This is a genomic window from Enterobacter sp. MGH120 (assembly GCF_001037725.1).
GTDB lineage: Bacteria > Pseudomonadota > Gammaproteobacteria > Enterobacterales > Enterobacteriaceae > Enterobacter > Enterobacter hormaechei_C.
This window is the reverse complement of record NZ_KQ089940.1, coordinates 997,790-1,111,652: the sequence shown is the minus strand read 5'-3', so window position 1 is coordinate 1,111,652 and position 113,863 is coordinate 997,790. Positions and strand designations below refer to the sequence as shown.

The window sequence follows — 113,863 nt, the reverse complement described above, 5'->3', positions numbered from 1 at the left end:
CTTTGTCGTTGCCGCTATCGCCTGTGCGCTGGCCCCGAACGAATATGTGCTTGCGGGCGCGCGCTTTGTGATGGGTCTTGGCGTTGGGATCGACCTTCCCGTCGCGATGGCGTTTCTCAGCGAGTTCGCCAGGCTGAAAGGCCCGGGGAATAAAGCCTCCAGCGTCGCAATGTGGTGCCCCACCTGGTACGCGGCCATCAGCATCTCTTATCTTCTGGTGCTCTTCTTTTACGCCGTGCTGCCGGAAAGCCACAGCGACTGGCTCTGGCGTCTGATCCTTGGCTTTGGCGCGGTGCCCGCGCTGGTGATTATCGCCATCCGCAGCCGCTATATGAGCGAATCCCCGGTCTGGGCGGCGAATCAGGGCAATCTGAAGGAGGCGGCGTCCATCCTGCGGCAGTCTTACAATATTAATGCCCACGTACCGCAGGATGCGCTCGACCAGCCCGCGCCTGTCGTGAACAAGGCAAAATGGTCGAACTACCTGAACCTGTTCCGCGGTATCTATCTGCGGCGTACCACGCTCGCCACGCTGCTGTCAGTGGTCTCCTCGTTCGCCTATAACGCCGTAGCCTTTGGCCTGCCGGTGATCATCTCCAGCTTCTTTGTGCAGTCGATGCTGACCACCATTCTGATCTCGCTGGCGCTTAACCTGCTGTTCGCATTTGTCGGCGGGCTGCTGGCGGTGCGCTATGTTCCGCGCTTCGGCGCATGGCGGATGTCACTGGCGGGTTATGCGTGCCAGCTTGCGGCACTGCTCGGCCTGGCGCTGATTGGCCGCCCTGACGGGGCTACGGAAGGCGTGGTCGCCGTCGCGATGCTGGCGCTGTTCCTGTTTGGTCAGGGTTTTGGTCCAGGTGCGCACACCATGACGTTTGCCTCCCTGAGCTACCCGACCTCGCTGCGCGGCGTGGGCGTGGGGCTTAACCAGACGCTGATGCGCAGCAGTTCAACGCTGTCACTGTTTCTGTTCCCGCTGCTGGTCGCCTCGCTGGATACCGCCGTGTTCTGGGTGATTGCGCTGGCGCCGTTTATCGGTCTGGCGTCGCTGCTGGCGATCCGCTGGGAGCCGTCGGGGTATGATGTGGATGCAGAGGATTATCGCTAGCCTTTCTTGCCGGGTGGCGCTGCGCTTACCCGGCCTACATTACTGAAACCGGCTCACATGAGCCGTTTTTTTATCCATAAGCGACTCATATGACAGCCTTCATTTCCGCCAGGGCATACTGAAACGTACCCCGATAGTGTGGAAATGGAAGCACCATGTTAGCAACTCAGGTCACTGATAATTCATACAAAGGCTGGCAGGCCTCGCTTGCCCTCCAGTTTTGTCATACCCCTGAGAAAACCCTTCTCCATTCCGCGCGTCACAGCGGGCCGCTCACCGTTCAGCGTCCGTTTTATCCCGAAGGAGAAACCTGCCACCTTTACCTGCTGCACCCGCCAGGCGGAATTGTGGGCGGAGATACGCTGGATATTTCCGTGCGGCTCGACGCTAAAAGCCATGCCCTCATCACCATGCCCGGCGCCAGTAAGTTCTATCGCAGCAGCGGCCCGCTGGCCTGCCTCAGTCAGCATTTTTACCTCGACGAAGAGGCCACGCTGGAGTGGCTGCCGCAGGACACCATTATTTTCCCCGGCGCTAACGCCGCGCTGCGTTCCGTCTTTCACCTGCACGCCACCAGCACGCTGCTGGCGTGGGAGCTGTACTGTCTGGGCCGTCCGGTGATAAACGAAACCTTCAGCCACGGCACGCTGGAGAACCGCCTTGAGGTGTGGGTGGATGGCGAGCCGCGTCTGATTGAGCGACTGCATCTCAGCGGTGGCGATCTGACGCCCGTCGCGGACCATCCGTGGGTCGGCACGCTGCTGTTCTATCCGGCCCGGGAAGCACTTCTCGACGCGGTGCGTGCGCTTCTCGCCCCGCTGGAAAACGTTGGCGGGGCGACGCTCACCGACGATCTGCTGTCGGTGCGTTTTCTCTCCCACGACAACCTGATTTGTCAGCGGGTGATGCGCGATATCTGGCAGTCGCTTCGCCCGCTTTTAACTTCCAAAACCGCCTGTTCGCCGCGCATCTGGCAAACATAAGAGAAACGCTATGGAACTGACTCCCAGAGAAAAAGACAAGCTGTTGCTGTTCACCGCCGCGCTGGTTGCCGAACGCCGCCTCGCGCGCGGGGTAAAGCTCAATTACCCGGAATCGGTCGCGCTGATCAGCGCCTTTATTATGGAAGGCGCGCGCGATGGCGAAACCGTCGCCTCGCTGATGGAAGCCGGCCGCCACGTCCTGACGCGCGATCAGGTGATGGAAGGCGTGCCGGAGATGATCCCGGATATCCAGGTGGAAGCCACCTTTCCGGACGGATCCAAGCTCGTCACCGTCCACAACCCGATCGTGTAAGGAGCGCGTGATGATCCCAGGCGAATACCGGATCCAGTCCGGCAACATTGCTCTCAACGTCGGGCGCGAAACCCGAAGTGTGATCGTGGAAAACCACGGCGACAGGCCGATCCAGGTGGGATCGCACTACCACTTTTACGAGGTCAACCCGGCGCTGAAGTTCGATCGCGAAGCCACCCGAGGTTACCGGCTGAACATCCCTGCCGGCACTGCCGTGCGCTTCGAGCCCGGCCAGAAGCGGGAAGTGACGCTGGTGCAGGTGACGGGCGCACAGCGCATTTTCGGCTTTCGCGGCGAGGTCATGGGCGAGGTGAAACATGGCTGAGATTTCACGCCAGGCGTATGCCGATATGTTCGGCCCCACTACCGGGGATAAAGTGCGGCTGGCCGACAGCGAGCTGTGGATCGAAGTGGAAGACGATCTCACGATCTACGGCGAAGAGGTTAAATTCGGCGGCGGAAAAGTGATCCGCGACGGTATGGGACAGGGGCAGATGACCGCCGACGACTGCGTGGATCTGGTGCTCACCAACGCGCTAATCGTCGATCACTGGGGGATCGTGAAAGCGGATATCGGCGTAAAAGATGGGCGGATCTTCGCCATCGGCAAAGCCGGAAACCCGGACATTCAGCCCGGCGTGACGATCCCGATTGGCGCGGCAACGGAGGTGATCGCCGCCGAAGGGAGGATTGTCACCGCCGGCGGGATCGACACCCACATCCACTGGATCTGTCCGCAGCAGGCGGAAGAGGCGCTGGTGTCTGGCGTCACCACCATGATCGGCGGCGGCACCGGGCCTGCGGCAGGCACAAACGCCACCACCTGCACACCGGGGCCGTGGTATATCGCCCGCATGTTGCAGGCAGCCGATACGCTACCGGTGAATATTGGCCTGCTGGGTAAAGGGAACGGCTCCAACCCGGACGCGCTGCGCGAGCAGATCGCGGCAGGTGCCATCGGGCTTAAGATCCACGAAGACTGGGGCGCGACGCCTGCGGCCATCAACTGTTCGCTGGAGGTCGCTGAAGAGATGGATATTCAGGTGGCGCTGCACAGCGACACGCTGAACGAGTCCGGTTTTGTCGAAGACACGCTGGCCGCCATCGCCGGGCGCACCATCCACACCTTCCACACCGAAGGGGCGGGCGGCGGCCATGCGCCGGATATCATCACCGCCTGCGCGCACCCGAATATTCTGCCCTCCTCCACCAACCCGACGCTGCCCTACACGGTCAACACCATCGACGAGCACCTGGACATGCTGATGGTTTGCCATCACCTCGACCCGGATATCGCCGAGGACGTGGCGTTTGCCGAATCCCGCATTCGCCGGGAGACCATCGCCGCCGAAGACGTGCTGCACGATATCGGCGCGTTCTCGCTCACCTCGTCAGATTCACAGGCAATGGGCCGCGTGGGGGAAGTGATTATCCGCACCTGGCAGGTGGCGCACCGCATGAAGGTGCAGCGCGGCGCACTGCCGGAAGAGACCGGCGATAACGATAACTTCCGCGTAAAGCGCTATGTCGCCAAATACACCATCAACCCGGCGCTGACCCACGGCATCGCCCATGAGGTCGGTTCTATTGAGGCGGGCAAGCTGGCGGATCTGGTGGTCTGGTCCCCCGCCTTCTTTGGCGTCAAACCCGCCACCATCGTCAAAGGCGGGATGATCGCCTGCGCGCCGATGGGCGACATCAACGCCTCGATCCCCACGCCGCAGCCGGTACATTACCGCCCGATGTTTGGTGCCCTTGGTGCCGCACGCCACGCCACGCGGCTGACGTTTGTCTCTCAGGCTGCTGATGCCAGCGGCATTCCGCAACGGCTCGGACTGCAAAGTGCCACCGCGGTGGTGAGAGGCTGCCGGTCGGTGAAAAAGGCCGACATGATCCACAACGATTTACAGCCGAATATCACCGTTGACGCGCAAACCTATGAGGTACGCGTCGACGGCGAATTGATCACCAGCGAACCGGCAGAGGTTTTGCCGATGGCGCAACGCTATTTTCTGTTTTGAGGAGTCATGATGATCTATTTAACCCAACGCCTGGACCATGCGCATCCGATTACCGCCAGCGTCACGCTACCGATTGATGTGCGGGTAAAAAGCCGCGCCCGCGTGGCGCTGAACGACGGCCGCGAAGCCGGGCTAATGCTGCCGCGCGGCCTGCTGCTGCGCGGGGGCGACCTGCTGACTACCGACGATGGCAGCGAGGTGATCGAAGTGATCGCCGCCCCGGAGTCGGTTTCCGTGGTGCGCTGCGCCGACCCGTTCCTGCTCGCCCGCGCCTGTTATCACCTGGGCAATCGTCACGTACCGCTGCAAATAATGCCTGGCGAACTGCGCTACCACCACGACCACGTCCTCGACGATATGCTGCGTCAGTTCGGGCTGGAGGTGACCTTCGCCAGCCTGCCATTTGAACCGGAAGCGGGCGCTTACACCAGCGATGCCCACAGCCATAGCCACTCTCACGCTCATTCACATTAAGGACTCATCATGCGCAAGTACTTACCGCTGTTACTGCTGGCTTTTTCCGTTCCCGCGCTCGCACATCCCGGCCACGGGACCGACAGCTTCCAGGCCGGATTTCTCCATCCGCTGACCGGGCTGGATCACCTGCTGATGCTGACGGGGGCTGGCGTGCTCTCCGCCCTGAGCGGCCGCAAGCTGCTGTTGCCGTTAGCGACGCTCGGCATGATGCTTGCTGGTGCCGTTGCGGGCAGCCTGCTCGGCGGCTTTAGCGGCATGGAGATGCTGATTATCGCCTCGCTGGCGCTCTGCGGCGTGATGATGTTTAAGACTGAAAATCGCCTGCTGCTGGCGGTGCCAGCCCTGGCGATGTTCCACGGCTGGGCGCACGGCGTGGAGATGTCCGGCCACAGCTTCTGGCTCTTCACCAGCGGGTTTATGTTAGCCAGCGCCACGGTGCTGTGTGCCAGCTTCGCGGCAGGGCTGCTGCTGCGCCGTCACGACGGCCTGCGTAAAACCTTCGGTGGCGGGCTGATCGTCTCCGCCCTGCTGGCGCTGATGAGCTGATGGAGCACGCCCGCCAGCGGCTGCGCCTGATGCAGCTCTCCAGCAGTAGCCTGCCGGTCGGATCGTTTACCTGGTCGCAGGGGCTGGAGTGGGCTGTCGAGGCCGGGTGGGTCACGGACGCTGAGGCCTTCAGGCGCTGGCAGATCCAGCAGATGGAGCAGAGCTTTTTCTGCGTCGACCTGCCGCTGTTTATCCGCCTGTATCGTGCCTGCGAGAAGCAGGACGTCGCGACAGCAAAACGCTGGACGGCATACCTGCTCGCCTGTCGGGAAACGCGCGAGCTGCGCGATGAAGAACGCAACCGTGGGGCGGCCTTTACGCGCCTGATTAAAAGCTGGGAACCCGCCTGCCCGCCAGAATGGCTGCCGCTGTTGATGCGAAGCCAGCTCGGCGGCATGGCGTGGCTCGGCGTGCGCTGGGGCATTAGCGCGCGCGAGCTGGCGCTGAGCCTGGGCTACAGCTGGATAGAGAGCGCGGTGATGGCGGGCGTCAAGCTGGTACCGTTTGGGCAGCAGGCCGCACAACAGCTGATTATCGACCTGAGCGACCATTTTGCCGCCGGGTTTGAACAGGCATTTTTACGTGGCGACGACGCGCTGGGGGCCGCTACGCCGCTGTCGGCCATCGCCTCCGCGCGCCATGAAACCCAATATTCACGACTATTCCGTTCCTGAGGAGTCAACATGGCTGATTACAAACATCCCCTGCGCGTTGGCGTGGGCGGCCCGGTAGGGTCGGGCAAAACCGCCCTGCTGGAAGCGCTCTGCAAGGCGATGCGCGACACCTATCACCTGGCGGTGGTGACCAACGATATCTACACCAAAGAGGATCAGCGCATCCTGACCGAGGCGGGTGCGCTGGAGCCAGAGCGCATCGTGGGGGTGGAAACGGGCGGCTGTCCGCACACCGCCATCCGCGAAGATGCCTCAATGAACCTGGCGGCGGTGGAAGCACTCAGCGAGAAGTTCGGCAATCTGGATCTGATCTTCGTGGAAAGCGGCGGGGATAACCTGAGCGCGACCTTCAGCCCGGAGCTGGCGGACCTCACCATCTACGTCATCGACGTGGCCGAAGGGGAAAAAATCCCGCGCAAGGGCGGGCCGGGGATCACCAAATCCGATTTTCTGGTGATCAACAAAACCGACCTCGCGCCGTACGTGGGGGCGTCGCTGGAGGTAATGGAGCGCGACACTAATCGCATGCGCGGCGAGCGTCCGTGGACGTTTACCAACCTGAAAGCGGGTGACGGTTTAGCGACGATTATTGCGTTTCTGGAAGAGAAAGGAATGTTGCGGGTGTAGGGTGGTTTATTGCACGTTAGCACACGTGGATCTTGTAGGCCCGGTAAGCGCAGCGCCACCGGGCAAAGAAACTCACGCCTCAGGCAGTTCCGCCAGCGGCCAGCGCGGACGCACAGACACGCTCAGGTCAGCCGTTGCGCCGGCGTTCAGACGCACCATCCCGGCGTAGGCGATCATCGCCCCGTTATCGGTGCAAAATTCAGGACGCGCGTAGAACACTTCCCCGCGACGCTTTTGCATCATCTCAGCAAGCTTCGCACGCAGCGTACGGTTAGCGCTCACGCCGCCCGCCATCACCAGACGCTTAAAGCCGGTCTGATCCAGCGCGCGCTTGCACTTGATCATCAGCGTATCCACCACCGCGTCTTCGAACGCACGGGCGATATCGGCGCGGGTCTGCTCGCTGTCATCGTTATTACGGATCGTATTCGCCGCGAAAGTTTTCAGGCCAGAGAAGCTGAAATCCAGCCCCGGACGGTCGGTCATCGGCCGCGGGAAGACAAAGCGCCCTTCCGTTCCCTGCGACGCCATTTTCGACAGCATCGGGCCACCCGGGTAATCCAGCCCCAGCAGCTTGGCGGTTTTATCGAAGGCTTCACCGGCAGCATCGTCGATCGACTCGCCCAGCAGCGCGTACTTGCCAATGCCCGTTACGCTAATCAGTTGGGTATGCCCACCGGAAACCAGCAGCGCCACAAACGGGAACTCTGGCGGATTGTCTTCCAGCATCGGCGCCAGAAGATGCCCTTCCATATGGTGAACCGGAATGGCCGGAACATCCCACGCGAAGGCCAGCGAACGCCCTACCGTTGCGCCGACCAGCAGCGCGCCGACCAGGCCCGGCCCTGCGGTATAGGCCACGGCATCAATATCTTTTGCACTCAACCCGGCCTCTTTAAGCGCCGCCTGAATCAGGGGAACCGTTTTACGCACGTGGTCACGAGAGGCCAGTTCAGGCACGACGCCGCCGTAGTCAGCGTGCAATTTCACCTGACTATACAGCTGGTTGGCCAGAAGCCCTTTTTCGTCGTCGTAAATCGCGATGCCGGTTTCATCGCAGGATGTTTCAATACCCAGTACACGCATGACTTGTTTTACCTCGTTTCAATACCGCGCAGTGTAGAGCCTGGGCGGATTGTTGTAAAACTTTGTTCGCCCCAGGAAGAAGCCTCGTGTATACTCCTCACCCTTATTAAAGTCCCTTTCAAAATCGCATCGGTGCTTTACAAAGCAGCAGCATTTGCAGTAAAATTCCGCACCATTTTGAAATAAGCTGGCGTTGATGCCAGCGGCAAACCGAATTTATTAAAGGTGAGAGTTACATGCCGGTAATTAAAGTACGTGAAAACGAGCCGTTCGACGTAGCACTGCGTCGCTTCAAACGTTCATGCGAGAAAGCAGGTGTTCTGGCTGAAGTTCGTCGTCGTGAGTTTTATGAAAAACCAACGACCGAACGTAAGCGCGCTAAAGCTTCCGCTGTGAAACGTCACGCGAAGAAACTGGCTCGCGAAAACGCACGCCGTACTCGTCTGTACTAATCTGTAGAGGGCCACAGCCCTCAATTGACAGACAGAGTTGTAGTCGTAAGGCCGTGCTTCCGGAAGGAATGCGCGGCTTGTTTTCGTTTATAAGTCGCTTAAATTTTCGGGGCATATGGCCGGAAGAATCCCACGCGTTTTCATCAATGACCTGCTTGCCAGAACCGACATCGTCGATCTCATCGACGCGCGGGTGAAGCTAAAAAAGCAGGGCAAGAACTACCATGCGTGCTGTCCGTTCCATAACGAAAAAACCCCCTCTTTCACCGTAAACGGTGAAAAACAGTTCTACCATTGCTTCGGCTGTGGCGCACACGGTAATGCCGTCGATTTTTTGATGAACTACGACAAGCTCGAGTTCGTTGAAACCGTCGAAGAGCTGGCGGCGATGCATAACCTTGAAGTGCCGTATGAAGCAGGCAGTGGGCCAAGTCAGATCGAGCGCCATCAGCGGCAAACGCTGTACCAACTGATGGATGGCCTGAATTCGTTTTACCAACAGTCTCTTAAGCACTCTGCGGCTGAGCCTGCGCGTCAGTATCTGAACAAGCGCGGACTGAGTGACGATGTGATTGCGCGTTTCGCTATTGGTTACGCCCCGCCCGGCTGGGACAACGTGTTAAAGCGTTTTGGCGGCAATAGCGAAGATCGTAAATCCCTCATCGACGCAGGCATGCTGGTCACCAACGACCAGGGACGAAGCTACGACCGCTTCCGTGAACGGGTGATGTTCCCGATCCGCGACAAGCGTGGCCGGGTGATAGGTTTTGGTGGTCGCGTGCTGGGCGATGCCCTGCCGAAATACCTTAACTCCCCGGAAACCGATATTTTCCATAAGGGCCGCCAGCTTTACGGTCTTTATGAGGCACAGCAGGATAATGCGGAACCTCCGCGTCTTCTGGTCGTCGAAGGCTATATGGATGTTGTTGCGCTGGCGCAGTACGACATTAACTATGCCGTTGCGTCGCTGGGAACGTCCACCACGGCGGACCATATCCAGCTGCTGTTCCGCGTCACCAACAACGTGATTTGCTGTTACGACGGTGACCGCGCAGGACGCGACGCCGCCTGGCGAGCGCTGGAAACCGCGTTGCCGTATATGACCGACGGGCGTCAGCTACGCTTTATGTTCCTGCCCGACGGTGAAGACCCGGATACGCTGGTGCGTAAAGAGGGCAAAGCGGCGTTTGAAGCGCGGATGGAGCAGGCTCAGCCGCTCTCCACGTTTCTGTTTAACAGCCTGATGCCGCAGGTTGATTTGAGTACCCCTGACGGGCGCGCGCAGCTCAGCACGCTGGCGCTGCCGTTAATCAGCCAGGTGCCCGGCGAAACGCTGCGCATCTATCTGCGTCAGGAGTTAGGCAACAAGCTCGGCATTCTGGATGACAGCCAGCTTGAACGTTTAATGCCGAAACAGGCTGAAAACGGCACGGTACGCCCCGCGCCTCAGCTAAAACGCACAACCATGCGTATACTGATAGGGTTGCTGGTGCAAAACCCCGAACTTGCTCCGCAAGTGCCGTCGCTGGCGGGTTTGAACCACGAAAAATTGCCCGGGCTTGGCTTATTTTCAGAATTGGTCAACACTTGTTTGTCTCAGCCAGGTCTGACCACCGGACAACTTTTAGAGCATTATCGCGGCACAAAAGAGGCCGCTACCCTTGAAAAACTGTCGATGTGGGACGATATAGCAGATAAGGATATCGCAGAAAAAACGTTCACCGACTCGCTCAACCATATGTTTGATTCGATGCTTGAGTTGCGCCAGGAAGAGTTGATAGCTCGCGAGCGCACCCATGGCCTGAGCAGCGAAGAACGCCGGGAGCTCTGGATGATTAACCAGGAACTGGCGAAGAAATAAAAAATTTAACGGCTTAAGTGCCGAATATCGATCGGGAAGCCCCCGGCAGCCGCACTGAGAGGCAGCGGCAAAAATATAAGTACGCCCTCGCTTTAAAGGTTGGCAGCCCATCGCCGACACCAATCAAACGAATTAAGTGTGGATACCGTCTTATGGAGCAAAACCCGCAGTCACAGCTGAAACTTCTTGTCCAACGCGGTAAGGAGCAAGGCTATCTGACCTATGCCGAGGTCAATGACCATCTGCCGGAAGATATCGTCGATTCAGATCAGATCGAAGATATCATCCAAATGATCAATGACATGGGCATTCAGGTGATGGAAGAAGCACCGGATGCCGATGATCTGTTGCTGGCTGAAACCTCCAACAACACTGACGAAGATGCGGAAGAAGCTGCTGCACAGGTCCTGTCCAGCGTGGAATCTGAAATCGGGCGTACCACTGACCCGGTCCGTATGTACATGCGCGAAATGGGTACCGTTGAACTGTTGACCCGCGAAGGCGAAATTGACATCGCAAAACGCATCGAAGACGGGATCAACCAGGTTCAGTGCTCTGTTGCCGAATACCCGGAAGCGATTACCTATCTGCTGGAGCAGTACGATCGCGTCGAAGCGGAAGAAGCGCGTCTGTCCGATCTGATCACTGGCTTTGTCGACCCGAACGCTGAAGAAGATATGGCGCCAACCGCCACTCACGTCGGTTCTGAGCTGTCTCAGGAAGAGATGGATGACGACGAAGACGAAGATGAAGAAGAAGAGGACGACAGCAGCGACGATGACAACAGCATCGACCCTGAACTGGCGCGTGAGAAGTTTGCCGAGCTGCGTACCCAGTACGAAGTGACGCGTGACACCATCAAAGCGAAAGGCCGCAGCCATGCCGCCGCTCAGGAAGAGATCCTGAAGCTGTCTGAAGTGTTCAAACAGTTCCGCCTGGTGCCAAAACAGTTCGACTACCTGGTGAACAGCATGCGCGTGATGATGGATCGCGTACGTACCCAGGAACGTATCATCATGAAGCTGTGCGTTGAACAGTGCAAAATGCCGAAGAAGAACTTCATTACCCTCTTCACCGGCAATGAAACCAGCGAAACCTGGTTCAACGCCGCTATCGCGATGAACAAGCCGTGGTCTGAAAAGCTGCACGACGTGAAAGAAGACGTACAGCGCGGCCTGCAAAAACTGCATCAGATTGAAGAAGAGACCGGCCTGACCATCGAGCAGGTGAAAGACATCAACCGTCGTATGTCCATCGGTGAAGCGAAAGCCCGCCGTGCGAAGAAAGAGATGGTTGAAGCGAACTTACGTCTGGTTATCTCTATCGCCAAGAAATACACCAACCGTGGCCTGCAATTCCTGGATCTGATTCAGGAAGGCAACATCGGTCTGATGAAAGCGGTAGATAAGTTTGAATACCGTCGTGGTTACAAGTTCTCCACCTATGCTACCTGGTGGATCCGTCAGGCGATCACCCGCTCTATCGCAGACCAGGCGCGCACCATCCGTATTCCGGTGCATATGATTGAGACCATCAACAAACTCAACCGTATCTCTCGCCAGATGTTGCAGGAGATGGGCCGCGAGCCGACGCCGGAAGAGCTGGCTGAACGCATGTTGATGCCGGAAGACAAGATCCGTAAAGTGCTAAAAATCGCTAAAGAGCCAATCTCCATGGAAACGCCAATTGGTGATGATGAAGATTCGCATCTGGGTGATTTCATCGAGGATACCACCCTCGAGCTGCCGCTGGACTCTGCCACCACCGAGAGCCTGCGTGCTGCCACGCACGACGTGCTGGCTGGCCTGACCGCCCGTGAAGCCAAAGTGCTGCGTATGCGTTTCGGTATCGACATGAACACCGACCACACGCTGGAAGAAGTGGGTAAACAGTTTGACGTTACCCGCGAACGTATCCGTCAGATCGAAGCGAAGGCGCTGCGTAAGCTGCGCCATCCGAGCCGCTCTGAAGTGCTGCGTAGCTTCCTGGACGATTAATCGGCCCTGAAATGAAAAAGCTCCCAATCGGGAGCTTTTTTTTTGTTTATTCCCTCTACCTGTGGGAGAGGGTCAGGGTGAGGGCATCAGGCCGCAGAGGAGCTAAAGCCCCCTCACCACCAGCGCCTCATCCAGTTCCCGATACGCCTCCACCAGCTTGTCCAGCGTCGCCCTGTTCAGCCCGCTCGGGTTCGGCAGCACCCACACCTGCGTTACGCCAATGGTAATGTTCTGCTTACCCCAGCTGGCGCCGCGCTGGCTGAACGCCTGCTCGTAGGCCTGCTTGCCGAGGATCGCCAGCGCCGCGGGCTGATAGTCTTCAATTTTCGCGATCAGCTCACGCCCGCCAGCGCGCAGCTCATGCAGATTCACTTCGCTCGCCTGCACCGTGGGTCGCTCGACCAGCATGGTGATGCCACAGCGCGTATCCAGCAGCTGCTGCTCTTCTTCCGGCTTAAGCTGTTTGTCGGTAAATCCGGCCTGGTGGATCACCTTCCAGAAGCGATTTCCCGGATGAGCAAAGTGAAAACCGGTGTGCGCCGATGACTTACCCGGATTGATACCGCAGAACACCACCCGCAGGCCAGGGGCCAGAATATCGTTGATCATCTCTACTCCTGTCTATGCATCTTAAGGTAAGTATAAAGGATTGATTATGCGTTGTTTATAAAAACAGCAGGCAGGTGTGAATGGCTGGATTGCTGAGGGGAGTTACTTTATAATTCACCGCCACGGCCCCTTAGCTCAGTGGTTAGAGCAGGCGACTCATAATCGCTTGGTCGCTGGTTCAAGTCCAGCAGGGGCCACCAAATTTTAGCTTTAGAATCATCCAGTTAAGCCACTCGATTGAGTGGCTTTTTTGTTGTCTGAATTTTAAGTGGCGATGAAATGGCGGTAAATTTTTAACACGACTTTCCTCGGCGCATAAAAAAACCCGCACAGGGCGGGCACTTAGCAGGAATTTATCACAGCCATAATGGCCGCTGACCACCCACAGTCGGGTGAGGTGGAGCGGGAGTTAGTCAGTGTCAGACTCCATCACCGCTGGCGTGGGCGGAAATGTCGTGTCGTCTGACGGGGTGATGACGAGTCGCGGGACATTGTAATTCGCCCCAATCTGGTCGAGATCGCTTCCGGCAGCGTAAGCCAGCATGACCGCACGCGCGGCCTCGTTGACGCGCTGTCGCCAGATAACTCCCCGGTAGGCGTTTTCCTCCAGCAGCTTAACAATCGGCTCTGATTCGAGGATCAGCGTGCGCGCGACTGCCCCCTGTTGTTCCTCCGGGTATAACGAGACGAGGGTCGCCTTTCGCTCTGCGAGGATGGTCTCATAGTCCAGCACTTCCACGACATCAGGCGTAAGGTCAACAATTGCCATAGCGTTTAACTCAGTGGAATGGTGAGGGAAAAGGGCTGGCCGTTAGCCGATCGCGTGCCGGTGATATCGACATACAGCCCGCCGTCGGTCTCCGACCGCTCAAAGGTGATGGTTGTCAGACTGACACGCGGCTCCCACTTCAGGATCGCGGAATAGCACGCGGCCATAATCTGCAATCGCAGTGCCGGTGTCTGCGGCTGGTCAATCAGTGCCGACAGAAGCGAGCCGTATTCACGGCGCATGACGCGCGAGCCAACCGGTGTGACGAGAATGTCGCGCACGCTCTGCCTGATATGCTCAACCTCAGAGATACTGAGGCCGGTCTGGCTGTTCATTCCGAGATAACGCAATGTCATATCGGTGCCCCCGTTGTTCCGCCACTATCGCCCGGGTGTTTATGAAGGTGCAGCACTTTGCCATTAGACGACAGTGACCCGCCAGTGTGCTCGATATTCCCGGACATCGTCCCGCCTTTCCGCACTTCGAGCGTGCCGGTCGTCAGTTTGTTGGTACACACCACCTCGGGTGTATTGAGAGTGATACGGGTCGAGGCTCTAACCAGCACCACCGGCACGGTGGCTGTAATGGAATCCGACACGGTGACATTGGCGGTTTTGATACCTGACACGGTGAGCGCGCCGCTTTCGGGTTCGTACTCAATGACAGCGCCATCGGGAAATGCCACATGTAACGCATCAGGTGAGGCTGATGGCGCAGGATGGTCGTCTGAGAAAATGCCTGGTAGCACAAAGGCCGTATCGAGTTCACCGCCGATGGCCAGCAATAACACCTGCTCGCCGATGGACGGAGCCCACCACACGCGAGAGCGACCGGCACGACAGGTGAGCCAGTTAAGCCAGGTGGTTTGCATGCCGCCGGTCTGGACACGACACAGCCCCTAGTCGTGGTCGACGTTGGTCACGATGCCGGTGCGGATGAGGTTGCGGATCGCGCGTGCGATTTATTGTAGAGAATTTAAATTATTCATACGGGAAGGATGCCGCTGGGAAAGGCCAGCGGCAATTAGGGCTGGATGTATGACTTACAGCACAACGATTTAAAAAGTAAAAAGGTCTCTGAGAGTAAATACGGGGTAAAGCAGGACATTCACAAAATTATCGACATTACCCTGAGAAGCAGAAAACATAACACCCGATAAGAAAACATAAGCAAGATACCCTCCACCTATCGACCTGACACAATATCTGAATATATCGTTGCCATCCCTTGCAACTGTGCAACCAAAGGCCAGATAAAAACCAAGGACAATTAAAGCAGGGCATGCAATGCTCGACACAATAATCAGCAGAAAACTCCACTGTTGTGTCGATGAGGTAGATATCAACCTAAAACCACTACCAAAGACAGACTCAAAAATCGAGTACAACTGAGGATAAAGGTGACTGTAATGAGCTATAGCTATTGATGAGCAATAAAAAATCACACTTAAAATGATGGATGCCAGAAGGTACATGACATCCCATCCCCTGTAAAAGCCATTAGCCCTAATCGTATAAAACACGCCAACAAGGCTTAGCAATGGAAGAATGAATACCAGTGAGCTGAGGAGGTTGACGTAAAACGGAGGAAACATATGAAATGTAATCGCCATTAAGAACGCGCTCAACTTCACAGAGAATGCCATCTCCTTTCTGACGCCTGTCATTGCTTGAGTGAAGATAACAGTATTGTTATCTCCATGGATGTCAGGGCTTTGGTTCCTGACATCGTTGCGCAGATTCAGATTAACCCTGGCAATTTTAAAACTGAATATTGCACCAACTGAAAGTGCAACCAGCGATCCAACACTAAACAAACTTTCAAACATTCCCTTTGCCTCTGCGTAATTATTAACGCATCAAGAATAATAAGCTCCGTATTTACCAGTCAAGATGAGGCTGACCACATAAATAACAGCTCCTCATGGCTTTGAGATATTTAACTTGACCTTAAAAACCAGTAATCATCAGGCTTTGCTAACTTTTTAAATATTCGACAATAATACTCTCAATACGTTGTTTATCCGTCTGACTAAATCCGAGTAACTGGCGCTCTGCATACTGAACATCCTGAGCGTGCGCGTTTGGCCGGTCTTTGAGGCCGTACTGATGGACACGCGCGATACGCTGCACTTTTCCGGTAAATTCCACCACAGCACCGTTTTCACGGCCACTGGCTTTCATGTACCGGTTAGTGCGTAGTTTTTGAAACATCGCCCGTTTAATTCGACCTTGTTTGGCTCTCAGTGGCTGGCGCTTTCGCGCCTGATACGGTGAGCCATCTGGGGCTTTTTGCTGTTTAATACGTTGCTGTTGCGCCGTTCTGAGTTGCTTCGCAATCTCACCGGCAAGCTTCCGGCGCCCTGCGGGTGACAGGGCGGCAAGCAGCCCGGCGAGCTTGTTATCAAAGGGTTTAAAGTCACTCATCCCACTTGCTCACCAGTTCGCCGTTGATATAGAGCTCTTTTGGACGCGTGACGGGTTCAGGCGGTGGCGGCTCCGGGGCATAGCTCACATGCAGCGCGCCGTTTTCCTCCCTGATGATGCGCTCGGTGAGCTGGAGGCTAATGCTGATATCAACCGTATCACCGTCGTTTAAATCCATCTGGAAGCGGTAGCCCTTTTTATGCCCCTCATCGAGCGTGCAGATATCCGGCTGGTTTTCCCTGAGCCACGCGGCTACCGGCACGAAAATCAAATCAGGGTCGCCTACGAAATCGCACACGATCACATTCAGGGTGTAAATTTTCTCGTGGGACAGGGAGGCCGCGAGCCGTGCATCGATATTCCCCTCGTCGGCAAAAATGCGCATCATCTCGGGGTTGGTTTTAAGCTGCGGGATGGCGTCAGTTAGCGCTTTTCGCAGGCTGGTTGCTTTCTTCATCGAGTTTATCCTGACAGGCTTTGACGGTTTCAATCTGTAACGCGCAGGCTGCGAGCGCGTGCTCAAGCCTGCGGATATCTGCACTCAGGTCGCCATTAGTGGCCGGGTCGCTTCCCGGCATCGGGCAATAGCTCACTTTCGGGCAGGCGCTGTAAACAATGACCAGCGGAGGCGCAACCGGCGCGGGTGTGCAGCCTGCGCACAACATCAGGCAGCTCAGCGCTGTATGCCGAAGGTCTTTCCGAGATTATCCAGTAGCTGATACCCCGTTCCGCTGTGGGTGAAATGTGGGATCGGACGGTCTAAATAATCTGCATCCGGCACGCTGAAGGTCAGGCCGCTGTGCTCTGTCAGCCAGCTGGCCACTTCGCGCAGCGTGGGGGGCTGGAAGGAACATGGCCAGAGGCGTTCGAATACGCCGACCAGTTTACGAACAAACAGACGCTGAAAGCCGTTTTCAGCAGGTTGCGAGCGTTCCACGTACCCGGTAAACCAGCGCAACACCAGATCGGTGTATCGCCGCCGCTGTCTGGCTGGATATCCGCTGCTGAATCGCCTGGCTGATATGGGGCAGACCTTTGCCCGGTGGATGCAGCTGTTTCCCAAAAATCGCACGGGTACGCCGTGAAAACTTACACGCGGCTCATCGGGTCATTGACCCGACCGCAAGGGATTTTTAAATAAATATTTATCTATCGACTAAATTTCCCCTTGTCCCAGCTCTCGCCACGGGCCGTTAAGTCAATTGACGGCGCGGCCGCTATTCCCTCAGCATCATAAAAAAATGCGGACGTTGTAAAGCTGTACACAGTGCCGTGAACAGTAAATGAGATATTGTTGCCTATGCCTTCAACTTTTGCGCGGGCGGTATTCGCTGTAAGCGTGGGCGCGATATGTTGTTTTTCGAGAGCCACCAGCGGATCACCGTCAATCTTACTCGCTAAAAAATAACGATACACTTCCCCGGTGGTCATGTTCGAGCCGTCATGCTCAGTAATGTATAACCAGGTCCGGGGCGTGAGCTGGCGAACTTGATATAGCCGATCACTAACAGTTAAACGCTGTATATGTTGGAAATAACAGTACCCCGCGACCGCCAGGGCCATAAGAATAGTGGCGATCCAGTGCAGCGTCCTAAAAGTGATGCTGTTTAACATAGTCGATGCCTTGCTTTATCCAAAATTGGTCAATCGGATCATCACCAAACGGCGGGGTCCCCGTGAAATTACCCCATTCGGGTCTTGATGTGCCGGCTTTCCACTGCGCCGCGCCGGCAGCAATAAGCAAAATCTTTGCAGGGATGCACGCTGCATAACCCACAGCGCCGTAATGGAAATTCCCGAAGTCAGCATAAGCCCGTTTATGTTGTTTGTAATCCCACGGCCCGCCGTTTCTTACTCGCTCATAAAACCACGTATACGTAAGCGGGGCGGCCATATTCTGGACTTCGTGACGCGCCCGCGCGAGCCTTATGTGTTCGCGCAATATCTCCAGCCCGCGGGGTGGATAAATCGGTATACATGCCATCGTTCTTCCTTTCTGCCAGGCAAAAAGGGCAACATAAGAGCAATAACGGTAATGCGTACTGCTGAAGATCAATTTATTAATTTTATTTGCAACATCAATAAGTAACGAAATTAAATAACACGAACCTATAACACAATTTGTATCACCTGCGATCCGTATTTAGTCATTAATGAGGGTTTACCCTCAATGGAAATGGAGTTTTAAAAATGGCTATTCCTGCTTATCTATGGCTTAAGGATGATGGCGGCAACCCGATTAAGGGATCTGTGGATGTTCAAAATAGAGAAGGTAGTATAGAGATCCTCTCTTTTAGTCACGGCTTGTTAGTTCCGACCGATAACAACACCGGCAAGATCACCGGCACGCGCTTACATGCGCCGCTCGTAATTGAAAAAGAGTTTGATAGCTCCAGCCCGTATCTCTACAAAGCGGTAGCCACCGGCCAAACGCTGAAAAGCGCAGAGATCAAGTGGTATAAAATCAACGATGCGGGCCAGGAGGTTGAATATTTCAATATGCTGCTTGAAAACGTCCGGGTAGTCAGCATTAACCCCGTCATGCATAACTGTAAAGAGCCAGCGTTACAGATACACAATCATAATGAGGGAATACAGCTCCGCTATGAGCGGATCACCTGGAAGTATTGCGATGGGAACATCCAATACTCGGATGCGTGGAACGAGCGGGTTACAGCGTAAAAAAAGGGCGGTTAATCCGCCCTGTATTGTTTTTAGTGCCAATTCTTTCGCCCCCTCGGTTTGCCAGCACGTAGCCTCCCCTCGATGGCAACACCCCGCGCGATCACCTGGTGCCAGCTCTCTGCACTTCTTATACATTTGGGGTATTTTAATCATGCTTAATGCTGTTAAGCATTCTCTGGCAGTTATTGCGGCGTACCGCTGCCGCTGCACGCCTCCAGAACCCCAAATTTTCGAGTTTCTCGGCTCACGCATTCAAAAGTAAACTCTATGGTCACATTTAACCTCGCGCTCCCCGTTCCAGAAGGAAGATTTAATAACTCTCACTCTTTCACAAACCCTAAAAACTAAAGAAATCCCCCATCGCGCCGATCATCATCCGTGTGTATTATTTCCTGTAGCTTTTACAACAACTAACCTTAACTCAAATACTTAAGCGCCAGAGCGAAAGGCATCATGAGCACACCGATCAAACGGCTAGAAATCATTAAAAATGCCATTGAGCTGGAAGATGACGACATCATCCGGAGCCAGCTGAAGCGTCTCAAAGAGGAAGCCTTTGACGATGATCTCCTGTCCATCGTCGCGGCGCTTGAGCAGAAAAACTACACCGCAGCCCTTCGCGCTATCACCGCCTGGCTGCAAAGCCAGCGCGCCGTTACCCCGTGGCGTGACCCACAGCTGGCGGCCAGCAAGCTGGAGCTGAAAGCCCTGGAAGAGCGTCTGCGCGATCTGATTGATCGCCGTAACGCCCGGGTACAGCAGCTAGATGAGTTCAACGATCTCTATTTCTCCCGCCTCGGGCCGTTGATGCAGCAGATCCTCGCCCTGCGTAAAACGCTGGCGGAGCTTAACCTGCGTCGTCAGCAAGCGGAGACGCGTCGTCGGGAAGAGGATTACCGCCGCTGCCAGGACTATATGGCGCAGGCCGTAGAGGTTCTGACAACGCTCACCCGGCGCTGGCGAGATCTGCCTGCGGATTCCGTTCAGGCGGCAGAGGCGCGCAAACATCTTCAGCAGCAAAGCAATCTGATTGCCAACCTGCTGGCCGAAGCAACGGAGCTGGAGACCGGTTTAACGCGTGAAGAAGAGCCGGCACGTCAGGCGCGCGATGAGGCCAACGAAGAGTACAAGAAGTATCGCGAACAGCATCATGATGCCGAAGTTCGCCTGCGTAAAGGCAAGGATCTCTCTGAAGAGGATCGGAACGAGCTGAAGCGGCTCTGGCGTCAGGCGAGCAAGCTATGCCACCCGGATCTGGTTGCCGATGATTTAAAAGAGGAAGCCAACAGGATGATGGTGCAACTCAACCAGGCCAAACAGCGCGGCGACGTGAAGGCCATTCGCTCGCTGGTCGCCCGTCTGCAACAAGGATTCGAACCGATGATGGCAAGCGACAGGCTGAACGACCTGGAACGTATTCGTAAAAAGATGGCGCAGGTGCGTGAGCAAATCGACACCCTGGTGAACGAGCTGGCAGAGCTGGAGAAAGAAGAGTCCTGGCTGCTCGTCTCGTCGCTCAGCAATATGGAAGCCTACTTTGCCCAGCAGGAGAAAGCGCTGAAAGAGGTATGCGCCTCGCTCGAACATCAGGTGAGCGAAGCGCAGCTGGATCCCGCTGCCTGATTATTTGGCGTGCCAGTACGCGCTGGCACGCACCAGCTGCGGGTCAATTGCGTCGCTTTCAAACTGACGGCTCAGGCGTTTCACCACCTTCCCCTCTCCGGTCAGCCAGATAAAGTAATCCTCTTCCGGCACGGCCAGCGCGGCAAGATGGTCGGCCACCGCCTGCTCGTTGTGGCCGATAACCCAGGTGATGTTGAACCCGCTCAGGTGCGCCAGATAGTCCTGATACGCCGCATCGCCCACGGTGACGATGGCGTGGATCGCCGGGCGAACAGGCAGTTTTGCGATGCCTTCTAAACGGCGGCGCAGCGCGGGCATCCCCGACTCGTCGCACACGTACAGCTGCCAGGCGTAATCTTCCGACACCACCAGCGAACCGCGCGGCCCGCCGATGGTCAGCTTGTCGCCCACCTTAGCCTCCACCGCCCAGTTGCTGGCAATGCCGCCATCATGAACGAAGAAATCGAGCGCCAGCTCATGTTTTTCGTCATCGTACAGCGGGGTATAGTCACGCGCCTGCGGACGCACGCCGTCGCCCCAGTCGATGCCTTCATCGGTCACCACAGGCGGCACGAAAGTGGTGCCCGGTGCCGGGAAAAAGACTTTGGTATGGTCGTCAAAGCCGCGAGAGCTAAAGCCCTCCAGCGCCTCGCCGCCTAGCACAATGCGCTGAAATCCTGCGCTGACTCGCTCAGTGCGCAGCACGTTCAGCTCACGAAAACGCAGGTCATTGCGGACACGTTGAGGGTAACGGGTAGATGCCATGTTGATGCCCTTCTCAGGTGAATACGATATATCGGAATGAATTCTTAATGATAATGATTGCTATTAACTAAGAAATCAAGATTTTTTAGATTGCATCTGAATATATCTTAGATATAGTTTAGATATATCAAATTAAGGAAAAAACATGCGACACGAACACGACGGCGGCGGACGCCGGCCACGATTTTTTGGCCATGGCGATTTGCGGCTGGTGATCCTGGATATCCTGACCCGCAACGCGAGCCATGGTTACGAACTGATCAAAGAGATCGAAAACCTGACGCAGGGACATTACACGCCAAGCCCTGGCGTGATCTATCCGACGCTGGATTACTTGCAGGATCAGGCGCTTATCACCATTACCGAAGAAGAGAACGGCCGTAAGCGGATTGCGATTAACGCCGCCGGAGAACAGTGGCTGGATGACAACCGGGAACAGCTGGAGCAGATCCAGACGCGTATCAAGGCGCGCTCCGTCGGTTTCCAGCTGCGCAAAAACCCGCAGATGAAGCGGGCGCTGGATAACTTCAAAGCGGTACTGGATCTGAAGGTTAATCAGGGAGAGCTCAGCGACGCGCAGTTGAAACAGATTATCGGCGTGATTGACCGCGCGGCGCTGGAGATCTCCCAGCTGGATTAAGCCAGCACGCCGTCGCTCACGCGGAAAACGCGGACCAGCTCTTTCAGGTGCATGGCCTGTTCGTTAAGGGATGCCGCCGCCGCAACGGACTCCTCCACCAGCGCGGAGTTCTGCTGGGTGGTGGCGTCTATCAGGCCAATCGCGCTGTTGATCTGCGAGATGCCTTCCGTCTGTTCGTGGCTGGCCTGGCGAATCTCACGCAGGATTACGTCCATCTCCTCTACGTTGCCGACCATGCCGTTGATAAGCCCGCTGGCCTTCTCCACAAGGTTCATGCCGTCCTGCGTCTGGCTTGTGGAGCTTTCAATCAGCTGGCGGATCTCACTCGCAGATGTTGCACTTTTCTGCGCGAGCTGGCGTACCTCGCACGCCACCACCGCAAAGCCACGACCATGCTCACCCGCGCGCGCCGCTTCGACCGCCGCATTCAGCGCCAGAATATTAGTCTGGAAGGCAATGGCGTCGATCAGGTCGATAATGTCGGACATCCTGTTCGATGTTTCGTTAATCAGTCGCATCTTGCTGGTGACCTGCTTCATCATCTCGCCGTTGTTTTTGACCACAGCAGCCGCATCGGCAGACAGGTTCGTCGCTTCTCCGGTGTGGGACGCGGTGTTCTTCACCGTAGCGGTGATCTGCTCCATCGACGCGGCCGTTTGTTCAACGGAACTGGCCTGCTCCTCCGTGCGGGCAGCCAGATCCTGGTTGCCCGCGACAATTTGCGCGGCGGCGCTGGAGATGTTTTCCGATCCGGTTTGCACCTGCTGCACAATCTCCAGCAGGCGCGTTTTCATCTCCATCAGTGCGGTGAGTAGCAGTCCGGTTTCATCTTTACCGTGCGAGATAATGCTGCCGGTGAGATCGCCATCGGCAATGGCCTCCGCAAAATTCACCGCGTCGTTCAGCGGTCGGGTAATGGATCGCACAATGAACCAGCCAGTCAGGCTGGCTGCCGCGACGCTGAAAAGCGTAATCAGGACCAGCAGGAGACGATTGGTGCGGAAATCGCCTTCCACCTGCTCGCCCGCACTCTGCATTTCATGGTCCTGGATCGCAATCAGCGCCTGCACTTTCGCTTTATAGGACTGTTGCAGATTCAGGGTGTTGGTCATCATTTCGTTTATCGCGCCCGCACGGTCGTTATTCTGCACGGCCTGCAAAATGCGGTAGCGCGAGTCAAGATATTGCTGGCGTACGCCGTGGATATCGGCCAGCACCTGTTGGGATTTTTTATCCTTGAGAGCGTTGTCCAGCTCGCTCAGGATTGCGGAGATGCGCTCGCTGATCGCCTTCAGACGCTGCTCTGATTGCGCCGTGTACGTCCCCTGTTCGTCCAGCAGCATGAGCTGCTGCGTGCTTATAAATTCCTGAAAGTTGTCGATTAACTGGTTCGCTTTTACCGTCGTTGGATAGTCGCTGGTAAGGATGGTTTGCATTCCATTGTTTGCCCGATTCAGGCTCATCAGAGACAAGCTTGCGCTGACGACCATCAGGACAATAAATAATCCAAACGCCAGAAATAATTTCGTGCCGATCTTTACGTCATGTATGAACATATTTACCCCATCGATGTGATTATTTCTCAGACGATCGCTGTTATCGACAGGAAACACGCTAACTTTATGACTTTGATCGTTTTTTTATTTTTCACTCTCAATGAATCTGGATTGTAACAATTAAAAACCGGGCACTTTTTTTAGTTACTTAATATTTCATTAACAACATAACTTATTCTGAAAAACAAAAAAGCCGTTTACCCCGGAGGAATAAACGGCTTTATCGAAGCATACATTTCTTAATGCAGCACGGTAACCGCATCTTCAAGACGTCCGGCCCGGTGCTTAACCATCGCGGAAATCTGCGCGCTCTCTTCGACCAGGTCAGCATTTTTCTGCGTAATGCTGTCCAGCTCTGCCACGGCACGGGTCAGCTCTGTCAGGCCTGTCGCCTGCTCTGAGGTGGCGTGGCTGATCTGCGCGATAAGCTGCGTGACGTTTTTCACCTGCCCGACAATATCATCCATGGTACGTCCCGCGGCGTGGACCTGATCGGCGCCCGACTGCACTTTGCTGGCGCTGGCGTCGATCAGCTTGCGAATATCGTTAGCCGCGTTCGCGCTGCGGCTGGCAAGATGACGCACTTCGCCCGCCACCACCGCAAAGCCTTTCCCCTGCTCGCCCGCGCGTGCCGCCTCAACCGCGGCGTTCAGCGCCAGAATATTGGTCTGGAAGGCGATATCATTGATAAGCGAGGTAATAGAGCCAATGCGCTGGGTACTGTCGGCAATGTCATCCATGGTTTTCACCACGGTCTGCATCACGGTGCCCCCCTGCGTGGCCGCGCTGCTGGCGGCCATCGATAGCTTGTCGACTTCGGCTGCGGTCTCAGAGTTACTCTGCACCGACGCCGCCATCTGGTTCATTGTTGCCACGGTCTGCTGCACGTTAGCCACGGTCTGGCGCGTGCGGTCGTTGAGATCTTCATTGCCCTGCGCCAGCCTGTCGCTGCCGTCGCGCACGCTCACCACCTGGCTGGAGACGTCGTTGATCAGCCAGCGGCACATCAGCCCCAGCTGTCCGACGGCCCGCAGCGTCAGCCCCAGTTCATCGCTGCGGTTAAGATGCTGCACGCTGTTACGCTCTCCGGTAGCGACCCTGAGCGCCTGCCGTGCGACGTTTTCCACCGGGCGGACAATCTGTTGCTCAAACACCAGGGTGCCGAGCAGCATCACCACGGCTGCCGCCGCCAGCGAAGCCCAGCCCGCGGCACTGGCAACCAGCGTTGCGGCCATCACCGCGAAAAGTACCGCCATTACGCTACGCACGCGCCAGCGCAGCGGCATCGCCGGTAGTTTGCCGAGCCAGCCTTTGCGCACCACCAGCCCTTTATGAATGCGTTTTTTGCAGCGTCCTTCGTTGAGCGCCTTATAAAGCGGCTCCACCGCGGCGACCTCGTCCTCGGTGGCGCGGGTACGAATGGACATATAGCCCGTCATCTGGCCGTTACGCACCATTGGTACCGCATTGGCGCGTACCCAATAGTGATCGCCATTTTTACGTCGGTTTTTGACAATCCCGCTCCAGGGTTCGCCCTTTTGCAGCGTGTACCACATGTCGGCAAAAGCCGCTTTCGGCATATCCGGATGACGCACAATGTTGTGCGGTTGCCCGAGCAGCTCCTGGAGCGTAAAGCCGCTCACTTGCACAAAGGTGTCGTTAGTGTGGGTCATGTAGCTGTGGAGGTCGGTGGTCGACATAAGCGTGGTGTCATCGTCCAGCGGATATTCATTCTGGGTGACATAGTCAGGAGAGGACATAGTGAGCATCCCTTGCAGGTTATTTGAATGTTAATTTTGTGGCTTATGTTTTTTCGGCGATAAAAAATTTATCTTTAGTTGTTAAATATGATTGAGATCGCAAATCTCGGTTAAACCGCACTTTTCGTGCGTTTTTCTAATTAATTGATTTAAAATACTTTCGGCATGAAACTACCTACAAAGCATGATACCCCGGTGCACACTTAAGGCGCATTCCCTGCCCTGGAGCAGTGCAATTGACGACACCCCATCCCCGGCTCGTTATCCCTTATCCCGTGCGGCGCGCGATGGCATGATTAAATATTGTGCAACTTTGATTTCACCTGGCGTTTATCCCGATTTTTGTTAAGGCATCTGAGGTGGCGTAATCCCTGCAATACTTAACTCAGTATCATGTGATACGCGATCCCCGGGAGCATATTTTGAACAGGTTACCTTCCAGCGCCTCGGCTCTTGCCTGTACCGCGCACGCACTGAATCTCATTGAGAAGCGAACGCTTGATCATGAGGAGATGAAACAACTTAACCGTGAGGTCATTGATTACTTTAAGGAGCATGTGAATCCAGGTTTTCTGGAGTATCGCAAATCTGTTACCGCCGGCGGGGATTACGGAGCCGTAGAGTGGCAAGCGGGCAGTCTGAATACGCTTGTCGACACCCAGGGACAGGAGTTTATCGATTGCCTGGGGGGTTTTGGTATTTTCAACGTGGGGCACCGTAATCCAGTTGTGGTTTCCGCCGTACAGAATCAACTTGCGAAACAACCTCTCCATAGCCAGGAACTGCTCGATCCGCTTCGCGCCATGCTCGCGAAAACGCTGGCAGCCTTAACGCCCGGTAAGCTGAAATACAGCTTCTTCAGCAACAGCGGCACCGAATCGGTCGAAGCGGCGATTAAACTCGCCAAAGCGTACCAGTCGCCGCGCGGGAAATTTACCTTTATCGCCACCAGCGGCGCGTTCCACGGGAAATCCCTGGGCGCACTGTCGGCGACCGCTAAATCAACCTTCCGCAAACCGTTTATGCCGCTGCTGCCGGGCTTCCGCCACGTGCCATTTGGCGACATCAACGCCATGCGCACCGTGCTGAGTGAATGCCGTAAAACCGGCGACGACGTGGCGGCGGTGATCCTGGAGCCGATTCAGGGTGAAGGCGGCGTGATCCTCCCGCCGCAGGGCTATCTGCCCGCCGTGCGTCAACTGTGCGATGAGTTCGGCGCGCTGCTGATCTTCGACGAAGTGCAGACCGGGATGGGGCGCACCGGCAAGATGTTCGCCTGCGAGCACGAGAACGTTCAGCCTGACATTCTGTGCCTGGCGAAAGCGCTCGGTGGCGGCGTGATGCCGATTGGCGCAACGGTCGCCACTGAGGAGGTCTTCTCGGTGCTGTTCGATAACCCGTTCTTACATACCACCACCTTTGGCGGTAACCCGCTGGCCTGTGCGGCGGCGCTGGCCGCCATCAACGTGCTGCTGGAGCAAAACCTGCCCGCGCAAGCGGAGCAGAAAGGCGACATGCTGCTGGACGGCTTCCGTCAGTTGGGCCGGGAATATCCGGATCTGGTACAGGATGCGCGCGGGAAAGGGATGCTGATGGCGATTGAGTTCGTTGATAACGAAACCGGTTATAGCTTCGCAAGCGAGATGTTCCGCCAGCGGGTACTGGTGGCGGGAACGCTTAACAACTCGAAAACCATCCGCATTGAGCCACCGTTGACGCTTACCATTGAGCAGTGTGAGCAGGTGCTGAAGGCGGCGCGTAAAGCGCTGGCGGCATTACGTATTGCCGTAACATCCGCCTGAACATTTATTTTTCCTGCCCTTTTAGCAGTATCAGGGCGATATGCAAAGAAATCCCTGGGATACGCCAGGGATTTCTTTATGCAGTCAGACTGAGGAATAATGTGCATAAGTGCAAACACGGTTCATCATATAAATTTAAAATATTTCTTTATGTAATATCAGATTGTAAAAGCAGCCGGATAATAACACCACCGCATTCCCAACGCATGTCCGAATAATGACAGCCGTAACGTCTTGCATTATTAACAAAACCACGATGACATTCATCGCAGACATTAATAAAACCGACCAGCGAATAGAAATGCGGTTCTGACGGCGTGCAATATCATTCAAACAAATAAATTATGAGTTAATTTTATATTTAGTAAAACTAATAAAACATCAACCCATTATCACATTGATATAATATTATTTAATCCGTAGAATCCCCTCATTCATCAGCGCAGTGGCGGATGATATAAAACCAGTAACAACGCCCTGGGTAAAAATAATATATTAATCTAAAAACATATCCTATACCACTGCCTCGAAAAAAGATTCACATGACATTGTGAATATATTATTTCAATTGACAGCATGATGTTTATCTAAAAAGGATTTGTATGAAAAAGCAAGTTATAGCAATGGCTGTTGCCGGCGCGCTGGCTGGTGGCATGGCAATTAATGCGCAGGCCGATACCGTTACCGTTTCCGGCGGGACCGTCAACTTTGTCGGCCAGGTGGTAAACGCCGCCTGTTCCGTCGCGGCTGACTCCGTAGACCAGACCGTTACCCTGAGCCAGGTGCGTACCGTCAAGCTGACAACGGTCGGCATGCAGGCCAACCAGAAAGAAGATTTTAAAATCGTTCTGGAAGATTGCGACGCCACCGTTAGCCAGAATGCCGCCGTGATCTTTAACGGCCAGCAGGACCCTGCTGTAGAAGGCAGCCTGGCGAACACCGCTGGCGCAGGCTCGGCCAAAAACGTTGCGCTGCAACTGTTCGGGCCGGACGGCCAGGCGCTGAACATTGGCGATACCTCCTCCAACGTTAAGCTGATCAACGGCGAAAACATCATCCCGCTGAGCGTGGATTACGTGGCCACAGGCGCGGCCGAGCCGGGCAACGTCTCCTCCGTCGCAACGTTCCAGATGGTTTATTCCTGATTCGTTAGCCGATCTCGCTTCTTCGCCTGCGGGCGGAGAAGCGTTGTCCGGCAAGCGTTAGAGAGTTCGCAATGCAGCAATCCATAAATCGGGCGCTGCTGATAGCCGGCACTGCGCTTTTTGCCGTATTGCCAGCCGCGGCAAAGGACGATGGAAGCGTGACCTTTCAGGGTCAGGTCGTCAATGCGGCCTGTTCCGTCAGCATGGATTCCCAGGATCAAATCGTGCATATGGGACAGGTACGCAATAGCCAGTTCATCGCCGCCGGTGACTGGGCCAAACCGGTACCCTTCTTCATCACGCTGGAAGCATGCGACACCAGCGTAAGCCAGCGCGCCGGGGTGCTGTTTAGCGGCGAGTCTGACAGCAACGATCCCCAGGTTTTTCGCGCGGGCTATGGGCCTGGCGCCGCCACCGGGATTGGTATCGGTCTATTCGATGCGATGGGGAACCTGGTAAAGCCAGACACCGCGCCCCCCTGGTACAGACCTTTGCAGGACGGTGAAAACCGGCTGAGCTATATCGCCAGGTATCGCGCCACCGAAGATAGCGTCAACGCTGGTACCGCGAACGCGCAGGTCTGGTTCATCGTTTTTTACCAATAACTGACTCACAGGCAAGAAGCCTGACACATGAGAAACTGAGGGAACAATGCGTATCATTACATCACGCTGTAAACTGACTTGTCTGATAGCTGGCGCGCTAACGGCTCTGTTCGCGATGGGGGTGGCCGGTTCTGCCAGCGCAGGCGGTATCGCGCTCGGGGGAACCCGGGTGATTTATCCCCAGGGTGATAAGCAGGCTTCATTAGCCATTATTAACTCTTCAACGAATACCACTTTTTTAATTCAGAGCTGGGTGTCCAATGCCGAAGGGGCAAAATCAGCGGATTTTGTCATTACGCCGCCGCTGTTTGTTATCCATCCTAAAAAAGAGAATACCCTGCGTATTATGTACGTGGGCCCCGATCTGCCTGTCGATCGTGAAAGCGTTTTTTATCTGAACAGCAAAGCCATTCCTTCCGTCGAGAAAAATAAGCTTTCCGGTAATACGCTACAAATTGCCACCCAGAGCGTTATTAAACTTTTTATCCGGCCGAAAAAATTGCCGTCGCTCTCTATTGATGCGCCCAAAACATTAACCTGCTCAGTCACCAATGGAAAAGTCACTATTACCAATCCATCGCCTTATTACGTTTCGTTGGTTCAGTTTTTCGTCGGCAGCACGCAACTGGCAAATAACATGGTAGCGCCCAAAAATAACCTGGTGGTGGAGATCCCCGGTGGCGGCACTGGCAGCGTGAGGTTTCAGACCGTTAATGACTTTGGTGCCAACACGCCCGTTCAGTCATGCGCGAAATAAGTCGTATACGGCGTTACGTATGACGTTTTGTCATTAAAAGCCTCGCAGGTAAGGGAAGACATGAAGCGTGTTCAGCCACGAAGATTTTACGCGCTCGTCAGAGCGTCGCTAACGCCGCTGGCGTTGACGATTGCGGGACTCCTTTCGTCCATCACCGTGCGCGCGGAGTATTTTTTTAACCCGGCATTTTTGTCGAGCGATCCTTCCGCCGTGGCGGATCTCTCCCGTTTTTCAACAAATGGCCAGGCGCCGGGCGTCTATCGCGTGGATCTCTGGCTGAATGGAACATTTGTCACCACCCGCGATATCAACTTTATCGCCAGAACCGTAACGGACGGAGCCGTACAGGGCGACGACACGGGGCTAATGGCCTGCCTGACGCCCAAAGCGTATGAAAACCTGGGCGTCAACGTTCAGGCATTCCCGGCGCTGGCCGCCGCGAAAGCCGACAGCTGCGTGGCCATTGCCGCCATTATTCCGGCCGCTGCCACTCTCTTTAATTTCGAACAGCAGCGTCTGGAAATCAGCATTCCGCAGGCCGCATTACGCAACAACGCGCGCGGCTATATCCCGCCAGAGCAGTGGGATGAAGGTATTAACGCTCTGCTGCTGAACTATAACTTTAGCGGCTCATACAGCCGCGATCGCAGCGAAAACGGCACAACCCACAAAAGCTATTTCCTCGGCCTGAACAGCGGGGTGAATCTTGGTGCGTGGCGTCTGCGGGACTACTCGACGTGGAACTACTATAACAGCGACGAGAACCGCCATAGCGAATGGGAACATATCAACACCTATCTTGAGCGGACGGTGATTCCGCTAAAGGGCAGACTGACGGTGGGCGATAGCTATACCTCGTCGGAAATTTTCGACAGCCTTCCCTTTCGCGGCGCGCAGATCGCCTCGGACGACAACATGCTGCCAGACAGCATGAAAGGCTTTGCGCCCACCATTCGCGGGATTGCCAAAAGCAACGCGCAGGTCACCATCAAGCAGAACGGCTATAGTCTTTACCAGAGCTACGTTCCGCCCGGCGCCTTCGCCATTAACGATCTCTTCCCAACCTCCTCCAGCGGCGACCTCACGGTAGAAGTGAAGGAGACGGACGGCAGTATCTCCCGCTATTCCGTTCCTTACTCCGCCGTACCGCTCCTCCAGCGCGAAGGGCGGGTGAAGTATGCCCTGACGGCGGCACAGTACCGCAGCAATAACGGTCAGCAGGACGAGGTGAATTTTGCCCAGGGCACGCTGATTTGGGGGCTACCGCAGGGCGTAACCGTCTATGGCGGCTCACAGCTTTCCGGCGATTATTACGCGCTGGCTCTTGGCGCTGGCCTCAATATGGGCAACTTTGGCGCCGTCTCTTTCGACGTTACCCACGCGCGCAGTACGCTGGCCGACGACACCAGCCATACGGGGCAGTCTCTTCGTTTCCTGTATGCCAAATCCCTCAACAAGATGGGTACGAACTTCCAGCTGCTGGGCTACCGCTACTCCACGTCCGGGTTCTATAACCTGGATGAGACAACCTACACACATATGCAGGGCTATACGGGCGATGCGGAGCAGGATGACGCGAATGAGGCCATGAACTGGCTGGACTACTACAACCTCAACTGGACTAAACGCGGCAAGCTTCAATTCAATATTTCGCAGCAGCTAGGCGGGCTCGGCTCGCTGTTCGTGACCGGAAGCCAGCAGAGCTACTGGCACACGGACGACAAAAACACGCTCGTCCAGGTGGGATACAGCGGTACCTGGGCCGGGATCTCATACAGCCTGACCTACAACTACAACAAATCGCCGGGCATGTCGGATAGCGATGAGATTTATGCGATTAACCTTTCCTTCCCGCTTAGCCAGTGGCTTTCACCTGCCAATGACGTCAGTCAGAAGCGGAACTACGCCTATGCCACCTACGGCATGAGCGCCAATAAACATGGAGAAACATCTCAGAACGCGGGGATTAACGGCACGCTGCTGGCGGAGAACAACCTTAACTACAGCGTGCAGGAAGGTTATGCCAGCCAGGGGGCTGGCTCGCAAGGTTCCGCCAGTCTGGAATACGATGCCGCCTACGGCAACGCCAGCCTGGGCTACAACTACAGCGATAACGGCGATTATCGGGAAGTGACCTACGGCCTGAGCGGAGGCGTGGTAGCCCACCGCAACGGCATCACCTTAAGCCAGCCACTGGGTGATACCAACGTGCTGATTGCCGTACCGGGCGCAGCGGACGTCAGCGTCGAGAATGAACCCGGTATCCATACCGACGGACGCGGCTATGCGGTGGTGCCTTACGCCTCGGCCTACCATCTGAACAGGATGGCGCTGGACATTAACTCCCTCTCAGACGCCATGGATATCGATGATGCCGTCACCAGCGTGGTGCCGACCCACGGCGCCATCGTGCGCGCCACGTTTAACGCCCGTCTGGGCGCACGCGCGCTGGTAACGCTGCGCTACCACGGCAAGCCGGTGCCGTTTGGCGCCATGGTTTCCCGCGACGATAACGGCAGCGACACCATCGTAGGCGAAGAAGGCGAAACCTACCTCTCCGGCCTGAGCCAAAAGGGAGTGTTGAAGGCGCAATGGGGAGAAGGGGCGGATAAGCGCTGTACGGCCAACTACCACTTACCTGAAAGCAAACAGCCGCTGCTGCGGATCACCATGGAGTGTTCATAAATGAAATTAAGGATGATGCTTCTCTCTGCCGCTGGGCTACTTTTTTCGCTGAGCAGCCTGGCCGCAACGTGCAAAAACGCTAACGGCGGAATTTCCATGGTGAATTACGATCTGACCACCACGCTCACCACGGATCAAAACATCAAGGACAACGGTACAGAGCTGAACCGAACCCAGGATATCCACGTCAACGCCACCTGTCCCCCAGGCAACTGGGAGAAGCGCACCTATCGTACCTATATCTCACCTTTCCCCGTGGTCAAAACGGAAGGCGAGTGGAAATATTTACAGCTTGATCCGGATTATATTATCGGTGCGATGAAAATCCATGATGCCACCATCGGCGATTTTTATCCGCCGGTGGAGTATGTCCACATGGGGGGGCACGAAGAGGTGGATACGGGCGGCGTCTTCCCGGTGAACGACAGCAATCTGACCTTCAAAATACAGATTGTCAGGCCGTTCATCGGCTCGGTCGTGATCCCGCCGAAACTGATGTTTAACGTCTATGTCACCACGACGGAAAATGACCGGCCCACCGTAATCGTTTATCAGATCACCTACAGCGGCGTAATAACCGTCCCGCAAAACTGCGTGATTAACGCCGGGCAAACCGTCACCGTCGATTTTGGGGCACTCTACCACGGCGATTTCACCCAGGCCGGACAGCGACCCGACAGCGTAGCGCCAAAAACCTTTACCGTGCCGATCGAATGCAACGCTGATGTCAACTCACCGGCGCAGCTCACCCTGCGGGTACAGGGGACGGCAGACGCTCGTTTCGCCAACGCGCTGGCGACGGATAACCCGGACGTGGCCGTCGTCGTGACCAGCCCGCAGGGCGAGATCCTGCGGCCAAACGTGTTCTCAAGCAGCGTCCCCTTTACCACGGATATGTCAGGACGCGCGGACGTGACGCTGCAAGCCTACCCCATCAGCACCACCGGGCAGTCGCCAGAGGTGGGCGTCTTCAGGGCGCTGGCGCTGTTACGCATTGATTTCGCCTGAGGAAGCGTAATGACCATTTCATGGAAAAACACCGTATGGCTGAGCGTGGCCCTGTTAAACCCGCCGCTGGTGAAGGCTGACGACACAAGCTTTAACGTGCAGTTTATCGGCACCATCGTTGGGGAATCCTGTAACGTCGATACTAACAGCGCAGAGCAAACGATCGACCTGGGTGAATTTACGACAGAGGAATTTCCGCGCGTGGGCGCCACGACACCGGAAAAGCAGTTTGCCATCACGCTCAAAAACTGCACCCGCGCAATCGGCGGCACGACCGTCTGGTTTACCGGCGACGCGGACGCCAACGATCCCACGCTGCTTGCCCTCTCAGATACGGGAAAAGGGACGCAGCACATGATGGCGACCGGACTGGCAGTCGAACTGCTCGACAGCGCGCGGGCGTCTGTCCCGATCAATAATACCGAGTCGCCGCTATATCCCCTGCTGCCGGGCGATAACACGCTGACCTTCTTCCTGCGCTATAAATATACGCTGCCGACGGTCACCACCGGCAACGCCACCGCCGTGATGTATTTCGATCTGCTTTACCAGTAAGGAGACAGAATGACGATCCTGAACAGGTTATTTATCTGTTGCGCGCTGCTGTTGTCAGGCAAGACGCTCGCCCATGACGGCACGGTCTATATTACCGGCGTGGTGAAAGGCAAAACCTGTATTGTCTCCCCCGGCTCGGAACAGCTGGTAGTGGAGATGCATGATGTGGCGGCCCGCCAGCTGGCCGGGCAAAAAAACGAAACGCCCTATGAGCCGTTCACTATTAACCTTGAAGCCTGCGGCGCCGGGTTATCCGCCGTCAGCACCCATTTTGAAGGCACGCCGGACGGTAACAATAGCGATCTGCTGGCCCTGACCGGCGGGCCGGACTATGCAACCGGCGTGGCTATCGGCCTCTATAATCCTGATAAATCGCTGATCGCCATGGGGGATGAAAGCCTGCCGTTCGCGCTAAGCAATGACCAGACCACCCTGGCGCTGCATTTTTACGCCCGCTACCTCGCCGTGACGAACGCCGTTACGCCGGGGGTGGCTAACGCTGCCGCCACCTTTGTGCTGACCTATGCGTGAGGCCAGCCTGCTGAAAAAAGCGGGGATAGCCCTGCTGACCGCCGCGTCTTTCTGGCTCTTGCCTGCTCAGGCCGGGGTGGTGATTGGCGGCACGCGGTTTGTTTATCCTCAGGATCAGCGCGCTATCAGCGTCACCGTGCGCAATAAGTCCTCGCTGCCGTATCTGATTGGCACAAAAATTTATCGCGGCGGCCGATGGCCGGGGGCGCAGCAGCCCCCCGAAGCGGCCACCGCGTGGTTTACCGCGACGCCGCCACTTTTTGCACTCCAGCCCGGACGTGAGAATAAGATCCGTCTGTTTCGCGCCGATGCGCCGCTTCCTGCCGATCGCGAAACGCTTTTCACGCTAAGCATTGCCTCCATTCCGGCCAGCCAGCGTCACAGCGATAACGTTCAGATGGCGGTACGTTCCAGCATGAAGTTTATCTATCGCCCGGAGGGGATTCAGGGCGAACCGGCGCTGGCCTATCGTCAGCTACGCTGGCAGCTGACCGCCGACGGGCTGACGGTTGAAAACCCGTCGCCTTATTACGTTACGCTGTATCAGCTTTCCGTTAACGGAACGCGGGTGGATAACGCCGGCGTTGTCGCCCCTCTGAGCCAGCGACGAACGGACTGGTGTAAAGGGACTGTCAGGTGCCAGCTCACCTGGCAGTCGCTGAGCGACGAGGGGCGGATATTGCCCTCGATCGCCCGCACGGTGAAATAATTGCTCGCGGGGGTATCCTGGCAGCGGACCGACACTAGCGGTGAAACTCCGCTACCGTCATGGTAAAGCGCAGCACTTTTTCTCCCTCATTGGCATAGCCGTGCGCCGCTTCCGTTTTCGCTACCGCCGACGCGCCAGCATTAACCTGTACCACCGTCTCGTCCACCGTCAGGGTTAATATGCCTTCGTTCACGTGCAGCAGCTCAAACGTTCCCGCGGGATGTCCCGGAGAGGTGAAAGTCTCTCCCGGATGCATCTCCCACTGCCACAGCTCAATCATGTCCGGGCCTGCGGTGCCTGCCAGCAATCTGGCATAACCGCCCTGTGCGCCCTGCCACAGAACCGGGATCGCCTCTTCCTGAATAATGTGTACCTGCGGCTCGCTGGAGACGTTAACGATGTCTGCCACCGAGACGCCAAGCGCGGCGGCCAGTTTGCACAGAATGGCAATGCTGGGGTTGGCAGCCCCTTTTTCGATCTCCACCAGCATGCCTTTGCTGACGCTGGCGCGGCGGGAAAGCTCGTCCAGCGACAGCTTTTTCTCTTTCCGCCAGCTGCGGATACGGTTCGCCACGGCCAGGCTTACCTGGGCGACATCGGCGCCCGCATCGGTCATTATATTGACTTTATCAGTCATTGGTCACTACCATGGTATAAAACAGTCAATACAGGATTATTTATGTCTCTTCTAACACCGTCAATAGATTCGCGACTTGTCGGGATCGCGCCCGGCTTTCGGGCGCTGAGCATTCTGGTTGAAGCTGCCCCGATTACCCAACCGGAGGTTGCGCCCGCTGCGCTGGCGCAGGCCTGCCAGCAGATGCTCAATGATGATGTGCCCTGGGCAGAAAATCATCTCGCCGCCTGGGATGAGGTGTTTAAAGCCTTTGGTGCAAAACCCAAACGTACGCCCTGCTCGGCCTCGGCCCTGCGCAAGCGCGTGATGAGAGACGATTCGCTGCCGCCGCTCGACCCGGTGGTGGATATCTATAATGCCATCAGTATCCGCTACGCTATTCCGGTAGGGGGAGAAAATCTGGCGGCTTACTCGGGAGCGCCGCGCCTGACGCTGGCCGACGGCAGCGAGCCGTTTGATACCTTTAAAGAAGGTGAGCCGGTTGTAGAAAATCCGGAGCCAGGCGAAGTTATCTGGCGTGACGATCTCGGCGTCACCTGCCGCCGCTGGAACTGGCGACAGGGGGTACGCACGCGTCTGGACAGTCAGGCGCAGTCCATGTGGTTTATTCTCGAAAGCCTGCCGTCGATGCCGCTGGCGGCATTACAGGAAGCTGGCGATGAGCTGGTGAGCAATCTGCAAAAGCTGATGCCGGGCGCGACGGCGCGTATTCAGTTGCTGGAGCTGGCGTGAACAACGCCGGGTGGCGCTTCGCTTACCCGGCCTACAAATACTGCATATGTAGGCCCGGTAAGCGCAGCGCCACCGGGCAAACATCGCACCATCCCCCGTAGGCCCGGTAAGCGCAGCGCCACCGGGCAAATACCGCACCATCTCGCCCCCGTAGGCCCGGTAAGCGCAGCGCCACCGGGCAAAGCCGCTACTCCGGCAACAACCCGACAAAACTGCGTTTTTTGCGCGGCTCCGACATCAATTCCTCAAGCTTGTCCACGCACGCCAGATAGTGCGGGGTTTGCTTATGCGCCAGCACTGCCTCTTCGTCCTTATAGGCTTCGTAGATAAAGAAGCGGGTTTTCACCCTTGGATCCTGCAATACGTCAAAGCGCAGGTTGCCCGGCTCCTTGATCGCCCCCTCGTGGTTGGCGCGAAATACCTCCAGAAACTCGTCTACCCGCTCGGGTTTAATATTAATCTCCACCAGCGTCACGTTCATTTTGCTTCTCCCTGTTTCTCTTCCTGCCAGAACTGAAACGCCTCCCGGGCGCTCATGTTCTCGTGAACCACTTTCTTCACCGCTTTCAGCATGGCGAGTGGCGCGCTGGACTGGAAGATATTCCGCCCCATGTCCACGCCGGACGCCCCCTGGTCAATCGCCCGCCAGCACATCTCCAGCGCCTCGTGCTCGGGCAGCTTTTTGCCCCCGGCGATCACAATCGGCACCGGGCAGCTGGCGGTCACTTTTTCAAAGCCCTCGTCCACGTAGTAGGTTTTGACGAACTGCGCCCCCATTTCGGCCGCGATGCGGCTGGCCAGCGAGAAATAGCGCGCGTCGCGCGCCATCTCCTTGCCGACGCCCGTCACCGCCAGCGTCGGCATGCCGTAGCGCGCCCCCGCGTCCACCAGCTTGATGATGTTGTTGATCGACTGATGTTCAAATTCGCTGCCGATATACACCTGCGCCGCCACCGCGCAGACGTTCAGGCGCAGGGCGTCCTCCATCGCCACCGCCACGCACTCGTTGGACAGCTCGCCCAGAATCGAGTTACCGCCGGAGGCGCGCAGCACCACCGGTTTGTTCGTCGCGGCAGGTACCTGGCTCCTGAGGATGCCGCGGGTACACATCAGCACGTCGGTCTCACCAAACAGCGGCGCGATGGAGAGGTCGATACGCTCAAGACCGGTGGTCGGCCCCTGAAAGTAGCCGTGGTCAAAGGCCAGCATCACCGTGCGGTTGCTCTGTGGGTTGAAGATGCGCGCAAGCCTCGACTGCATGCCCCAGTCCAGCGAGCCGCAGCCCTTCAGGGTGTACGGCACATTCTGCTGCGGCGTGCCGATGCCAAAATCCTTGCCGTCTTTGATGTCATCTAAATCAGCCATTTGCTCCCCCGTCAGAAATCGTATTTGTTGATGTTCTCTTTGGTGAACACCACCCGCTCCGGCAGCAGCACGATGCCGTTGCCCTTCGCCTCATACTGGTAGCCCTGCACGCTGTTCGGCTCGACCTTCAGCGTCCCGATATCTTTCACGTCGACGCTGTCGCCAGGGTTTAGATCGCCTTTTTTCAGTAAACGATCGGCGACATTGACCGCAATTTTGCCCTGTTGCACCACATCCCACAGGCCGAAGGCTTTCACCGTGCCGCGCTCAACGTACGGGCGCATCACGTTCGGCGTGCTGAAGCCGACAATCGCCACCCCTTCCCGTTTCAGGTTTTCCGCCGCCTGTGCCGCGGCTGGCAGGGCGTTGGCGTCCGGGGCGATGATCGCATCCAGATCCGGATACGCTTTTAAGATCCCTTCGGCGGTTTGCAGAGATTTGGTGGCATCGTTATAGCCAAACTGGGTGGTGACGACCTGCCACTGAGGATGATCTTTCTCGATTTTGGCCTTTGCCTCTTTCACCCACTGGTTCTGGTCGGTAACGGTCGGGCTGGAGTAGAAGAACGCCACTTTCGCGTTCGGTTTGGTGACCTGTTTGCCCGCCATCTCCACCAGCAGGCCGCCGAGCTGCTCCGGCGTTCCCTGGTTGATGTAGATGCTGCGGCACTCCGGTTTGGTGTCGGAATCCCAGGTCAGGACCTTGACTCCGCGCTGCATCGCGCGCTTCAGTGCCGGGCAGAGGCCGTCCGGCGACACGGCGGAGACGATAATGGCGTTATAGCCCTGGTTGACGAAGTTATTGATCAGCTGCACCTGGCCGGAGACGCTCGGCTCGGTCGGGCCGTCGTAGGTCACGTCCACGCCGAGATCTTTCCCCGCCTCTTTCGCGCCGTTGCCGCCGCTGGTGAAGAATCCCACGCCTACCAGTTTCGGGATAAAGGCAATGCGGTCCGCCGCCTGCGCCGAAGCGAAGCTGAGGGCCATTGCCAGGACGAATAGTTTTGTTTTCATCTTACGCTCCGGATAGTTTTCTGAAGAGAGAACGCACCCATTCGCGGTGCAGACTCAGCGAACGTCCCATCACCACCACAACCAGCAGCGCCCCTGACAGCGCGCTCGACACCTGGTTGGGGATGCCGACCATCTGTAAACCCTGTTGCAGGTACCCCACCAGCAGCGCCGCCAGCGCCGTACCGACAACCGAACCTGACCCGCCGTAGATATTTGCCCCGCCGAGTACGGCGGCGGTGAGCGCGGGCATGAGTAAATCGCGCCCCAGATCCGAGCGCGCGGAACCGAAATAGGAAACCATCACCAGGGCGGCAACCGCCGAGGCTACCCCCACCAGGCCGTACAGCGCATACGGCATGCCGTTCACCGACAGCGCCGCATAGCGCGCCGCGCGCGGGTTCTGCCCAATCAAAAACAGATGCCGACCAAAGCGCCCGCGGTGGGTAATCAGCCAGAAGAAAGCGGTAATCACCGCGAACAGCACCAGCGGGATCGGCAGGCCCACCACCGTGAGGTTAGCGAACGCCGTGAAGCCATCCGGGAAGCCGCCGATCCCCTCGTAGCCCGTCGCCCCCGCCATGCCGGAGAGCAGCAGCGCCCCGCCGCCGTAGAGGTAGAGCGTGCCGAGGGTAATGACCAACGGGCTGATGCCGGTGTAGTGGATCAGCGCCGCATTCACCAGCCCGCACAGCAGGCCGAGCAGCAGCGTCAGAGGGATGGCAACCGCCATCGGCCACCCTGCCTGCATCATCACCCCCAGCGCGATGGCGCACAGGCCGATGGTTGAGCCGAGGGAAATATCGATCCCGCCGCTGATAATCACAAGCGTAAGCGGCAGCGCCACGATGCCAATGCAGATAAAGTCGCTGGTGCTGAACATCAGCATGTTGATATCAAGCATGCGCGGGTTGATGGCGCCGAAGAGCAGGATCTCCAGCACCAGTAAAATCAGCAGCGCGCTTTCCCAGTTAAGCCTCATTTACGCCACCTCTTTTTTGCGTTTGGGAAACGGGGTAACGTGCTTTCCCCCTTTGTTACCCGGCTGGAAACGGCTGTATTTCAGCGCCCGCTGATGCCGTGAGAGCGCCTGACGCAGCCGCCCGTCGAGCACCAGCACACCCAGCAGCACCAGCCCGGCGATAAAGTCGTTCCACCAGGCCGGGAGCCGGAACAGCACCAGCACGGTATCGATTTGGGTGAGGAAGAATGCTCCCAGCAGAGCACCGATCAGCGTGCCCGTGCCGCCCAGCAGTGAAATGCCACCGAGCACGCAGGCGGCGATGGCTTTCATCTCCAGCCCGCTGCCGGTCTGGTTGGGCACAAAGCCAATCTGCGCGGCAAACACAATCCCGGCGCAGGCCGCCAGCATGCCGTTGAGGGTAAAGGCGATCATGCGGGTGCGGTTCACCGCCACGCCCAGCTGGCGCGCGGCGGCGAGGTTATCCCCCACGGCGTAAAAATCACGTCCAAAGGCGGTGCGCGACAGCGTCCACGCGCCGATGGCCGCGATAATCAACACCAGTATGCCGAGCGGCGAAATGCCGACGGCGGCGGGCTCAGAGAGAGATTTCAGCCCCGGCGGCAGCCCTTCTATCCACTTCCCGCCGGTCCACAGCAGCATCGCCCCACGATACAGCCCCAGCGTGCCGAGGGTGGCGACAATCGCCGGAATGCGCAGGCCCACCACCAGAAAACCGTTGAACGCCCCCGCCAGCGCGCCGAGCGACAGCGCGAAGAGAATGGAAACGGGCAGGCTGTAGCCGCCGTTCAGCGCCACGCCGACGGCAATAGCGGAAAGCCCGACGGTGGAGCCGACGGAGACGTCAATATTGCGGGTCAGCATCACCAGCGCCGCGCCGATAGCCAGCAGGATCAAGATCTGCGAGCTGGCGAATATCATCCCCAGCGTCTGTAAGCTCAGGTAGGACGGGTTCAGCGCCACCAGCACGGCAAAGAGCGCCAGAATGGCGAGAAATGCGCTCAGCTCGCGGTTTTTCAGTAAGATCTTCATGATTGCCCTCCAAACGCCAGCGCCATCATCCGGTCGAGGCTGACGGCCTGGCGCGGCAGCTCGCCGCTGAGTACGCCCTGGTGCATTACCAGCACCCGATCCGCGAGGCCGGGAAACTCATCGAGATCGCTTGAGATCATCAGCACCGCCACGTTCTGCGCCGCCACGCTTTTCAGCAGCTGATAAATATCAGCGCGCGCCGATACGTCCACGCCGCGCGTCGGTTCATCGACGATCAGCAGCAGCGGATTGGCCTCAAGACAGCGCGCCAGCAGCACCTTCTGCTGATTACCACCGGAGAGCGTGCGCACGGTTTGATCCGCATGGTTGAGCTTGATCCCCAGCGCCCGGTGATAGCGTTCCACTACCGCAGACTCCCGCTTTCGCTGCTGCCAGAGCGACGGCTCGTTCAGCGCCACGGTGTTCCAGCGGATCGGCGCGTCGAGAAACAGGCCGGACACCTGCCTGTCTTCCGGCAGATAGACCAGCCCTTTTTGCAGGCGTGAACTGACCGGATCGGCGGTGATCTCCTGGCTCTCCAGCCACACCCGCCCGCCGCGAACCGGACGCAGGCCGTAGAGCGTTTCGGCAAACTCGGTGCGCCCGGACCCCACCAGCCCGGCCAGACCGACAATCTCCCCGGCGTAAATCTCAAGGCTGAGATCGATAAAGCCCTCCCCGGTGAGCGCTTCCACGCGCAGCACGGGAAAATCCTGCGCCTGGGTGCGGCGGTTGCCCGGCAGCGCCAGCCACAGCTTTTGCGTATCGCTCAGGGATGCTTCCCGGCTTACAGGCGTCATGGCGGCGATCAGGGCGTTATCGTCAAAATGCGCAGTTTCGCCGCTGAGCACCACCGCGCCGTCGCGCATCACTGAGACGTGACTCGCCAGCTGTCGAATCTCCGGCAGCTTATGCGAGATAAAAACAATCCCGACGCCAAGATCCTGCAAGGCGCGGATCTGGCGAAACAGCCGTTCGGTTTCACCGGGCGTCAGCGAGGCCGTGGGTTCATCAAGGATCAGAATTCTGGCGTTGCGCATCAGCCCGCGCAGGATCTCCACCATCTGCTGGTCCGCCACCTCGAGGGTGCTGGCGGTAGCGTCGAGGTTAAGCTGGCATTGCAGCTGCCGGAGTTTTTCCGCCAGGCGTTTTTCCCGATCGCGCTCTCGCGGCAGACGAAACAGGATGTTTTCCCGCACCGTCAGGTTGGGAAATAGCAGCGGCTCCTGCGGCACCAGATAAATGCCTAACCTGTGCGCCTGCGCCGGGGTAAGCCGTGCAAAAGACTCACCCGCCACCGAAAGTTCACCGCTATCCGGGGTTTCTACCCCGGCGATGATCTTCATCAGCGTCGATTTTCCCGCGCCGTTACCGCCCATCAGCGCATGCACCTGCCCCGCAAGCAGCGTAAAATCAATGCCTTTTAAGACCGGTACGCCTGAAAACTGCTTGCTGATATCACGCGCGTCGAGAAGTGGTGTCATCATCGCTCCGCTATTGAACAAATGATTTTTAGATTTAATAATGTTCAAAAGCGTAGACGGTGAACTATATTTACAACCGTGCAGGGATCACAGTTTTATCGATTGAGATTCAGATAAAGCGGAAACGATCGAAAAGATCCGTTTTGTCGCGTGGCTCACATTTTCACGTCGCACCATCACGAACATATGATCTAAATTTTTATAAGAGTTCAATTATGAGCGATAAACGCACTGCGGAAGAAGGACGGTTTGCCGGGCTGGCACTGGCGGAAGAGGAGCTGGTGGCGCGCGTGGCCTGGTGCTACTACCACGACGGGCTGACCCAGAACGACATCGGCGAACGGCTCGGGCTGCCGCGCCTGAAGATCTCCCGCCTGCTGGAGAAAGGCCGTCAGTCCGGGGTGATCCGCGTGCAGATCAACTCCCGCTACGAGGGCTGCCTGGCGCTGGAAACCGAGCTGCAACAACGATTTGGCCTGAAGCTGGTGCGCGTGATGCCCGCCCTGAATACGCCGCCGATGAACGTGCGGCTGGGCATTGGCGCGGCACAGTCGCTGATGGGCGTACTGCAACCCGGCCAGCTGTTAGCGGTGGGCTTCGGTGAAACCACCATGAGCAGTCTGCAACACTTAAGCGGCTTTATCAGCTCGCAGCAGATCCGCCTGGTGACGCTCTCCGGCGGCGTCGGGCCGTATATGACCGGTATCGGCCAGCTGGATGCAGCCTGTAGCGTCAGCATGATCCCCGCCCCGCTTCGCGTGTCATCCGCTGAAGTCGCCGGGATCTTAAAGCGCGAAACCAGCGTGCGGGACGTGATCCTCGCCGCCACCGCGGCTGACGTGGCGGTGGTCGGGATTGGCTCGGTAAACCAGCGCCGCGATGCAACGATACTGCGCTCCGGCTATATCAGCGAAGGTGAACAGCTGATGTACGCCCGTAAAGGCGCGGTGGGCGATATCCTTGGCTATTTCCTTAATGCCGAAGGGGAATGCGTTGAGGAGCTGGAGATCCACAAAGAATTACTGGGCGTCACGCTCGATGAACTGGCGCAGCTGCCCACCATCGTAGGCGTGGCCGGAGGGGAAGAGAAAGCCGATGCGATTTATGCCGCACTGAAAGGTCGCCGTATTAATGGCCTGGTGACGGAAGAGACGACAGCCCGCGCGGTGCTGGCTCTGGCCGGATAAGAGCAGCCCTGCGCCTGACACGAGGCAAGCTCATGAGTTACCTTTTAGCGTTAGATGCAGGGACAGGCAGCGTTCGCGCCGTGATTTTTGATTTACAGGGCAACCAGATTGCCGTTGGCCAGGCCGAGTGGAAGCACCTGAGCGTGGAGAACGTGCCGGGCTCGATGGAGTTCGACCTCGACACCAACTGGCGGCTGGCCTGCCGGTGTATTCATCAGGCGCTGGAGCGCGCACGCCTGAGCGCGGCGGATATTCAGTCCGTCGCCTGCTGCTCGATGCGCGAAGGGATTGTGCTGTACGACCGCAACGGCGAGGCTATCTGGGCCTGCGCCAACGTCGACGCCCGCGCCAGCCGCGAGGTGGCTGAACTCAAAGAGATCCACGACTACCGGTTTGAATCCGAAGTGTATGATGTTTCCGGCCAGACGCTTGCCCTCAGCGCCATGCCGCGCCTGCTGTGGCTGGCGCACCATCGTCCGGATATTTATCGTAAAGCCGCCACCATCACCATGATCAGCGACTGGCTGGCGGCGAAGCTCTCCGGTGAGCTGGCGGTCGATCCGTCCAATGCGGGCACCACCGGCATGCTGGATCTCTTCTCCCGCGACTGGCGTCCGGCGCTGCTCGACATGGCCGGGCTGCGCGCCGATATCCTCTCCCCGGTGAAAGAGACCGGCACCGTGCTGGGCGCTGTCACCAAAGAGGCCGCGCAGCAGAGCGGCCTGCGCGAAGGCACACCGGTGGTGATGGGCGGCGGCGACGTGCAGCTGGGCTGTCTGGGGCTGGGCGTGGTCCGCGCCGGACAAACGGCGGTTCTCGGCGGCACCTTCTGGCAGCAGGTGGTGAATCTGCCGCAGGTGCGCACCGACCCTGAGATGAACATCCGCGTAAACCCGCACGTCATCCCCGGCATGGCGCAGGCGGAGTCGATCAGCTTCTTTACCGGGCTAACCATGCGCTGGTTCCGCGACGCCTTCTGCGCCGAAGAGAAGCTGATTGCCGAACGAATGGGAATGGACACCTACTCCCTGCTCGAAGAGATGGCGAGCCGCGTCCCGGCGGGCTCCCACGGCGTAATGCCGATCTTCTCCGACGCGATGCATTTTAAGCAGTGGTATCACGCAGCGCCGTCGTTTATTAACCTCTCCATCGACCCGGAAAAGTGCAACAAAGCGACGCTGTTCCGCGCGCTGGAAGAGAACGCGGCCATCGTCTCGGCCTGCAACCTGGCGCAGATTTCGCGCTTCTCCGGCGTGACGTTTGAGAGCCTGGTGTTTGCGGGTGGCGGGGCCAAAGGCGCCCTGTGGAGCCAGATTTTAAGCGACGTTACCGGGCTGCCGGTGCGCGTGCCGGAAGTGAAGGAAGCGACGGCGCTGGGTTGCGCGATTGCGGCAGGTGCTGGCGCGGGGTTGTTTGCGGATATGGCTTCGACGGGCGAGCGGCTGGTGAAGTGGAGCCGCGAGTTCACGCCGAACCCGCAGCACCGCGAACTGTACGACAGCATGATGCAGAAATGGCAGGCGGTGTATGCCGACCAGCTGGGGCTGGTGGACAGCGGGCTGACGACGTCGATGTGGCAGGCACCGGGGCTGGTGCGCGCAGCGGCGCCGTAAAATACGCCGGATGGCGCTGCGCTTATCCGGCCTACGGTTTGTAGCCCCGGTAAGCGCAGCGCCACCGGGGAAGTTCTTTGAGATCTATCACAATCATTCGATCCCGCTTTTACCTTTCCGCTGCCGCTGGCTAAATTAGTAACTCATCCGACCACATAACAATAATTTTACACTGGAAGAGACTATGAGCCGCTACCCGTCGCTATTCGCCCCCCTCGATCTGGGGTTTACCACCCTTAAAAACCGCGTGTTGATGGGCTCGATGCACACCGGGCTGGAGGAGCGTCCGGACGGGGCTGAACGTCTGGCAGCCTTCTATGCCGAGCGCGCGCGCCACGGGGTGGCGCTGATTGTCACCGGCGGCGTAGCCCCTGCACCTTCCGGGGTGACGATGGAGGGCGGCGCGGTGTTGAACGATGCGTCACAGCTGCCGCACCACCGCATTGTGACCGACGCGGTCCACCGCGAGGGTGGCAAAATCGCCCTGCAAATTCTGCATACCGGGCGCTACAGCTATCAGCCGAACCTGGTCGCCCCCTCGGCTATTCAGGCGCCGATTAACCGCTTTACGCCCCATGCCCTCAGCCACGACGAGATCCTGGCCCTGATAGACGATTTTGCCCGCTGCGCGGCGCTGGCGCGGGAAGCGGGCTACGACGGGGTGGAGGTGATGGGCTCGGAAGGCTACCTGATCAACGAATTCCTCGCCGCCCGCACCAACCAGCGCGACGACGAATGGGGTGGCGACTATGCCCGCCGGATGCGTTTTGCCGTGGAGGTGGTGCGTGCGGTGCGTGAACGTGCGGGTGCGGATTTTATTATCATCTTCCGCCTGTCGATGCTCGACCTGGTGGAGGGCGGCGGCACGTTCGACGAAACCGTGCAGCTGGCGCAGGCGATTGAAGCCGCTGGCGCCACCATCATCAACACCGGGATTGGCTGGCACGAAGCGCGCATCCCGACCATCGCTACGCCGGTGCCGCGCGCGGCGTTCAGCTGGGTAACGCGCAAGCTGAAAGGCAAAGTCTCCGTTCCACTGGTCACCACCAACCGCATTAACGATCCGCAGGTGGCGGACGATGTGATCTCCCGCGGCGATGCCGATATGGTATCGATGGCACGCCCGTTCCTCGCGGATGCCGAACTGCTCTCCAAAGCGCAAAGCGGCCGTGCGGACGAGATTAATACCTGCATCGGCTGCAACCAGGCGTGTCTGGATCAGATCTTCGTCGGCAAGGTCACCTCCTGCCTCGTTAACCCCCGCGCCTGCCATGAAACCAAAATGCCGATCGTTCCTGCGGTCAACAAGAAGCGTCTGGCCGTGGTGGGTGCAGGGCCGGCGGGCCTGGCGTTTGCAGTCAATGCCGCCTCGCGCGGGCACAGCGTGACGCTGTTTGATGCGCTGGCGGAAATCGGCGGGCAGTTTACTATCGCCAGACAGATCCCCGGCAAAGAGGAGTTCTACGAAACGCTGCGCTATTACCGCCGGATGATCGAGGTGACGGGCGTCGATCTGCGGCTTAAACAGTTTGTCAGCGCGGCGGATCTGATCGGTTTCGACGAGGTGATCCTCGCGAGTGGGATCGCCCCGCGCACGCCAGCGATCGAAGGCATCGATCATCCGAAGGTATTGAGCTATCTGGATGTATTAAGGGACAAAGCGCCGGTTGGCGAGAAGGTGGCGATCATCGGCTGCGGCGGGATCGGTTTTGATACCGCGATGTATTTAAGCCAGCCGGGCGAAGCCACCAGCCAGAACATCGCTGAGTTCTGCGTGGAATGGGGCATTGATACCAGCCTCAGTCAGTCCGGTGGTTTACGCCCGGAAGGTCCGCAGCTGCCGAAAAGCCCGCGTCAGATCGTGATGCTCCAGCGTAAAGCCAGCAAGCCGGGTGAAGGGCTGGGGAAAACCACGGGCTGGATCCACCGCGCCACCCTGCTCTCGCGCGGGGTGAAGATGATCCCGGGGGTGAGCTACCAGAAGATCGACGACGACGGGCTGCACGTGCTGATCGGCGGCGAACCGCAACTGCTGCGCGTGGATCATGTGATTTTGTGCGCCGGGCAGGAGCCGAAGCGGGATCTGGCGGATCCGCTGCGTGAGGCGGGAAAAACGGTGCATTTGATCGGCGGGTGCGATGTGGCGATGGAGCTGGATGCGCGGCGGGCAATTGCGCAGGGGACAAAACTGGCGCTGAGTATTTAACGGCATCGCCCGGTGGCGCTTCGCTTACCGGGCCTACAATGGCCTCGGACCCGTAGGCCCGGTAAGCGAAGCGCCACCGGGCATTTGAAACCGTAGGCCTGTGCAAGCGAAGCGCCGCCAGGCAAAGCGATCTTACCGACGACGTCCCAGCTTCACCGATTTCAGCACCACGAATTTGTTATTGGTGGCAATGGTGACGCAGTTGCCGAAAATCTTCTTCAGCTTGTGGAAGTAGTCCAGGTGGCGGTTGGCCACGATATACAGCTCGCCGTTGATTTTCAGGCAGCGGCGCGCGTGGTGGAACATCTCCCACGCGACGTTATCCGTCAGGGCGTGCTTCTGGTGGAACGGCGGGTTACAGAATACCGCGTTGAAGCGGAAAGGCTCTACGCCCGACAGCGCGTTATTGATCATAAACTCGCAGCGATCCAGTGCCTCCGGCAGGTTGGTTTCCACGTTCAGACGGCTGGACGCCACCGCCATTGGCGATTCGTCGCTGAACACCACGCTGGCCTCCGGGTTCTTCGCCAGCAGCGTCAGGCCAATCACGCCGTTACCGCAGCCGAGATCAACGATTTCCCCTTCCAGGTTTTCCGGCAGGTGTTCCATAAAGAAGCGTGCGCCGATATCCAGACCGGTGCGGGAGAAAACGTTCGCGTGGTTGTGGATGGTCCAGTCGGTACCTTCCAGTTTCCAGCTCAGCGTCTCCGGCGCGTCGGCCAGCGCCGGTGCGCTGAAGGTACAGTTGATCAGGCGCGCTTTTTTCCAGGCAAGCGTAGTGGTGGTCGGGCCGAGCACTTTCTCGAACAATTCCAGCGTCGAGGTGTGAATATCGCGCGCTTTGGCACCCGCGATAATACGCGTATCCGGCGTCACGACCTTACGCAGCGCGCGAAGCTGCTGCTCCAGCAGCGCCATGGTTTTGGGCACTTTAATCAGCACCACGCCCGGCGCCTGCGGGTAGTCCGCGGTGCTGTCGAGGAACTTCACGCTGGATTCTTCGATATCGTTGTGACGCAGGTTTTCACGCGTCGCCAGCTCGCTTAAGTAAGAATCGCCGATACTGTAAGGCGCATGTTCCGCCAGCGCGCAGGCCAGCGCGCCAAACGCGTCATTCAGGATCAGAACCGGGCCGCTGATTTCAGTCCCATCCAACTGTTGCAGCAGATATTCATCCGCCGCTTCCCACGCCTGAAGCGGGTTAACGTCGTCCGTTTCCGGGAAACGTTTAAGGTTGAGTGAACGGAAACCGTTGTCTAAGTGGCTCATCGGCCCTCCTGAATGGTAAAATTTGGCGTATCCCTGAAAAGGGTGCGTGAGTATACCCGTTTTCACACTATTTTGGGGTTTTGATGAACCAGCTGACTTATCTCCAGGGCTATCCGGAGCATTTACTTTCCCAGGTTCGTGACCTGATTGCCGCGGGAAAGCTCGGCGCGGTGCTGGAAAAACGCTACCCGGGCACGCATGATTTCGCGACTGACAAAGCCCTCTGGCAGTATACGCAGGATCTGAAAAACCAGTATCTTAAGAGCGCCCCGCCGATCAACAAGGTGATGTACGACAATAAGATCCACGTGCTGAAAAACGCGCTCGGCCTGCATACCGCCATCTCCCGCGTACAGGGCGGCAAGCTGAAGGCCAAAGCGGAGATCCGCGTCGCGACTGTCTTTCGCAATGCGCCGGAAGCCTTTCTGCGGATGATCGTGGTGCACGAGCTGGCGCACCTGAAAGAGAAAGAGCACGACAAAGCGTTCTACTCCCTGTGCTGCCATATGGAGCCGCAGTACCACCAGCTGGAGTTTGATACCCGTTTGTGGCTGACGCATTTATCGTTAAAGAGTAATGCGCAGTAGCGCACGCGAAATGTCATGATGACGTGCTACAGTGGCTTTAGGTTCCCTGCTACGGAGTACGTAAACGTTTATGATACGTTTCGCAGTCATCGGTACGAACTGGATCACGCGCCAGTTCGTCGACGCCGCCCACGAAACCGGCAAATATAAGCTCACCGCAGTCTATTCCCGCAGCCTTGAGCAGGCGCAGAGTTTTGCGAATGACTACCTGGTTGAACATCTGTTCACCTCGCTCGATGAGATGGCGCAAAGCGACGCCATTGACGCGGTCTATATCGCCAGCCCGAATTCTCTGCACTTCCCGCAAACGAAGCTGTTCCTCAGCCACAAAAAGCATGTGATCTGCGAGAAGCCGCTCGCCTCGAATATTGAGGAAGTGGAAGCCGCCATTGCGCTTGCCCGCGAAAACCAGGTGGTACTGTTTGAAGCGTTCAAAACCGCCAGCCTGCCGAACTTCCTGCTGTTGCAGCAATCGCTGCCGAAAATTGGCAAAGTGCGTAAAGCCTTTATCAACTACTGCCAGTATTCCTCGCGCTACCAGCGCTACCTGGAGGGCGAAAACCCGAACACCTTTAACCCGGCCTTCTCGAATGGCTCGATTATGGATATCGGTTTTTACTGCCTGGCCTCTGCGGTCGCCCTGTGGGGTGAACCGCACGGCGTAACCGCCACCGCCAGCCTGCTGGAGAGCGGCGTGGATGCACACGGCGTTGTGGTGCTGGACTACGGTGATTTTAGCGTGACGTTGCAGCACTCGAAGGTCAGTGACTCCGTACTGCCAAGCGAAATTCAGGGCGAAGACGGCTCGCTGGTGATCGAAAAAATCTCCGAATGCCAGAAGCTGAGCATCGTTCCCCGCGGCGGCAAAGCGCAGGAGCTGACGCAGCCTCAGCATATTAACACTATGCTCTATGAGGCAGAGGTCTTCGCCCGTCTGGTAGAAGACAACGAAGTGAACCACCCGGGGCTGGCGATCAGCCGCACCACGGCGAAGCTGCAAACGGAGATCCGCCGACAGACTGGCGTGATCTTCCCCGCAGACGGCGTGAATGTGGAAGCCGTCGCGTAAAACTGTGTAATGAAATCGTGCAGACCATTGACGAAACCGATGGTCTGACATAATTTGTTACCTGCAAAGGGGAGTAACTTCTTCGCCGGTGGATCGTCATTACGATGCGTGCAAAACCGCATCCGGTCGCCGGGCAACCTTCGTGGTTGTAAGTGAGACCTTGCCGGAAGGCGAGGTCTATGCATAAAAAGCTAACGGCTATCGTCTTCTGACCATGGCCGTTTTTGTTTTTTATGTGTAAGGAAAATAGTATGCATTCTGTCGGCACTCCAATGCTGTGGGGCGGATTCGCGGTTGTCGTGCTCATCATGCTGGCAATCGACCTCTTTTTGCAGGGCCGTCGCGGCGAGCACGGCATGAGCGTCAAGCAAGCCGCCGTCTGGTCGCTGGTATGGGTTACCCTCTCACTCCTCTTCTGCGCCGCCTTCTGGTGGTATCTGGCCTTAACCGAAGGCCGCGCGGTGGCCGATCCTCAGGCACTCGCCTTCCTCACCGGCTATCTGATTGAAAAAGCGCTGGCGGTTGATAACGTCTTCGTCTGGCTGATGCTGTTCAGCTACTTCGCCGTACCTGCGGCTCTGCAACGTCGCGTGCTGGTGTACGGCGTGCTGGGCGCTATTGTCCTGCGTACCATCATGATCTTCGCCGGTAGCTGGCTGATTACCCAGTTCGAATGGCTGCTGTATGTGTTTGGCGCGTTCCTGCTGTTCACCGGGGTAAAAATGGCGCTGGCGAAAGAAGACGATACCGGTATCGGTGATAAGCCGCTGGTGAAGTGGATCCGGGGTCATCTGCGCATGACGGACAAGATCGAGAGCGAGCATTTCTTCGTGCGTAAGAACGGCCTGCTGTTCGCCACCCCGCTGCTGCTGGTGCTGATTCTGGTCGAACTGAGCGACGTGATTTTCGCGGTGGACAGTATCCCGGCTATCTTTGCGGTCACTACCGACCCGTTCATCGTGCTGACCTCTAACCTGTTCGCCATCCTCGGCCTGCGTGCGATGTACTTCCTGCTGGCGGGTGCGGCAGAGCGCTTCTCAATGCTGAAGTACGGTCTGTCGGTGATTCTGGTGTTTATCGGTATCAAGATGCTGATCGTCGATTTCTACCATATTCCGATCGCCATTTCGCTCGGCGTGGTGTTTGGCATTCTGCTGGTGACGCTGATTATCAATACCTGGGTTAACCGCCAGCACGATAAGAAGCAGCAGGCTTAGTGCGTTTTGCCCGGTGGCGCTACGCTTACCGGGCCTACAACGTCACCCCGTAGGCCGGGTAAGCGTAGCGCCACCCGGCACTTTCGTTAACCAATAGTTAAAAAACATGACACAACACGTAAAATCCAGCATTTTACGCTTCCGCCTTTCGCTGCTTTCCCTGATACTCAACCAGGCAAACAAATACTTACATCCGGACACAAATGTGACTTAGAGCACATCAGGATGGAACGCAATTTCACTCAGGAATAACGTATGAGCACACAATCACGCGGTCTGTTCGCGCGCCTGGCGCAGGGCAGTCTTGTAAAACAAATTCTGGTCGGGTTGGTACTGGGTATTCTGCTGGCGATGGTGTCAAAACCTGCCGCGGAAGCGACGGGGCTGCTCGGCACCCTTTTCGTTGGCGCACTGAAGGCCGTCGCCCCGGTACTGGTGCTGATGCTGGTGATGGCGTCGATTGCCAACCACCAGCACGGACAAAAAACCAACATTCGCCCTATTCTGTTCCTGTATCTGCTGGGAACCTTCTCTGCTGCCTTAACGGCCGTGGTGTTTAGCTTCCTGTTCCCGTCCACGCTGCACCTGACCAGCGCGGCCGGTGATATCACCCCGCCGTCCGGGATTGTGGAAGTGCTTCGCGGTCTGCTGATGAGCATGGTCTCTAACCCCGTCACCGCGCTGATGAACGCGAACTACATCGGCATCCTGGTCTGGGCGATCGGTCTGGGCTTCGCGCTGCGTCATGGTAACGAGACCACGAAAAACCTGGTGAACGATATGTCCAACGCTGTCACCTTTATGGTGAAGCTGGTGATTCGCTTTGCGCCAGTCGGGATCTTTGGTCTGGTTTCTTCGACGCTGGCCACCACCGGTTTCGATGCACTGTGGGGCTACGCGCAGCTGCTGGTCGTCCTGGTCGGCTGTATGCTGCTGGTGGCGCTGGTGATCAACCCGCTGCTGGTGTTCTGGCAGATCCGCCGCAACCCGTATCCGCTGGTGCTGACCTGCCTGCGTGAAAGCGGCGTGTATGCCTTCTTCACCCGCAGCTCGGCGGCAAACATTCCGGTCAACATGGCGCTGGCGGAGAAGCTGAATCTGGATCGCGATACCTATTCGGTGTCGATTCCTCTGGGTGCAACCGTGAACATGGCAGGTGCGGCGATCACCATCACCGTGCTGACGCTGGCGGCGGTGCATACGCTGGGCATTCCGGTGGATCTGCCAACCGCGCTGCTGCTGAGCGTCGTTGCATCACTGTGTGCCTGTGGCGCATCCGGCGTGGCGGGCGGCTCGCTGCTGCTGATCCCGCTGGCCTGTAACATGTTCGGTATTCCGAACGAGATTGCCATGCAGGTTGTCGCGGTCGGCTTCATTATCGGCGTATTGCAGGATTCCTGCGAAACCGCGCTGAACTCCTCTACCGACGTGCTGTTTACCGCGGCGGCCTGTCAGGCGGAAGATGCGCGTTTAGCGAAGAACGCGCTGCGCAGTTAAAAAGAAAAGCCCGGTGGCGGCTACGCCTTACCGGGCCTACAGGGTTCAGTAGGTCGGGTAAGCGCTAGCGCCACCCGACAAAGCACTTATAGCGTCACACCACTCTTAAAGATCGCCAGCTCGCGGAAGTCGTTCTTCTCGTTGCAGGTCTGCCTGCCGCTGGCAAATTCCACAATCGTGTCCACGAATTCGCTCAGCAGCTGCGGCATCGCTTTGCCGTGGATCAGCTGGCCGGCATCAAAGTCGATCCAGTGTTTTTTCTTCGCCGCCAGCTCGCTGTTAGTGGCGATTTTCACCGTTGGCACAAATCCGCCGTACGGCGTGCCGCGCCCGGTACTGAACAGCACCATGTGACAGCCCGCTCCCGCCAGCGCACTGGTGGCGACCGCATCGTTGCCCGGTGCGCTCAGCAGGTTCAGACCGTGCGTTTTCAGCCGTTCACCGTAGCGCAGCACGTCCACTACCTGGCTGGCGCCCGCTTTCTGGGTGCAGCCCAGGGATTTCTCTTCCAGCGTGGTTATCCCACCCGCCTTGTTACCCGGCGACGGGTTCTCATAAATCGGCTGGTTATGGGCGATGAAGTACTGTTTGAAATCGTTGACCATGGTGACGGTCTTCTCAAAGGTCTCTTCGTCGCGGCAGTGGCTCATCAGAATGCGCTCTGCGCCGAACATCTCCGGCACTTCGGTCAGCACCGTGGTGCCGCCGTTGGCGATGACGTAATCTGAGAAGCGGCCCAGCATCGGGTTAGCGGTAATGCCGGAAAGCCCGTCAGATCCGCCGCACTCCAGGCCAAACTTCAGTTCGCTCAGCTTGCCCGGCTCGCGCTTGTCGTGACGCATCACCTCATACAGCTGGTGCAGCTGTTCAACGCCCGCTTCCACTTCGTCGTCCTGGTGCTGACACACCATAAAGTGCACGCGCTCGGGATCGAACTCGCCCAGCGTGTCGCGGAAGGCGTCGACCTGATTGTTTTCACAGCCGAGGCCAATCACCAGCACCGCCCCCGCGTTCGGGTGGCGCACCATATTTTGCAGCATGGTGCGGGTATTGATGTGGTCGTCGCCCAGCTGGGAACAACCGTAGGTATGGCTGAACAGATGCACGCCGTCGGTGCCTTCAGCATTGTTGGTCTCTTTCAGGAAACGCGTCTGAATTTGACGCGCGATCCCGTTCACGCAGCCGACGGTCGGGAGGATCCACAGTTCATTGCGGATCCCCACCTCCCCGCTGGCGCGGCGGTAGATCTGCACCTCACGATCGGCCGCCTGTCCTTCTTCTGCCTGGAAGTCAGGTTGATAGCTGTACTCGTCCAGATCGCTGAGATTGGTGCGGGTATTGTGGGAATGAATGTATTCACCCGGCGCAATATCCGCCAGCGCATGACCGATGGGCAAACCGTACTTCACCACGTTCTCCCCTTTCGCGATGGGGATCAGGGCAAACTTATGTCCACGTCCAATGGCCTGGCGTAACGTCACCGACTGGTTGTCGAAGGTCACTTCCGTCCCTTCGGCTAAATCGGCCAGCGCGACGGCAACGTTATCCAGCGAATGGATTTTGATGTATTGCATATCAACCTCAAACGGCCTTAGTTCAGTTCAATGGCGAAGTAGTCACGCGCATTGTTAAAGCAGATGTTTCTCACCATTTCGCCCAGCAGCTGGATATCCGCTGGCGCTTCGCCCGCGTGCACCCAGCGGCCAATCATCTGGCACAGAATGCGGCGGAAATATTCATGGCGGGTATAGGAGAGGAAACTGCGGCTGTCGGTCAGCATGCCAACGAAGCGGCTCAGCAGGCCGAGCTGCGCCAGCTGCGTCATCTGACGCTCCATGCCGTCTTTCTGATCGTTAAACCACCAGCCGGAACCGAACTGCATCTTGCCCGGCATCCCTTCGCCCTGGAAGTTGCCGATCATAGTGCCCAGCACTTCGTTATCGCGCGGGTTCAGGCAGTACAGAATGGTTTTTGGCAGCAGGTTTTGCTCGTTCTGTTTGCTCAGCAGTTTTGACAGCTCTTCCGCCATCGGACGGTCGTTGATGGAGTCAAAGCCCACGTCCGCGCCCAGCAGTTTGAACTGACGCTGGTTGTTATTACGCAGCGCGCCGATGTGATACTGCTGAACCCAGCCGCGACGGGCATATTCCGCACCGAGGAACACCAGCACCGCGGTTTTAAACTGCGCCACTTCGTGCTCGCTCAGGGCTTCGCCGGAGAGACGACGCGCCAGAATGCTGTCCAGCTCAGCTTCGCTGGATTCCGCGAACAGCACTACGTCCAGCGCGTGGTCAGACACTTTACAGCCGTGTGCGGCAAAGTGATCCAGACGTTTGGTCAGCGCGGTTTGCAGATCGCCAAAGCGACGGATATCGGTGTCAGACACTTCCGCCAGCTTCGCCATATAGTCGTTAAAGGTCGGCAGTTCGATGTTGAAGGCTTTATCCGGCCGCCAGCTTGGCAGCACTTTGATGTCAAACGTGCTGTCCTTCGCGACAACCGCGTGGTGCTCCAGAGAGTCGACAGGATCGTCGGTGGTGCCCACCATCTTCACGTTCATCTGCTTCATGATACCGCGCGCCGAGAAGCTATCCTGCGCCAGCAGTTCGTTGCACTGTTCCCAGATTTCATCCGCCGTGGCGGGAGAGAGCAGCTTGCCGGTGATACCAAACGGACGACGCAGTTCGAGGTGCGTCCAGTGGTATAACGGGTTACCGATGGTGTGGGGAACGGTAGCCGCCCAGGCGTCAAACTTCTCGCGATCGGTCGCGTCGCCGGTACACAGGCGCTCGGCCACGCCGTTGGTGCGCATTGCGCGCCACTTATAGTGGTCACCCTTCAGCCAGATATCATACAGGTTTTTGAAACGGTAATTTTCGGCAACCTGCTGCGGCGGTAAATGGCAGTGGTAGTCGAAAATCGGCTGGTCTTTTGCGTAGTCGTGGTACAGGCGGCGAGCAAATTCGGTATCTAACAGAAAATCGTCGGTCATAAACGGTGTCATTATCGTCTTCCTCATTACGGGAGCGTCAGAAAGCTTATGTTCAGATGCTGCAAAGTTATCACACCAATTTCCAGAGTCCGACGTTTTTTTCGTGAGTTAGATCAATAAACGTCGACAAATAAATTACCCTCAAAGGGGTAAACCCTCTCGCAGGCCGCGCCAGTTCTGGCTTTACGCGCGCCGCATAATGTCCCTACAAAGATTCACACTTTTGTGATGTCACTCACCTTTTAAAGTTGTATGACAAGTTATCTTTTCGCCGTCGCAAACTATAAGCCGACGGAATGCATTACCGGTGTTTGATACATCGGATTTAACGGTACGGAAGCCGACTTAGCACGATTACTTATGGCAAGGTTCGGGCCGTTCCGGGACAGGTTCCCGGTTACGCCCCTCCCGTTACAGAACAGCTCCCGGCAACGGTTGAGTTGTTGCCGTGTCCCGACACGGAAATAACATAACGATGAGGTTTTACATGCGTAAAATTAAAGGGTTACGTTGGTACATGATCGCACTGGTGACGCTCGGCACCGTGCTGGGCTACCTGACACGTAACACCGTGGCAGCAGCGGCGCCAACGTTGATGGAAGAGTTACATATCTCCACGCAGCAATACTCTTACATCATTGCGGCTTACTCTGCCGCTTACACCGTAATGCAGCCTGTTGCAGGTTATGTTCTTGATATTCTGGGTACAAAAATTGGTTATGCCTTCTTCGCTGTAGCCTGGGCCGTCTTCTGCGGGGCGACCGCGCTAGCCGGCAGCTGGGGCGGACTGGCCCTGGCGCGTGGTGCGGTAGGTGCTGCCGAAGCGGCGATGATCCCCGCGGGTCTGAAAGCCAGCTCTGAATGGTTCCCGGCAAAAGAGCGTTCTATCGCTGTCGGTTACTTCAACGTGGGCTCCTCCATCGGGGCGATGATTGCTCCGCCACTGGTGGTGTGGGCGATTGTGATGCACAGCTGGCAGATGGCGTTCATAATCTCCGGTGTGCTGAGCTTTGCCTGGGCCATGGCGTGGCTGATCTTCTATAAACACCCGCGCGACCAGAAAAAGCTTTCTGACGAAGAACGTGACTACATCATTAATGGTCAGGAATCCCAGCATCAGACCGACAACGGCAAAAAGATGTCCGTCTGGCAGATCCTGGGCACCCGTCAGTTCTGGGGTATCGCCCTGCCACGCTTCCTGGCAGAACCGGCCTGGGGTACGTTTAACGCCTGGATCCCACTGTTCATGTTTAAAGTTTACGGCTTTAACCTGAAAGAGATCGCGATGTTCGCCTGGATGCCAATGCTGTTTGCAGACCTGGGCTGTATCGTCGGCGGCTACCTGCCACCGCTGTTCCAGCGCTGGTTTGGCGTGAACCTGATTGTGTCCCGTAAGATGGTGGTCACCATGGGCGCCCTGCTGATGATCGGCCCGGGCATGATCGGCCTGTTCACCAGCCCTTACGTGGCTATCGCCCTGTTGTGTATCGGGGGCTTTGCTCACCAGTCTCTGTCCGGTGCGCTGATTACGCTCTCTTCCGACGTGTTTGGTCGTAACGAAGTCGCTACCGCCAACGGCCTGACCGGGATGGCCGCCTGGACCGCAAGTACCCTGTTTGCGCTGGTGGTTGGCGCGCTGGCGGATACGATTGGTTTCAGTCCGCTGTTCGCGGTACTGGCTGTCTTCGACCTGATGGGTGCGGTGGTTATCTGGACGGTACTGAAGAGCAAATCCGCCGATGAACTGGCGAAAGAGTCCCTCGGGGGACCGGCGACGCAGAGTTAGTGTTGTTATGCCGGGTGGCGGCTCCGCCTTACCCGGCCTACAAAACCCAATAAAATCGTAGGCCGGGTAAGCGCAGCGCCACCCGGCAAAATCTTCTCAAAAGCCGCCTCCGGGCGGCTTTTTTCATGGCGAAATCTGGAGAGTGGCACGCAAAAGTGGTATAACAAATCATTCGCCGTACCCTGTCTGGAGCGCATATGGAAATCACCGAATCACGTCGTTTATATCAACAACTTGCCGCCGAGCTGAAAGATCGCATCGAGCAAGGGGTCTATCTTGTCGGTGATAAACTTCCCGCTGAGCGTTTCATTGCGGATGAAAAAAGCGTCAGCCGCACGGTGGTCCGCGAAGCTATCATCATGCTGGAAGTGGAAGGGTATGTTGAGGTACGCAAAGGATCCGGCATTCATGTGATTTCCAGCCAGGCGAAACACTCCCCCACCCCGGACGAAAGTCTGGAGTTTGCCAGCTACGGTCCGTTTGAGCTTCTCCAGGCACGCCAGCTGATTGAAAGCAACATTGCGGAATTTGCTGCGACGCAGGTGACCAAGCAGGACATCATGAAGCTGATGGAAATCCAGGATCACGCGCGTAAAGAAAAATGTTTCCGCGATTCCGAATGGGACCTGCAATTCCACGTCCAGGTCGCCCTTGCAACTCAGAACACGGCGCTGGCGGCAATCGTTGAAAAAATGTGGACTCAGCGCGTTCACAACCCGTACTGGAAGAAATTGCACGATCACATTGATTCCCGCACGGTGGATAACTGGTGTGACGATCACGACCAGATTCTTAAAGCCCTGATTCGTAAAGATCCGCATGCGGCGAAACTGGCAATGTGGCAGCACCTGGAGAACACCAAACAGATGCTGTTTAATGAAACAAGTGATGACTTTGAATTTAACGCTGACCGCTATCTTTTTGCCGATAATCCGGTCGTTCACCTCGATACCGCGACCAATCTCGCAAAATAATCCCCCGAACGGCTGGCAGGCGCACCGCCGCGCCTTCCGGCCAGACAGGGTAAGAAAACCTCTATAGTGTCAGCCTTTGTAAAATTTCTCGCTCCCCTCCGTGGCTTACGCCAAAATCGTGTTTCCCCTCAAATTCTGTGACGCAGAACGTCGGGCTTTGTTACAATTGGATTCACTTCGTTATTTTGTAAGTTAGTGCTTGCTAACCAGCCAATTAACAGGGAACAGTGTTGGCCACACATCAATGTGTCCGCGAGCGACCATAATGAAATCATAACAATGTCGCCGTGCTGTATTTCCCGAATTACAGGCGTGACGTTAACCGATTTCCAGGAACACTGAATGGAACTTTTGACCCAACTACTGAACGCCCTCTGGGCTCAGGATTTCGAAACGCTGGCCAACCCGTCCATGATTGGCATGCTCTACTTTGTATTATTTATGATCCTGTTCCTTGAGAACGGTCTGCTGCCTGCTGCCTTTTTACCCGGCGACAGCCTGCTGGTGCTGGTCGGGGTGCTCTGTGCAAAAGGGGCGATGGCTTTCCCGCAAACGGTCCTGCTTTTGACCATTGCCGCCAGCCTGGGCTGCTGGGTGAGTTACATTCAGGGACGATGGCTGGGCAACACGCGAATCGTCCAGAACTGGCTTTCGCACCTTCCGGCACATTACCACCAGCGGGCGCACCACCTTTTCCATAAGCATGGGCTTTCCGCCTTGCTGATCGGCCGCTTTATCGCATTCGTACGCACCCTGCTGCCCACCATTGCGGGCCTGTCCGGCCTGAGCAGCACGCGCTTCCAGTTCTTTAACTGGATGAGTGGCTTGCTTTGGGTGCTGATCCTGACCACGCTCGGCTACGCGCTGGGTAAAACGCCGGTCTTTATGAAATACGAAGACCAGCTGATGTCTTGCCTGATGCTGCTGCCCGTCGTTCTGCTGGTGTTTGGCCTGGTCGGGTCCCTGGTCGTACTGTGGAAGAAGAAATACGGAGCCAGGGGTTAACGATGGTTATCTCCCCGCTCGCGCTGCGCCGCTTCTCTTACGCCATCGTCGCGCTGATGATGTTCAGCGCTCTTATCCTGCTGTGGTCTGCGCTACAGCATCAGGAGTCGACGCTGGCTATCCGTCCTGTGAGCCAGGGAACCAGCGTGCCGGATGGTTTTTCCATCTGGCATCATCTGGACGCGAACGGGATCCGCTTTAAGAGCATCACGCCGCAAGACGATGTGCTGCTGATAAAATTTGACTCCAGTGCGCAAAGCGCCGCGGCGAAAGCCGTGCTGGACCGCACGCTGCCGCAGGGTTACATCATTGCGCAACAGGATGATGACAGCCACGTCGCCTCCTGGATGTCACGGTTACGCGACACGTCGCATCGATTTGGTTAACGACTAATATTCCGAATATTTTCACCTACTTTGGTGAAACTCCCGTTTACTTACTATGCTTAAGTACGCGGAGCACCCCTCAGATGTTCTCCGCTTAGTTCTGGAACACGGCTTACGCCGTAACACAATGGAAGGTTTCTATAATGAAATACCGCATCACTCTGGCTCTGGCCCTTTTTTCTTTAAGCACAGCTTCCTTCGCTATGTCTCTTTGTCAGGAGAAAGAACAGGATATTCAACGCGAAATCAGTTATGCCGAAAAGCATAACAATCAGCACCGGATCGACGGGCTGAAAAAAGCGTTGAGCGAAGTGAAAGACAACTGTACGGACAGCAAGCTGCGTGCCGATCATCAGAAAAAAATCGCTGAACAGAAGGACGAGATAGCCGAGCGCCGTCAAGACCTTCAGGAAGCGAAAGCTAAAGGTGATGCGGAAAAAATTGCCAAGCGCGAGAGGAAGTTGCAAGAGGCGCAGGACGAACTGAAAGCGCTGGAAGCTCGCGATTATTGAGTTAACGGAAATCTCAACAGGAGAGAATCATGTCAAAAGATACAACTTCAGAAAATCTGCGCGCTGAACTGAAATCCCTGGCGGACACCCTGGAAGAGGTGCTGAACTCTTCTGCGGATAAATCGAAAGAAGAAGTAAGCAAACTGCGCAGCAAAGCGGAGCAGGCACTGAAAGAGAGCCGTTACCGTCTGGGTGAAACCGGTGATGCGCTGGCGAAACAGACCCGCGAAGCGGCAGCGCGCGCAGACGAATATGTACGTGATAATCCATGGACGGGTGTGGGTATTGGCGCCGCAGTAGGTGTGGTGCTGGGTGTCCTGCTGACGCGTCGTTGATTATGGAAGATCCACGTCACGCACAAGGGCCTGCTAAAAACGTCCTCGGCATCGGCCAGCGTATTCTGACGACGCTGGTCGGGATTGCCGAAACGCGCGTCCGGCTTGCGGTAGTGGAACTGGAAGAGGAGAAAGCCAACCTCTTCCAGATGCTGCTCATGCTTGGGCTTACGATGCTCTTTGCCGCGTTTGGACTGATGAGCCTGATGGTGTTAATTATCTGGGCTATCGATCCACAGTATCGTCTGAACGCGATGATTGCGACTACCGTGGTTCTGCTGGTGGCGGCGCTGATAGGCGGTATCTGGACCCTGCATAAAGCGCGCACGTCGACCTTCCTGCGCCATACGCGCCAGGAGCTGGCCAACGACCGCGCCCTGCTGGAGGATGATAAGTCGTGAGCGACAAAGCCGAACGACAAAAGCGGAAAGCGTATCTGTTGAGCCAAATCCAGCAGCAGCGGCTGGATTTGTCTGCCAGCCGTCGAGACTGGGTTGAAGCCACGCATCGGTTTGACCGCGGCTGGAACACGGTCCTGAGCCTGCGCTCATGGGCGCTGGTCGGCAGCAGCGTGATGGCGATCTGGTCGGTTCGGCATCCTAACATGCTGATCCGCTGGGCACGCCGCGGCTTTGGCGCCTGGAGCGCCTGGCGTCTGGTGAAAACCACGCTGCGACAACAGCAGTTGCGCTAGCCTTCTTGCCGGGTGACGCTGCGCTTACCCGGCCTACGATTGCGTGTAGGCCGGGTAAGGCGTAGCCGCCACCCGGCAAAACCCCCTCCCTTACTCAATATCTTTGAAGAAGATTAACAGTTTTCCTTGCTAACATTTGCCATCCGCCCCGTTTACACTCCTCTCCATCGACAGCAAAGACGCGGTATCTACCCGAATTTGCACGCAAATAACGTTTAGCCGCTGATGTGGTTTCCTGGAGAGTAAAATGAAAAAATTAGAAGATGTTGGTGTACTGGTAGCGCGTATTCTGATGCCTGTTCTGTTCATCACCGCAGGCTGGGGCAAAATTACCGGCTATGCGGGCACTCAGCAGTATATGGAAGCGATGGGCGTGCCGGGGTTCCTGCTGCCGCTGACCATTCTGCTTGAGTTCGGCGGCGGCCTGGCAGTGCTGTTCGGTTTCCTGACCCGCACCACGGCGCTGTTCACCGCAGGCTTTACCCTGCTGACCGCGTTCATCTTCCACAGCAACTTTGCGGAAGGCGTGAACTCCCTGATGTTCATGAAAAACCTGACCATCGCGGGCGGCTTCCTGCTGCTGGCTATCACGGGTCCGGGCACCTACAGCATCGACCGTCTTCTGAATAAGAAGTGGTAAGCAGGCTATACTGATTACATTCAAAGCGAGGAGACATCTCCTCGCTTTTGCTATCTGACGGAGGAGTAAAAAATGGGACAACTCGTAGACGGCGTCTGGCAGGATGTCTGGTATGACACCAAATCCACCGGTGGACGCTTTAAGCGCTCTGTTTCGGCCTTCCGTAACTGGCTGACCGCCGACGGCGCACCCGGCCCGAGTGGCGAAGGGGGCTTTGCGGCGGAAAAAGATCGTTATCATCTGTATGTTTCTCTCGCCTGTCCGTGGGCGCACCGCACGCTGATTGTGCGCAAACTTAAAGGTCTCGAATCGTTAATTCCGGTTTCGGTGGTCAACCCGCTGATGCTGGAAAACGGCTGGACGTTCGACAGTGGCTTCCCGGCCGCGACGGGTGATGAGCTTTATCATCACGATTTCCTGTATCAGCTCTATCTGCGCGCCGATCCGCACTACACCGGACGCGTAACGGTGCCTGTGCTGTGGGACAAGAAAAACCAGACGATCGTCAGCAATGAATCCGCTGAAATCATTCGCATGTTCAATACCGCGTTTGACGCTCACGGTGCACGCGCCGGGGATTACTACCCGGTTGAGCTGCGCGAGAAAATTGACGAGCTGAACGGCTGGATCTACGACAACGTCAACAACGGCGTCTACAAAGCGGGCTTTGCGACCAGTCAGGAAGCGTACGACGAAGCGGTCGGCAACGTGTTTGGATCCCTGGAGCGCCTGGAGCAGATCCTCGGCCAGCATCGTTATTTAGCGGGCGATCGCCTCACCGAAGCAGACATCCGCCTGTGGACGACGCTGATCCGCTTTGATCCGGTATATGTCACCCACTTCAAGTGCGACAAGCATCGCATCAGTGATTACCTGAACCTGCACGGTTTCCTGCGCGACATCTATCAGATGCCGGGGATTGCGGAGACGGTCAATTTTGACCATATTCGCACCCACTATTTCCGCAGTCATAAGACCATCAACCCAACGGGCATTATCTCCATTGGCCCGTGGCAGGACCTGGATGAACCGCACGGGCGCGACGTGCGTTTCGGATAATTATTTAGGGAATCAATTGATTCCCTTTTTTAATTCACAGCATACATCTATCCTTACCTCGATCGCTTAGAAAACAAGTGATTGACTGATTAAGAGGCAAGGAAAAATGGACTGGTATTTAAAGGTACTGCGCAACTACGTTGGATTTGGTGGCCGTGCCCGCCGTAAAGAGTACTGGATGTTCGTTCTGGTGAACTTCGTCCTGATTATGGTGCTGGGCATTGTGGACAAGATCCTCGGCTGGGAACGCGAGGGGGGTGAAGGCATTCTCACCACCATTTATGGTGTGTTAGTTCTGCTGCCATCATGGGCCGTACTGTTTCGTCGTCTCCACGACACCGATCGTTCGGCGTGGTGGCTGCTGTTGCTGTTGATCCCGCTTATCGGCTGGATCGTGATTTTGATTTTCAACTGTCAGAGCGGAACGCCGGGCGAAAACCGCTTTGGTCCGGATCCTAAAGCAAGCGCGTAAATTCTGCCCGGTGGCGCATACGCTTACCGGGCCTACGCTTATTTGTTGTGGTGGGCAAAGAGCTTGGGAATTTCACGCAAACACCACGATTTGGCTTCGCCCATGCTGTCGCGACGCCACGCCATAATGATATCCACTTCGCTGGTGTATTCCGGGCTGACGACGCGCAGCCGCCCTTCTGCAATGTCCTTTTCGACAAACGGATACGGCATAGTCGCCACGCCCAGCCCCGCCAGGAGTGCCTGTCGCTTATCTTCCAGCGACGTTACCGTCAGTCGCGGCTGTTTATCCAGCAACTGTACCGTTAACACCGGGCGCTCTCGGGCGGTATCCGCGACCGCCACACCGCGGTATTTCACGCGCGTGACCTCAGAGAGCGGCTCCGGCTCCTGATGGATAGGGTGATCCGGGGCGGCGACGTAGACGTTCATCACGCTGTACAGTTTGCGCGAATTGATTTCTGACGATGAGCGGAAATGCATGTCCGGCGCAATCACGATATCCGCCCTGCCCGTCTCAAGACGCTCCCACGCCCCGGCCAGCACCTCAGTGATGATCGACAGCTGGGTATTGGCTTTCGCGGCCAGTCTGTCCACCAGCGGGAACAGCGCCTCGGTGGGCACCAGCGCTTCGGTCACCAGCGTCAGATGGGTTTCCCAGCCGCGGGCCAGCGCTTCGGCATCCGTCGTGAGCTTATCCGCCGCTTCCAGCAATACGCGGCCGCGCTCCAGCAGCATCCGCCCAACGTTGGTGAATTTTGTTCGATGACCGGAACGGTCAAAGAGCACCACATCCAGCTCCTCTTCCAGCTTTTGCATGGTATAGCTCAGGGCAGACGGAACGCGCCCCAGTTCATCTGCCGCCGCGGCAAAACTGCCGCGCCTGTCAATCGCGTCCATGACGCGAAGCGCCTCAAGCGTCAATGCTCTCTCTTTAGCCATCTCGTTCTCATTCAGGAAATTTGAACATACCAGGCAGAATATCTGGCTAACAATGCAGCGTCCATACCTTTACCATTGATTTAGTGTAAAGAGAGGTCAAGTTTATGATTACGACAAGAACAGCGAAACAGTGCGGACAAGCCGATTTCGGTTGGTTGCAGGCCCGCTACACCTTTTCCTTTGGACACTACTTTGACCCTAAACTCCTCGGTTACGCTTCACTGCGCGTATTGAATCAGGAAGTGCTCGCCCCGGGCGCGTCCTTCCAGCCGCGCACGTACCCTAAAGTCGATATCCTGAACCTGATCCTGGAAGGCGAGGCAGAATACCGCGATAGCGAGGGCAATCATGTCCAGGCGAAGGCTGGCGAGGCGCTGTTAATTTCCACGCAGCCAGGTATTAGCTACAGCGAGCATAACCTCAGCAAAGATAAAACGCTGACCCGCATGCAGCTGTGGCTGGATGCCTGTCCGGAGCGGGAAAATCCGCTGGTGCAAAAAATCGATCTGAAGGGCGGTAAACAGCAGCTGATTGCCTCGCCAGACGGCAGCAAAGGCAGCTTGCAGTTGCGCCAGCAGGTGTGGCTGCACCATATCGAACTGAAAAAAGGTGAACAGGCGAGCTTCCAGCTTCATGGCCCGCGTGCCTATTTGCAGTCCATTCACGGAACGGTGCATGCGGTCACGCATACGGAAGAGAAAGAAGCGCTCACCTGCGGTGACGGGGCGTTTATTCGTGACGAAGCGAATATCACCCTGGTTGCCGATACGCCGCTGCGCGCGCTGCTGATTGATTTGCCGGTTTAAGATCAACACGCCCCCTCGCTCGATCGGTTCCCTCTCCCTATGGGAGAGGGTTAGGGTCAGGGGTAACGGGTTGGATTAAATCACAACACCTTACTCGCCATAATCTCAATGATCTGCCGGTCCGTCGCCTGCATTGAGCGGCACGCCAGAGCGCACAGGTTAGAGATAGACTGTTCCACGTCGTGCGCCACAATCCCCTCGTTACCCGTCACCGCAGTATCATCCAGCGCCATCATCACGGCTTTCCAGGCGCTGGTGACGCTGGTCGAGACCTTCATTGCGCAGCTGTTAGAGGCCCCATCGCAGATCATCCCGCTCACGTCGCCGATCATACTGCCGATCGCCATGGCAATGGTCTGGTAAGATCCGCCCATCAGCCACGCCATCCCCGCCGCTGCCCCCATTCCGGCCGTTGTCGCCGCGCACAACGCGGACAAGCGCGGAAGCTGGTAATGGATATAGATAGCCGACAGATGCGAGAGCATCAGCGCCCGCGCCAGCCGTTCGTCATCGGCCTGAACGTGCTCAGCCACCACCACTACCGGCATGGTGGCGGTGATGCCCTGATTCCCGGAACCCGAGTTGCTCATCGCCGGCAGCGTCGCGCCTCCCATGCGGGCATCCGAGGCTGCGCTGGTGCGGATAATAATGTCTGATCCCAGATCCTGCGCCATCCAGCCGCGTGCGCGCTGTTTATTGAGCGTCGCGCCAATATGCAGCCCCCAGTTGCCACGCAAACCTTCGCGGGAGAGCGCATCGTTCAGCCGCCCCGCATCGAGGATAAAGCGGATCGCGTCAAACGGCACCTGCTCTACAAACTCAAGGATCTGCGACAGCGTGGTGGTCGAGAGTACCGCCAGCGGATCGTCGTTGTTCTGGCTCTGACGATCGTCAAGCCTGAAGCGCGTTTCGCCCTGACAAACTACCTCCACCACGCGAGTGTGCCCGCCAGCGATGGTCACCATCGCCGAGGATTCACCGACGTAAACGCAGGCGCGTGAATAGAGGATCTCCTCGCACGGCTCCTGCAATTTCACCTGCACCAGACCTGCGTTCAGCAGTGCTTTGGCGCGCGTTAGCGCCTCGGCCGACGCGTCTTTCAACACCTCCAGCCCGGCGTGTGCATTACCGCCTGTCGCCCCCAGCGCGGCCGCGATGGGTAAACCGACCATACCGGTGCCGGGCACCGTTACGCCAAGCCCGTTTTTCATCAGGTTCGGCGATACCCACGCCTCGATACGCGTCACCTCACCGTCAAGCTGTCCGGCAGCCATCGCGCACGCCAGCGCCAGCGAGACGGGTTCGGTACAGCCCAGCGCAGGCTTTACCTCTTCCTGCACGGCGCGAATAAAATGGTTCCATAAAGGATTAATTTGCTCAGACATCGTTACGACCTTATTTAACCTCATGAGAAGGCGAGGAAAGGAGAAACACAAAGCAGCAGCCCGGTAATCACAATAATCACCAGCGATACGCCTTTATATTTATGAAGTGCGGGCACTTTGTAGACCAGCCACGCCGGAATTAAGCAACCCACCATCCCGAAAATAGGGCTACAGATGGAGGTAAAGCTCAGCACCGGCGCGTTTAACACAATCGCGCTCCAGGCAAGCAGGATAGCGAACAGCATAATCCCGCGCTGGACGGTGCTTTCATTGATTTTCTCCGCCGGCATTTTGCGGCGCAGGATGTTCATCACGATGCCCTGCGTCGCCTCACGAAAGCCGAGATAGACGCCAAAGAACGCGGTCATCACGGCAAAAATGTTGAGGATCACGCTGACGATTTTGACCCAGCCCGCACCGTCACCGCTGATGAACTGTGCTGCGATTGCCAGGGCGGAAATATTCTGCTCGTAGGCTTTTACCGCCTCGTCGTGCCCCATCGCCAGCGTAAAGGAGACCGCGTAGAAAAAGACCGTCACAAACAGCACGCCAAAAGCGATATTCATTGCCCGCAGCGCTTTATGACGCGCCACCTCTACGGATTTTTCCCGTGAACGATAGGAAATCACCATCGGGCTTAATGTCTGAATAAACAGAATGGAGGTTAAGGTGAAAGGCAGCGTAATAATGGCATTTTTAATCAGCAGGCCCATCGGCGGCAGCATACCGACGTTGGCTAAATGCCAGAGGCCAATCATCGAAAGCCCCAGCGCCGCAACCACAAATAATTTGGTCAGCACCATCAGGCTGGAGACTTTAAACAGCAGTTTTTCACCTCGCGACGAAATGGCGACCAGAATGCAGATCAGGAATAAGCCGTAGAACGGATTTTCCGACAGCAAACCGTCGGTTACGCCGAAGGTGTGTAGGTAGGATGCGCTGTCGTTGGTGATAGCCGTGGAATAGACAAACATCCAGATCACCAGCATCACGAAATAAAGCGCACCCAATAAGATGCCCCAGTTTTTACCTAAATAACCGCTAATGACGCTCGGGTAATCTTTGCATTCCGGTGATTCCGCCAGCGTATTAATAAACAGGCGCTGGAACAGGTACATAGCCGGATAACCAATTATCGACGAGAGTAAAAACACCCACAGCCCCATTAACCCGACCTGCACAGGAAGAAAAACGATGCCCGCGCCGATAGCCATCCCGATACTCATGATGACCCAGCCCGTATCGGTGCTGTCGAATTTGATCGCCTCTCGCCATTCGCTTTCGCTCATTCCCGCCCGCCTTGCCGCAGGGGAATCACTCACAATCACACTGCTGTTTGTTGCCATATTCATTGGGCACTCGCTTATTTTGTAGGGTAACTGGTTGTTTTTATAAGGTTCCGATCGCCAGCGATTGCGAGTCAGAGGGTGCAGGTGTGAGTTATTGATATGGGAAGATCATATCCGGAGCGCGGGAGAAAAAAGTCACAACTTTTATAGGGATTTTCTAAAGCGAGAGAATAATATTACTTCTGGATAGCAGAAAGGAGAGTAAGTTTTCTAAAATTGACGGCGTTCACAAAATTAAAAGCCTCCCCATTTGAGGAGGCTGAAGATGAAGCCTGTATTACATCGCCTGCGTAAACGTCCTCGAAATCACGTCCTGCTGCTGCTCGCGCGTCAGGGCGTTAAACCGCACCGCATAGCCTGAAACGCGGATCGTCAGGTTCGGATAGTTCTCCGGATGGGCAATGGCATCCAGCAGCATCTCCCGGTTCATCACGTTGACGTTCAGGTGTTGCCCGCCCTCAATGGTCGCTTCGTGGTGGAAGTATCCGTCCAGCAGCCCGACAAGGTTGGTTTTGCGCACCGGCTCGTCCTTGCCCAGTGCCTGCGGCACGATGGAGAAGGTGTAGGAGATCCCGTCTTTGGCATAGGTGAACGGCAGCTTGGCGACCGAGGTTAACGACGCCACCGCCCCTTTTCTGTCGCGCCCGTGCATCGGGTTGGCGCCAGGCGCAAACGGCGTGCCGCCGCGACGTCCGTCCGGCGTGTTGCCGGTCTTCTGCCCGTAAACCACGTTGGAGGTGATGGTCAGGATCGACTGCGTCGGTACCGCGTTGCGGTACGTCGGCAGCGCCTGGATTTTCTTCATAAAGCGCTCAACCAGATCGCAGGCGATACTGTCCACGCGATCGTCGTTGTTGCCGTACTGCGGATAGTCGCCTTCGATGACGAAATCGACCGCCAGACCGGTGTGGTCGCGCACCGGTTTTACCGTGGCGTATTTGATGGCCGACAGGGAATCCGCCGCCACCGACAGCCCGGCAATGCCGCAGGCCATGGTGCGGTAGACGTCCCGGTCGTGCAGCGCCATCAGCGAGGCTTCGTAGCTGTATTTATCATGCATATAGTGAATGAGATTCAGCGCGCTGATGTACTGCACCGCCAGCCAGTCCATGAAGTGATCGAGGCTCGCCATTACGGTGTCGTAATCCAGTACCTCATCCAGCAGCGGCTCGGTTTTCGGCCCCACCTGGATCTTCAGCTTCTCATCCACCCCGCCGTTGATTGCATACAGCAGCGTTTTCGCCAGGTTGGCGCGTGCGCCGAAGAACTGCATCTGCTTGCCGATCACCATCGGGCTGACACAGCAGGCAATGGCGTAGTCGTCGCTGTTGAAGTCGGCGCGCATCAGATCGTCGTTCTCGTATTGCAGCGAGGAGGTGACGATCGACACCTGCGCGGCGTATTTCTTGAACGCGATCGGCAGTTGTTCGGACCAGAGGATCGTCAGGTTTGGCTCCGGCGCAGGCCCCATGGTGTGCAAGGTATGCAGGTAGCGGAAGCTGTTTTTGGTCACCAGCGTACGGCCATCCAGCCCCATGCCGCCAATCACTTCCGTGGCCCAGATCGGATCGCCGGAGAAGAGCGTGTCGAACTCCGGCGTGCGCAGGAAGCGCACCATGCGGATCTTCATGATGAAGTGGTCGATCAGCTCCTGGGCCTGCACCTCATTCAGCCTTCCTGCCTGCATGTCGCGTTCAATGTAGATATCAAGGAACGAGGCCGTGCGCCCCAGCGACATCGCCCCGCCGTTCTGGGATTTCACTGCGGCAAGGTAGGCAAAGTAGACCCACTGCACCGCTTCCTGCGCATTCATCGCCGGACGTGAAATATCAAAGCCATAGTTCGCCGCCATCTGCTGGATCTGGAGCAACGCACGTTTATGCTCCGCCAGCTCCTCGCGCAGGCGGATCGTGGCCTCCAGATCTTCTCCGCGCTCCAGTTTCCCCTGGAGATCGGCGAACTGAAGTTCACGCTCGCGCACCAGATAGCTGATACCGTACAGCGCCACGCGACGGTAGTCGCCGATGATGCGTCCGCGCCCGTAGCCGTCCGGCAGACCGGTCAGCACCCCCGATTTGCGGCAGCGCATCATCTCCGGGGAGTAAACGTCAAACACGCCCTGGTTGTGGGTTTTGCGCAGGTCTGTGAAGAGATATTCAAACTGCGGATCCATCTCGCGACCGTAAGCTTCGAACGAACTGCGGATCATGTTGATCCCGCCGTACGGATGCAGGGCGCGCTTGAGCGGCTTGTCGGTTTGCAGGCCAACGATCGTCTCCAGCTCCTGATCAATATAGCCCGGCCCGTGCGCGGTAATAGTAGTGGCGATGTTGGTGTCAAAATCCACCGGAGCGTGAGTAGCATTCTCCTGACGAATGCCGACCATCACCTTCTGCCACAGCGCCGTCGTTGCTGGCGTCGCCTGCGCGAGGAAAGCTTCATCGCCTTCATAAGGGGTGTAGTTATGCTGAATAAAATCGCGCACGTTAATGGCGTTTTTCCATTCTTCACCGCGAAACCCGGCCCATGCGTCGCTGTAAGGCGCGACGCCCGTATCGATTGTTACTTTCATCAGATTCTCGCTTTATCAGGCGTAAGCCGCAGCCGGAGTAACCTTCCCAAGACGGAGGGCGTCCAGTGCGATCATTTTTTCTTCATTGGTAGGGATCACCGCGCAGGCCGCGCGGGACGACTCGGTGGAGATCACGCGCTCGCCCGCGCTGCCCGGCAGGGCATTTTTGGACTCGTCGAGGATGATGCCAAACACCTTAAGATGCTCCACCACCAGCGCGCGGATAAGCACGGAGTTCTCACCGATCCCGCCGGTAAACACCACGCCATCCAGACGGTGCAGGGACGCGGCATGACCGGCGATATGTCGCGCAATCCGGTGGACAAAGGTCTTTATTGCCAGCCGCGCCCGCTCGTTGCCGTCATGCCAGGCTTTCTCCAGCGCGCGCAAATCGGAGGAGATGCCAGAGATCCCCAGCAGCCCGGACTCTTTGTTGACCACGCGCTCCAGATCCTCGAACGACTGGCCGGTCTGCCGGGCAATCCACGCCATCGCGCCAAAATCCACGTCGCCGCAGCGCGTGCCCATCACCAGTCCTTCAAGCGGCGTCATCCCCATGGACGTGTCCACGCTTACGCCGTTACACACCGCGCAGATGGACGCCCCGTTGCCGAGATGGGCAATCACCAGGCCGCTGTCATCGGGAGAGAGCCCGAGCAGCGCGTGCGCCTGCGCCGACACGTAGCGGTGAGAGGTGCCGTGGAAACCGTAGCGACGCACGCCCAACTCTTCAAAATAGCGGTACGGCAAGCCGTACAAATACGCCTGCGGCGCCATGGTCTGGTGGAAGCTGGTATCAAATACCGCCACCTGCTGCACGCCGGGGAACAGGCGCCCGGCGGCTTCCACGCCGCTCAGGTTGGCGTAGTTATGCAGCGGCGCCAGCGGGGAGACCTGGCGGATCTGCGCCATCACCTCTTCCGTGATCAGGGTCGACTCGCTGAAGAGGTCGCCGCCGTGGGCAATGCGATGGCCAATCAAGGCCACGCTGCCCATCAGGTTGCGTTTCTCCAGCTCCAGGGCGATGGCGGCCAGCGCCCCTTCGTAGTCCTGGTGAGCCAGTCTGACCGGCTCACCCCCATTCACGGAAATAAAGGCTTTTTCTGTGTTGATGCCGTCCGCAATGCCCGTCATCAGGGCATCGCAGCCTGCGGCGTCCAGCACCGAGAACTTAACAGAGGACGATCCGCAGTTAATGACCAGTACTACCGGAAACTCAATCATGGTATGGCTCCGCTCTTCCTGAGCTTTGGTTTAAAACAGTTTGTACACGATGTTCAGAATGGTCAGCAGGCCGACCACGGTTACGAAGATGTTCTCGGTCCGGCCTTTGTATTTCGCCAGCGCAGGCGCCTTGCGGATGGCGTACATCGGCAGCAGGCACAGCAGAGAGGCGATAATTGGCGCACCCATGGCTTCAATAAGGTCCAGGATGTTCGGGTTGGCGTAGGCCACAATCCAGGTGGAGCCCATGATGAAGACCATGCTGATGGTGTTCAGCTTGCCCACGGAGACTTTCTTCTTGTCGCCCTTGTAACCGAACTTGAGGATCAGACCGTTCAGCCCCTCCAGCGTGCCCAGATAGTGGCCGAAGAAGGATTTAAAGATAGCGACCAGCGCGATGATGGAGGCGCCGTATTCCAGCACCGTGGCGAACGTGGATTTACTGCCTGACATCGACGCGAAGTGGTTCGCCAGGTAAGAGAGCACCGGAATGTTCTGCGCTTTGGCGTCCGCCATGTTCTGCGGAGAGAGCGTAAACAGGCAGCTAAAGGCGAAGAACATCACCACCGCCACCATCAGCAGGCTGGCGCGACCGATGATTTTGGAACATTTCTGCTCGGTAAACTCTTTCCCGAACTCCGGTTCGTACTCTTCGCGCTTGGAGACCACAAACGAGGAGACGATAGGCGAGAAGTTGAAGGAGAAGACCATGATGGAGATCCCCAGCCACACCGTGACCAGAATGCCGTCATGACCGGTGAAGGCGATATCGCTCAGGTTAACCTGGTCGATCACCGCCGAGTTCCAGTACGGGATCAGCGAGAGAGAAATTAACACCAGGCTGGCGATGAACGGGAACACCAGGTAGCTCATCACTTTCACCATCAGGTCTTTACCGAACCAGATAACAAAGGCCATCAGCAGCAGCAGGAACAGCGCCACCACGCCGCGGTTCAGGGCGGGCATCTGGAGCTGGTTTTCCCAGAAGGTCATAAAGGTGTTGGTAATGGTGACGCCGTAAATCCACAGCAGCGGGCAAATGGCAAAGAAGTAGAGGAAGGTGATCACCACCCCGCCGGTCTTACCAAAATGCTCCTCCACCGTTTCGGTGATGTTGCCGGAGACGTTACTGCCGGACAAACACAGACGCGCCAGCGCGCGGTGGCAGTAAAAGGCAATCGGGAACGCGAGTACCAGCATCAGCAGGATAGGGATCAGGCCGCCAAAGCCTGCACGGATAGGGAAGAACAGCACGCCTGCGCCAATGGCGGTACCAAACAGGCCGAGCGTCCAGGTGGTATCCGATTTACGCCAGGTGGACGTTTTTGTCTGGCCAACGATAATGCTTTCTGTGTTGCTCATAAGTCATCCTTTATGCGTCAACGAAGCCGGTAATTTGGGAAACACGGGAGAGATCAATATTGCCGCCGGAAATAATGCAGACGGTTTTTCGGCCCTGAATATAGTGGTCCAGCTTGCCGCTTAATAACGCCGCGCACGCCAGCGCGCCCGCGCCTTCCGTCACCACTTTATTTCGCTGAATAAGCGCGATCATGCTGTTGCGAATTTCGTCTTCGCTGACCAGCACTATGTCATCGACTAATTCACGAACGATTTCGAAGGTTAATTTACCCGGGCGAGACACGTCGCAGCCGTCGGCTAATGTACCGGTAACGCGATGGTTGATTATTTCTCCGGCCTGATACGATGCCGCCATTCCGTGCACGTTTTCAGACTGTACGCCGATAATATTAATGGTCGGGTTGATGGATTTAATTGCTGTCGCAATACCGGCAATTAAACCGCCGCCGCCGATGGGGACAATCACGTTATCCACGTCATATAAATCTTCGAGGATTTCCAGGCCAATGGTGCCCTGACCCGCGATCACTTTCGGATCGTCGTAAGGCGGGATAAATATGCGCCCTTCCATCTCGACGATTTCGCTCACTTTGGCGATGGTGTCGTTGAAGTTCTCGCCGTGCAGCACCACTTCGGCGGAGTAGTCGCGCGTGGCGGCAACCTTGGATTTCGGCGCGCCCATCGGCATCACTACTTTGCCGTCAATGCCGAGCATCGCACAGGAGAGCGAGACCCCCTGCGCATGGTTTCCCGCAGAGCAGGCCACCACGCCCTTGCGTTTTTCCGCATCGGTCAGCGAGCTTAATTTATTGAACGCCCCACGTATTTTAAACGAACCGGTACGCTGCATATTTTCAAATTTCAGGAATATCTCACCCTTACACCGTTCGCTCAGATAATTCGAGCGCGGCATACCGGTTTTATAGATCTTTCCCGCCAGTCTTTTTCTGGCGTCCTGAATATCTTCAATGGTCACCGGGAGATCGTAAGTAATGTGCATAATATCCTCGTTATAATAATTCATTGTTTTCAGGCAAAGTCAGGGTATCAGAGCGTTAAAAAGCGTCGCTCCGGGTGTTTTAAATCATCATTATTTCTATCGTCGTTTTTCGATATTCATCGACGAATATTGTTTTGCCAGTTCAACTAATACTGACGCCGATTTTTTAATACTGTAATTTTTTGACCACACGGCGGCATAACGCGCCACGGGTAATTCATCTTCCACCGGCAGAACAATAAACTGGTCCGAGCCGAATGGCGCAATCATGTCACGGGGGATCACCGTCAGGTAATCGGCATTGAGGACAAGGTTATAGATGGTGACGACGGAATCGGTCTGGACGATGTTTTCAATGCTGATGTGGTTGTCTTGCAGGGTGGTCAGGAGTTCGTTGTAGTAGCCCATATCGGTTTGCGGCATCACCCACTGCTCGTGCGTGAGCGATGCCAGTCTGGTCGGGCCGGTGCACGTTCGTGATTTACTCGCCACCAGCACAAACTCGGATTCAAACAGTGGCTCAACGTGAAGATCCTGAAGCTGCATCCCGTCGCTCAGCGTGCCGATGGCGAAATCCAGCCGGCCATCGCGAATGGCGGGCAGGAATGAAGAGAGCTGCGCTTCATACATTGAGACGCGCGCTTTCGGGAACACTTCCTTGAATTTTTTGATCATCCCGGACAGGAAGGTGAAGCCAATCAGCGACGGATAGCCAAAAGAGACGTCCATGACGGTACTGAAACTGAGGCTGTTAATCTCGCTCACCATGTTTTTCATTTCGCGGGTGATCGACTCAGCGTAGGACAGCAGCACCTGACCGGCGGCAGTGAGTTTTACGCCGGTGTTCTTACGCACCATCACTTCCACCCCAAAGTAGGATTCGATGTCGCTGATGATTTTGCTGACGGCAGGTTGCGTCAGCCCCAGTTGTCTTGCAGCAGAACCTATGGAGCCACTTTTGATGACTTCCTGAAATACCACGAGGTGCTGTGTTTTCGGTAGAATAATAGTATTCATAATATTCTGCGCTTATTTCCCTATGACGCAGCGGATTCTACCCAATATTGTTTCAGGGGGTATGTGCTGTTACTCACAATTTGCCAGGACGCTCTGTTTTCAATCGCACCAGAAATCTATTTATGTCTTTATAAATCAAATACTTATCACAATAAAAATACGCATTTACGCTGATATTGATCAATAAAAAACGCGGTAATAAATTTATTTCATGGCAATAACCAGCGTGAATTTTTTTGCCTTAAAAATATTAATAAAGGCTATCTTTCAGGCAATTAAAGGTTAATAAAACACCATTATTCCTTTAAAACATTTTTGTGGTTTATCAACTTTACCAGGAATATTTATTCACTTTCCGGTTAAAGAGTGGGATATATCACACATTCACCAGAAGAATGTTTTTAGATTCAATATTAAATTATCAAATGAATAACATTCGGCATCACTGACTAAACATTTACAACATCTTATCAACACTAAAATTTTCTAATTTTATAGCGTTAAATTTTGTGATTACGATCATGCGCAGCAGATGAGAGGAACACACAGTCAGGCAAATAGTGAAATGTGCTTAGCATCGCAAAATTGAGAATTGATGTCGTTTGGCGCTTCGCTTACCCGGCCTGCAACCTTCTGAAAGCAAAAACCCCGCCGAAGCGGGGTTTCGTAAGAAGTTGAAGCTGACCGATAAGCCGGGTTCTGTCGTGGACAGTCATTCATCTAGGCCAGCAATCGCTCACTGGCTCAAGCAGCCTACCCGGGTTCAGTACGGGCCGTACCATGTGAACCCCTATTTGGCCTTGCTCCGGGTGGAGTTTACCGTGCCACGGACTGTTACCAGCCGCGCGGTGCGCTCTTACCGCACCCTTTCACCCTTACCTGATCCCGCTTGCGCGGGCCATCGGCGGTTTGCTCTCTGTTGCACTGGTCGTGGGTTTCCCCCCCAGGCGTTACCTGGCACCCTGCCCTGTGGAGCCCGGACTTTCCTCCCCTCCGCCCGTCTCCCCCGAAAGGGACGACGACGAAGCGGCGACTGTCTGGTCAGCTTCGGCGCGCAGTATAGAGGGTTTGCGCGCCGCTGTCACCCCTGGCTACGCATGCCTACCTGCAATGTGGCCGCGATATTCCGCGAGGCGCGGTAAATGTTGTCATACGCTCCCTGGAACGCCTCTTCCAGTGAGCCGATGCGGGTCAGTACGCTGAACACCGCGTCGATGCCGTGCTGATGCACCACACCCACATCCTGCGTCAGACTTCCGGCAATCCCGATCACCGGCTTATGGTATTTTTTGGCGACGCTCGCCACGCCGACGGGCACTTTGCCATTAATGCTCTGGCTGTCGATGCGCCCTTCCCCCGTCAGCACCCACGTGCAGTCGTGAATATGTTCTTCAAGATTGAGCGCCTGAGTGACAATCTCGATGCCGCTTTTCAGCTCAGCGCCCAGGAAGGCCATCAGCGCCGCGCCCATGCCGCCCGCGGCGCCAGCCCCCGGAACCCGGTTGACGTCAATGCGCAGCGATTTTTTGATCACCCCGGCGTAGTGGCTAAGATTGGCGTCAAGTTCGAGGATCATCTCCTCCGTGGCGCCTTTTTGCGGGCCAAAGATACGCGACGCGCCGCTTTCACCCACCAGCGGATTCGTCACGTCACAGGCGACGCGGATTGCGCATCCCTGAAGACGCGGATCGAGATCGGAAATATCAATCCGGTTAAGCGCCATCAGGCTGCCGCCGCCGTAGCCGATCTCCGTCCCGTTCGCATCCGTAAACCTCGCGCCCAGCGCCTGCATCATACCCGCGCCCCCATCGTTGGTTGCGCTCCCGCCGATACCGATAATGATGTTGCGCGCGCCTTTATCCAGCGCGCTGAGGATCAGCTCCCCCGTCCCGCGCGACGTCGTGACCAGCGGGTTACGCTGCGCGGGAGGAACAAGCACCAGGCCGCTGGCGGCGGCCATCTCGATAAACGCGGTGGTACCGTCGCCCGACATCCCCCAGCTGGCCTTCACCTTTTCCCCTAACGGGCCGGTGACGACAGCCTGCTGCCAGGTGCCCTGCGTCGCGGCGATCATCGCTTCAACCGTACCTTCTCCGCCGTCAGCAACGGGAACGGACACGTAATGAGCGTCGGGGAAAATTTCCCGAAATCCTTTTTCTATCGCCTGCGCCACCTCAGTGGCAGACAGGCTTTCTTTATAAGAGTCTGGCGCGATTACGATTTTCATAGTTGTATGCCTGAGCCGTAGGCCCGGTAAGCGTAACGCCACCGGGCGGGACGTCATTAGCGAGCAATTTCAACCTTCGCCAGTTTTTCGTAATAGCACGCTAACGCGCTGTGATCGGCGGTGCCCAGACCGTCCGCACGCAGCGCCTGCATCATCTCCATGACGGCGGCAGTCAGCGGCAACTGCGCGCCCACGCCGTGGGAGGTATCCAGCGCATTCGCCAGATCCTTAATGTGCAGATCGATGCGGAAGCCCGGCCTGAAGTTACGATCCATCACCATCGGCGCCTTGGCATCCAGCACGGTGCTGCCCGCCAGACCACCGCGAATGGCCTGATAGACCAGATCCGGATTAACGCCCGCTTTGGTGGCCAGCGTCAGCGCTTCGGACATGGCCGCGATGTTCAACGCCACAATCACCTGGTTTGCCAGCTTGGTGACGTTGCCTGCGCCAATTTCACCGGTGTGCACCACGGAGCCAGCCATGGCTTTCATCAGGTCGTAGTATTTGTCGAACACGGCTTTATCGCCCCCGACCATCACCGACAGGGTGCCGTCGATGGCTTTCGGTTCACCGCCGCTGACCGGCGCATCCAGCATCTCCACGCCCTTCGCTTTCAGCGCTTCGCTGATTTCGCGGCTTGCCAGCGGTGCGATAGAACTCATGTCGATCACCACCAGACCCGGCTTCGCGCCGTCGATAATGCCGTTCTCACCCAGCGCCACCTCTTTCACGTGCGGGGAGTTTGGCAGCATGGTGATAATCACGTCGCACTGCTCAGCAATCGCTTTTGCGGTTGTCGCCGTTTCTGCGCCAGCCGCAATCACCTCTGCCACCGCGTCTGAATTACGATCGAAAACCACCAGTGAGTAACCTGCTTTGATGAGGTTTTTGCTCATTGGTTTGCCCATGATACCCAGGCCAATAAAACCCACTTTCAGCGTCATAATCTGTTTCCTCAATGATGGTTATTTTTTAAAAGCGTCCGCTAATTTCTGCGTGGCGGCGCGGAATACGCCGAGGTCGCTGCCGACGGCGACAAACGTTGCGCCCCACTCCAGGTAGCGGCGGGCATCGGCTTCCACTGGCGCCAGAATGCCGCACGGTTTACCGTGCGCTTTGGCACGGGCAAAAATGTGCTGAATTGCGCGCTGCACGTCCGGATGGCTGGCGTTACCCAGATGACCAAAGGCGGCCGCCAGATCGCTCGGGCCGACGAAAATGCCGTCTACTCCCTCCGTCGCGGCAATGGCGTCGACGTTATCGACCCCCTGCTGGCTCTCGATCTGAACCAGAATGGTGATGTTCTTGTTGGACTGGGCGAAATAGTCCGGCACGGTGCCAAACATGTTGGCGCGGTGCGAGACGGAGACGCCGCGGATCCCTTCCGGTGGATAGCGGGTCGCCGCCACGGCCAGCACCGCTTCTTCTTCCGTTTCAACAAACGGGATCAGGAAGTTGTAGAAGCCGATATCCAGCAGACGCTTGATGATCACCGGCTCGTTGGTGGGTACACGCACCACCGGCGCGCTGTGGCTGCCTTTCAGCGCCATCAGCTGCGGAATAAACGTGCTGATATCGTTTGGCGCATGTTCGCCGTCCAGCACCAGCCAGTCGAACCCGGCCAGGCCCAGCACTTCGGTGCTGATGGGGTTGGCCAGCGCAGACCAGCAACCAATCTGAATCTGGTGCGCCGCAAGGGCCGCTTTAAATTTATTCGGGAAGATATCGTTACTCATTACTTATACCTTTTTTAATTCCGCAGTTTTAGCCAGTAGCTTTTCTTATTTATTCCGACTCAGCGTCAGCGTTATATTTATTTTCCTGACTGAATTTTGGCGTTATAAAATCGTCATTCAGTATAATCGTCACCACCCGGCAGTACATTGTTTCAATGCTCAATTATCCAACGGGAGTAGCACGCTATTTTGAGCATATGCCCAATGCAGTGGGCGCTGATGCACAGAATCAACGATTAGTGGTTCGGGAGCGATCGCGATCACATTCTCACCTTTCCTCTCCTGACATTCTTTATTTCCTCAATAAGAAACAATTAACCATCTGGCTATATTTAGTATCAGATATTTTGCTGGAGAAGAGTGAACAATGGCCGATATTGAAATTCGACAGGCGTCGCCGACGGCGTTCTATATAAAAGTGCACGATACCGATAACGTGGCGATTATTGTCAACGACAATGGCTTAAAAGCTGGCACCCGCTTTCCGGATGGCCTGGAGCTGATTGAACACATTCCGCAGGGGCATAAAGTCGCACTGGTCGATATTCCGGCGCAGGGCGAAATCGTGCGCTACGGCGAAGTCATCGGCTATGCGGTGCGCGCTATCCCGCAGGGTAGCTGGATTGAGGAGTCGCTGGTTGAACTGCCCACCGCCCCGCCGCTGGAGTCGTTGCCGCTGGCTACCCGCGTCCCTGAGCCGTTGCCTCCGCTGGAGGGTTATACCTTCGAAGGTTACCGCAACGCGGATGGCAGCGTGGGAACCAAAAACCTGCTTGGCATCACCACCAGCGTGCATTGCGTGGCGGGCGTAGTGGATTACGTGGTGAAAATTATTGAGCGCGATCTGCTGCCGAAATACCCCAACGTTGACGGCGTGGTGGGTCTTAACCACCTGTACGGCTGCGGCGTGGCGATCAACGCGCCCGCAGCGGTCGTGCCGATCCGCACGATTCACAATATCGCCCTTAACCCAAACTTTGGCGGTGAGGTCATGGTGATTGGTCTCGGCTGTGAAAAATTGCAGCCAGAACGCCTGTTGCAGGGTACGGAGGATGTGAAAGCCATTCCGGTTGACGATGCCAGTATTGTGCGTCTTCAGGATGAACACCATGTCGGCTTCAGATCGATGGTCGACGACATTTTACAGGTGGCAGAGCGCCATCTGGAGAAGCTGAACAAACGCCAGCGTGAAACCTGCCCGGCCTCTGAACTGGTCGTTGGGACACAGTGTGGCGGCAGCGATGCGTTTTCCGGCGTCACCGCTAACCCGGCGGTCGGTTATGCCTCCGATCTGTTCGTGCGCTGCGGCGCCACGGTAATGTTCTCCGAAGTCACCGAAGTACGTGATGCTATCCACCTGCTCACGCCGCGCGCCGTCAACGAAGAGGTGGGCAAACGCCTGCTGGAGGAGATGGCCTGGTACGATAACTATCTCGACATGGGCAAAACCGACCGCAGCGCCAACCCGTCTCCGGGTAACAAGAAAGGCGGCCTGGCGAACGTGGTGGAAAAGGCCCTCGGATCGATTGCCAAATCCGGCCAGAGCGCGATTGTGGAAGTGCTCTCACCTGGCCAGCGTCCAACCAAACGCGGCCTGATCTACGCGGCAACGCCTGCCAGTGATTTCGTTTGCGGCACCCAGCAGGTAGCGTCCGGCATTACGGTACAGGTCTTTACCACCGGGCGCGGCACGCCGTACGGCCTGATGGCGGTACCGGTGATCAAAATGGCGACCCGCACCGAGCTGGCAAACCGCTGGTATGACTTAATGGATATCAACGCGGGCACCATCGCCACCGGGGAAGAGAGTATTGAAGAGGTGGGCTGGAAGCTGTTCCACTTCATTCTGGATGTGGCAAGCGGGCGGAAGAAAACCTTCTCCGATCAATGGGGATTGCATAACTCGCTGGCGGTGTTTAACCCGGCGCCGGTGACGTGATGGCCCCTCACCCTGTCCTCTCCCCACCAGGGAGAGGGTAAAAAACCGCACCGGGCAGTCCCCTCTCCCCTATGGAGCTGTGGGTTCCCCACAAAATAATGCCTGCACAGACGGCCCCCTCTCCCTTGAGGGAGAGGGCTGGGGTGAGGGGGAACATACGGCTCTGGTGGTCATTCCGTTCACTTTATGTTCCTTGCTACTCTGTCACGACATGACCGGTGAACGTGCCAGGGTGGCTCAGTCGCCACCACCCTGGCGACCCGGGCTTCCGGCGGTAAATCGCCGCTTCGCGGTGCCTTCGGCTTATTCCTTCCGGCTTATCGGGGACGGGCGGAGGTAACATCCCTGTAAAGCCCGCCCTCTCGGCGCATCTCTGCGCCTCGCCCCGGCCTACAGGAAACGCCTCAGCGATTTACAGCCGGACCGAGGCATCGCTGAAAGCCCTCAGTTATTCTGAGGCAACGTTATAGCTTTTGCTTTCAAATTACTGGGGAACCCTCTCCCTATGGGGAGAGGGTTAGGGAGAGGGGAAAAGCCTCTTTAGACCAGCACCACATCGATCCCGCTTTTGCGTAATCCTTCAAGGCTTTCCGCCGGAATGCCTTCATCAACGATAATCATGTCGATCCGCTGAGTATCAATGATTTTATGCAGGCTTGAACGGTTAAACTTGCTGGAGTCAGTGACAACGATAATACGCTCCGCCACCTCGCACATTTTGCGGTTCAGACGGGCTTCATCCTCGTTGTGCGTACTCACCCCCCGGTCGAGATCGATGGCATCGACGCCCAGGAACAGCAGGTCAAAATGGTAATTCTGTAAGGACTGCTCCGCCTGATCGCCATAGAAGGACTGCGACTGACGGCGCAAGTGCCCGCCGGTCATCAGCAGCTCTACGCCCTCCGCTTCCAGCAGCGCGTTTGCCACGTTCATCCCGTTGGTCATGGCAATGACATCGGTGTGCTGGCGCAGCATGCGGGCAATTTCAAAGGTTGTGGTGCCGGAGTCCAGAATAATGCGGTGACCCGGCTTCACCAGTTCAGCCGCCGCCTGCGCGATGCTGCGCTTCACTGCCGTATTAAGGGAACTTTTGTCCTCAACGGACGGCTCCACGCCGGGGGCATTGCCTTCGCAAATCAGCGCGCCGCCGTAAGCGCGAACGGCAATCCCCTGCTTTTCCAGAAAGGCCAGATCGTTACGGATCGTCACCGTCGACACGCCGAATAAAAGAGAAAGATCGTTAACCTGCACGCTTCCTTGCGCCCGCAACCGCTGAATGATCTGCTCTCGCCTTTCACTGGTGCCGGTGATGCGCTTCTCTGCGGATGAATCGGTGCTGCTCATACGAGCTCCTTAGTAAATACACTTTCGTTTCATTTCGTTTTGCTTATTAACGCCTTTCTTTTGAGGGAATGCAAGCCCTGTATGGGGTGCGGACGCAAGCTTAACCGCCGCTGAAACCTTTCATTATGTTTCTTTTGTGAAACAGATCGGAAAACTATTATCTTTCGTTTTATTTTTACCTCACCATAATGCAGTATCAAATGAAACAAAACGAAAGATGAATACCAACACCATCCGAAATGGAGAGGAAAGTGAAACATCTGACAGAAATGGTGGAACAACATAAACGGGGGAATACAAACGGGATTTATGCCGTCTGTTCCGCACATCCACTGGTACTTGAAGCTGCACTACGTTACGCCCATTCACAACAGACGCCCCTGCTGATAGAAGCCACCTCAAACCAGGTGGATCAGTTTGGCGGTTATACCGGTATGACGCCCGCCGATTTTTATGGGTTTGTCTGCAAGCTGGCGGGATCTCTTGGTTTCCCCACCTCGCAGCTGATCCTTGGCGGCGATCATTTAGGTCCAAACCGCTGGCAAAACCTGCCGGCTTCGCAGGCGATGGCGAACGCCGACGATCTGCTCAGAAGCTACGTGGCGGCCGGATTTAAAAAAATTCACCTCGATTGCAGCATGTCCTGCGAAGACGACCCGGTTCCGTTAACCGATGCAATCGTTGCCGGGCGTGCCGCTCGGCTGGCTAAAATTGCCGAAACCACCTGTCTCGAGCAATTTGGCGTAGCCGATCTGGTCTACGTTATCGGCACGGAAGTTCCGGTTCCCGGTGGGGCACACGAGACGCTGACCGAGCTTGAGGTCACCACGCCAGAGGCGGCACGCGCCACGCTTGAGGCACACCGCCACGCATTCGAGAAGGAAGGGTTAAGCGACATCTGGCCGCGCATTATTGGCCTGGTGGTTCAGCCTGGCGTTGAGTTCGACCATGCGCAGGTTTGTGACTATCAACCGCATAAAGCCGTCGCGCTGAGCGAGATGGTTGAAGCCTACGACACGCTTGTATTTGAAGCACACTCTACCGATTACCAGACGCCGCAGGCGCTGCGCCAGTTGGTGAAAGATCACTTCGCCATTCTGAAAGTCGGCCCTGCGCTAACCTTCGCGCTGCGCGAAGCGCTGTTCTCACTGGCAGCAATTGAAGAAGAGCTGCTGCCGGCAAAAGCCTGCTCAGGGCTGCGTCACGTCCTGGAAAACGTGATGCTCGATCGCCCGGAATACTGGCAAAGCCACTATCACGGCGACGGCAATGCCCGTCGCCTGGCGCGCGGTTACAGCTATTCCGACCGCGTGCGCTATTACTGGCCAGACAGCCAGATTGACGACGCCTTTGAGCGGCTGGTACGCAACCTGGCGGATGAACCGATCCCGCTGCCGCTGATCAGCCAGTATCTGCCGTTGCAGTACAGCAAAGTTCGCGATGGCGCTCTCAGGTCCACACCACGGGAACTCATCCTCGACCACATTCAGGACATACTCCAGCAGTACCATGCCGCCTGCGAAGGCGTAACGACTCAACACGCATAATTAAAAAGAGGAAAACGCTATGCCAAACATTGTCTTATGCCGCATTGATGAACGCCTGATCCACGGTCAGGTGGGCGTACAGTGGGTGGGGTTTGCGGGGGCGAACCTGGTGCTGGTGGCAAATGACGAGGTTGCAGACGATCCGGTTCAGCAAAACCTGATGGAGATGGTGCTGGCGGAAGGCATCGCCGTGCGTTTCTGGTCCCTGCAAAAAGTGATCGACAACATTCATCGCGCCGCCGACCGGCAGAAAATTCTGCTGGTCTGTAAAACACCGGCTGATTTTTTAACGCTGGTCGAGGGCGGCGTGCCCATCACCCGTATTAACGTCGGAAATATGCATTACGCCAGTGGCAAACAGCAAATTGCCAAAACGGTATCTGTAGACGCGAACGATATCGCCGCGTTTAACGGCCTGAAGGCGGCCGGAGTGGAATGCTTCGTTCAGGGCGTTCCAACAGAGACTGCTTTGGATCTCTTTAAACTGCTCTGAGGGATTCACAATGGAAATCAGTCTGTTGCAGGCTTTCGCGCTGGGGCTTCTCGCCTTTATAGCGGGCCTGGATATGTTTAACGGCTTAACACACATGCACCGTCCGGTGGTACTCGGGCCACTGGTTGGCCTGATTCTGGGCGATTTGCACACCGGAATTCTGACCGGCGGTACGTTAGAACTGGTCTGGATGGGACTCGCGCCGCTGGCGGGCGCGCAGCCGCCAAACGTGATTATCGGCACCATCGTTGGCACCACATTTGCCATTACTACAGGCGTGAAGCCGGATGTCGCCGTTGGGGTCGCCGTGCCGTTTGCCGTGGCGGTTCAGATGGGGATCACCTTCCTCTTCTCGGTGATGTCCGGCGTGATGTCCCGTTGCGATCGCATGGCGGCTAACGCAGACACCCGTGGTATTGAACGGGTCAACTATCTGGCACTGCTGGCGCTCGGCGTCTTCTACTTCCTGTGTGCATTTCTGCCCATCTACTTCGGGGCTGAACATGCGAAAACCGCCATTGACGTGCTGCCGGAACGTCTGATCGACGGTCTCGGCGTCGCGGGCGGCATCATGCCAGCGATCGGCTTCGCCGTGCTGCTGAAGATCATGATGAAAAACGTTTACATCCCTTACTTCATTATCGGCTTTGTCGCCGCGGCCTGGCTGAAACTCCCGGTGCTGGCGATTGCCGCGGCTGCGCTGGCGATGGCGCTGATCGACCTGCTGCGCAAATCGCCTGAACCCACGGCGCCTGCGGCCCATAAAGAGGAATTTGAAGATGGCATCTAATCACACCACCCTGCCGGGCGTGTCTGAAAGTGAAGAGACACTGCTGACCGGCGTGAATGAAAACGTCTACGAAGACCAGAGTATTGGCGCTGAGCTAACGAAAAAGGATATTAACCGTGTCGCCTGGCGTTCCATGCTGCTACAGGCCTCGTTTAACTACGAGCGTATGCAGGCCTCCGGCTGGCTGTATGGGCTACTGCCCGCGCTGAAAAAGATCCACACCAATAAGCGGGACCTGGCGCGCGCCATGAAAGGCCATATGGGCTTCTTCAACACCCACCCGTTCCTGGTGACCTTCGTCATCGGCATTATTCTGGCAATGGAGCGTTCCAAGCAGGATGTGAACAGCATCCAGAGCACTAAAATTGCCGTCGGCGCACCGCTCGGTGGCATTGGTGACGCCATGTTCTGGCTGACCCTGCTGCCCATCTGCGGGGGGATTGGCGCCAGCCTGGCGCTACAGGGATCCATTCTTGGCGCGGTGGTCTTTATCGTGCTGTTTAACGTGGTGCATCTCGGCCTGCGTTTTGGTCTGGCGCACTATGCCTATCGAATGGGTGTCGCCGCGATCCCGCTGATCAAGGCCAACACCAAAAAGGTTGGTCATGCTGCGTCCATTGTCGGGATGACAGTGATTGGTGCGCTGGTGGCAACCTATGTGCGCCTGAATACCACACTCGAGATTAAAGCCGGGGATGCGGTCGTCAAACTGCAAACCGATGTGATCGACAAACTGATGCCCGCCTTTCTGCCGCTGGTCTACACCCTGACCATGTTCTGGCTGGTACGCCGTGGCTGGAGCCCGCTGCGCCTGATTGGTATCACCGTGGTGCTGGGCGTTGTCGGTAAATTCTGTCACTTCCTGTAAAAAGCAAAGAGGTTGCGATGTTAGGCATTATTTTGACGGGTCACGGCGGTTTTGCCAGCGGGCTGGAACAGGCGATGAAGCAAATCCTCGGCGAACAGCCGCAGTTTATCGCCATCGATTTTCCGGAAAGCTCCACCACTGCGCGGCTGACCGGGCAGCTTGAGCAGGCAGTGAATGAACTGGATGCAGAGCACGATATTGTGTTTCTCACCGATCTTCTCGGCGGTACGCCGTTTCGTGTGGCCTCTACCCTCGCGATGCAGCGCCCCGGCAGCGAAGTGATCACTGGCACCAATCTCCAGCTTTTGCTGGAGATGGTTCTGGAGCGCGACGGATTGAGCAGTGAAGCCTTTCGTTTGCAGGCGCTGGAGTGCGGCCATCGCGGCCTGACCAGCCTGGTGGATGAACTTGCACGCTGTCGCGAGGAAGCGCCCGCCGAGGAAGGGATATGAGCCAGCTGCTGCGCGCGCGTCGTCTGCTTACCGGGCAGGGCTGGCTGGATGACCATCAGCTGCGTATGGATAGAGGCGTCATCACCGCCATCGAGCCGATTCCGGCAGGGGTTAATACCCGCGAGGCAGACCTGCTTTGCCCGGCATACATTGATATCCACGTCCACGGCGGCGCGGGTGTGGATGTGATGGATGATGCGCCCGACGTGCTGGACCGGTTAGCCGTGCACAAAGCGCGTGAAGGCGTGGGGGCGTTTCTGCCTACCACCGTCACCGCTCCGCTGGAGGCGATCCATGGCGCGTTACGGCGCATTGCCCGGCGCTGTCATGCCGGTGGCCCCGGCGCGCAGATCCTGGGCAGCTATCTGGAAGGCCCGTACTTTACACCGCAGAACAAAGGGGCGCACCCGCCAGAACTGTTTCGCGAACTGGATCTCGCGGAACTTGATGAGCTGATTGCGGTTTCGCAGAACACGCTGCGGGTGGTGGCGCTTGCTCCGGAAAAAGTGGATGCCCTGAAGGCGATCCATCACTTCAAGCAAAAAGGGATACGCGTCATGCTGGGCCACAGCGCCGCTACATACGCGCAAACCCTGGCCGCATTTGATGCAGGCGCAGCCGGGCTGGTGCACTGCTACAACGGCATGACGGGGTTACACCACCGGGAGCCCGGCATGGTTGGCGCCGGGCTTACGGACCCACGCGCGTGGCTGGAGCTTATTGCCGACGGGCATCACGTTCATCCTGGAGCCATGCGGCTATGTTGTTGCTGCGCGAAGGATCGTACGGTGCTGATTACCGATGCCATGCAGGCGGCGGGTATGCCTGATGGGCGCTATACGTTGTGTGGTGAAAATGTCGAGATGCAGGGCGGCGTTGTCCGCACGGCCTCAGGCGGGCTGGCGGGCAGCACGCTCGCGCTGGATGCCGCCGTGCGAAATATGGTGGAGCATACGGGGATCGCCCCAGAAAACGCAATCCATATGGCCTCGCTGCATCCTGCTCGTCTGCTCGGTATGGATCACCTGCTGGGAACGTTAGCGCCAGGCAAACGCGCCAATGTTCTTGCGCTGGATGCGGGTTTACACCTCCGGCAGATCTGGATCCAGGGTCAGGCTCTTTCCCTGTAGCCCCTTCACAGTGTGCCCTGTTGGCCTTACGGAAGACGATCGTAAGGCCTTTCTTTTCCTTTCCTTGATTTTCGCCTTTCCTTTCGCGATCACACTTTTCGTTTTATTTCTTTTTCGCCATTGAACTTTCGATTTCTTTTCTATAAATTTTATTTAACTGCTAAAGTGAACAAGTGAAACGAAACGAAAGATAGCGACACATTTGCCAGCGTCTGATGTGGAATTCACACGACTAAGGACTGAGTTATGCCACAAACCACTATCGCCACCACCGGCACCTGGACCGAAAAAGAGATCCGCCAGCAGCCAGCCAGCTGGCTTCGCTCGCTCAACAATATTGATAATCTGCGCGCGTCGATCGACAGTTTTCTGACGCCACTGTTGCGCAAGCCCGATCTGCGGATCGTTCTGACCGGCGCGGGTACGTCTGCTTTTATCGGCGACATCATTGCGCCATGGCTTGCCAGCCACACGGGGAAAAACATCACCGCGATACCTACGACCGATCTGGTCACCAACCCGATGGATTATTTCAGCCCTTCGCACCCGCTGCTGCTGGTCTCTTTCGCCCGTTCTGGCAATAGCCCGGAGAGCGTCGCCGCCGTTGAGCTGGCGAATCAGTTTGTACCGGAGTGCTACCACCTGTCGATCACCTGTAATGAAGCAGGCAGCCTGTACCAGAATGCTGTCGACAGCGATAACGCCTGCGCTCTGCTCATGCCAGCCGAAACGCACGATCGCGGGTTCGCGATGACAAGCAGCATCACCACCATGATGGCGAGCTGCCTGGCGGTATTCGCACCGGAAACGATCAACAGCAAAACGTTCCGCGACGTGTCCGATCGCTGTCAGGCGATCCTCACATCGCTTGGCGATTTCAGTCCCGGCGTCTTTGGTAACGAACCGTGGAAACGCATTGTTTATCTGGGCAGCGGTGGATTACAGGGCGCCGCACGGGAGTCTGCGCTGAAGGTGCTGGAGCTGACCGCCGGCAAGCTGGCGGCATTCTACGATTCGCCAACGGGTTTCCGTCACGGGCCTAAGTCGCTGGTGGACAACGAAACGCTGGTCGTCGTGTTTGTCTCCAGCCATCCGTATACGCGTCAGTACGATCGGGATCTGCTCGCCGAACTGCGACGCGATCGTCAGGCCATGCGCGTGGTAGCCATTGCAGCCGAAACGGATCCGGTCATTGAAGCTGGCCCGCATATCCTGCTGCCGCCTTCCCGTTCATTTAACGATATGGAGCAGGCGTTCTGCTTCCTGATGTACGCCCAGGTCTTCGCACTGACCCAGTCTCTGCACGTTGGCAATACGCCGGATACGCCATCCGCCAGCGGTACGGTTAACCGTGTGGTCCAGGGCGTCGTTATTCATCCGTGGCAGGCTTAAGAGGACAGGCTCATGAGTATTATTTCTACCAAATATCTTTTGCAGGACGCACAGGCGAAGGGCTATGCCGTTCCGGCCTTTAACATCCATAACGCCGAGACGATCCAGGCGATCCTCGAAGTCTGTAGCGAAATGCGATCGCCGGTGATCCTCGCGGGTACGCCGGGGACGTTTAAACATATTGCGCTGGAAGAGATCTACGCCTTGTGCAGCGCATATTCCCTTACTTATGACATGCCGCTGGCGCTACACCTCGATCACCACGAATCGCTGGACGACATTCGCCGCAAAGTCCATGCCGGCGTACGTAGCGCAATGATCGACGGTAGCCATTACCCCTTCGAACAAAACGTCAAGCTGGTGAAATCGGTCGTCGATTTCTGCCACCTCAACGACTGTAGCGTCGAGGCCGAACTGGGCCGACTGGGCGGAGTGGAAGATGACATGAGCGTCGACGCCGAAAGCGCGTTCCTGACCGACCCGCAGGAAGCAAAACGCTTTGTCGAAATGACAGGCGTGGACAGCCTCGCCGTTGCCATCGGTACCGCGCACGGTCTTTATACCAAACGCCCAAAAATCGACTTCCAGCGGCTGGCCGAGATCCGCGAGGTAGTGACAGTGCCGCTGGTGCTGCACGGTGCGAGTGATGTGCCGGATGAGGATGTGCGCCGCACCATTGAGCTGGGCGTCTGCAAAGTTAACGTCGCAACAGAGCTGAAAATCGCCTTCTCTGACGCAGTCAAAGCCTGGTTTGCCGAGAACCCACAGGGCAACGATCCGCGCTTCTACATGCGCGTCGGCATGGATGCCATGAAAGAGGTGGTCAGAAGCAAAATCACCGTTTGCGGCTCGGCGAACCGGCTGCTGCTTGCGGCTGAAGCCTGAACCCATCGCGCATAACGTTAGTACCTAAAAAAATAACTATAAGCCTCGCAAATATGAAGGCGCGTCCTTAAGCCGGACAGCGCCTTCCATTATCCTAAAAAACCGAGGAGTCCCTACATGACACAGGAAAAGTCGTTTAAATCGAAAGCGTGGGAGTTTTTCCAGAGCCTGGGAAAGACGTTTATGTTCCCGGTCTCACTGTTGGCCTTTATGGGGTTGTTGTTAGGTATCGGTAGTTCTGTCACCAGCCCTTCCACCATCAAAAGTTTTCCCTTTCTGGGCGGCGAGTTAACGCAGCTCACCTTTGGTTTTATCGCCATGGTCGGCGGCTTTGCTTTTACCTATCTGCCGCTGATGTTTGCCATGGCGATCCCGATGGGCCTTGCCAGACGTAATAAAGCGGTGGGCGCTTTTGCCGGATTCGTTGGCTACATGCTGATGAACATGAGCATCAACTACTACCTGACCGCCACCCACCAGCTTGCGGATGCCGCCACCATGAGACAGGTGGGACAATCCATTGTGCTTGGCATTCAAACGCTGGAGATGGGCGTGCTCGGCGGCATTGTGGTAGGGGTGATCACCTACTTCCTGCACGAACGTTTCCAGGACACGGTGCTGCACGACGCGTTTGCCTTCTTTAGCGGCATTCGTTTTGTGCCCATCATTACCGCCCTCACCCTGTCGCTGGTCGGCTTGTTTATCCCCCTGCTGTGGGAATATGTGGCAATGGGCATTGCCGGGATTGGTCATATCATCCAGAGCACCAGCGTCTTTGGGCCATTCCTGTATGGCGTAGGCGTACTGCTGCTCAAACCTTTTGGCCTGCACCACATCCTGCTGGCGATGGTGCGCTTCACCCCGGCGGGCGGCATTGAGATGGTTAACGGCCAGGAAGTGGCCGGTGCGCTGAACATTTTCTACGCCGAGCTGAAAGCTGGCCTGCCGTTTAGCCCGCACGTTACGGCATTTTTATCGCAAGGGTTTATGCCGACATTTATCTTCGGCCTGCCTGCCGTGGCTTACGCTATCTACCGCACCGCGCGCCCGGAAAACCGTCCGGTGATTAAAGGGCTGCTGCTTTCAGGCGTGCTGGTTTCAGTTGTCACGGGTATTTCAGAGCCGATTGAGTTCCTGTTCCTGTTTATTGCCCCTGTGCTTTACGCGTTTCATATCGTTATGTCTGGCCTGGCGCTGATGGTGATGGCGCTGCTCGGCGTCACCATCGGCAACACCGACGGCGGCATTCTGGATCTGCTGATCTTCGGCGTCATGCAGGGGATGTCGACCAAATGGTATCTGCTGTTCCCGGTGGGTATCGCCTGGTTTGCTATCTACTTCTTCGTCTTCCGCTGGTACATCCTCAGGCACGATATTAAAACGCCGGGCCGTGAGGTTGACGCGCAGGGTGCGCTCCAGGCGGTGGAAGCCAATACCCGGGCACGTGGAAAATCGAAATACGATCATGGGCTTATTCTTCGCGCGCTTGGCGGTAAAGAGAATATTGAGTCGCTCGACAACTGCATTACCCGCTTACGTCTGGTGGTAAAAGATATGGGGCTTATCGACCAGCAGGCGCTGAAGGCCGCGGGCGCCTTGTCAGTAGTGGTGCTTGATGCCCACAGCGTTCAGGTGATCATCGGTCCGCAGGTGCAGAGCGTCAAATCCGGCATTGAAGCCTTAATTTAACAGGGGGACGTTGTGTTTGATTTCGACAGAATCATTGAGCGTAAAAGCGATAAATGCCGTAAATGGGATCATACGTTTGTGTGCTCGCGTTTCGGTGATGTCCCGGAGGGATTTATCCCGCTGTGGATAGCAGACATGGATTTCACCTCGCCACCCGCCGTGATTGAAGGCTTCCAGCGCATCGTGGAGCATGGCACCTTCGGTTACACCTGGTGCTTCGACGAATTCTACGATGCGGTCATCGCCTTCCAGCGCACCCGTCATCAGGTTGAGGTGCATAAGTCATGGATCACCCTGACCTACGGCACCGTTTCCACGCTGCACTATACGGTTCAGGCGTTCTGCAAACCCGGCGACTGCGTGATGATGAATACCCCGGTGTATGACCCGTTTGCGATGGCGACACAGCGACAGGGCGTGCGGGTGCTTGCAAATCCGCTGAGCGTGAAGGAAAACCGCTATCAGCTGGATTTTAATCTGATTGAAGTTCAGCTCAAAACTCACCGTCCAAAACTGTGGTTCTTCTGCTCGCCGCATAACCCCTCGGGCCGAATCTGGCGCGCGGATGAGATACGTCAGGTGTCCGATCTCTGTAAGCGCTACGGCACGATTCTGGTGGTTGATGAGGTTCACGCCGAGCACATTCTGGACGGTACATTCGTCAGTTGTCTGACTTCGGGCTGTGCCGCCCAGGACAACCTGATGGTGCTGACCTCCCCCAATAAAGCCTTCAACCTTGGCGGGCTAAAAACATCCTACTCAATGATTCCAGACGATTCGCTGCGCCAGCGTTTCCGCCAGCAGCTGAAGAAGAACTCCATTACCTCGCCCAATATCTTCGGCGTGTGGGGAATTATTCTGGCTTATCAGCAAGGTCTGCCATGGCTCGACGCGCTGAATGGTTATCTGCGCGGCAATGCCCGCTACCTTGCGGATGCCATTCAGACCCATTTCCCTGCATGGAAGATGATGAACCCGGAGTCGTCGTATCTCGCCTGGATAGACGTCAGTGCGGACGATCGCAGTGCGACGGCGCTAACTCAACATTTCGCAAAACAGGCTGGCGTGGTCATTGAAGATGGCAGCCACTACGTACAAAACGGCGAAAACTACCTGCGTATTAACTTCGGCACCCAGCGCTACTGGCTGGAAAAGTCCATCAACCGAATGCTGAAGCATTACTGATAAGGATCTTACCCCGATGAAAAAAATGCTCACTCTCTCGCTGCTGACTCTCTGTGTTTCTCATGGTGCGGCGGCAGCAAACTACGCGCTCAGTAACGACAATATTGCCCTTTCGTTTGATGATGCAAACGCAACGGTAGTGGTAACGGACAGCAAAGCTAACCATCCGCTCACGCCCCAGGAGTTGTTCTTTCTGACGCTACCGGATGAAACAAAAATCCACACCGCTGATTTCAAAATCAAGCACGTCGAAAAGCAGGACAATGCGATAGTCATCGACTTTACGCATCCGGATTTTATCGTAACGGTGAAACTGAACCTGGTGAAGGGAAAATACGCCAGCATTGGCTACACCATCGCCGCCGTCGGGCAGCCGCGGGACGTAGCGAAAATTACCTTCTTCCCGACGAAGAAGCAGTCTCAGGCACCTTACGTTGACGGGGCGATTAACAGCTCGCCAATCGTGGCCGACTCGTTCTTCATCCTGCCAGACAAACCGATTGTGAATACTTACGCTTATGAAGCCACCACGAACCTCAACGTGGAGCTGAAAACGCCAATTCTGCCTGAGACACCGGTTAGTTTTACCACCTGGTTCGGCACTTTCCCGGAAACTAATCAGCTGCGCCGCAGCGTAAACCAGTTTATCGATGCTGTGCGTCCGCGGCCTTATAAGCCTTACCTGCACTACAACAGCTGGATGGACATCGGCTTCTTTACCCCTTACTCCGAGCAGGATGTCATTGGGCGGATGGACGAATGGAATAAAGAATTTATTGCCGGACGCGGGGTGGCGCTGGACGCGTTCCTGCTGGACGATGGCTGGGACGATCGCACCGGACGCTGGCTGTTTGGCCCGGCATTCAGCAACGGTTTTGGCAAAGTCAGGGAAAAAGCCGACAGCCTGCATAGCTCGGTTGGGCTGTGGCTTTCTCCGTGGGGCGGATACAACAAGCCGCGCGATATTCGCGTCTCGCATGCAAAAGAGTATGGTTTCGAAACCGTAGACGGCAAGCTGGCGCTGTCGGGGCCGAACTATTTTAAAAACTTTAACGATCAGATCATCAAGCTGATCAAAAACGAGCATATTACCTCGTTCAAGCTCGACGGAATGGGTAACGCCAATTAGCATATCAAGGGCAGCCCATTTGCATCGGATTTTGACGCGTCCATTGCCCTGCTGCACAACATGCGCAGCGCAAATCCGAACCTGTTTATCAACCTGACCACCGGCACCGACGCCAGCCCGTCCTGGCTGTTCTATGCTGATTCAATCTGGCGTCAGGGCGATGATATCAACCTGTACGGCCCCGGCACGCCAGTGCAGCAGTGGATGACCTACCGCGATGCCGAAACCTGGCGATCCATCGTGCGTAAAGGTCCGCTGTTCCCGCTGAACTCACTGATGTACCACGGGATCGTCAGCGCAGAGAACGCTTACTATGGACTCGAGAAAGTGCAAACAGACAGCGATTTTGCCGATCAGGTCTGGAGCTACTTTGCAACCGGAACTCAGCTTCAGGAGCTGTACATTACGCCGTCCATGCTGAATAAGGCGAAGTGGGATACCCTGGCGCAGGCGGCGAAATGGTCGCGTGAGAATGCCAGCGTGCTGGTGGATACTCACTGGATTGGCGGAGACCCAACTTCGCTTGAGGTTTACGGCTGGGCCTCATGGAGTAAAGACAAAGCGATTTTTGGCTTACGCAACCCATCGGATAAGCCGCAACGTTACTTCCTGGATTTAACCAAAGATTTTGAGATCCCGGCAGGAGAGCGTTCGCAGTTTACCCTGAAAGCCGTGTACGGCAGTAATTCGACCGTACCAGAGGAGTATAAAAACGCTGTGGTGATTACGCTGCAACCGCTGGAAACGCTGGTGTTTGAGGCGATGCCGGAGAAATAGTGAGGCTTTGACACGGTGTAGGCCGGGTAAGGCGAAGCCGCCACCCGGCAAAACAGGCGGCAGGGGCTTACTCCCCCTGCTGCTCCAGCGCATATTTATACAGCGCATTTTTCTTCACGCCGTGGATCTCCGCCGCCAGCGCCGCCGCTTTTTTCAGGGGGAGTTCAGCCTGTAGCAGGACCAGCGTACGCAGCGCATCGGCAGGCAGAGCGTCTTCCTGCGCTTTGTGGCCTTCAACAATCAGCACCATTTCGCCCTTGCGGCGGTTTTCATCCTCTTTCACCCACGCCAGCAGTTCGCCAACCGGCGCACCGTGAATAGTTTCCCACGTTTTGGTCAGCTCGCGCGCCAGCACCACATAGCGGGCTTCGCCCCAGACGGTCACCATATCTTCCAGGCTTTCCAGCAGACGGTGGGTTGATTCGTAGAAGATCAACGTACGCGGTTCAGCTTCCAGATCCTTTAACACATCGCGACGGCCTTTGGATTTAGCAGGCAGGAAGCCTTCGTAGCAGAAACGATCGGACGGCAGACCCGCAGCGCTTAACGCCGCAATCGCCGCGCACGGCCCCGGCAGCGGCACAACGCGGATGCCTGCTTCCCGGCAGGTGCGTACCAGATGGTAGCCCGGATCGTTGATCAGCGGCGTTCCCGCATCGGAGACCAGCGCGATGTTCTGCCCTTCTTTAAGCTTCGCCACCAGCGTTTCGGCTTTTTGTTGCTCATTGTGATCGTGCAGGGCAAACAAACGGGCGTTGATGGCAAAGTGTTGTAGCAGTAAACCGGTATGACGGGTGTCTTCAGCCGCAATTAAATCAACAGCTTGCAATACGGTGAGCGCACGTTGGGTAATATCAGACAAATTCCCGATAGGAGTAGGTACAATATAAAGCTGGCCTTGAGAATTATCTGCCGTTTCGTGTTGTTTCATTGTTTCGTCCGTATTGCCGATTTAATATTGAGCATTGCGTAAAAAAATCACTGGATACAGTATGGTACCGTTAACGTTTCTTCGAAAAAAAGCCGCGCACAGCGTGCCCCTCCTGCTGGCAGCCCTGATCTTTACCGGCTGCGGCACCCAGGCACCTGACCAGAGCACTGCTCATATGCAGGGATCCGCTCAGGCTGATTCTGGCTTTTATCTGCAACAAATGTCGCAGAGTACAAATGATACCAGGATCAACTGGCAATTACTCGCCATTCGTGCACTGCTGAAAGAAGGGAAAACCCAGCAGGCCGCCGAGCTGTTCAGCCAGCTGCCGCAGGATCTTAACGACACTCAGCGCCATGAGCAGACGCTGCTGTCGGCAGAACTGAAGGTCGCGCAAAAAGATTACGACGGCGCGAAGAAGATCCTCGGCACCATCGATCTCAGCACGCTGGATAAAAACCAGCAGGCCCGTTTCTGGCAGGCCGGTATCACCGCTGAGCAGGGTCGCCCTTCCCTGACGCTACTCCGCGCGCTGATTGCCCAGGAGCCTCTGCTCGCGGGTGCGGACAAGCAAAAAAATATTGACGCAACCTGGCAGGCGCTCGCCTCCATGACCCAGGATCAGGCCAAGGCGCTGGTAATCAACGCCGATGAAAATGTCCTGCAAGGCTGGCTGGATCTGCAACAGATGTGGTTCAACAACCGCAGCGATCCGAACATGCTGAAAGCCGGCATTACCGACTGGCAAAAGCGTTACCCGCAAAACCCGGGAGCGAAAATGCTGCCAACGCAGCTGGTGAACGTGCAAAACTTTAAGCCCGCCTCCACCAGCAAAATCGCCCTGCTGCTGCCGTTAAACGGTCAGGCAGCGGTGTTTGGTCGCGCCATTCAGCAAGGTTTTGAAGCCGCGAAAAACGGCACCACCGCCGTCAGCGGCAGCGCGGTTCCGGCGCAGGCTGCACAGGCGGCGAATGTGAATGACGTTGTCAGCCCGTCCGCCGCCGAAACCAGCGACCTGACCACCGCGCAAACCCCTGCGCAGGGCACCATGCAGAATCCGGTTACTGCCCCAACGACGCAGCCTGCTACCCCAGCGCCTGCGGCAACACAGGCCCCGGCTGAAACACCGGCACCCGCGACGGCAGAACAACCTCAGCCGCAAACCGAGCAGCCGGAACAGCAGCCATCAGCCCAGCCGCAGGCTGTGGTCACCACCAGCGCTAACCCTGGTGCAGAGTTGAAAATCTACGACACCAGCGCCCAGCCGCTTGACCAGGTGCTGGCGCAGGTTCAGCAGGACGGGGCCAGCATCGTTGTCGGCCCGCTGTTGAAAAACAACGTGGAAGCGCTGATGAAGAGCAACACCACGCTGAACGTGCTGGCGCTTAACCAGCCTGAGCAGGTTCAGAACCGCGCCAATATCTGTTACTTCGCCCTCTCTCCGGAGGATGAAGCCCGCGATGCGGCCCGCCATATTCACGAGCAGGGCAAGCAGGCGCCGCTGCTGCTGATCCCACGCAGCACGCTGGGCGATCGCGTTGCCAACGCGTTTGCGCAAGAGTGGCAGACCCTTGGCGGTGGCGTGGTGTTGCAGCAGAAATTTGGCTCAGCTTCCGAACTGAGAGCGGGCGTGAACGGCGGGGCAGGTATTGCCCTCAACGGTAGCCCGGTATCCGCCAGCCTGCCGCAGCAGCAGAGCGTCACCATCGGCGGTCTGACGATCCCGGCGCCACCTACCGACGCGCAAATCAGCGGCGGCGGTAAAGTGGATTCGGCGTACATCGTCGCTACGCCGGAAGAGATCGCCTTTATCAAACCGATGATCGCCATGCGTAACGGCAGCCAGAGCGGCGCAACGCTCTACGCCAGCTCACGCAGCGCACAGGGTACCGCAGGCCCGGATTTCCGTCTGGAAATGGAAGGACTGCAATACAGCGAGATCCCCATGCTGGCAGGCAGCAACCCGCAGTTGATGCAGCAGGCGCTGGGCGCGGTGCGCAATGACTATTCCCTGGCGCGTCTGTACGCGATGGGCGTCGATGCCTGGGCGCTGGCAAACCACTTCACCCAGATGCGTCAGGTACCGGGCTTCGAGCTTAACGGGAATACCGGCGATCTGACCGCCGATCAGGATTGTGTGATTAACAGGAAGTTATCATGGCTCAAATACCAGCAGGGGCAGATTGTCCCGGCCAGTTAAGCCGTAAACAGACCGGCGACGCGTGGGAGTTAAAGGCGCGTCGCTGGCTTGAAGGCAAAGGACTGCGCTTTGTCGCCGCCAACGTTCGCGGGCGCGGCGGCGAGATTGACCTGATCATGAAAGACGGTCAGACCATCGTGTTTGTTGAAGTTCGCTACCGACAGTCGTCCCGTTTTGGCGGTGCTGCCGCCAGCGTGACGCTCGCCAAACAACAAAAATTATTACAGACTGCCCACTTGTGGCTTGCCCGCCATAATGGGAGTTTTGATACTGTGGATTGCCGTTTCGATGTGGTAGCCTTCACCGGAAATGCGATCGACTGGCTTAAAAACGCGTTTGGCGAAGACGCATAAATAAGATTTTAAAGGGATACCGTGCTCGAACGAATTAAAGTGTGCTTCACAGAAAGCATTCAAACGCAGATTGCCGCGGCGGAAGCCCTTCCGGACGCGATCTCGCGTGCAGCGATGACGCTGGTTCAGTCGCTGCTCAACGGCAACAAAATCCTCTGTTGTGGCAATGGCACGTCCGCCGCCAACGCACAGCATTTTGCTGCCAGCATGATTAATCGCTTCGAAACCGAGCGCCCGAGTTTACCTGCCATTGCACTAAACACCGATAACGTGGTCTTAACTGCGATTGCCAACGATCGTCTGCATGACGAAATCTACGCCAAGCAGGTGCGCGCCTTAGGCCATGCCGGAGACGTGCTGCTGGCGATCTCCACGCGCGGTAACAGCCGGGATATCGTTAAGGCGGTTGAAGCGGCCGTGACCCGGGATATGACGATTGTCGCCCTGACCGGTTACGACGGCGGTGAGCTGGCTGGCCTGCTGGGGCCGCAGGATGTGGAGATCCGCATTCCTTCGCACCGTAGCGCCCGCATCCAGGAGATGCATATGCTCACGGTGAACTGCTTATGCGATCTGATCGATAACACGCTTTTCCCTCACCAGGATGATTAAGGAGTTCTCATGAAGGTTTTATCGGCCCTTGCAGTCGTGATGTCTGCATTACTGCTTCAGGGATGCATCGCTGCCGCTGTAGTCGGCACCGCAGCGGTCGGCACCAAAGCAGCGACCGATCCGCGCACCGTTGGGACGCAGGTGGATGACGGTACGCTTGAGCTGCGCGTAAACAGTGCGCTGTCGAAAGACGAGCAGATCAAGAAGGAAGCACGCATCAACGTGACGGCTTATCAGGGCAAAGTGCTGCTGGCAGGCCAGGCGCCAAATCCTGAACTCGCCTCGCGTGCCAAACAGATTGCGATGGGTGTGGAAGGCACGGCGGAAGTGTTTAACGAGATCCGCCAGGGCCAGCCGATTGGTCTCGGCACCGCGTCATCTGATACCTGGATCACCACCAAAGTGCGTTCCCAGCTGCTGGGTACCGACCAGGTGAAATCCTCAAACGTGAAAGTGACCACGGAGAACGGCGAAGTGTTCCTGCTGGGTCTGGTGACGGAACGTGAAGGGAAAGCGGCAGCGGATATCGCCAGCCGGGTGAGCGGCGTGAAACACGTCACCACCGCCTTTACTTACATTAAGTAATTCCCACCTGGCTACAGGCCCGGTAAGCGCTAGCGCCACCGGGCTTTTTTTCACACAAGCGCCATACTCCCCACAATCACTCCGCTCAACGCCACCAGCCCCGCAGTCAGCCACAGCGCTTTCGCCGGGAATGACTTACGCAGCATGATAAGCGACGGCAGGCTCACCGCCGGCAGCGTGATGAGCAGCGCCAGCGCCGGTGCGGTCCCCATACCAGCCATCATCATGGTCTGAATAATCGGGATCTCCGCCGCGGTTGGGATCACAAACAGGCACCCGGCCACCGCCATCGCAATCACCCACATCAGCGTGTTGTCGATAGCGCCATCCGCATGCGGGAACAGCCAGACGCGCGCCGCCCCCAGCACCAGTACGGCCAGGATATAGACCGGAATGGTGCTCCAGAAAAGCTGCCACAGCGCTTTGCCCCAGCGAGCAAAGAAACTGCCCTGCGGCTCGCTGACGTCCAGCTCAACGGAGGCAGGCCCGGCCTCGTTGTCTTTCACCAGGTGCTGCACCAGCGTAGCGACAAGCACCACCGTCAGCAGGCCAGCCGCCAGACGGATAAACGCGAAATGCCAGCCGAGAACGAAGCCCATAAACACCAGCGTTGCCGGGTTCAGCAGGGGGTTACCCATCCAGAAGGCAAGCGCGCCGCCCATCGACACGCGCTGTCGGCGCATACCCGCCGCCACCGGTGCGGCGCAGCAGGAGCACATCATGCCCGGCAGGGAGAAAATCGTCCCCAGCAGCGTGCCCTGCAAGCGCGGCTGTCCCAGGGTTTTCACCAGCCAGTTACGCGGGATAAGTACCTGAATCAGCGAGCCCAGCAATACGCCCAATACCGCCGCTTTCCAGACGGCAAGAAAATAGACCATGGCGTAATCCCACGCCGCGCGTAGCGGGCTGGAATCGGCCTGCGCGAGAATCGATTTACCGATGCTGTGGGTGTCGGCGGCGGTGAAGGCTTTACCGTAGTACGGCTGCCATTTCACATACCAGAGGCCAATGATGACCACGAGAAAGAAGAGTGCGGGCTTCCACCACTGAACAGGTGTTGCCGCCTGAGATGAAGACTGACCAGTCATACCATTCCCCGGAAGGTGTTATTTAATAAGCCGGGGAAGTTTACGCCTCGCCCTGCGCGATTTCACGCAGTTTTGCCGAAGGGATAATATTAACCCCCTCCTGCGACGGAGCCAGCGCCTCTTTTAGCATCGCCAGCGCGACATCCCGCGCCTCGATGGACTTCCAGTTACCCGGCAGGATACGAAACAGCGGAGCGAAAATAGACTCGTTAAAACGACGTTCGTCACGGTGCCCCATCAGCATGGAAGGCCGCGCGATGGTCAGGCGCTCCCATTTCTGCGCGATTAACGCCTCTTCCATTTTGCCCTTCACCTGGTTGTAAAAAAACGGCGAGCCTGCGTTCGCGCCGTGCGCGCTGACCACCAGGAAATGTTTTGCGCCCAGCTTTTTCGCCGTCAGGGCGGTATCCACCACCAGTGTGTAATCCGCATGGACAAAAGCTTCTTTACTGCCCGCTTCCCGTCGGGTGGTACCAAGGCAGCAAAAGGCGATATCAATGGGATCCTGCACCTGCGCCAGCGCGTCGGTGAGCTGTGGATCGTGCGGGTTATAGACGCCGGTGATATCCAACAGCGGGCGACGCGTCGGGGCGGCGATATAATTGATATGCCGATCCTGGATCAGCAGCCGCAGCAGATGTCCACCCACCAGCCCGGTTGCGCCGGTAATCAGTACCTGACTCATCTTATCCCCTTTACAGAATTGTCCGTTTGCGTTCTGGGCCTGCTCTACCACACTTAAAAGTCTGTTACCGGTAAGTATTTACCACAAACGGGAAAAAAACAGTCTGAAGCGAAAACAACGGAGGAAGCATGGGTAAAAAAATCGCAGTCTTGATTACCGACGAGTTTGAAGATTCAGAATTTACGTCGCCAGCAGAGGCATTCCGCAAGGCGGGCCACGAGGTGGTCACCATCGAGAAAGAAGCGGGTAAAACCGTGAAGGGCCATAAGGGCGAAGCCAGCGTGACCATTGACGAATCCATTGATAACGTCAGCCCGTCGGATTTCGACGCCCTGCTGTTACCGGGCGGTCATTCACCGGATTCCCTGCGCGGAGACGAGCGTTTCGTCACCTTTACCCGTGACTTCGTCGGCACCGGTAAACCGGTATTTGCCATTTGCCACGGTCCGCAGCTGCTGATCAGCGCCGAGGTGGTACGCGGGCGTAAGCTCACCGCGGTGAAGCCGATCGTTATCGATCTGAAAAACGCGGGAGCCGAGTTCTACGATCAGGAAGTGGTGAACGATAACGATCAGCTGATCACCAGCCGTACACCGGACGATCTGCCAGCGTTTAACCGTGAAGCGCTACGCCTGCTCGGCGCGTAACCAGTGCAGCTTCTTGCCAAAGCCCAGGGTGTTGTCGGTAAATTTCAGCTCATCAAGGCGGATTTCCCACACCGGGGCTTTTAGCGCCGCGGCCACCGGGAAGCGGCGCGTATAGCGTTTACGTTGCGCGTCGCTCTCCTCACCTTCCAGGCGACGAATTTCGCCTTTAAACTGGACCCCGCGGATCAGCGCAACGGTTTTAGGCTGACCGTTTACCGTGCCCGCCACTTTTGCCCGCTGGCCCGTCATCTGCGCATGCCGCGTTTTATCTTCGCTCATCACGTAAAAGGCCACGCGCTCGGGATCGTAGTAATAAAAGGCATTTGCGCACCACATCTCCTCGTCTTTACAGACGCACCAGGTCACGACATGCTGCTTTGCCAGCCAGCGGTTAATGGCGGCCAGTGTTTCCATTTTCGCTCTCTCTCATGCTATGGTGCGTTCACCTTAACATACTGAATCTGTTTACCGTGTGCTGGTTTCTCTATCTTGTCCGAACCGCTGATAACGCACTCTACACCGGGATCACTACCGATGTGGCACGGCGTTTTTTACAACATCAAACGGGGAAAGGGGCGAAAGCACTGCGGGGGAAAGGTGAACTTCAGTTAGCGTTTTCAGCCGCCGTGGGCGACAGATCCCTGGCGCTCAGGCTGGAATACCGCATCAAGCAGCTGACGAAGCGCCAGAAAGAGCGTCTCGTCAACGGGGATGGCTCTTTCGAGGCGCTACGCGAAAGCCTGCTTAAAAACGATTGAAATGATCGTGGTACTCCACCAGACCGGTAACGCCGTCGAGCGCATCATCCGCCAGAGGATGCACCAGGAAAGACGTTTCCGTGCCCGGCCAGTGGCAGCGCAGATCGTATCTGGACGCTGGCTTAAAACCTAAACGTTCGTAGAACGCCGGATCGCCCAGAACGACGACAGCGGCATAGCCAAATTCATTCAGTGAATCCAGCCCTTCATAGACCAGCTGGCGCGCCAGGCCCTGGCCACGGTAGTTTTCATCCACAGCCAGCGGCGCCATGCCGACCCACTGTAACTCTTCACCCTGCACAATCACCGGGCTGAAGGCCACGTAGCCGACCACCTGCCCTTCATCGTCGGTGGCAACCAGGCCCAGCGTAATCAGGCCATCTTCGCGAAGATCGTGAACCAGTTGGGCTTCGGCGTCGCCTGCAAAAGAGCGGCGTAACAACGCATCGATACCCGGCGCATCAATCCCAATTTCGACTCGAATCAGCATGGCTCACCTACTGAAGTGTGTTTACTGTCCGGCGGGGTTTTTAGCCCGGCCTCAACGAAATCTGCCATTTGCATCAACATCATACGCAGCGCTTTCGGCATCTGCTCCAGCTCAATGGCATCCATTAAATTTTTGACGTACAGACCGAGCTCCGTGTCGCCTTCAATCACCAGACGACGCTGGAAGAAGAGGGTGTCCGGATCCTGTTTGCGCGCGGCGATCATCAGCAGATCGCTGGCATCCGCGCTAAAGCTGACATCCGCCTCGGCGGTTTCACGGACGATCAGCCGATCGTTCTCAACGGAAGTAAACCAGCGCAACCCGATATCGCGCACTTCAATCTTTAACCAGCGGCCTTCCAGAAACTCCAGCTCACCGTCCTGTAGCGCCTGGCGGAACTGCCAGCTCAGTACCTGTTCCAGCACCTGGCGTTTAAGCGCGAACGGCGCCAGTTTTACCGGCACGCTCAGCATTGATGGACCAAATTGTACGAGACGTGAACGCAGTTTATCCAGCACGAGCTTTACTCCCTGATAGCTATAGTCCTGCTATTTTGCCATATCCCGACAAGAAGATAGCGGCGTAAATCAACAAACCGTTGTCCGGTATACCTCATTATTGGTGCCATCAATACGCCATTAGCTGCCTTAAATCAAAAATTGTCGCGTATGGGTTAATTAAAATCCCAGCTCGTTAACATTTTTTACGATCCCTGCGATCGACAACATCGGGATAAATTATGGAGCTGCTCTGCCCTGCCGGAAACCTTCCGGCGCTTAAGGCGGCCATCGAAAATGGGGCCGATGCGGTCTATATCGGGCTGAAAGATGATACCAACGCCCGCCATTTTGCGGGTCTTAACTTTACGGAGAAAAAGCTTCAGGAAGCCGTTAACTTCGTTCACCAGCACCGGCGCAAACTGCACATCGCCATCAATACCTTTGCCCATCCTGATGGCTATGCCCGCTGGCAGCGCGCCGTGGATATGGCGGCCCAGCTGGGCGCCGATGCGCTGATCCTGGCCGACCTCGCCATGCTTGAGTATGCGGCAGAACGTTATCCGCATATTGAGCGCCACGTCTCTGTTCAGGCATCGGCCACCAATGAAGAGGCCGTGCGTTTTTATCATCGACACTTTGACGTAGCCCGCGTGGTGCTGCCGCGCGTGCTCTCTATTCATCAGGTTAAGCAACTGGCGCGCGTCACGCCAGTGCCGCTGGAGGTTTTTGCCTTCGGCAGCCTGTGCATCATGGCCGAAGGCCGCTGCTATCTTTCTTCCTATCTCACCGGGGAATCGCCAAATACCGTCGGCGCCTGCTCGCCTGCCCGCTTCGTTCGCTGGCAGCAAACGCCGCAGGGACTAGAGTCACGCCTAAATGACGTGCTGATTGACCGCTATCAGGACGGTGAAAACGCGGGCTATCCGACACTGTGTAAGGGCCGCTATCTGGTGGACGGCGAGCGCTACCACGCGCTGGAGGAGCCCACCAGCCTCAACACGCTGGAATTGCTGCCGGAACTGCTGGCCGCCAATATTGCCTCGGTGAAAATCGAAGGCCGCCAGCGCAGCCCGGCCTACGTGAGCCAGGTGGCGAAGGTGTGGCGTCAGGCCATCGACCGCTGCATGGCGGACCCGCAAAACTATGCTCCACAAGCGGCCTGGATGGAGACGCTCGGCGCGATGTCCGAAGGCACCCAAACTACGCTCGGCGCGTACCACCGTAAATGGCAGTGAGATAATCATGAAATATTCATTAGGGCCGGTGCTTTACTACTGGCCAAAAGAGACGCTGGAAGATTTTTACCAGCAGGCGGCTAACAGCAGCGCCGATGTGATTTACCTCGGCGAAGCGGTGTGCAGCAAGCGCCGCGCCACCAAAGTGGGCGACTGGCTGGATATGGCGAAAAACCTGGCCGGCAGCGGCAAGCAGGTGGTGCTCTCGACGCTGGCGCTGGTGCAGGCGTCCTCTGAACTGGGCGAACTGAAGCGCTACGTCGAAAACGGTGAGTTCCTGCTGGAGGCGAGCGACCTGGGCGTGGTAAACCTGTGCGCCGAGCGTAAGCTGCCGTTTGTCGCCGGACATGCGCTGAACTGCTATAACGCGGTGACCCTGCGCCTGTTGCTCAAACAGGGGATGACCCGCTGGTGCATGCCAGTAGAGCTCTCCCGCGACTGGCTGGCCAACCTGCTCACACAGTGCGAAGAGCTGGGCATTCGCAACAAGTTTGAAGTGGAGGTTCTGAGCTACGGCCATCTGCCGCTGGCCTACTCTGCCCGCTGCTTTACCGCACGCTCGGAAGACCGTCCGAAAGACGAGTGCGAAACCTGCTGCATTAAGTACCCGAACGGCCGCAGCATGCTGTCGCAGGAGAATCAGCAGGTGTTTGTTCTCAACGGCATTCAGACCATGAGCGGTTACGTCTATAACCTCGGCAACGAACTGGCGTCAATGCACGGGCTGGTGGATATGGTGCGGCTTTCGCCGCTTGATACCGGCGTTTTCGCGATGCTGGACGCCTTCCGCGCCAACGAAAACGGCGCCTCGCCGCTGCCGTTGACCGCAAACAGCGACTGCAACGGTTACTGGCGACGTCTCGCCGGGCTGGAATTGCAGGCGTAAAAAAAGCTCACTTTGTTAACAACGGTTATCATTTTTTAATGCAGTATTAAAGATTGACCGTCGACAAAGTGAGCTGTTATGACTGACAAAACCATTCCGTTTTCGGTGCTGGATCTGGCGCCGATTCCACAAGGCTCCTCGGCCAGAGAAGCCTTCACGCACTCTCTCGATCTTGCTCAGCTTGCCGAAAAGCGCGGCTATCACCGCTACTGGCTGGCGGAGCACCACAATATGGTGGGCATCGCCAGCGCCGCCACCTCGGTGCTGATTGGCTATCTGGCGGCGAATACCACCACTCTGCACCTGGGCTCCGGCGGTGTGATGCTGCCGAACCACGCCCCGCTGGTGATTGCCGAGCAGTTCGGGACGCTGAATACCCTTTATCCGGGCCGTATTGATCTAGGGCTTGGCCGCGCGCCGGGCAGCGACCAGCCGACCATGCGCGCCCTGCGTCGCCATATGAGCGGCGATATCGATAACTTCCCGCGCGATGTGGCCGAGCTGGTGGACTGGTTTGACGCGCGGGATCCGAACCCGCACGTGCGTCCTGTGCCGGGGTACGGGGAAAAGATCCCGGTATGGCTGTTAGGCTCAAGCCTGTACAGCGCGCAGCTCGCCGCTCAGCTGGGGCTGCCGTTCGCGTTCGCTTCCCACTTCGCACCGGATATGCTGCATCAGGCACTGCATCTTTATCGTACGCACTTCAAACCGTCTGAACGTCTGGAGAAGCCGTATGCGATGGTGTGTATCAATATCATTGCTGCCGACAGCAACCGCGACGCGGAATTCCTGTTTACCTCTATGCAGCAGGCGTTTGTGAAGCTGCGTCGCGGTGAGACGGGCCAGCTTCCACCGCCGGTAGAGAATATGCATCAGCTGTGGTCGGCCTCCGAGCAGTATGGCGTGCAGCAGGCTCTGAGTATGTCGCTGGTGGGTGATAAGGCGAAAGTGCGTCACGGGCTGGAGGCGGTGCTGCGTGAAACCCAGGCGGATGAGATTATGGTTAACGGCCAGATTTTCGATCACCAGGCGCGTCTGCATTCGTTTGATTTGGCGATGCAGGTGAAAGAGGAGTTGGTGGGGTAGTTTTTTGCTTTGCCCGGTGGCGCTTCGCTTACCGGGCCTACATTCTTTTCTCCCTCTCCCATGGGGAGAGGGCCGGGGTGAGGGGTTCAGACCGCACGTTTTACTGATATACCGGCAACAGATTAAAACTCGACAGCACGTGCACCACCGCGTTGCCGATACCAAATACCAGAATCAGCGCAATCATCGGTTTTCCGCCCCAGACGCGGAATTTCGGGCTGCCGAAGCGCTTACGTGATTTGCGCGCCAGCAGCGCCGGTACAATCGCCGCCCAGATGGTGGCCGCCAGTCCCGCATAGCCGATGGCGTACAGGAAACCGTTCGGCCACAGCAGGCCGCCCACAATCGGCGGCAGGAAGGTCAACAGCGCTGTTTTGAAGCGCCCCATAGCAGAGTCATCAAAACCAAACAGATCCGCCAGGTAGTCAAACAGGCCCAGCGTCACGCCGAGGAATGAGCTCGCCACCGCAAAGTTCGAGAAGACCACCAGAAGCAGATCCAGGCTGCGGCTGTTCAGCACGCCGCTCAGCGCCTGTACCAGCACATCAATGTTACCGCCCTTCTGCGCAATGCCGATAAATTCCGGACGCGGGATGTTACCCATCGTCCCCAGCAGCCAGATCACATACAGCCCTAGCGCCAGCAGCGTGCCGTAAACCAGGCATTTCACGATGGTGCGCGGATCCTTGCCGTAGTATTTCATCAGGCTCGGTACGTTGCCGTGGTAGCCGAACGACGCCAGACAGAATGGCAGCGTCATCAGCAGGTACGGCGTGTAGGAGGTGTTCACTTCCGCAACGTTAAACAGCGTGGCCGGCGTGACGTGCCCCAGCAGGCTGCCGAAGGTCAGAAAGAAGGTGATGACCTTTGCGCCCAGCACGATCGCCGTCATGCGGCTGACCGCTTTGGTGCTCATCCAGACGATAAACGCCACGCCCAGCGCGAAGCAGAGACCCGCCAGACGCGCCGGAACGTTCAGCGACATCTCTGAGAAGGTGTGATGCAGAATCGACCCGCTCGCTGAAATGTACGCGTAGGTCAGGATATAGAGTACAAACGCGATGGACAGCCCGTTCGCCAGGTTCCAGCCTTTGCCCAACAGATCCCGGGTGATGGTGTCGAAGCTGGAGCCAATGCGGTAGTTCAGGTTTGCTTCAAGGATCATCAGCCCGGAATGGAGCATGCAGAACCAGGTGAAAACCAGCGCCGCCAGCGACCAGAAGAACCACGCACCGGACATGACCACAGGCAGGGAAAACATCCCGGCACCAATGATGGTTCCGCCGATGATCACCACGCCGCCAAGCAGCGAAGGTGACGTTTGGGTGGTGGTTAGTGTTGCCATGCGGCCTTATCTCCAGTGAAAAATGTGGTTCAGCATTTTAGTGTGTTGCACTGTACCAGTACAAGAGTACAAAAGGAATAAAAAAAGCCCCGATAGCAACTATCGGGGCTGTATATTTTACTTTACGTCAGAAGCGAAAGGCTTACGCGTCACCGAAACGACGACGGCTGGCGCCTTCTTCACGGCGTGGACCACGGTTTTCGCGGCGCTCACCGGAGAAACGACGGCCTTCACCACCGCGACCTTCGCTGCGACCGCCTTCACGACGCTCGCCACCGAAACCGCGACCACCGCCACGACGTTCGCCGCCACGGTCAGGACGTGGCTGTGCATCGCCCAGCAGCTGCATGTTCATCGGCTTGTTCAGGATGCGGGTGCGAGTAAAGTGTTGCAGTACTTCGCCCGGCATGCCTTTTGGCAGCTCGATGGTGGAGTGGGAACCGAACAGCTTAATGTTACCGATGTAACGGCTGCTGATGTCGCCTTCGTTAGCGATCGCGCCAACGATGTGACGAACTTCAACACCATCATCACGGCCCACTTCAATGCGATACAGTTCCATTTCGCCAGCGTCACGACGCTCGCGACGTGGACGGTCTTCACCACCACGCTCTGGACGGTCACCGCGTGGACCACGATCGTTACGGTCGCCGCGACGTTCGAAACGATCGTCACGGTCACGGAACTCACGCTTAGGACGCATCGGCGCATCAGGTGGCACGATCAGGCTACGTTCGCCCTGCGCCATTTTCAGCAGTGCTGCGGCCAGGGTTTCCATGTCCAGCTCTTCGCCTTCAGCAACAGGCTGGATCTGGGACAGCAGCGCACGGTACTGATCCAGATCGCTGCTTTCCAGCTGCTGCTGTACTTTCGCGGCGAATTTTTCCAGACGGCGTTTGCCCAGCAGTTCTGCGTTTGGCAGCTCGGCTTCTGGAATGGTCAGCTTCATGGTGCGTTCAATGTTACGCAGCAGACGACGCTCGCGGTTCTCAACGAACAGCAGCGCACGACCCGCGCGACCCGCACGACCGGTACGGCCGATACGGTGAACGTAAGACTCGGAGTCCATCGGGATGTCGTAGTTAACAACCAGGCTGATACGCTCAACGTCCAGGCCACGTGCTGCCACGTCGGTTGCAATCAGGATGTCCAGACGACCGTCTTTCAGACGCTCCAGAGTCTGCTCACGCAGGGCCTGGTTCATGTCGCCGTTCAGCGCTGCGCTGTTGTAGCCGCTACGCTCCAGGGCTTCAGCCACTTCCAGAGTCGCGTTTTTGGTACGAACGAAGATAATCGCCGCATCAAAATCTTCCGCTTCCAGGAAACGCACCAGCGCTTCGTTTTTGCGCATGCCGTATACAGACCAGTAGCTCTGGCTGATGTCCGGGCGAGTGGTCACGCTGGACTGAATGCGCACTTCCTGCGGCTCTTTCATGAAGCGGCGGGTAATGCGACGGATCGCTTCTGGCATGGTTGCAGAGAACAGAGCGGTCTGATGACCTTCCGGGATCTGCGCCATGATGGTTTCTACGTCTTCGATGAAGCCCATACGCAGCATTTCATCGGCTTCGTCCAGTACCAGGCCGCTCAGTTTAGAGAGGTCCAGGGTACCGCGCTTCAGGTGATCCAGCAGACGGCCCGGCGTACCGACAACAATCTGTGGACCCTGGCGCAGGGCGCGTAACTGCACGTCATAACGCTGGCCGCCGTACAGGGCAACCACGTTTACGCCGCGCATATGTTTAGAGAATTCCGTCATGGCTTCAGCAACCTGAACAGCCAGTTCACGGGTTGGAGCCAGGACGAGGATCTGCGGCGCGCGCAGGTCCGGATCAATGTTGTTCAGCAGCGGCAGCGAGAATGCTGCGGTTTTACCGCTACCAGTCTGGGCCATGCCCAGCACGTCACGACCAGAAAGCAGGTGTGGGATACACTCAGCCTGGATCGGAGATGGTTTTTCGTAACCCAGATCGTTAAGGGCTTCAAGGATAGGAGCCTTCAGGCCCAGATCTGCAAAAGTGGTTTCGAATTCAGCCATGTAGTACAAGTGCCTCGATATTAATGGCGGCCAGTCTACTTAGCTCATCGTGAAAATGATTAGCAATTTTCATTGAAAAGTGTGAACCGGCTCAAATTAGGTGTATTGACGAACAACAACGCCCTCACCAGTGAAGGTGATGGCAATCAAAAGATTACGGGCTGATGTTTATGTCGTCAGCTATTGCTGGTCCGATTCTGCCAGGTCGTCTTGCTCCTGGCCCAAGAGCGATAATTCCAACAATGCATAACGGTGCTCAACGAAGTTATGTACGTTGTTAGCAACCGCTAATTTGAACAGTGCCGTAGCGCTGTCCATATCCCCCAGACTTAGGTAGTACTTACCTAAATAGAAGTTGGTTTCACTGAGATGCTCAGCGAGCGAGGTGTTATCCGTTGCGTCCGCCTTGAGGCGTTCCATCAGCGTTGCTTCGCTAATGTTGCCCAGGTAGAACTCGACAATGTTCCATCCCCACTGTTCCTTGTCCGATTTCTCGAAGCGCTGTTTCAGTGCTTCTTTGGCCTGCTTCTCATCGAGCTTCTGCTCAACGATGTAAAGCCACAGGCTGCGGAAAGGATCATTAGGATCGTCTTGATAAAACGCCAGCAGATCATCTTGCGCTAACTTATCACGACCGCCGTAATACAATGCGATACCGCGATTCAAGTGCGCGTAGTTGTAAGTTGGATCAAGCTCAAGTACAGAATCAAACGCTTCATAGGCAGCATCAAAATTGCCTGCCTGCGTTAAATAAATGCCTAAGTAATTGAATACTTCAGGCATATCAGGTCGAATCGCCAGCGCTTGTGAAAAATCATTTCGCGCCAGTGCCCTCAGACCGAGACTATCATACAACACTCCGCGCTCATATAAAAGCTGTGCGCGTTCGTCATCGGTTAAAGCCCGACTGGCAAGTATTTGTTCCATGCGTGCCAGAATGACTTCCTGCTGCAAAGTCGGTTGCAATGGCACTGCGAGGACTTCGCTCTTACGCCAGGCAGAGTTGCTGCATCCTGCCAGCGTTAAAGCTGTCGCAACGAAACACCAGCGCAAAAAAGGCTTCATTTCCCACTCCCGAAGACAACTATTGATGAACGTCCTGTCCCCCGGCGGCTTAACAAGGCGTCCTGCCTGATAATAAGCCCTCCGCCTGCGCGGAGGGCAAATGGCAACCTTACTCGCCTTGCTGTTCAGCAGCCGGGGCTTCCGGTGCCGCAGCAGGCTGAGACTGCTCGGTTGCTTCTTTAATGCTCAGACGGATACGGCCCTGGCGGTCAACTTCCAGAACTTTCACCGGTACTTCCTGACCCATTTGCAGGTAATCGGTCACTTTCTCAACGCGCTTGTCAGCGATCTGAGAGATGTGTACCAGACCTTCTTTACCGCCACCGATGGCAACGAATGCGCCAAAGTCAACGATACGGGTCACTTTACCATTGTAGATACGGCCCACTTCGATTTCTGCCGTGATCTCTTCGATACGACGGATAGCGTATTTCGCTTTCTCGCCGTCGGTTGCTGCGATTTTCACAGTACCGTCATCTTCGATTTCGATGGTGGTGCCCGTTTCTTCGGTCAGTGCACGGATAACAGAACCGCCCTTACCGATAACATCTTTGATCTTGTCTGGATTGATCTTGATGGTGTGGATACGTGGAGCGAACTGAGAAATGTCGCCACGCGGCGCATTAATCGCCTGTTCCATCACGCCCAGGATGTGCAGACGCGCACCTTTAGCCTGGTTCAGAGCAACCTGCATGATCTCTTTGGTGATACCTTCAATTTTGATATCCATCTGCAAGGCAGAGATACCGTCACGGGAACCCGCTACTTTGAAGTCCATATCGCCCAGGTGGTCTTCGTCGCCCAGAATGTCAGACAGAACAACGTAGTTGTCGCCCTCTTTCACCAGACCCATTGCGATACCTGCAACGGCGGCTTTAATTGGCACGCCTGCATCCATCAGCGCCAGAGAGGCACCACACACGGAAGCCATAGAAGAGGAACCGTTGGATTCGGTGATTTCAGACACCACACGTACGGTGTACGGGAATTTGTCTGCTTCTGGCATCACTGCCAGCACGCCGCGCTTCGCCAGACGACCGTGACCAATTTCACGACGCTTCGGTGAGCCAACCATACCGGTTTCGCCCACAGAGTACGGAGGGAAGTTGTAGTGGAACAGGAAGCTGTCAGTACGCTCGCCCATCAGTTCGTCGATGATCTGTGCGTCACGTGCGGTACCCAGGGTCGCGGTTACCAGCGCCTGCGTTTCACCACGGGTGAACAGCGCAGAACCGTGAGTACGTGGCAGTACGCCAGTACGCACGTCCAGACCACGGATCATGTCTTTTTCACGGCCATCGATACGCGGCTCGCCTGCCAGGACGCGGCTACGAACAACGTTTTTCTCGATGGCGTGCAGGATTTCGCCAATCTCGTTAGCGTCCAGCGTTTCGTCTTCGGCAACCAGGGTCGCGGTCACTTCAGATTTGATCACATCAACCTGAGCATAGCGCTCCTGTTTGTCGGTGATGCGGTATGCGTCGCTCAGACGAGTTTCTGCCAGTGCAGCAACGCGTGCGTTCAGCGCCTCGTTCACCGCTTCTGGCTGCCAGTCCCAACGTGGTTTACCGGCTTCTTTCACCAGGTCGTTGATGTTCTGGATAACGATCTGCTGCTGCTCGTGGCCAAATACCACAGCGCCCAGCATCTGATCTTCGCTCAGCAGTTCAGCTTCGGATTCAACCATCAGAACCGCTGCTTCAGTACCGGCAACAACCAGGTCCAGCTTACTCTCTTTCAGCTCTTCCTGAGTTGGGTTCAGTACGTACTGGTCGTTGATGTAGCCAACGCGCGCGGAACCGATTGGGCCATTGAATGGAATACCAGACAGTGACAGGGCCGCAGATGCGCCGATCATAGCAACGATGTCCGGGTTAACCTGTGGGTTAACGGAAACAACGGTCGCAATAACCTGAACTTCGTTTACGAAGCCTTCCGGGAACAGCGGACGAACCGGGCGGTCAATCAGACGCGCGATCAGGGTTTCGCCTTCGCTTGGACGGCCTTCACGACGGAAGAAGCCACCCGGGATTTTACCGGCAGCGTAGGTACGCTCCTGGTAGTTAACGGTCAGTGGGAAGAAGTCCTGACCTGGTTTAGCTTTTTTCTGGCCAACTACGGTAACGAATACAGCAGTGTCATCCATGCTTACCATAACGGCAGCAGTAGCCTGACGCGCCATCATGCCGGTTTCCAGCGTGACGGTATGCTGACCATACTGGAATTTACGAACGATCGGATTCAGCAAAATTCTGTCCTTTCTTAAATGTTTGAAAGCACACCTCAGGTGTGCTGACGATTTAACCCGACCTTCTTCGCATCCTCGCGACTAATGACAACCGACACCCCCATGGGTGAAGCCTCTCATTAGCCGCGCGAACCTCTGCAATGAAGATCATTTATAGCAACAATACAATAGTTTCCATTGAATTGCTGCCGTCTGGTTGAAAAAAGGGGCCATCAGGCCCCCTTTTCTGAAACTCGCAAGAATTAGCGACGCAGGCCCAGACGCTCGATCAGCGCGGTGTAGCGTGCAACATCTTTACGCTTCAGGTAGTCGAGCAGTTTACGACGCTGAGAAACCATACGCAGCAGACCAC

General features: G+C 56.7%; 111 protein-coding genes, 1 tRNA gene, 1 other RNA gene and 3 pseudogenes (2 of these 116 cut by a window edge). 66 read left to right on the top strand and 50 right to left on the bottom strand.

Going from position 1 to position 113,863, the window contains the following annotated elements; translation table 11 throughout:
* The 9 genes from SK54_RS05295 to ureG all read left to right on the top strand — a co-directional run.
* A protein-coding gene (locus SK54_RS05295; protein ID WP_040118127.1) for an MFS transporter crosses the window boundary here: on the top strand, positions 1-1,108 show its 3' portion. 359 nt of this gene lie to the left of the window's left edge; 1,108 of the gene's 1,467 nt are visible here — the last part of the coding sequence; the start codon falls outside the window, past its left edge; its stop codon occupies positions 1,106-1,108.
* 155 nt (positions 1,109-1,263) lie between these two features.
* Entirely contained in the window at positions 1,264-2,091 is an 828-nt protein-coding gene (locus SK54_RS05290) for an urease accessory protein UreD (protein WP_023295462.1), read from the top strand.
* Between the two features lie 10 nt (positions 2,092-2,101).
* Positions 2,102-2,404: an urease subunit gamma gene (locus SK54_RS05285; RefSeq protein WP_003862556.1), complete on the top strand. Its 303-nt coding sequence runs from the start codon at positions 2,102-2,104 to the stop codon at positions 2,402-2,404.
* Positions 2,405-2,414: 10 nt separating this feature from the next.
* Positions 2,415-2,729, top strand: a complete 315-nt coding sequence (locus tag SK54_RS05280; RefSeq protein ID WP_015571906.1) for an urease subunit beta — start codon at positions 2,415-2,417, stop codon at positions 2,727-2,729.
* Positions 2,722-4,425, top strand: a complete 1,704-nt coding sequence (ureC, locus tag SK54_RS05275) for an urease subunit alpha (protein ID WP_015571907.1) — start codon at positions 2,722-2,724, stop codon at positions 4,423-4,425. The genes SK54_RS05280 and ureC overlap by 8 nt, the downstream gene beginning before the upstream one ends.
* A 9-nt stretch (positions 4,426-4,434) precedes the next feature.
* Positions 4,435-4,899, top strand: a complete 465-nt coding sequence (gene ureE, locus SK54_RS05270) for an urease accessory protein UreE (RefSeq protein ID WP_017384028.1) — start codon at positions 4,435-4,437, stop codon at positions 4,897-4,899.
* A 9-nt stretch (positions 4,900-4,908) separates the two neighbouring features.
* Positions 4,909-5,448 (top strand): HupE/UreJ family protein, encoded by a 540-nt coding sequence (locus SK54_RS05265; protein ID WP_023295464.1) that lies wholly within the window; start codon positions 4,909-4,911, stop codon positions 5,446-5,448.
* Entirely contained in the window at positions 5,448-6,122 is a 675-nt protein-coding gene (locus SK54_RS05260; RefSeq protein WP_017692647.1) for an urease accessory protein UreF, read from the top strand. The genes SK54_RS05265 and SK54_RS05260 overlap by 1 nt, the downstream gene beginning before the upstream one ends.
* Before the next feature lie 9 nt (positions 6,123-6,131).
* A complete protein-coding gene (ureG, locus tag SK54_RS05255) occupies positions 6,132-6,749 on the top strand; it encodes an urease accessory protein UreG (RefSeq protein ID WP_014071813.1) in 618 nt (205 codons plus the stop codon).
* 72 nt (positions 6,750-6,821) lie between these two features.
* Here ureG and tsaD read toward each other — a convergent pair whose 3' ends face one another.
* Positions 6,822-7,835 carry a tRNA (adenosine(37)-N6)-threonylcarbamoyltransferase complex transferase subunit TsaD gene (gene tsaD, locus SK54_RS05250; RefSeq protein ID WP_015571911.1) on the bottom strand — a complete coding sequence of 338 codons (1,014 nt, stop codon included), beginning with the start codon at positions 7,833-7,835 and terminating at the stop codon, positions 6,822-6,824.
* 236 nt (positions 7,836-8,071) lie between these two features.
* On the opposite strand from tsaD, the gene rpsU reads away from it, so the two are divergent.
* The 3 genes from rpsU (at position 8,072) to rpoD (ending at position 12,145) form a co-directional block, all read left to right on the top strand.
* On the top strand, positions 8,072-8,287 hold the full coding sequence (gene rpsU / locus SK54_RS05245; RefSeq protein WP_001144069.1) for a 30S ribosomal protein S21: 216 nt from the start codon (positions 8,072-8,074) through the stop codon (positions 8,285-8,287).
* A 115-nt stretch (positions 8,288-8,402) separates the two neighbouring features.
* Complete coding sequence (gene dnaG / locus SK54_RS05240) at positions 8,403-10,148, top strand: DNA primase (protein WP_003862574.1); 1,746 nt, start codon at positions 8,403-8,405, stop codon at positions 10,146-10,148.
* Positions 10,149-10,300: 152 nt separating this feature from the next.
* On the top strand, positions 10,301-12,145 hold the full coding sequence (rpoD, locus tag SK54_RS05235) for an RNA polymerase sigma factor RpoD (protein WP_015571912.1): 1,845 nt from the start codon (positions 10,301-10,303) through the stop codon (positions 12,143-12,145).
* Between the two features lie 102 nt (positions 12,146-12,247).
* Here the strand turns inward: rpoD and mug are convergent, their stop codons facing one another.
* On the bottom strand, positions 12,248-12,754 hold the full coding sequence (mug, locus tag SK54_RS05230) for a G/U mismatch-specific DNA glycosylase (RefSeq protein ID WP_017384024.1): 507 nt from the start codon (positions 12,752-12,754) through the stop codon (positions 12,248-12,250).
* Between the two features lie 124 nt (positions 12,755-12,878).
* Between mug and SK54_RS05225 the strand changes: the two genes are divergently transcribed.
* A tRNA-Ile gene (locus SK54_RS05225) sits at positions 12,879-12,954 on the top strand.
* A 212-nt stretch (positions 12,955-13,166) separates the two neighbouring features.
* Here the strand turns inward: SK54_RS05225 and SK54_RS05220 are convergent.
* The 10 genes and pseudogenes from SK54_RS05220 to SK54_RS05175 all read right to left on the bottom strand — a co-directional run.
* Positions 13,167-13,523 (bottom strand): annotated as a pseudogene (locus SK54_RS05220) (baseplate assembly protein); the annotation flags it as partial.
* A gap of 5 nt (positions 13,524-13,528) precedes the next feature.
* Entirely contained in the window at positions 13,529-13,879 is a 351-nt protein-coding gene (locus tag SK54_RS05215; protein ID WP_048246862.1) for a GPW/gp25 family protein, read from the bottom strand.
* Entirely contained in the window at positions 13,876-14,394 is a 519-nt protein-coding gene (locus SK54_RS05210; RefSeq protein WP_045334273.1) for a phage baseplate assembly protein V, read from the bottom strand. Before SK54_RS05210 ends, SK54_RS05215 begins: the two co-directional genes overlap by 4 nt.
* 186 nt (positions 14,395-14,580) lie before the next feature.
* Entirely contained in the window at positions 14,581-15,351 is a 771-nt protein-coding gene (locus tag SK54_RS05205; protein WP_039269721.1) for a hypothetical protein, read from the bottom strand.
* Between the two features lie 148 nt (positions 15,352-15,499).
* On the bottom strand, positions 15,500-15,949 hold the full coding sequence (locus tag SK54_RS05200) for a phage virion morphogenesis protein (protein WP_048246859.1): 450 nt from the start codon (positions 15,947-15,949) through the stop codon (positions 15,500-15,502).
* Entirely contained in the window at positions 15,942-16,406 is a 465-nt protein-coding gene (locus SK54_RS05195; protein WP_048246857.1) for a phage tail protein, read from the bottom strand. Before SK54_RS05195 ends, SK54_RS05200 begins: the two co-directional genes overlap by 8 nt.
* A complete protein-coding gene (gene lysC, locus SK54_RS22680; protein WP_074169550.1) occupies positions 16,369-16,614 on the bottom strand; it encodes an Rz1-like lysis system protein LysC in 246 nt (81 codons plus the stop codon). The genes SK54_RS05195 and lysC overlap by 38 nt, the downstream gene beginning before the upstream one ends.
* A 14-nt stretch (positions 16,615-16,628) precedes the next feature.
* A pseudogene (locus SK54_RS05185) lies at positions 16,629-16,922 on the bottom strand (hypothetical protein); the annotation flags it as partial.
* 176 nt (positions 16,923-17,098) lie between these two features.
* Positions 17,099-17,563: a hypothetical protein gene (locus tag SK54_RS05180; RefSeq protein ID WP_048246854.1), complete on the bottom strand. Its 465-nt coding sequence runs from the start codon at positions 17,561-17,563 to the stop codon at positions 17,099-17,101.
* A complete protein-coding gene (locus SK54_RS05175; RefSeq protein ID WP_017692645.1) occupies positions 17,541-17,933 on the bottom strand; it encodes a polymorphic toxin type 44 domain-containing protein in 393 nt (130 codons plus the stop codon). The genes SK54_RS05180 and SK54_RS05175 overlap by 23 nt, the downstream gene beginning before the upstream one ends.
* 206 nt (positions 17,934-18,139) lie before the next feature.
* Here SK54_RS05175 and SK54_RS05170 point away from each other — a divergent pair, with 206 nt between their 5' ends.
* On the top strand, positions 18,140-18,631 hold the full coding sequence (locus SK54_RS05170) for an Hcp family type VI secretion system effector (RefSeq protein WP_045327447.1): 492 nt from the start codon (positions 18,140-18,142) through the stop codon (positions 18,629-18,631).
* A gap of 456 nt (positions 18,632-19,087) precedes the next feature.
* Complete coding sequence (locus SK54_RS05165) at positions 19,088-20,257, top strand: coiled-coil domain-containing protein (RefSeq protein ID WP_048246851.1); 1,170 nt, start codon at positions 19,088-19,090, stop codon at positions 20,255-20,257.
* Here the strand turns inward: SK54_RS05165 and SK54_RS05160 are convergent, their stop codons facing one another.
* Positions 20,258-21,022, bottom strand: coding sequence for a siderophore-interacting protein (locus SK54_RS05160; protein ID WP_048246849.1), 765 nt, complete (start codon positions 21,020-21,022; stop codon positions 20,258-20,260).
* 145 nt (positions 21,023-21,167) lie between these two features.
* Between SK54_RS05160 and SK54_RS05155 the strand changes: the two genes are divergently transcribed.
* Positions 21,168-21,662, top strand: a complete 495-nt coding sequence (locus tag SK54_RS05155; RefSeq protein WP_015571917.1) for a PadR family transcriptional regulator — start codon at positions 21,168-21,170, stop codon at positions 21,660-21,662.
* Here SK54_RS05155 and SK54_RS05150 read toward each other — a convergent pair.
* The gene (locus tag SK54_RS05150; protein ID WP_048246847.1) at positions 21,659-23,218 is read right to left on the bottom strand and encodes a methyl-accepting chemotaxis protein; all 1,560 of its coding nucleotides are present in this window, start codon (positions 23,216-23,218) and stop codon (positions 21,659-21,661) included. The genes SK54_RS05155 and SK54_RS05150 overlap by 4 nt on opposite strands.
* A 239-nt stretch (positions 23,219-23,457) precedes the next feature.
* The gene (locus tag SK54_RS05145; RefSeq protein WP_048246845.1) at positions 23,458-24,978 is read right to left on the bottom strand and encodes a methyl-accepting chemotaxis protein; all 1,521 of its coding nucleotides are present in this window, start codon (positions 24,976-24,978) and stop codon (positions 23,458-23,460) included.
* Positions 24,979-25,400: 422 nt separating this feature from the next.
* On the opposite strand from SK54_RS05145, the gene ygjG reads away from it, so the two are divergent.
* From ygjG to SK54_RS05100, 9 genes are all read left to right on the top strand, one after another.
* The gene (gene ygjG / locus SK54_RS05140; protein ID WP_047734829.1) at positions 25,401-26,780 is read left to right on the top strand and encodes a putrescine aminotransferase; all 1,380 of its coding nucleotides are present in this window, start codon (positions 25,401-25,403) and stop codon (positions 26,778-26,780) included.
* 602 nt (positions 26,781-27,382) lie between these two features.
* Complete coding sequence (locus SK54_RS05135) at positions 27,383-27,925, top strand: fimbrial protein BcfA (RefSeq protein ID WP_017382405.1); 543 nt, start codon at positions 27,383-27,385, stop codon at positions 27,923-27,925.
* Positions 27,926-27,996: 71 nt separating this feature from the next.
* Entirely contained in the window at positions 27,997-28,530 is a 534-nt protein-coding gene (locus tag SK54_RS05130; RefSeq protein ID WP_015571921.1) for a fimbrial protein, read from the top strand.
* Positions 28,531-28,576: 46 nt separating this feature from the next.
* Positions 28,577-29,287 (top strand): fimbria/pilus periplasmic chaperone, encoded by a 711-nt coding sequence (locus tag SK54_RS05125; RefSeq protein ID WP_023304467.1) that lies wholly within the window; start codon positions 28,577-28,579, stop codon positions 29,285-29,287.
* Between the two features lie 60 nt (positions 29,288-29,347).
* Positions 29,348-31,972, top strand: coding sequence for a fimbrial biogenesis usher protein (locus SK54_RS05120; RefSeq protein ID WP_048246843.1), 2,625 nt, complete (start codon positions 29,348-29,350; stop codon positions 31,970-31,972).
* The gene (locus SK54_RS05115; RefSeq protein ID WP_048246840.1) at positions 31,973-32,980 is read left to right on the top strand and encodes a fimbrial protein; all 1,008 of its coding nucleotides are present in this window, start codon (positions 31,973-31,975) and stop codon (positions 32,978-32,980) included.
* A 9-nt stretch (positions 32,981-32,989) separates the two neighbouring features.
* On the top strand, positions 32,990-33,535 hold the full coding sequence (locus SK54_RS05110; RefSeq protein ID WP_053070153.1) for a fimbrial protein: 546 nt from the start codon (positions 32,990-32,992) through the stop codon (positions 33,533-33,535).
* Positions 33,536-33,544: 9 nt separating this feature from the next.
* Positions 33,545-34,066 (top strand): fimbrial protein, encoded by a 522-nt coding sequence (locus SK54_RS05105; protein ID WP_017692635.1) that lies wholly within the window; start codon positions 33,545-33,547, stop codon positions 34,064-34,066.
* Positions 34,059-34,775 carry a fimbria/pilus periplasmic chaperone gene (locus tag SK54_RS05100; RefSeq protein WP_017692634.1) on the top strand — a complete coding sequence of 239 codons (717 nt, stop codon included), beginning with the start codon at positions 34,059-34,061 and terminating at the stop codon, positions 34,773-34,775. The genes SK54_RS05105 and SK54_RS05100 overlap by 8 nt, the downstream gene beginning before the upstream one ends.
* 34 nt (positions 34,776-34,809) lie before the next feature.
* Here SK54_RS05100 and SK54_RS05095 read toward each other — a convergent pair whose 3' ends face one another.
* Positions 34,810-35,412, bottom strand: a complete 603-nt coding sequence (locus SK54_RS05095) for a helix-turn-helix domain-containing protein (protein ID WP_017692633.1) — start codon at positions 35,410-35,412, stop codon at positions 34,810-34,812.
* Positions 35,413-35,454: 42 nt separating this feature from the next.
* Here SK54_RS05095 and SK54_RS05090 point away from each other — a divergent pair, with 42 nt between their 5' ends.
* Positions 35,455-36,144 (top strand): B3/B4 domain-containing protein, encoded by a 690-nt coding sequence (locus tag SK54_RS05090; protein ID WP_048246837.1) that lies wholly within the window; start codon positions 35,455-35,457, stop codon positions 36,142-36,144.
* A gap of 187 nt (positions 36,145-36,331) precedes the next feature.
* On the opposite strand, the gene lsrG is transcribed toward SK54_RS05090, so the two are convergent.
* From lsrG to lsrA, 6 genes are read right to left on the bottom strand one after another with little or no spacing between them, the layout of a single operon-like run.
* Positions 36,332-36,625, bottom strand: coding sequence for a (4S)-4-hydroxy-5-phosphonooxypentane-2,3-dione isomerase (gene lsrG / locus SK54_RS05085; RefSeq protein WP_003862606.1), 294 nt, complete (start codon positions 36,623-36,625; stop codon positions 36,332-36,334).
* On the bottom strand, positions 36,622-37,509 hold the full coding sequence (lsrF, locus tag SK54_RS05080) for a 3-hydroxy-5-phosphonooxypentane-2,4-dione thiolase (protein WP_006812055.1): 888 nt from the start codon (positions 37,507-37,509) through the stop codon (positions 36,622-36,624). The genes lsrG and lsrF overlap by 4 nt, the downstream gene beginning before the upstream one ends.
* An 11-nt stretch (positions 37,510-37,520) precedes the next feature.
* Positions 37,521-38,522 carry an autoinducer 2 ABC transporter substrate-binding protein LsrB gene (gene lsrB / locus SK54_RS05075; RefSeq protein ID WP_017382416.1) on the bottom strand — a complete coding sequence of 334 codons (1,002 nt, stop codon included), beginning with the start codon at positions 38,520-38,522 and terminating at the stop codon, positions 37,521-37,523.
* 1 nt (position 38,523) lies between these two features.
* On the bottom strand, positions 38,524-39,501 hold the full coding sequence (gene lsrD / locus SK54_RS05070) for an autoinducer 2 ABC transporter permease LsrD (RefSeq protein ID WP_048246835.1): 978 nt from the start codon (positions 39,499-39,501) through the stop codon (positions 38,524-38,526).
* Positions 39,502-40,533: an autoinducer 2 ABC transporter permease LsrC gene (lsrC, locus tag SK54_RS05065; RefSeq protein ID WP_048246834.1), complete on the bottom strand. Its 1,032-nt coding sequence runs from the start codon at positions 40,531-40,533 to the stop codon at positions 39,502-39,504.
* The gene (lsrA, locus tag SK54_RS05060) at positions 40,530-42,017 is read right to left on the bottom strand and encodes an autoinducer 2 ABC transporter ATP-binding protein LsrA (RefSeq protein ID WP_032655185.1); all 1,488 of its coding nucleotides are present in this window, start codon (positions 42,015-42,017) and stop codon (positions 40,530-40,532) included. The genes lsrC and lsrA overlap by 4 nt, the downstream gene beginning before the upstream one ends.
* A 215-nt stretch (positions 42,018-42,232) precedes the next feature.
* Between lsrA and lsrR the strand changes: the two genes are divergently transcribed.
* The 3 genes from lsrR (at position 42,233) to SK54_RS05045 (ending at position 47,023) form a co-directional block, all read left to right on the top strand.
* Positions 42,233-43,204 carry a transcriptional regulator LsrR gene (gene lsrR / locus SK54_RS05055; protein WP_015571933.1) on the top strand — a complete coding sequence of 324 codons (972 nt, stop codon included), beginning with the start codon at positions 42,233-42,235 and terminating at the stop codon, positions 43,202-43,204.
* Positions 43,205-43,236: 32 nt separating this feature from the next.
* Positions 43,237-44,817 (top strand): autoinducer-2 kinase, encoded by a 1,581-nt coding sequence (gene lsrK / locus SK54_RS05050; protein ID WP_048246831.1) that lies wholly within the window; start codon positions 43,237-43,239, stop codon positions 44,815-44,817.
* Positions 44,818-45,001: 184 nt separating this feature from the next.
* On the top strand, positions 45,002-47,023 hold the full coding sequence (locus tag SK54_RS05045; RefSeq protein WP_040118135.1) for an NADPH-dependent 2,4-dienoyl-CoA reductase: 2,022 nt from the start codon (positions 45,002-45,004) through the stop codon (positions 47,021-47,023).
* A 132-nt stretch (positions 47,024-47,155) separates the two neighbouring features.
* Here SK54_RS05045 and rlmG read toward each other — a convergent pair whose 3' ends face one another.
* The gene (gene rlmG / locus SK54_RS05040) at positions 47,156-48,292 is read right to left on the bottom strand and encodes a 23S rRNA (guanine(1835)-N(2))-methyltransferase RlmG (protein WP_015571936.1); all 1,137 of its coding nucleotides are present in this window, start codon (positions 48,290-48,292) and stop codon (positions 47,156-47,158) included.
* Between the two features lie 83 nt (positions 48,293-48,375).
* Here rlmG and SK54_RS05035 point away from each other — a divergent pair, with 83 nt between their 5' ends.
* The 4 genes from SK54_RS05035 to sstT all read left to right on the top strand — a co-directional run bounded on the left by SK54_RS05035 (position 48,376) and on the right by sstT (position 52,662).
* The gene (locus SK54_RS05035) at positions 48,376-48,879 is read left to right on the top strand and encodes a YgjP-like metallopeptidase domain-containing protein (RefSeq protein WP_003862622.1); all 504 of its coding nucleotides are present in this window, start codon (positions 48,376-48,378) and stop codon (positions 48,877-48,879) included.
* A 70-nt stretch (positions 48,880-48,949) separates the two neighbouring features.
* Positions 48,950-49,948: a Gfo/Idh/MocA family protein gene (locus tag SK54_RS05030; RefSeq protein WP_048246829.1), complete on the top strand. Its 999-nt coding sequence runs from the start codon at positions 48,950-48,952 to the stop codon at positions 49,946-49,948.
* A gap of 251 nt (positions 49,949-50,199) precedes the next feature.
* Positions 50,200-51,165 carry a TerC family protein gene (locus SK54_RS05025; protein WP_017694290.1) on the top strand — a complete coding sequence of 322 codons (966 nt, stop codon included), beginning with the start codon at positions 50,200-50,202 and terminating at the stop codon, positions 51,163-51,165.
* 255 nt (positions 51,166-51,420) lie between these two features.
* The gene (gene sstT / locus SK54_RS05020) at positions 51,421-52,662 is read left to right on the top strand and encodes a serine/threonine transporter SstT (RefSeq protein ID WP_017382425.1); all 1,242 of its coding nucleotides are present in this window, start codon (positions 51,421-51,423) and stop codon (positions 52,660-52,662) included.
* Positions 52,663-52,748: 86 nt separating this feature from the next.
* On the opposite strand, the gene SK54_RS05015 is transcribed toward sstT, so the two are convergent.
* Both SK54_RS05015 and uxaC read right to left on the bottom strand, forming a co-directional pair.
* The gene (locus tag SK54_RS05015) at positions 52,749-54,236 is read right to left on the bottom strand and encodes a UxaA family hydrolase (protein WP_015571940.1); all 1,488 of its coding nucleotides are present in this window, start codon (positions 54,234-54,236) and stop codon (positions 52,749-52,751) included.
* 17 nt (positions 54,237-54,253) lie between these two features.
* Positions 54,254-55,666: a glucuronate isomerase gene (gene uxaC, locus SK54_RS05010; RefSeq protein WP_048246827.1), complete on the bottom strand. Its 1,413-nt coding sequence runs from the start codon at positions 55,664-55,666 to the stop codon at positions 54,254-54,256.
* Between the two features lie 475 nt (positions 55,667-56,141).
* Between uxaC and SK54_RS05005 the strand changes: the two genes are divergently transcribed.
* The 11 genes from SK54_RS05005 to SK54_RS04955 all read left to right on the top strand — a co-directional run bounded on the left by SK54_RS05005 (position 56,142) and on the right by SK54_RS04955 (position 63,517).
* Entirely contained in the window at positions 56,142-57,440 is a 1,299-nt protein-coding gene (locus tag SK54_RS05005; protein WP_047747010.1) for an MFS transporter, read from the top strand.
* Positions 57,441-57,637: 197 nt separating this feature from the next.
* On the top strand, positions 57,638-58,414 hold the full coding sequence (exuR, locus tag SK54_RS05000) for a transcriptional regulator ExuR (RefSeq protein WP_003862635.1): 777 nt from the start codon (positions 57,638-57,640) through the stop codon (positions 58,412-58,414).
* Between the two features lie 342 nt (positions 58,415-58,756).
* Positions 58,757-59,419, top strand: a complete 663-nt coding sequence (yqjA, locus tag SK54_RS04995; RefSeq protein ID WP_003862638.1) for a DedA family general envelope maintenance protein YqjA — start codon at positions 58,757-58,759, stop codon at positions 59,417-59,419.
* Between the two features lie 2 nt (positions 59,420-59,421).
* The gene (mzrA, locus tag SK54_RS04990; protein ID WP_003862640.1) at positions 59,422-59,805 is read left to right on the top strand and encodes an EnvZ/OmpR regulon moderator MzrA; all 384 of its coding nucleotides are present in this window, start codon (positions 59,422-59,424) and stop codon (positions 59,803-59,805) included.
* Between the two features lie 143 nt (positions 59,806-59,948).
* Positions 59,949-60,317: a DUF1090 domain-containing protein gene (locus SK54_RS04985; protein WP_047051210.1), complete on the top strand. Its 369-nt coding sequence runs from the start codon at positions 59,949-59,951 to the stop codon at positions 60,315-60,317.
* Positions 60,318-60,346: 29 nt separating this feature from the next.
* Positions 60,347-60,652: an ElaB/YgaM/YqjD family protein gene (locus tag SK54_RS04980; protein WP_003862645.1), complete on the top strand. Its 306-nt coding sequence runs from the start codon at positions 60,347-60,349 to the stop codon at positions 60,650-60,652.
* A gap of 2 nt (positions 60,653-60,654) precedes the next feature.
* The gene (locus SK54_RS04975) at positions 60,655-61,053 is read left to right on the top strand and encodes a phage holin family protein (RefSeq protein WP_003862647.1); all 399 of its coding nucleotides are present in this window, start codon (positions 60,655-60,657) and stop codon (positions 61,051-61,053) included.
* Positions 61,050-61,346 carry a YqjK-like family protein gene (locus SK54_RS04970; protein ID WP_003862649.1) on the top strand — a complete coding sequence of 99 codons (297 nt, stop codon included), beginning with the start codon at positions 61,050-61,052 and terminating at the stop codon, positions 61,344-61,346. The genes SK54_RS04975 and SK54_RS04970 overlap by 4 nt, the downstream gene beginning before the upstream one ends.
* A 247-nt stretch (positions 61,347-61,593) precedes the next feature.
* Complete coding sequence (locus SK54_RS04965) at positions 61,594-61,986, top strand: DoxX family protein (RefSeq protein WP_039269694.1); 393 nt, start codon at positions 61,594-61,596, stop codon at positions 61,984-61,986.
* 72 nt (positions 61,987-62,058) lie between these two features.
* Entirely contained in the window at positions 62,059-63,045 is a 987-nt protein-coding gene (locus SK54_RS04960) for a glutathione S-transferase family protein (protein WP_017382429.1), read from the top strand.
* A 106-nt stretch (positions 63,046-63,151) separates the two neighbouring features.
* Complete coding sequence (locus tag SK54_RS04955) at positions 63,152-63,517, top strand: DUF805 domain-containing protein (RefSeq protein WP_015571946.1); 366 nt, start codon at positions 63,152-63,154, stop codon at positions 63,515-63,517.
* Positions 63,518-63,555: 38 nt separating this feature from the next.
* Here SK54_RS04955 and yhaJ read toward each other — a convergent pair whose 3' ends face one another.
* On the bottom strand, positions 63,556-64,458 hold the full coding sequence (yhaJ, locus tag SK54_RS04950; RefSeq protein WP_003862655.1) for a DNA-binding transcriptional regulator YhaJ: 903 nt from the start codon (positions 64,456-64,458) through the stop codon (positions 63,556-63,558).
* Between the two features lie 104 nt (positions 64,459-64,562).
* On the opposite strand from yhaJ, the gene SK54_RS04945 reads away from it, so the two are divergent.
* Positions 64,563-65,264: a pirin family protein gene (locus SK54_RS04945; protein ID WP_017382430.1), complete on the top strand. Its 702-nt coding sequence runs from the start codon at positions 64,563-64,565 to the stop codon at positions 65,262-65,264.
* 80 nt (positions 65,265-65,344) lie between these two features.
* Here SK54_RS04945 and SK54_RS04940 read toward each other — a convergent pair whose 3' ends face one another.
* The 11 genes from SK54_RS04940 to garL form a co-directional block, all read right to left on the bottom strand.
* A complete protein-coding gene (locus tag SK54_RS04940) occupies positions 65,345-66,649 on the bottom strand; it encodes an L-cysteine desulfidase family protein (RefSeq protein WP_015571948.1) in 1,305 nt (434 codons plus the stop codon).
* Between the two features lie 20 nt (positions 66,650-66,669).
* On the bottom strand, positions 66,670-68,001 hold the full coding sequence (locus SK54_RS04935; protein ID WP_017693942.1) for an SLC5/6 family protein: 1,332 nt from the start codon (positions 67,999-68,001) through the stop codon (positions 66,670-66,672).
* A 274-nt stretch (positions 68,002-68,275) separates the two neighbouring features.
* Positions 68,276-70,570, bottom strand: a complete 2,295-nt coding sequence (gene pflB, locus SK54_RS04930; RefSeq protein ID WP_048246824.1) for a formate C-acetyltransferase — start codon at positions 70,568-70,570, stop codon at positions 68,276-68,278.
* A gap of 15 nt (positions 70,571-70,585) precedes the next feature.
* The gene (tdcD, locus tag SK54_RS04925) at positions 70,586-71,794 is read right to left on the bottom strand and encodes a propionate kinase (RefSeq protein ID WP_048246822.1); all 1,209 of its coding nucleotides are present in this window, start codon (positions 71,792-71,794) and stop codon (positions 70,586-70,588) included.
* Between the two features lie 30 nt (positions 71,795-71,824).
* Positions 71,825-73,156 (bottom strand): threonine/serine transporter TdcC, encoded by a 1,332-nt coding sequence (tdcC, locus tag SK54_RS04920; RefSeq protein WP_006812083.1) that lies wholly within the window; start codon positions 73,154-73,156, stop codon positions 71,825-71,827.
* 10 nt (positions 73,157-73,166) lie between these two features.
* Entirely contained in the window at positions 73,167-74,156 is a 990-nt protein-coding gene (gene tdcB, locus SK54_RS04915) for a bifunctional threonine ammonia-lyase/L-serine ammonia-lyase TdcB (protein WP_032674147.1), read from the bottom strand.
* Positions 74,157-74,252: 96 nt separating this feature from the next.
* Positions 74,253-75,173 carry a transcriptional regulator TdcA gene (gene tdcA / locus SK54_RS04910; protein ID WP_006812085.1) on the bottom strand — a complete coding sequence of 307 codons (921 nt, stop codon included), beginning with the start codon at positions 75,171-75,173 and terminating at the stop codon, positions 74,253-74,255.
* A 672-nt stretch (positions 75,174-75,845) separates the two neighbouring features.
* Positions 75,846-76,222, bottom strand: an RNA gene (gene rnpB, locus SK54_RS21560) — RNase P RNA component class A.
* A 32-nt stretch (positions 76,223-76,254) separates the two neighbouring features.
* Positions 76,255-77,400: a glycerate 2-kinase gene (garK, locus tag SK54_RS04905; RefSeq protein WP_048246820.1), complete on the bottom strand. Its 1,146-nt coding sequence runs from the start codon at positions 77,398-77,400 to the stop codon at positions 76,255-76,257.
* Positions 77,401-77,456: 56 nt separating this feature from the next.
* Positions 77,457-78,347 carry a 2-hydroxy-3-oxopropionate reductase gene (gene garR, locus SK54_RS04900; RefSeq protein ID WP_048246818.1) on the bottom strand — a complete coding sequence of 297 codons (891 nt, stop codon included), beginning with the start codon at positions 78,345-78,347 and terminating at the stop codon, positions 77,457-77,459.
* A gap of 21 nt (positions 78,348-78,368) precedes the next feature.
* Complete coding sequence (garL, locus tag SK54_RS04895; RefSeq protein ID WP_032669109.1) at positions 78,369-79,139, bottom strand: 2-dehydro-3-deoxyglucarate aldolase; 771 nt, start codon at positions 79,137-79,139, stop codon at positions 78,369-78,371.
* A gap of 367 nt (positions 79,140-79,506) precedes the next feature.
* Here garL and garD point away from each other — a divergent pair, with 367 nt between their 5' ends.
* Entirely contained in the window at positions 79,507-81,078 is a 1,572-nt protein-coding gene (gene garD, locus SK54_RS04890) for a galactarate dehydratase (protein WP_048246816.1), read from the top strand.
* Positions 81,079-81,618: 540 nt separating this feature from the next.
* Here the strand turns inward: garD and SK54_RS04885 are convergent.
* Entirely contained in the window at positions 81,619-82,422 is an 804-nt protein-coding gene (locus tag SK54_RS04885; protein ID WP_017693937.1) for a DeoR family transcriptional regulator, read from the bottom strand.
* 239 nt (positions 82,423-82,661) lie between these two features.
* Here SK54_RS04885 and kbaZ point away from each other — a divergent pair, with 239 nt between their 5' ends.
* From kbaZ to SK54_RS04830, 11 genes and pseudogenes are all read left to right on the top strand, one after another.
* A complete protein-coding gene (gene kbaZ / locus SK54_RS04880; RefSeq protein WP_047719116.1) occupies positions 82,662-83,969 on the top strand; it encodes a tagatose-bisphosphate aldolase subunit KbaZ in 1,308 nt (435 codons plus the stop codon).
* 19 nt (positions 83,970-83,988) lie between these two features.
* Entirely contained in the window at positions 83,989-84,462 is a 474-nt protein-coding gene (agaV, locus tag SK54_RS04875) for a PTS N-acetylgalactosamine transporter subunit IIB (RefSeq protein WP_003861728.1), read from the top strand.
* 10 nt (positions 84,463-84,472) lie between these two features.
* Positions 84,473-85,252 (top strand): PTS N-acetylgalactosamine transporter subunit IIC, encoded by a 780-nt coding sequence (agaW, locus tag SK54_RS04870; protein WP_017693934.1) that lies wholly within the window; start codon positions 84,473-84,475, stop codon positions 85,250-85,252.
* On the top strand, positions 85,242-86,120 hold the full coding sequence (gene agaE, locus SK54_RS04865; protein WP_017693933.1) for a PTS N-acetylgalactosamine transporter subunit IID: 879 nt from the start codon (positions 85,242-85,244) through the stop codon (positions 86,118-86,120). The genes agaW and agaE overlap by 11 nt, the downstream gene beginning before the upstream one ends.
* Before the next feature lie 17 nt (positions 86,121-86,137).
* Positions 86,138-86,572 carry a PTS galactosamine/N-acetylgalactosamine transporter subunit IIA gene (agaF, locus tag SK54_RS04860; RefSeq protein ID WP_032104425.1) on the top strand — a complete coding sequence of 145 codons (435 nt, stop codon included), beginning with the start codon at positions 86,138-86,140 and terminating at the stop codon, positions 86,570-86,572.
* On the top strand, positions 86,569-87,702 hold the full coding sequence (gene nagA, locus SK54_RS04855; protein WP_047719119.1) for an N-acetylglucosamine-6-phosphate deacetylase: 1,134 nt from the start codon (positions 86,569-86,571) through the stop codon (positions 87,700-87,702). The genes agaF and nagA overlap by 4 nt, the downstream gene beginning before the upstream one ends.
* 246 nt (positions 87,703-87,948) lie before the next feature.
* Positions 87,949-89,094, top strand: coding sequence for an SIS domain-containing protein (locus SK54_RS04850; protein ID WP_015571960.1), 1,146 nt, complete (start codon positions 87,949-87,951; stop codon positions 89,092-89,094).
* 12 nt (positions 89,095-89,106) lie between these two features.
* Positions 89,107-89,979: a tagatose-bisphosphate aldolase subunit KbaY gene (gene kbaY / locus SK54_RS04845; protein WP_032104419.1), complete on the top strand. Its 873-nt coding sequence runs from the start codon at positions 89,107-89,109 to the stop codon at positions 89,977-89,979.
* A 117-nt stretch (positions 89,980-90,096) separates the two neighbouring features.
* Positions 90,097-91,668: a maltose/glucose-specific PTS transporter subunit IIBC gene (gene malX, locus SK54_RS04840; protein ID WP_017382443.1), complete on the top strand. Its 1,572-nt coding sequence runs from the start codon at positions 90,097-90,099 to the stop codon at positions 91,666-91,668.
* A gap of 12 nt (positions 91,669-91,680) precedes the next feature.
* A complete protein-coding gene (locus tag SK54_RS04835) occupies positions 91,681-92,853 on the top strand; it encodes a MalY/PatB family protein (RefSeq protein WP_048246814.1) in 1,173 nt (390 codons plus the stop codon).
* Positions 92,854-92,869: 16 nt separating this feature from the next.
* Positions 92,870-94,759 (top strand): annotated as a pseudogene (locus SK54_RS04830) (enterotoxin).
* Between the two features lie 67 nt (positions 94,760-94,826).
* Here SK54_RS04830 and rsmI read toward each other — a convergent pair.
* Positions 94,827-95,690, bottom strand: a complete 864-nt coding sequence (gene rsmI / locus SK54_RS04825) for a 16S rRNA (cytidine(1402)-2'-O)-methyltransferase (RefSeq protein ID WP_045907594.1) — start codon at positions 95,688-95,690, stop codon at positions 94,827-94,829.
* A 61-nt stretch (positions 95,691-95,751) separates the two neighbouring features.
* Between rsmI and SK54_RS04820 the strand changes: the two genes are divergently transcribed.
* From SK54_RS04820 to dolP, 4 genes are read left to right on the top strand one after another with little or no spacing between them, the layout of a single operon-like run.
* The gene (locus SK54_RS04820; RefSeq protein WP_048246812.1) at positions 95,752-97,890 is read left to right on the top strand and encodes a penicillin-binding protein activator; all 2,139 of its coding nucleotides are present in this window, start codon (positions 95,752-95,754) and stop codon (positions 97,888-97,890) included.
* A complete protein-coding gene (locus tag SK54_RS22455; protein ID WP_003861751.1) occupies positions 97,848-98,243 on the top strand; it encodes a YraN family protein in 396 nt (131 codons plus the stop codon). Before SK54_RS04820 ends, SK54_RS22455 begins: the two co-directional genes overlap by 43 nt.
* Before the next feature lie 21 nt (positions 98,244-98,264).
* Positions 98,265-98,855: a DnaA initiator-associating protein DiaA gene (gene diaA / locus SK54_RS22450; RefSeq protein ID WP_003861754.1), complete on the top strand. Its 591-nt coding sequence runs from the start codon at positions 98,265-98,267 to the stop codon at positions 98,853-98,855.
* 9 nt (positions 98,856-98,864) lie between these two features.
* Positions 98,865-99,440 carry a division/outer membrane stress-associated lipid-binding lipoprotein gene (dolP, locus tag SK54_RS04805; protein WP_006812102.1) on the top strand — a complete coding sequence of 192 codons (576 nt, stop codon included), beginning with the start codon at positions 98,865-98,867 and terminating at the stop codon, positions 99,438-99,440.
* 50 nt (positions 99,441-99,490) lie between these two features.
* Here the strand turns inward: dolP and SK54_RS04800 are convergent, their stop codons facing one another.
* A complete protein-coding gene (locus tag SK54_RS04800; RefSeq protein WP_023295492.1) occupies positions 99,491-100,528 on the bottom strand; it encodes a permease in 1,038 nt (345 codons plus the stop codon).
* A gap of 40 nt (positions 100,529-100,568) precedes the next feature.
* A complete protein-coding gene (locus tag SK54_RS04795; protein ID WP_023295493.1) occupies positions 100,569-101,213 on the bottom strand; it encodes an NAD(P)H-binding protein in 645 nt (214 codons plus the stop codon).
* 128 nt (positions 101,214-101,341) lie between these two features.
* On the opposite strand from SK54_RS04795, the gene SK54_RS04790 reads away from it, so the two are divergent.
* A complete protein-coding gene (locus SK54_RS04790; protein ID WP_015571965.1) occupies positions 101,342-101,860 on the top strand; it encodes a type 1 glutamine amidotransferase domain-containing protein in 519 nt (172 codons plus the stop codon).
* Here SK54_RS04790 and SK54_RS04785 read toward each other — a convergent pair.
* A complete protein-coding gene (locus SK54_RS04785) occupies positions 101,840-102,274 on the bottom strand; it encodes a YhbP family protein (protein ID WP_015571966.1) in 435 nt (144 codons plus the stop codon). The genes SK54_RS04790 and SK54_RS04785 overlap by 21 nt on opposite strands.
* A 14-nt stretch (positions 102,275-102,288) precedes the next feature.
* Between SK54_RS04785 and SK54_RS04780 the strand changes: the two genes are divergently transcribed.
* On the top strand, positions 102,289-102,618 hold the full coding sequence (locus SK54_RS04780) for a GIY-YIG nuclease family protein (RefSeq protein WP_003861768.1): 330 nt from the start codon (positions 102,289-102,291) through the stop codon (positions 102,616-102,618).
* On the opposite strand, the gene SK54_RS04775 is transcribed toward SK54_RS04780, so the two are convergent.
* Positions 102,605-103,108, bottom strand: coding sequence for a GNAT family N-acetyltransferase (locus tag SK54_RS04775; RefSeq protein WP_015571968.1), 504 nt, complete (start codon positions 103,106-103,108; stop codon positions 102,605-102,607). The genes SK54_RS04780 and SK54_RS04775 overlap by 14 nt on opposite strands.
* The gene (locus SK54_RS04770) at positions 103,102-103,626 is read right to left on the bottom strand and encodes a ubiquinone anaerobic biosynthesis accessory factor UbiT (protein ID WP_003861771.1); all 525 of its coding nucleotides are present in this window, start codon (positions 103,624-103,626) and stop codon (positions 103,102-103,104) included. The genes SK54_RS04775 and SK54_RS04770 overlap by 7 nt, the downstream gene beginning before the upstream one ends.
* 221 nt (positions 103,627-103,847) lie before the next feature.
* Between SK54_RS04770 and SK54_RS04765 the strand changes: the two genes are divergently transcribed.
* From SK54_RS04765 to SK54_RS04755, 3 genes are all read left to right on the top strand, one after another.
* Positions 103,848-104,843 (top strand): ubiquinone anaerobic biosynthesis protein UbiU, encoded by a 996-nt coding sequence (locus tag SK54_RS04765; RefSeq protein WP_003861773.1) that lies wholly within the window; start codon positions 103,848-103,850, stop codon positions 104,841-104,843.
* Positions 104,844-104,850: 7 nt separating this feature from the next.
* On the top strand, positions 104,851-105,729 hold the full coding sequence (locus SK54_RS04760) for a U32 family peptidase (protein ID WP_023295495.1): 879 nt from the start codon (positions 104,851-104,853) through the stop codon (positions 105,727-105,729).
* Between the two features lie 78 nt (positions 105,730-105,807).
* The gene (locus SK54_RS04755; RefSeq protein WP_006812112.1) at positions 105,808-106,815 is read left to right on the top strand and encodes a luciferase-like monooxygenase; all 1,008 of its coding nucleotides are present in this window, start codon (positions 105,808-105,810) and stop codon (positions 106,813-106,815) included.
* Positions 106,816-106,915: 100 nt separating this feature from the next.
* Here the strand turns inward: SK54_RS04755 and mtr are convergent, their stop codons facing one another.
* The 6 genes from mtr to rpsO all read right to left on the bottom strand — a co-directional run.
* On the bottom strand, positions 106,916-108,160 hold the full coding sequence (mtr, locus tag SK54_RS04750; RefSeq protein WP_048246809.1) for a tryptophan permease: 1,245 nt from the start codon (positions 108,158-108,160) through the stop codon (positions 106,916-106,918).
* Positions 108,161-108,302: 142 nt separating this feature from the next.
* On the bottom strand, positions 108,303-110,198 hold the full coding sequence (locus SK54_RS04745) for a DEAD/DEAH family ATP-dependent RNA helicase (RefSeq protein WP_003861780.1): 1,896 nt from the start codon (positions 110,196-110,198) through the stop codon (positions 108,303-108,305).
* Positions 110,191-110,271 (bottom strand): protein YrbN, encoded by an 81-nt coding sequence (yrbN, locus tag SK54_RS22445; RefSeq protein ID WP_097397692.1) that lies wholly within the window; start codon positions 110,269-110,271, stop codon positions 110,191-110,193. Before yrbN ends, SK54_RS04745 begins: the two co-directional genes overlap by 8 nt.
* A gap of 107 nt (positions 110,272-110,378) precedes the next feature.
* Positions 110,379-111,263 carry a lipoprotein NlpI gene (gene nlpI, locus SK54_RS04740; protein ID WP_003861782.1) on the bottom strand — a complete coding sequence of 295 codons (885 nt, stop codon included), beginning with the start codon at positions 111,261-111,263 and terminating at the stop codon, positions 110,379-110,381.
* Positions 111,264-111,372: 109 nt separating this feature from the next.
* Entirely contained in the window at positions 111,373-113,511 is a 2,139-nt protein-coding gene (gene pnp / locus SK54_RS04735) for a polyribonucleotide nucleotidyltransferase (protein ID WP_017382452.1), read from the bottom strand.
* Between the two features lie 242 nt (positions 113,512-113,753).
* Positions 113,754-113,863, bottom strand: the 3' end of a protein-coding gene (gene rpsO, locus SK54_RS04730) for a 30S ribosomal protein S15 (RefSeq protein WP_003861789.1). Its footprint extends 160 nt past the window's final position; only the last 110 of its 270 coding nucleotides appear in the window; the start codon falls outside the window, past its right edge; the stop codon is at positions 113,754-113,756.

Coding starts and splice junctions, on each gene's coding strand:
- SK54_RS05290 (WP_023295462.1), top strand. CDS start 1,264: ATGTTAGCAACTCAGGTCACTGATAATTCATACAAAGGCTGGCAGGCC.
- SK54_RS05285 (WP_003862556.1), top strand. CDS start 2,102: ATGGAACTGACTCCCAGAGAAAAAGACAAGCTGTTGCTGTTCACCGCC.
- SK54_RS05280 (WP_015571906.1), top strand. CDS start 2,415: ATGATCCCAGGCGAATACCGGATCCAGTCCGGCAACATTGCTCTCAAC.
- ureC (WP_015571907.1), top strand. CDS start 2,722: ATGGCTGAGATTTCACGCCAGGCGTATGCCGATATGTTCGGCCCCACT.
- ureE (WP_017384028.1), top strand. CDS start 4,435: ATGATCTATTTAACCCAACGCCTGGACCATGCGCATCCGATTACCGCC.
- SK54_RS05265 (WP_023295464.1), top strand. CDS start 4,909: ATGCGCAAGTACTTACCGCTGTTACTGCTGGCTTTTTCCGTTCCCGCG.
- SK54_RS05260 (WP_017692647.1), top strand. CDS start 5,448: ATGGAGCACGCCCGCCAGCGGCTGCGCCTGATGCAGCTCTCCAGCAGT.
- ureG (WP_014071813.1), top strand. CDS start 6,132: ATGGCTGATTACAAACATCCCCTGCGCGTTGGCGTGGGCGGCCCGGTA.
- tsaD (WP_015571911.1), bottom strand. CDS start 7,835: ATGCGTGTACTGGGTATTGAAACATCCTGCGATGAAACCGGCATCGCG.
- rpsU (WP_001144069.1), top strand. CDS start 8,072: ATGCCGGTAATTAAAGTACGTGAAAACGAGCCGTTCGACGTAGCACTG.
- dnaG (WP_003862574.1), top strand. CDS start 8,403: ATGGCCGGAAGAATCCCACGCGTTTTCATCAATGACCTGCTTGCCAGA.
- rpoD (WP_015571912.1), top strand. CDS start 10,301: ATGGAGCAAAACCCGCAGTCACAGCTGAAACTTCTTGTCCAACGCGGT.
- mug (WP_017384024.1), bottom strand. CDS start 12,754: ATGATCAACGATATTCTGGCCCCTGGCCTGCGGGTGGTGTTCTGCGGT.
- SK54_RS05215 (WP_048246862.1), bottom strand. CDS start 13,879: ATGACATTGCGTTATCTCGGAATGAACAGCCAGACCGGCCTCAGTATC.
- SK54_RS05210 (WP_045334273.1), bottom strand. CDS start 14,394: ATGCAAACCACCTGGCTTAACTGGCTCACCTGTCGTGCCGGTCGCTCT.
- SK54_RS05205 (WP_039269721.1), bottom strand. CDS start 15,351: ATGTTTGAAAGTTTGTTTAGTGTTGGATCGCTGGTTGCACTTTCAGTT.
- SK54_RS05200 (WP_048246859.1), bottom strand. CDS start 15,949: ATGAGTGACTTTAAACCCTTTGATAACAAGCTCGCCGGGCTGCTTGCC.
- SK54_RS05195 (WP_048246857.1), bottom strand. CDS start 16,406: ATGAAGAAAGCAACCAGCCTGCGAAAAGCGCTAACTGACGCCATCCCG.
- lysC (WP_074169550.1), bottom strand. CDS start 16,614: ATGTTGTGCGCAGGCTGCACACCCGCGCCGGTTGCGCCTCCGCTGGTC.
- SK54_RS05180 (WP_048246854.1), bottom strand. CDS start 17,563: ATGTTAAACAGCATCACTTTTAGGACGCTGCACTGGATCGCCACTATT.
- SK54_RS05175 (WP_017692645.1), bottom strand. CDS start 17,933: ATGGCATGTATACCGATTTATCCACCCCGCGGGCTGGAGATATTGCGC.
- SK54_RS05170 (WP_045327447.1), top strand. CDS start 18,140: ATGGCTATTCCTGCTTATCTATGGCTTAAGGATGATGGCGGCAACCCG.
- SK54_RS05165 (WP_048246851.1), top strand. CDS start 19,088: ATGAGCACACCGATCAAACGGCTAGAAATCATTAAAAATGCCATTGAG.
- SK54_RS05160 (WP_048246849.1), bottom strand. CDS start 21,022: ATGGCATCTACCCGTTACCCTCAACGTGTCCGCAATGACCTGCGTTTT.
- SK54_RS05155 (WP_015571917.1), top strand. CDS start 21,168: ATGCGACACGAACACGACGGCGGCGGACGCCGGCCACGATTTTTTGGC.
- SK54_RS05150 (WP_048246847.1), bottom strand. CDS start 23,218: ATGTTCATACATGACGTAAAGATCGGCACGAAATTATTTCTGGCGTTT.
- SK54_RS05145 (WP_048246845.1), bottom strand. CDS start 24,978: ATGTCCTCTCCTGACTATGTCACCCAGAATGAATATCCGCTGGACGAT.
- SK54_RS05135 (WP_017382405.1), top strand. CDS start 27,383: ATGAAAAAGCAAGTTATAGCAATGGCTGTTGCCGGCGCGCTGGCTGGT.
- SK54_RS05130 (WP_015571921.1), top strand. CDS start 27,997: ATGCAGCAATCCATAAATCGGGCGCTGCTGATAGCCGGCACTGCGCTT.
- SK54_RS05125 (WP_023304467.1), top strand. CDS start 28,577: ATGCGTATCATTACATCACGCTGTAAACTGACTTGTCTGATAGCTGGC.
- SK54_RS05120 (WP_048246843.1), top strand. CDS start 29,348: ATGAAGCGTGTTCAGCCACGAAGATTTTACGCGCTCGTCAGAGCGTCG.
- SK54_RS05115 (WP_048246840.1), top strand. CDS start 31,973: ATGAAATTAAGGATGATGCTTCTCTCTGCCGCTGGGCTACTTTTTTCG.
- SK54_RS05110 (WP_053070153.1), top strand. CDS start 32,990: ATGACCATTTCATGGAAAAACACCGTATGGCTGAGCGTGGCCCTGTTA.
- SK54_RS05105 (WP_017692635.1), top strand. CDS start 33,545: ATGACGATCCTGAACAGGTTATTTATCTGTTGCGCGCTGCTGTTGTCA.
- SK54_RS05100 (WP_017692634.1), top strand. CDS start 34,059: ATGCGTGAGGCCAGCCTGCTGAAAAAAGCGGGGATAGCCCTGCTGACC.
- SK54_RS05095 (WP_017692633.1), bottom strand. CDS start 35,412: ATGACTGATAAAGTCAATATAATGACCGATGCGGGCGCCGATGTCGCC.
- SK54_RS05090 (WP_048246837.1), top strand. CDS start 35,455: ATGTCTCTTCTAACACCGTCAATAGATTCGCGACTTGTCGGGATCGCG.
- lsrG (WP_003862606.1), bottom strand. CDS start 36,625: ATGAACGTGACGCTGGTGGAGATTAATATTAAACCCGAGCGGGTAGAC.
- lsrF (WP_006812055.1), bottom strand. CDS start 37,509: ATGGCTGATTTAGATGACATCAAAGACGGCAAGGATTTTGGCATCGGC.
- lsrB (WP_017382416.1), bottom strand. CDS start 38,522: ATGAAAACAAAACTATTCGTCCTGGCAATGGCCCTCAGCTTCGCTTCG.
- lsrD (WP_048246835.1), bottom strand. CDS start 39,501: ATGAGGCTTAACTGGGAAAGCGCGCTGCTGATTTTACTGGTGCTGGAG.
- lsrC (WP_048246834.1), bottom strand. CDS start 40,533: ATGAAGATCTTACTGAAAAACCGCGAGCTGAGCGCATTTCTCGCCATT.
- lsrA (WP_032655185.1), bottom strand. CDS start 42,017: ATGACACCACTTCTCGACGCGCGTGATATCAGCAAGCAGTTTTCAGGC.
- lsrR (WP_015571933.1), top strand. CDS start 42,233: ATGAGCGATAAACGCACTGCGGAAGAAGGACGGTTTGCCGGGCTGGCA.
- lsrK (WP_048246831.1), top strand. CDS start 43,237: ATGAGTTACCTTTTAGCGTTAGATGCAGGGACAGGCAGCGTTCGCGCC.
- SK54_RS05045 (WP_040118135.1), top strand. CDS start 45,002: ATGAGCCGCTACCCGTCGCTATTCGCCCCCCTCGATCTGGGGTTTACC.
- rlmG (WP_015571936.1), bottom strand. CDS start 48,292: ATGAGCCACTTAGACAACGGTTTCCGTTCACTCAACCTTAAACGTTTC.
- SK54_RS05035 (WP_003862622.1), top strand. CDS start 48,376: ATGAACCAGCTGACTTATCTCCAGGGCTATCCGGAGCATTTACTTTCC.
- SK54_RS05030 (WP_048246829.1), top strand. CDS start 48,950: ATGATACGTTTCGCAGTCATCGGTACGAACTGGATCACGCGCCAGTTC.
- SK54_RS05025 (WP_017694290.1), top strand. CDS start 50,200: ATGCATTCTGTCGGCACTCCAATGCTGTGGGGCGGATTCGCGGTTGTC.
- sstT (WP_017382425.1), top strand. CDS start 51,421: ATGAGCACACAATCACGCGGTCTGTTCGCGCGCCTGGCGCAGGGCAGT.
- SK54_RS05015 (WP_015571940.1), bottom strand. CDS start 54,236: ATGCAATACATCAAAATCCATTCGCTGGATAACGTTGCCGTCGCGCTG.
- uxaC (WP_048246827.1), bottom strand. CDS start 55,666: ATGACACCGTTTATGACCGACGATTTTCTGTTAGATACCGAATTTGCT.
- SK54_RS05005 (WP_047747010.1), top strand. CDS start 56,142: ATGCGTAAAATTAAAGGGTTACGTTGGTACATGATCGCACTGGTGACG.
- exuR (WP_003862635.1), top strand. CDS start 57,638: ATGGAAATCACCGAATCACGTCGTTTATATCAACAACTTGCCGCCGAG.
- yqjA (WP_003862638.1), top strand. CDS start 58,757: ATGGAACTTTTGACCCAACTACTGAACGCCCTCTGGGCTCAGGATTTC.
- mzrA (WP_003862640.1), top strand. CDS start 59,422: ATGGTTATCTCCCCGCTCGCGCTGCGCCGCTTCTCTTACGCCATCGTC.
- SK54_RS04985 (WP_047051210.1), top strand. CDS start 59,949: ATGAAATACCGCATCACTCTGGCTCTGGCCCTTTTTTCTTTAAGCACA.
- SK54_RS04980 (WP_003862645.1), top strand. CDS start 60,347: ATGTCAAAAGATACAACTTCAGAAAATCTGCGCGCTGAACTGAAATCC.
- SK54_RS04975 (WP_003862647.1), top strand. CDS start 60,655: ATGGAAGATCCACGTCACGCACAAGGGCCTGCTAAAAACGTCCTCGGC.
- SK54_RS04965 (WP_039269694.1), top strand. CDS start 61,594: ATGAAAAAATTAGAAGATGTTGGTGTACTGGTAGCGCGTATTCTGATG.
- SK54_RS04960 (WP_017382429.1), top strand. CDS start 62,059: ATGGGACAACTCGTAGACGGCGTCTGGCAGGATGTCTGGTATGACACC.
- SK54_RS04955 (WP_015571946.1), top strand. CDS start 63,152: ATGGACTGGTATTTAAAGGTACTGCGCAACTACGTTGGATTTGGTGGC.
- yhaJ (WP_003862655.1), bottom strand. CDS start 64,458: ATGGCTAAAGAGAGAGCATTGACGCTTGAGGCGCTTCGCGTCATGGAC.
- SK54_RS04945 (WP_017382430.1), top strand. CDS start 64,563: ATGATTACGACAAGAACAGCGAAACAGTGCGGACAAGCCGATTTCGGT.
- SK54_RS04940 (WP_015571948.1), bottom strand. CDS start 66,649: ATGTCTGAGCAAATTAATCCTTTATGGAACCATTTTATTCGCGCCGTG.
- SK54_RS04935 (WP_017693942.1), bottom strand. CDS start 68,001: ATGAATATGGCAACAAACAGCAGTGTGATTGTGAGTGATTCCCCTGCG.
- pflB (WP_048246824.1), bottom strand. CDS start 70,570: ATGAAAGTAACAATCGATACGGGCGTCGCGCCTTACAGCGACGCATGG.
- tdcD (WP_048246822.1), bottom strand. CDS start 71,794: ATGATTGAGTTTCCGGTAGTACTGGTCATTAACTGCGGATCGTCCTCT.
- tdcC (WP_006812083.1), bottom strand. CDS start 73,156: ATGAGCAACACAGAAAGCATTATCGTTGGCCAGACAAAAACGTCCACC.
- tdcB (WP_032674147.1), bottom strand. CDS start 74,156: ATGCACATTACTTACGATCTCCCGGTGACCATTGAAGATATTCAGGAC.
- tdcA (WP_006812085.1), bottom strand. CDS start 75,173: ATGAATACTATTATTCTACCGAAAACACAGCACCTCGTGGTATTTCAG.
- garK (WP_048246820.1), bottom strand. CDS start 77,400: ATGAAAATCGTAATCGCGCCAGACTCTTATAAAGAAAGCCTGTCTGCC.
- garR (WP_048246818.1), bottom strand. CDS start 78,347: ATGACGCTGAAAGTGGGTTTTATTGGCCTGGGTATCATGGGCAAACCA.
- garL (WP_032669109.1), bottom strand. CDS start 79,139: ATGAGTAACGATATCTTCCCGAATAAATTTAAAGCGGCCCTTGCGGCG.
- garD (WP_048246816.1), top strand. CDS start 79,507: ATGGCCGATATTGAAATTCGACAGGCGTCGCCGACGGCGTTCTATATA.
- SK54_RS04885 (WP_017693937.1), bottom strand. CDS start 82,422: ATGAGCAGCACCGATTCATCCGCAGAGAAGCGCATCACCGGCACCAGT.
- kbaZ (WP_047719116.1), top strand. CDS start 82,662: ATGGAGAGGAAAGTGAAACATCTGACAGAAATGGTGGAACAACATAAA.
- agaV (WP_003861728.1), top strand. CDS start 83,989: ATGCCAAACATTGTCTTATGCCGCATTGATGAACGCCTGATCCACGGT.
- agaW (WP_017693934.1), top strand. CDS start 84,473: ATGGAAATCAGTCTGTTGCAGGCTTTCGCGCTGGGGCTTCTCGCCTTT.
- agaE (WP_017693933.1), top strand. CDS start 85,242: ATGGCATCTAATCACACCACCCTGCCGGGCGTGTCTGAAAGTGAAGAG.
- agaF (WP_032104425.1), top strand. CDS start 86,138: ATGTTAGGCATTATTTTGACGGGTCACGGCGGTTTTGCCAGCGGGCTG.
- nagA (WP_047719119.1), top strand. CDS start 86,569: ATGAGCCAGCTGCTGCGCGCGCGTCGTCTGCTTACCGGGCAGGGCTGG.
- SK54_RS04850 (WP_015571960.1), top strand. CDS start 87,949: ATGCCACAAACCACTATCGCCACCACCGGCACCTGGACCGAAAAAGAG.
- kbaY (WP_032104419.1), top strand. CDS start 89,107: ATGAGTATTATTTCTACCAAATATCTTTTGCAGGACGCACAGGCGAAG.
- malX (WP_017382443.1), top strand. CDS start 90,097: ATGACACAGGAAAAGTCGTTTAAATCGAAAGCGTGGGAGTTTTTCCAG.
- rsmI (WP_045907594.1), bottom strand. CDS start 95,690: ATGAAACAACACGAAACGGCAGATAATTCTCAAGGCCAGCTTTATATT.
- SK54_RS04820 (WP_048246812.1), top strand. CDS start 95,752: ATGGTACCGTTAACGTTTCTTCGAAAAAAAGCCGCGCACAGCGTGCCC.
- SK54_RS22455 (WP_003861751.1), top strand. CDS start 97,848: ATGGCTCAAATACCAGCAGGGGCAGATTGTCCCGGCCAGTTAAGCCGT.
- dolP (WP_006812102.1), top strand. CDS start 98,865: ATGAAGGTTTTATCGGCCCTTGCAGTCGTGATGTCTGCATTACTGCTT.
- SK54_RS04800 (WP_023295492.1), bottom strand. CDS start 100,528: ATGACTGGTCAGTCTTCATCTCAGGCGGCAACACCTGTTCAGTGGTGG.
- SK54_RS04795 (WP_023295493.1), bottom strand. CDS start 101,213: ATGAGTCAGGTACTGATTACCGGCGCAACCGGGCTGGTGGGTGGACAT.
- SK54_RS04790 (WP_015571965.1), top strand. CDS start 101,342: ATGGGTAAAAAAATCGCAGTCTTGATTACCGACGAGTTTGAAGATTCA.
- SK54_RS04785 (WP_015571966.1), bottom strand. CDS start 102,274: ATGGAAACACTGGCCGCCATTAACCGCTGGCTGGCAAAGCAGCATGTC.
- SK54_RS04780 (WP_003861768.1), top strand. CDS start 102,289: ATGCTATGGTGCGTTCACCTTAACATACTGAATCTGTTTACCGTGTGC.
- SK54_RS04775 (WP_015571968.1), bottom strand. CDS start 103,108: ATGCTGATTCGAGTCGAAATTGGGATTGATGCGCCGGGTATCGATGCG.
- SK54_RS04765 (WP_003861773.1), top strand. CDS start 103,848: ATGGAGCTGCTCTGCCCTGCCGGAAACCTTCCGGCGCTTAAGGCGGCC.
- SK54_RS04760 (WP_023295495.1), top strand. CDS start 104,851: ATGAAATATTCATTAGGGCCGGTGCTTTACTACTGGCCAAAAGAGACG.
- SK54_RS04755 (WP_006812112.1), top strand. CDS start 105,808: ATGACTGACAAAACCATTCCGTTTTCGGTGCTGGATCTGGCGCCGATT.
- mtr (WP_048246809.1), bottom strand. CDS start 108,160: ATGGCAACACTAACCACCACCCAAACGTCACCTTCGCTGCTTGGCGGC.
- SK54_RS04745 (WP_003861780.1), bottom strand. CDS start 110,198: ATGGCTGAATTCGAAACCACTTTTGCAGATCTGGGCCTGAAGGCTCCT.
- yrbN (WP_097397692.1), bottom strand. CDS start 110,271: ATGAAAATTGCTAATCATTTTCACGATGAGCTAAGTAGACTGGCCGCC.
- nlpI (WP_003861782.1), bottom strand. CDS start 111,263: ATGAAGCCTTTTTTGCGCTGGTGTTTCGTTGCGACAGCTTTAACGCTG.